Annotated in this window: 102 protein-coding genes and 1 other annotated feature (2 of these 103 cut by a window edge); of the genes, 94 read left to right on the forward strand and 8 right to left on the reverse strand. The window is 44.0% G+C overall.

Annotated elements, in window-relative coordinates; genetic code table 11:
* From ACHZES_RS00275 to ACHZES_RS00490, 44 genes are all read left to right on the forward strand, one after another.
* Positions 1-563, forward strand: the 3' portion of a protein-coding gene (locus tag ACHZES_RS00275) for a lactate racemase domain-containing protein (protein WP_395547361.1). The gene continues 736 nt to the left of window position 1, outside the view; only the last 563 of its 1,299 coding nucleotides appear in the window; its start codon lies beyond the left edge, outside the window; its stop codon occupies positions 561-563.
* A 52-nt stretch (positions 564-615) separates the two neighbouring features.
* Positions 616-1,860 (forward strand): ABC transporter substrate-binding protein, encoded by a 1,245-nt coding sequence (locus ACHZES_RS00280; protein ID WP_395547360.1) that lies wholly within the window; start codon positions 616-618, stop codon positions 1,858-1,860.
* A gap of 82 nt (positions 1,861-1,942) precedes the next feature.
* On the forward strand, positions 1,943-2,815 hold the full coding sequence (locus ACHZES_RS00285) for a branched-chain amino acid ABC transporter permease (protein ID WP_395547359.1): 873 nt from the start codon (positions 1,943-1,945) through the stop codon (positions 2,813-2,815).
* Positions 2,816-2,827: 12 nt separating this feature from the next.
* Entirely contained in the window at positions 2,828-3,814 is a 987-nt protein-coding gene (locus ACHZES_RS00290; RefSeq protein WP_395547358.1) for a branched-chain amino acid ABC transporter permease, read from the forward strand.
* Positions 3,804-4,562, forward strand: a complete 759-nt coding sequence (locus tag ACHZES_RS00295) for an ABC transporter ATP-binding protein (protein ID WP_395547357.1) — start codon at positions 3,804-3,806, stop codon at positions 4,560-4,562. Before ACHZES_RS00290 ends, ACHZES_RS00295 begins: the two co-directional genes overlap by 11 nt.
* A gap of 1 nt (position 4,563) precedes the next feature.
* On the forward strand, positions 4,564-5,286 hold the full coding sequence (locus ACHZES_RS00300; protein ID WP_395547356.1) for an ABC transporter ATP-binding protein: 723 nt from the start codon (positions 4,564-4,566) through the stop codon (positions 5,284-5,286).
* A 10-nt stretch (positions 5,287-5,296) separates the two neighbouring features.
* The gene (locus ACHZES_RS00305; protein WP_395547355.1) at positions 5,297-6,070 is read left to right on the forward strand and encodes an SDR family NAD(P)-dependent oxidoreductase; all 774 of its coding nucleotides are present in this window, start codon (positions 5,297-5,299) and stop codon (positions 6,068-6,070) included.
* Positions 6,071-6,315: 245 nt separating this feature from the next.
* A complete protein-coding gene (locus tag ACHZES_RS00310) occupies positions 6,316-7,953 on the forward strand; it encodes a response regulator (RefSeq protein WP_395547354.1) in 1,638 nt (545 codons plus the stop codon).
* Positions 7,925-9,817, forward strand: coding sequence for a sensor histidine kinase (locus tag ACHZES_RS00315; RefSeq protein ID WP_242843111.1), 1,893 nt, complete (start codon positions 7,925-7,927; stop codon positions 9,815-9,817). Before ACHZES_RS00310 ends, ACHZES_RS00315 begins: the two co-directional genes overlap by 29 nt.
* Positions 9,818-9,962: 145 nt before the next feature.
* Complete coding sequence (locus ACHZES_RS00320; protein ID WP_038280686.1) at positions 9,963-10,886, forward strand: carbohydrate ABC transporter permease; 924 nt, start codon at positions 9,963-9,965, stop codon at positions 10,884-10,886.
* 15 nt (positions 10,887-10,901) lie between these two features.
* Positions 10,902-11,735 carry a carbohydrate ABC transporter permease gene (locus tag ACHZES_RS00325; protein WP_395547353.1) on the forward strand — a complete coding sequence of 278 codons (834 nt, stop codon included), beginning with the start codon at positions 10,902-10,904 and terminating at the stop codon, positions 11,733-11,735.
* A gap of 66 nt (positions 11,736-11,801) precedes the next feature.
* A complete protein-coding gene (gnpA, locus tag ACHZES_RS00330; protein ID WP_395547352.1) occupies positions 11,802-13,967 on the forward strand; it encodes a 1,3-beta-galactosyl-N-acetylhexosamine phosphorylase in 2,166 nt (721 codons plus the stop codon).
* Positions 13,968-14,059: 92 nt separating this feature from the next.
* A complete protein-coding gene (locus tag ACHZES_RS00335; protein ID WP_395547351.1) occupies positions 14,060-15,235 on the forward strand; it encodes a glycoside hydrolase family 88 protein in 1,176 nt (391 codons plus the stop codon).
* 14 nt (positions 15,236-15,249) lie between these two features.
* Positions 15,250-16,662 (forward strand): alpha-L-fucosidase, encoded by a 1,413-nt coding sequence (locus ACHZES_RS00340; RefSeq protein ID WP_395547350.1) that lies wholly within the window; start codon positions 15,250-15,252, stop codon positions 16,660-16,662.
* Between the two features lie 129 nt (positions 16,663-16,791).
* Positions 16,792-18,174, forward strand: coding sequence for an ABC transporter substrate-binding protein (locus ACHZES_RS00345; RefSeq protein WP_038280694.1), 1,383 nt, complete (start codon positions 16,792-16,794; stop codon positions 18,172-18,174).
* A gap of 77 nt (positions 18,175-18,251) precedes the next feature.
* Entirely contained in the window at positions 18,252-19,223 is a 972-nt protein-coding gene (locus ACHZES_RS00350) for a PHP domain-containing protein (RefSeq protein ID WP_404820302.1), read from the forward strand.
* A gap of 11 nt (positions 19,224-19,234) precedes the next feature.
* On the forward strand, positions 19,235-20,494 hold the full coding sequence (locus ACHZES_RS00355; RefSeq protein ID WP_395547690.1) for an MFS transporter: 1,260 nt from the start codon (positions 19,235-19,237) through the stop codon (positions 20,492-20,494).
* A gap of 19 nt (positions 20,495-20,513) precedes the next feature.
* Entirely contained in the window at positions 20,514-21,485 is a 972-nt protein-coding gene (locus ACHZES_RS00360; RefSeq protein WP_395547348.1) for a PHP domain-containing protein, read from the forward strand.
* A 242-nt stretch (positions 21,486-21,727) separates the two neighbouring features.
* The gene (locus tag ACHZES_RS00365; protein WP_038280701.1) at positions 21,728-22,168 is read left to right on the forward strand and encodes an OsmC family protein; all 441 of its coding nucleotides are present in this window, start codon (positions 21,728-21,730) and stop codon (positions 22,166-22,168) included.
* A gap of 68 nt (positions 22,169-22,236) precedes the next feature.
* Entirely contained in the window at positions 22,237-23,919 is a 1,683-nt protein-coding gene (lpdA, locus tag ACHZES_RS00370; RefSeq protein ID WP_395547347.1) for a dihydrolipoyl dehydrogenase, read from the forward strand.
* On the forward strand, positions 23,919-24,839 hold the full coding sequence (locus tag ACHZES_RS00375; protein ID WP_154520886.1) for a lipoate--protein ligase: 921 nt from the start codon (positions 23,919-23,921) through the stop codon (positions 24,837-24,839). Before lpdA ends, ACHZES_RS00375 begins: the two co-directional genes overlap by 1 nt.
* Before the next feature lie 84 nt (positions 24,840-24,923).
* The gene (locus tag ACHZES_RS00380; RefSeq protein ID WP_038280709.1) at positions 24,924-25,358 is read left to right on the forward strand and encodes a MarR family winged helix-turn-helix transcriptional regulator; all 435 of its coding nucleotides are present in this window, start codon (positions 24,924-24,926) and stop codon (positions 25,356-25,358) included.
* Between the two features lie 200 nt (positions 25,359-25,558).
* On the forward strand, positions 25,559-25,810 hold the full coding sequence (locus ACHZES_RS00385) for a TM1266 family iron-only hydrogenase system putative regulator (protein WP_038280711.1): 252 nt from the start codon (positions 25,559-25,561) through the stop codon (positions 25,808-25,810).
* A 104-nt stretch (positions 25,811-25,914) separates the two neighbouring features.
* Positions 25,915-27,330 (forward strand): [FeFe] hydrogenase H-cluster radical SAM maturase HydG, encoded by a 1,416-nt coding sequence (hydG, locus tag ACHZES_RS00390; protein ID WP_038280714.1) that lies wholly within the window; start codon positions 25,915-25,917, stop codon positions 27,328-27,330.
* A gap of 85 nt (positions 27,331-27,415) precedes the next feature.
* Positions 27,416-28,612 carry a [FeFe] hydrogenase H-cluster maturation GTPase HydF gene (hydF, locus tag ACHZES_RS00395; RefSeq protein ID WP_395547346.1) on the forward strand — a complete coding sequence of 399 codons (1,197 nt, stop codon included), beginning with the start codon at positions 27,416-27,418 and terminating at the stop codon, positions 28,610-28,612.
* Positions 28,613-28,901: 289 nt separating this feature from the next.
* On the forward strand, positions 28,902-30,038 hold the full coding sequence (locus ACHZES_RS00400) for a sodium ion-translocating decarboxylase subunit beta (RefSeq protein WP_038280719.1): 1,137 nt from the start codon (positions 28,902-28,904) through the stop codon (positions 30,036-30,038).
* Positions 30,039-30,087: 49 nt separating this feature from the next.
* A complete protein-coding gene (locus tag ACHZES_RS00405; RefSeq protein ID WP_154520884.1) occupies positions 30,088-30,228 on the forward strand; it encodes a hypothetical protein in 141 nt (46 codons plus the stop codon).
* A 161-nt stretch (positions 30,229-30,389) separates the two neighbouring features.
* The gene (locus ACHZES_RS00410; protein WP_395547345.1) at positions 30,390-31,709 is read left to right on the forward strand and encodes an MATE family efflux transporter; all 1,320 of its coding nucleotides are present in this window, start codon (positions 30,390-30,392) and stop codon (positions 31,707-31,709) included.
* A 150-nt stretch (positions 31,710-31,859) separates the two neighbouring features.
* A complete protein-coding gene (locus tag ACHZES_RS00415; RefSeq protein WP_038280724.1) occupies positions 31,860-32,618 on the forward strand; it encodes a MurR/RpiR family transcriptional regulator in 759 nt (252 codons plus the stop codon).
* A gap of 203 nt (positions 32,619-32,821) precedes the next feature.
* Positions 32,822-34,429, forward strand: a complete 1,608-nt coding sequence (locus ACHZES_RS00420) for an alpha-glucoside-specific PTS transporter subunit IIBC (RefSeq protein WP_330372903.1) — start codon at positions 32,822-32,824, stop codon at positions 34,427-34,429.
* A 39-nt stretch (positions 34,430-34,468) separates the two neighbouring features.
* The gene (locus ACHZES_RS00425; RefSeq protein ID WP_038280726.1) at positions 34,469-35,797 is read left to right on the forward strand and encodes a 6-phospho-alpha-glucosidase; all 1,329 of its coding nucleotides are present in this window, start codon (positions 34,469-34,471) and stop codon (positions 35,795-35,797) included.
* A gap of 223 nt (positions 35,798-36,020) precedes the next feature.
* Positions 36,021-36,788, forward strand: coding sequence for an adenosylcobinamide-GDP ribazoletransferase (locus ACHZES_RS00430; protein ID WP_038280729.1), 768 nt, complete (start codon positions 36,021-36,023; stop codon positions 36,786-36,788).
* 45 nt (positions 36,789-36,833) lie between these two features.
* Positions 36,834-37,286 carry a bifunctional adenosylcobinamide kinase/adenosylcobinamide-phosphate guanylyltransferase gene (locus tag ACHZES_RS00435; RefSeq protein WP_038280731.1) on the forward strand — a complete coding sequence of 151 codons (453 nt, stop codon included), beginning with the start codon at positions 36,834-36,836 and terminating at the stop codon, positions 37,284-37,286.
* A gap of 23 nt (positions 37,287-37,309) precedes the next feature.
* Positions 37,310-38,305, forward strand: coding sequence for an adenosylcobinamide-phosphate synthase CbiB (gene cbiB / locus ACHZES_RS00440; protein ID WP_395547344.1), 996 nt, complete (start codon positions 37,310-37,312; stop codon positions 38,303-38,305).
* Positions 38,306-38,338: 33 nt separating this feature from the next.
* The gene (locus ACHZES_RS00445) at positions 38,339-39,427 is read left to right on the forward strand and encodes a pyridoxal phosphate-dependent aminotransferase (RefSeq protein WP_395547343.1); all 1,089 of its coding nucleotides are present in this window, start codon (positions 38,339-38,341) and stop codon (positions 39,425-39,427) included.
* Positions 39,428-39,431: 4 nt separating this feature from the next.
* A complete protein-coding gene (locus ACHZES_RS00450) occupies positions 39,432-40,970 on the forward strand; it encodes a cobyric acid synthase (protein ID WP_395547342.1) in 1,539 nt (512 codons plus the stop codon).
* A gap of 132 nt (positions 40,971-41,102) precedes the next feature.
* Positions 41,103-41,735 (forward strand): precorrin-8X methylmutase, encoded by a 633-nt coding sequence (locus tag ACHZES_RS00455; protein WP_395547340.1) that lies wholly within the window; start codon positions 41,103-41,105, stop codon positions 41,733-41,735.
* A gap of 84 nt (positions 41,736-41,819) precedes the next feature.
* A complete protein-coding gene (locus ACHZES_RS00460) occupies positions 41,820-43,436 on the forward strand; it encodes a response regulator (protein ID WP_154520876.1) in 1,617 nt (538 codons plus the stop codon).
* Positions 43,436-45,232, forward strand: a complete 1,797-nt coding sequence (locus ACHZES_RS00465; RefSeq protein WP_154520875.1) for a sensor histidine kinase — start codon at positions 43,436-43,438, stop codon at positions 45,230-45,232. The genes ACHZES_RS00460 and ACHZES_RS00465 overlap by 1 nt, the downstream gene beginning before the upstream one ends.
* On the forward strand, positions 45,229-46,200 hold the full coding sequence (locus ACHZES_RS00470) for a substrate-binding domain-containing protein (RefSeq protein WP_038280741.1): 972 nt from the start codon (positions 45,229-45,231) through the stop codon (positions 46,198-46,200). The genes ACHZES_RS00465 and ACHZES_RS00470 overlap by 4 nt, the downstream gene beginning before the upstream one ends.
* 16 nt (positions 46,201-46,216) lie before the next feature.
* Entirely contained in the window at positions 46,217-47,239 is a 1,023-nt protein-coding gene (locus tag ACHZES_RS00475) for a galactose ABC transporter substrate-binding protein (protein ID WP_395547339.1), read from the forward strand.
* A gap of 190 nt (positions 47,240-47,429) precedes the next feature.
* Positions 47,430-48,548 carry a galactose ABC transporter substrate-binding protein gene (locus ACHZES_RS00480; protein ID WP_038280745.1) on the forward strand — a complete coding sequence of 373 codons (1,119 nt, stop codon included), beginning with the start codon at positions 47,430-47,432 and terminating at the stop codon, positions 48,546-48,548.
* A 179-nt stretch (positions 48,549-48,727) separates the two neighbouring features.
* Positions 48,728-50,284: a sugar ABC transporter ATP-binding protein gene (locus ACHZES_RS00485; protein ID WP_038280746.1), complete on the forward strand. Its 1,557-nt coding sequence runs from the start codon at positions 48,728-48,730 to the stop codon at positions 50,282-50,284.
* 32 nt (positions 50,285-50,316) lie between these two features.
* Positions 50,317-51,315, forward strand: a complete 999-nt coding sequence (locus ACHZES_RS00490; RefSeq protein ID WP_038280882.1) for an ABC transporter permease subunit — start codon at positions 50,317-50,319, stop codon at positions 51,313-51,315.
* A 174-nt stretch (positions 51,316-51,489) separates the two neighbouring features.
* Here the strand turns inward: ACHZES_RS00490 and ACHZES_RS00495 are convergent, their stop codons facing one another.
* Positions 51,490-51,942 carry a CYTH domain-containing protein gene (locus ACHZES_RS00495; protein WP_395547338.1) on the reverse strand — a complete coding sequence of 151 codons (453 nt, stop codon included), beginning with the start codon at positions 51,940-51,942 and terminating at the stop codon, positions 51,490-51,492.
* A gap of 177 nt (positions 51,943-52,119) precedes the next feature.
* Here ACHZES_RS00495 and ACHZES_RS00500 point away from each other — a divergent pair, with 177 nt between their 5' ends.
* The 13 genes from ACHZES_RS00500 (at position 52,120) to ACHZES_RS00560 (ending at position 68,964) form a co-directional block, all read left to right on the forward strand.
* Positions 52,120-53,184 (forward strand): galactose ABC transporter substrate-binding protein, encoded by a 1,065-nt coding sequence (locus tag ACHZES_RS00500; RefSeq protein WP_395547337.1) that lies wholly within the window; start codon positions 52,120-52,122, stop codon positions 53,182-53,184.
* Between the two features lies 1 nt (position 53,185).
* Positions 53,186-53,746 carry a DJ-1 family glyoxalase III gene (locus ACHZES_RS00505; RefSeq protein ID WP_395547336.1) on the forward strand — a complete coding sequence of 187 codons (561 nt, stop codon included), beginning with the start codon at positions 53,186-53,188 and terminating at the stop codon, positions 53,744-53,746.
* 16 nt (positions 53,747-53,762) lie between these two features.
* Complete coding sequence (locus tag ACHZES_RS00510; protein WP_395547335.1) at positions 53,763-55,208, forward strand: extracellular solute-binding protein; 1,446 nt, start codon at positions 53,763-53,765, stop codon at positions 55,206-55,208.
* A 3-nt stretch (positions 55,209-55,211) separates the two neighbouring features.
* Positions 55,212-58,187, forward strand: a complete 2,976-nt coding sequence (locus ACHZES_RS00515; protein WP_395547334.1) for an EAL domain-containing protein — start codon at positions 55,212-55,214, stop codon at positions 58,185-58,187.
* A gap of 113 nt (positions 58,188-58,300) precedes the next feature.
* Positions 58,301-59,587 carry a trigger factor gene (tig, locus tag ACHZES_RS00520; protein ID WP_154520870.1) on the forward strand — a complete coding sequence of 429 codons (1,287 nt, stop codon included), beginning with the start codon at positions 58,301-58,303 and terminating at the stop codon, positions 59,585-59,587.
* Positions 59,588-59,721: 134 nt separating this feature from the next.
* The gene (clpP, locus tag ACHZES_RS00525) at positions 59,722-60,309 is read left to right on the forward strand and encodes an ATP-dependent Clp endopeptidase proteolytic subunit ClpP (RefSeq protein WP_395547333.1); all 588 of its coding nucleotides are present in this window, start codon (positions 59,722-59,724) and stop codon (positions 60,307-60,309) included.
* A gap of 157 nt (positions 60,310-60,466) precedes the next feature.
* Positions 60,467-61,768 carry an ATP-dependent Clp protease ATP-binding subunit ClpX gene (gene clpX, locus ACHZES_RS00530; protein WP_038280756.1) on the forward strand — a complete coding sequence of 434 codons (1,302 nt, stop codon included), beginning with the start codon at positions 60,467-60,469 and terminating at the stop codon, positions 61,766-61,768.
* A 78-nt stretch (positions 61,769-61,846) separates the two neighbouring features.
* The gene (gene lon / locus ACHZES_RS00535; protein WP_038280757.1) at positions 61,847-64,165 is read left to right on the forward strand and encodes an endopeptidase La; all 2,319 of its coding nucleotides are present in this window, start codon (positions 61,847-61,849) and stop codon (positions 64,163-64,165) included.
* 98 nt (positions 64,166-64,263) lie between these two features.
* Entirely contained in the window at positions 64,264-64,863 is a 600-nt protein-coding gene (gene yihA, locus ACHZES_RS00540) for a ribosome biogenesis GTP-binding protein YihA/YsxC (protein ID WP_038280759.1), read from the forward strand.
* 67 nt (positions 64,864-64,930) lie between these two features.
* Entirely contained in the window at positions 64,931-65,800 is an 870-nt protein-coding gene (locus ACHZES_RS00545; RefSeq protein WP_038280760.1) for a transporter substrate-binding domain-containing protein, read from the forward strand.
* Between the two features lie 182 nt (positions 65,801-65,982).
* Complete coding sequence (locus ACHZES_RS00550) at positions 65,983-66,777, forward strand: amino acid ABC transporter permease (protein WP_395547689.1); 795 nt, start codon at positions 65,983-65,985, stop codon at positions 66,775-66,777.
* Positions 66,778-67,521: an amino acid ABC transporter ATP-binding protein gene (locus ACHZES_RS00555; protein WP_395547332.1), complete on the forward strand. Its 744-nt coding sequence runs from the start codon at positions 66,778-66,780 to the stop codon at positions 67,519-67,521.
* A 549-nt stretch (positions 67,522-68,070) separates the two neighbouring features.
* Positions 68,071-68,964, forward strand: a complete 894-nt coding sequence (locus ACHZES_RS00560) for a Gfo/Idh/MocA family protein (RefSeq protein WP_404820307.1) — start codon at positions 68,071-68,073, stop codon at positions 68,962-68,964.
* A gap of 106 nt (positions 68,965-69,070) precedes the next feature.
* Here the strand turns inward: ACHZES_RS00560 and ACHZES_RS00565 are convergent, their stop codons facing one another.
* The 4 genes from ACHZES_RS00565 to ACHZES_RS00580 form a co-directional block, all read right to left on the reverse strand.
* Positions 69,071-70,033, reverse strand: a complete 963-nt coding sequence (locus ACHZES_RS00565) for a GNAT family N-acetyltransferase (RefSeq protein ID WP_395547331.1) — start codon at positions 70,031-70,033, stop codon at positions 69,071-69,073.
* A complete protein-coding gene (locus tag ACHZES_RS00570; RefSeq protein ID WP_154520863.1) occupies positions 70,030-70,338 on the reverse strand; it encodes a hypothetical protein in 309 nt (102 codons plus the stop codon). The genes ACHZES_RS00565 and ACHZES_RS00570 overlap by 4 nt, the downstream gene beginning before the upstream one ends.
* 35 nt (positions 70,339-70,373) lie before the next feature.
* Positions 70,374-70,898 (reverse strand): DUF4364 family protein, encoded by a 525-nt coding sequence (locus ACHZES_RS00575; protein WP_038280766.1) that lies wholly within the window; start codon positions 70,896-70,898, stop codon positions 70,374-70,376.
* A gap of 132 nt (positions 70,899-71,030) precedes the next feature.
* The gene (locus ACHZES_RS00580) at positions 71,031-72,185 is read right to left on the reverse strand and encodes an NADP-dependent malic enzyme (protein WP_395547329.1); all 1,155 of its coding nucleotides are present in this window, start codon (positions 72,183-72,185) and stop codon (positions 71,031-71,033) included.
* A gap of 70 nt (positions 72,186-72,255) precedes the next feature.
* Here ACHZES_RS00580 and ACHZES_RS00585 point away from each other — a divergent pair, with 70 nt between their 5' ends.
* From ACHZES_RS00585 to ACHZES_RS00670, 18 genes are all read left to right on the forward strand, one after another.
* Positions 72,256-75,900, forward strand: coding sequence for a DUF5717 family protein (locus ACHZES_RS00585; RefSeq protein WP_395547328.1), 3,645 nt, complete (start codon positions 72,256-72,258; stop codon positions 75,898-75,900).
* A 16-nt stretch (positions 75,901-75,916) separates the two neighbouring features.
* Positions 75,917-77,140, forward strand: a complete 1,224-nt coding sequence (locus ACHZES_RS00590; RefSeq protein ID WP_089987923.1) for a DUF5716 family protein — start codon at positions 75,917-75,919, stop codon at positions 77,138-77,140.
* The gene (locus ACHZES_RS00595; protein ID WP_395547327.1) at positions 77,137-77,952 is read left to right on the forward strand and encodes a hypothetical protein; all 816 of its coding nucleotides are present in this window, start codon (positions 77,137-77,139) and stop codon (positions 77,950-77,952) included. Before ACHZES_RS00590 ends, ACHZES_RS00595 begins: the two co-directional genes overlap by 4 nt.
* A 111-nt stretch (positions 77,953-78,063) precedes the next feature.
* Entirely contained in the window at positions 78,064-78,741 is a 678-nt protein-coding gene (locus ACHZES_RS00600) for a GntR family transcriptional regulator (protein WP_038280772.1), read from the forward strand.
* Between the two features lie 246 nt (positions 78,742-78,987).
* Entirely contained in the window at positions 78,988-80,010 is a 1,023-nt protein-coding gene (locus ACHZES_RS00605; RefSeq protein ID WP_395547326.1) for an alcohol dehydrogenase catalytic domain-containing protein, read from the forward strand.
* A 49-nt stretch (positions 80,011-80,059) separates the two neighbouring features.
* Entirely contained in the window at positions 80,060-81,322 is a 1,263-nt protein-coding gene (locus tag ACHZES_RS00610) for an ABC transporter substrate-binding protein (RefSeq protein WP_154520859.1), read from the forward strand.
* Positions 81,323-81,411: 89 nt separating this feature from the next.
* Positions 81,412-82,287 carry a branched-chain amino acid ABC transporter permease gene (locus tag ACHZES_RS00615; protein WP_038280780.1) on the forward strand — a complete coding sequence of 292 codons (876 nt, stop codon included), beginning with the start codon at positions 81,412-81,414 and terminating at the stop codon, positions 82,285-82,287.
* Positions 82,288-82,304: 17 nt separating this feature from the next.
* A complete protein-coding gene (locus ACHZES_RS00620; protein WP_195841063.1) occupies positions 82,305-83,249 on the forward strand; it encodes a branched-chain amino acid ABC transporter permease in 945 nt (314 codons plus the stop codon).
* A 1-nt stretch (position 83,250) separates the two neighbouring features.
* Complete coding sequence (locus tag ACHZES_RS00625; RefSeq protein WP_395547325.1) at positions 83,251-84,003, forward strand: ABC transporter ATP-binding protein; 753 nt, start codon at positions 83,251-83,253, stop codon at positions 84,001-84,003.
* A 3-nt stretch (positions 84,004-84,006) separates the two neighbouring features.
* Positions 84,007-84,729 (forward strand): ABC transporter ATP-binding protein, encoded by a 723-nt coding sequence (locus ACHZES_RS00630; RefSeq protein WP_195841062.1) that lies wholly within the window; start codon positions 84,007-84,009, stop codon positions 84,727-84,729.
* 116 nt (positions 84,730-84,845) lie between these two features.
* Positions 84,846-85,070, forward strand: a binding site (T-box leader).
* A 152-nt stretch (positions 85,071-85,222) separates the two neighbouring features.
* Positions 85,223-87,862 carry a valine--tRNA ligase gene (locus ACHZES_RS00635; RefSeq protein ID WP_395547687.1) on the forward strand — a complete coding sequence of 880 codons (2,640 nt, stop codon included), beginning with the start codon at positions 85,223-85,225 and terminating at the stop codon, positions 87,860-87,862.
* A 131-nt stretch (positions 87,863-87,993) separates the two neighbouring features.
* A complete protein-coding gene (locus ACHZES_RS00640) occupies positions 87,994-88,125 on the forward strand; it encodes a hypothetical protein (RefSeq protein WP_278245567.1) in 132 nt (43 codons plus the stop codon).
* Positions 88,106-88,999 (forward strand): sigma-E processing peptidase SpoIIGA, encoded by an 894-nt coding sequence (locus tag ACHZES_RS00645; RefSeq protein WP_051835160.1) that lies wholly within the window; start codon positions 88,106-88,108, stop codon positions 88,997-88,999. The genes ACHZES_RS00640 and ACHZES_RS00645 overlap by 20 nt, the downstream gene beginning before the upstream one ends.
* Positions 89,000-89,026: 27 nt before the next feature.
* Positions 89,027-89,767: an RNA polymerase sporulation sigma factor SigE gene (gene sigE, locus ACHZES_RS00650; RefSeq protein WP_038280784.1), complete on the forward strand. Its 741-nt coding sequence runs from the start codon at positions 89,027-89,029 to the stop codon at positions 89,765-89,767.
* A 115-nt stretch (positions 89,768-89,882) separates the two neighbouring features.
* On the forward strand, positions 89,883-90,362 hold the full coding sequence (locus ACHZES_RS00655) for an RNA polymerase sigma factor (RefSeq protein ID WP_038280786.1): 480 nt from the start codon (positions 89,883-89,885) through the stop codon (positions 90,360-90,362).
* Positions 90,363-90,382: 20 nt separating this feature from the next.
* Positions 90,383-91,252: a DUF3298 and DUF4163 domain-containing protein gene (locus ACHZES_RS00660; protein WP_154520855.1), complete on the forward strand. Its 870-nt coding sequence runs from the start codon at positions 90,383-90,385 to the stop codon at positions 91,250-91,252.
* A gap of 140 nt (positions 91,253-91,392) precedes the next feature.
* Complete coding sequence (locus tag ACHZES_RS00665) at positions 91,393-92,310, forward strand: helix-turn-helix domain-containing protein (protein ID WP_395547324.1); 918 nt, start codon at positions 91,393-91,395, stop codon at positions 92,308-92,310.
* Positions 92,311-92,326: 16 nt separating this feature from the next.
* Positions 92,327-92,755: a DUF3788 domain-containing protein gene (locus tag ACHZES_RS00670; RefSeq protein ID WP_395547323.1), complete on the forward strand. Its 429-nt coding sequence runs from the start codon at positions 92,327-92,329 to the stop codon at positions 92,753-92,755.
* Between the two features lie 160 nt (positions 92,756-92,915).
* On the opposite strand, the gene sigG is transcribed toward ACHZES_RS00670, so the two are convergent.
* Together sigG and ACHZES_RS00680 are read right to left on the reverse strand one after the other, a co-directional pair.
* On the reverse strand, positions 92,916-93,692 hold the full coding sequence (gene sigG / locus ACHZES_RS00675; RefSeq protein WP_038280791.1) for an RNA polymerase sporulation sigma factor SigG: 777 nt from the start codon (positions 93,690-93,692) through the stop codon (positions 92,916-92,918).
* 170 nt (positions 93,693-93,862) lie between these two features.
* Positions 93,863-94,633 (reverse strand): type III pantothenate kinase, encoded by a 771-nt coding sequence (locus ACHZES_RS00680; RefSeq protein WP_154520852.1) that lies wholly within the window; start codon positions 94,631-94,633, stop codon positions 93,863-93,865.
* Positions 94,634-94,717: 84 nt separating this feature from the next.
* On the opposite strand from ACHZES_RS00680, the gene coaBC reads away from it, so the two are divergent.
* From coaBC to ACHZES_RS00720, 8 genes are all read left to right on the forward strand, one after another.
* Positions 94,718-95,926 (forward strand): bifunctional phosphopantothenoylcysteine decarboxylase/phosphopantothenate--cysteine ligase CoaBC, encoded by a 1,209-nt coding sequence (gene coaBC / locus ACHZES_RS00685; RefSeq protein ID WP_395547322.1) that lies wholly within the window; start codon positions 94,718-94,720, stop codon positions 95,924-95,926.
* 4 nt (positions 95,927-95,930) lie between these two features.
* A complete protein-coding gene (locus ACHZES_RS00690) occupies positions 95,931-96,746 on the forward strand; it encodes an alpha/beta hydrolase (RefSeq protein WP_038280796.1) in 816 nt (271 codons plus the stop codon).
* Positions 96,747-96,830: 84 nt separating this feature from the next.
* On the forward strand, positions 96,831-98,420 hold the full coding sequence (locus tag ACHZES_RS00695) for a peptide chain release factor 3 (protein ID WP_395547321.1): 1,590 nt from the start codon (positions 96,831-96,833) through the stop codon (positions 98,418-98,420).
* A 92-nt stretch (positions 98,421-98,512) separates the two neighbouring features.
* On the forward strand, positions 98,513-98,965 hold the full coding sequence (locus ACHZES_RS00700) for a GatB/YqeY domain-containing protein (RefSeq protein WP_395547320.1): 453 nt from the start codon (positions 98,513-98,515) through the stop codon (positions 98,963-98,965).
* Positions 98,966-98,984: 19 nt separating this feature from the next.
* Complete coding sequence (pepV, locus tag ACHZES_RS00705) at positions 98,985-100,388, forward strand: dipeptidase PepV (RefSeq protein ID WP_395547319.1); 1,404 nt, start codon at positions 98,985-98,987, stop codon at positions 100,386-100,388.
* Positions 100,389-100,777: 389 nt separating this feature from the next.
* Positions 100,778-101,800: a methionine ABC transporter ATP-binding protein gene (locus tag ACHZES_RS00710; protein WP_038280884.1), complete on the forward strand. Its 1,023-nt coding sequence runs from the start codon at positions 100,778-100,780 to the stop codon at positions 101,798-101,800.
* On the forward strand, positions 101,790-102,455 hold the full coding sequence (locus ACHZES_RS00715; protein WP_038280801.1) for a methionine ABC transporter permease: 666 nt from the start codon (positions 101,790-101,792) through the stop codon (positions 102,453-102,455). Before ACHZES_RS00710 ends, ACHZES_RS00715 begins: the two co-directional genes overlap by 11 nt.
* A 46-nt stretch (positions 102,456-102,501) precedes the next feature.
* On the forward strand, positions 102,502-103,392 hold the full coding sequence (locus ACHZES_RS00720; protein ID WP_038280803.1) for a MetQ/NlpA family ABC transporter substrate-binding protein: 891 nt from the start codon (positions 102,502-102,504) through the stop codon (positions 103,390-103,392).
* Between the two features lie 124 nt (positions 103,393-103,516).
* Here ACHZES_RS00720 and ACHZES_RS00725 read toward each other — a convergent pair whose 3' ends face one another.
* Entirely contained in the window at positions 103,517-104,986 is a 1,470-nt protein-coding gene (locus ACHZES_RS00725; protein ID WP_395547318.1) for a glycoside hydrolase family 5 protein, read from the reverse strand.
* 447 nt (positions 104,987-105,433) lie between these two features.
* On the opposite strand from ACHZES_RS00725, the gene ACHZES_RS00730 reads away from it, so the two are divergent.
* From ACHZES_RS00730 to ACHZES_RS00780, 11 genes are all read left to right on the forward strand, one after another.
* Positions 105,434-105,781: a DUF4190 domain-containing protein gene (locus tag ACHZES_RS00730; RefSeq protein WP_154520846.1), complete on the forward strand. Its 348-nt coding sequence runs from the start codon at positions 105,434-105,436 to the stop codon at positions 105,779-105,781.
* Positions 105,778-106,605, forward strand: coding sequence for a DUF975 family protein (locus tag ACHZES_RS00735; protein ID WP_395547317.1), 828 nt, complete (start codon positions 105,778-105,780; stop codon positions 106,603-106,605). Before ACHZES_RS00730 ends, ACHZES_RS00735 begins: the two co-directional genes overlap by 4 nt.
* 54 nt (positions 106,606-106,659) lie before the next feature.
* Complete coding sequence (locus ACHZES_RS00740) at positions 106,660-106,920, forward strand: PRC-barrel domain-containing protein (RefSeq protein WP_025233467.1); 261 nt, start codon at positions 106,660-106,662, stop codon at positions 106,918-106,920.
* Between the two features lie 104 nt (positions 106,921-107,024).
* Entirely contained in the window at positions 107,025-107,477 is a 453-nt protein-coding gene (gene nrdR / locus ACHZES_RS00745) for a transcriptional regulator NrdR (RefSeq protein ID WP_038280808.1), read from the forward strand.
* 7 nt (positions 107,478-107,484) lie between these two features.
* Positions 107,485-108,003, forward strand: a complete 519-nt coding sequence (locus tag ACHZES_RS00750) for a YqeG family HAD IIIA-type phosphatase (protein WP_154520844.1) — start codon at positions 107,485-107,487, stop codon at positions 108,001-108,003.
* Positions 108,004-108,139: 136 nt separating this feature from the next.
* On the forward strand, positions 108,140-108,568 hold the full coding sequence (gene aroQ / locus ACHZES_RS00755; protein ID WP_154520843.1) for a type II 3-dehydroquinate dehydratase: 429 nt from the start codon (positions 108,140-108,142) through the stop codon (positions 108,566-108,568).
* Between the two features lie 111 nt (positions 108,569-108,679).
* Positions 108,680-109,237: an elongation factor P gene (efp, locus tag ACHZES_RS00760; RefSeq protein ID WP_154520842.1), complete on the forward strand. Its 558-nt coding sequence runs from the start codon at positions 108,680-108,682 to the stop codon at positions 109,235-109,237.
* 206 nt (positions 109,238-109,443) lie between these two features.
* Complete coding sequence (locus tag ACHZES_RS00765) at positions 109,444-110,028, forward strand: sugar O-acetyltransferase (protein WP_395547316.1); 585 nt, start codon at positions 109,444-109,446, stop codon at positions 110,026-110,028.
* A 290-nt stretch (positions 110,029-110,318) separates the two neighbouring features.
* On the forward strand, positions 110,319-112,088 hold the full coding sequence (gene argS / locus ACHZES_RS00770; protein ID WP_395547315.1) for an arginine--tRNA ligase: 1,770 nt from the start codon (positions 110,319-110,321) through the stop codon (positions 112,086-112,088).
* A 22-nt stretch (positions 112,089-112,110) separates the two neighbouring features.
* Positions 112,111-115,254 carry a DEAD/DEAH box helicase gene (locus ACHZES_RS00775; protein ID WP_395547314.1) on the forward strand — a complete coding sequence of 1,048 codons (3,144 nt, stop codon included), beginning with the start codon at positions 112,111-112,113 and terminating at the stop codon, positions 115,252-115,254.
* A gap of 27 nt (positions 115,255-115,281) precedes the next feature.
* A protein-coding gene (locus tag ACHZES_RS00780) for a flavodoxin family protein (protein ID WP_038280819.1) crosses the window boundary here: on the forward strand, positions 115,282-115,343 show its 5' portion. The gene runs 559 nt beyond the window's last position; 62 of the gene's 621 nt are visible here — the first part of the coding sequence; it begins with the start codon at positions 115,282-115,284; its stop codon lies off the right edge, out of view.

A 115,343-nucleotide genomic window follows, 5' to 3' on the forward strand; every position in this document is an offset into this window, starting at 1 on the left:
TTTACGAAGAAGAACCCAAGCTTCTGACACTTTCAAAGCAACGGTTGGGCTGCATTTATTTTGACAATATTGACGTACTTGTAGTAGACCGAATTGGGAAAGATATCAGCGGAGATGGAATGGACCCCAATATTACCGGGAGATTTGCGGTACCATACATAGAGGGAGAAAAGAAGATCCAGCACATTGCAGTATTAGATTTGACAGAGGAAACTCACGGCAACTGCAATGGCATTGGACTGGCGGATGTGACGACCAAGCGTCTGGTGGATAAAATCGATGTGGATTGTACGTATCCCAATGTATGTACATCAACGGTGCTGTGCACACCAAAGATTCCGCTTTTTACCCATACGGATCAGGCATGCATCCAGATTGCTCTTAAAACTTGTAATTACATAGACAGGGAGCATACAAGAATTGTCCGGATCAAAGATACGATGAATTTGGAAGAAATATATATATCCGAATCGATGGTGGAAGAGGCGGTGGAAATGGAACACATTGAATTTATAGAAGGACCGGGAGAATGGGGATTTAATAAGAGTGGAAACCTCTGGTAAAGAGGATAACATAATAAAAACAATATAATAAAAACCGTAAGGGGGAACTATCATGAAGAAAAATTTAAAGAAACTTACAGCATTGATGATGAGTGCGGCTATGATCCTGTCTATAACAGGTTGTCAGAATGCATCCAGCAATACAACATCTGGCCAGACGAAAAATGGCAGCAGCACAGCGACAGGCGGCGAATATATTATCGGCTGTCCACAGCCTCTGACCGGAACCAATGCACAGCCGGGGGAATGTGCACTGAATGCAACAAAGTTAGCAGCAAAGCAGATCAATGCCGAAGGAGGGATCCTGGGAAAGCAGATCAAGATTGTATCATATGATGACCAGGGGTCTCCGGAGGAATCGGTTAAGGTGGCATCGAAGCTTGTGCAGGTTGACAAATGTGATGCAGTTATCGGCTCCTGTATCTCCAGCTGTGTATTGTCCTCAGGTCCGGTTTACAATGAAGCAGGGATTCCTGTATTCGGTACCGGAACAAGCCCGACCTGGATGAAGCAGGGGTGGGACTCCGTATTCCGTGCCTGCCAGAATAATGATTTTGCACTTCCAAGTGTGGTGAAGAAGCTGCAGGAACTAGGAGTGAAAAAAGTTGCTATCTTTGCAGGACAAGATGATGCTGCAGTTGCGGGTGTGAAAACAATGACGGGTCTTTGCAAGGAAGCAGGAATCGAAATAACTACATCAGAAAGTTATGTGGAAGGAAATACGGACTTTTCTGGACAGGTGGCGAAAATGATTAACTCTGGCGCAGAAGTGATGTTTATTTCTACTTTTGGTCCGACTCAGCCAATGATCGCAAAGCAACTTCGCCAGTTTGGTTTTAATGGTCTCTGCTTTACAAAAGATTTATATCAGGTAGACGCACTGCAGGTAGCAGGAGCAGCGTCCAACGGCATGGCATTTGCGTATCCCTACCTGACCTATACCAATATTGAAGATTGTAACGATCCATTTATTAAAGATTTCTTAAAGGCATATCAAGATGAGTATGGAACACTGCCCGTATCTGACTGCGCTTATCGCGCATACGACTCTATGCTCGTTCTTAAAGAAGCTGTAAAGGCTGCCGGAACGACTGACAAAGCCGCAGTTGTAAAGGCTGTAGGAACCCTAAAAGATGTTAAGACAATGGCAGGTATGCAGGACTTTACCCTAGGAGATGGAGAAGGTCTTCATGAATGCAATATCTTTGTCATTGACAATGAAACCTATATGACCTTCGACGAATGGGAAGGCACCGAAGGATATAAGGCCATTATGTCCGGAATTGGGAAACAGTAAAAAAGGAATCATAATGGAAGAGGATTGAATCATCCTCTTCCCTGATTAAAAATATAGGATCAATGAAAGGAGAACATAACCTATGTTGTTGCAGGTTCTTGTTTCGGGCTTTGTTATTGGCTGTGTATATGGTCTCATTGCTCTGGGATATAGTTTGATCTACAAAGCGTCCGGCTTGATGAATTTTGCTCAGGGTGATGTTTTGACATTAGGGGCATTTCTGGGATACACTTTTTATACCTTGTTTGGTCTGCCATATTATGTGGCATTGATACTTACTGTTCTGACTGCTTTTGTTTTTGGATTATTCATGGAGAAATTTATAATACGGAAATTAATCAGCAAACATGTACTTGCTATTTATATTGTACTAGCTACAATCGCGGTTTCTTATATTCTTCAAAATAGCATTCAGGCAGTTTGGAGCACGAAAATGTTAAATTATCCCCAGGTATTTCCATTCCCTTCGATTTCGGTTTTGGGAGTTTCTGTACAGTGTGAGTCTGTTTTCTGTATTATCGTGTCATTCCTCTGCATGGGGGGGCTTCAGATATTTATGAAATATACCCGATTCGGAACCGCCATGAGAGCATCTGCCATGGATGCGAAAGCAGCGCAGGCATGCGGAATCAATACTTCTTTAAGTACGGGGATTACATGGGCAATAGCTGCGGGTATGGCGGCTCTTGCAGGCATTTTGCTGGGACCTATTTATGGAGTATTTATTATGCTTGGCAGCACCATTGGGCGGAAGGGCTTTGCCGGTGCCATTATGGGAGGGTACGGAAACATTTATGGTGCGATTGTAGGTGGTGTTCTGCTGGGGCTTATAGAAACGCTAACAGCCAGTTACTTATCTTCTACATATAAAGACATGATTGCCTATGCCATGCTGTTAATCTTCCTTTTTGTGAAACCTACAGGGATTTTTAACGAACAGGCAATTACAGAATAGGAGGAAGAGCAAATGAAATCATTTAAAATCAAGTTATCTCCTTCAAAACTTGCAGCTGTAGTGCTGCTGGTACTTCTTCCGGGCATATTCATGGCGGTAGGTTTTGCTTATGGGATTCTTGTGTCCTGTTTCGCATTTCTTTATATTATCGCCGTATCCGGTCTTGATATTGACTTTGGATACTGCGGACAGATTTCTATGGGGCATGCGGCATTTTTTGCCATCGGTGCCTATGGCTCGGTTATGCTGAATAAATATTTCCATCTGCCCATTCTTCTGACCATGGTAATTGCATCAGTGCTGGCTACTGCCATAGGAGCGATTATTGCTTATCCGGCATCAAAACTGGTGTTCCATTTCCTGTCTTTAGCAACTATTGCTTTTGGAGAAGTCGTGTATACGTTTCTTCTGAATTCTCCCGGAGGCATTACCGGAAATGCAGTAGGTATGTTCACGGAAAGTGTAAATGTATTTGGATTTAAGCTTGATTCTTATACAAAATTTTATTATTTTGGATTAGTATGTATGGGGATATTTCTGCTGGCTAAGTTCCTGATTGTAAACTCCAAAGTAGGACGGGCCTGGATTGCCATCCGTGAAAATCCCCATGCTGCCAACGGAATGGGGATTAATGTTACCAAGTATAAAGTCATTGCATTTGCGGTCAGTGCTTTTTACACTGGTTTTGCTGGGGCTATGTATGCACATCTTGTCAGATACATCGGGCCGGATACTTTTACTCAGAAACAATCGGTTATGTTTGTTACGATGATGCTGTTTGGTGGAACCGGCTCACTCCTGGGACCAATATTTGGAGCTGTATTTGTGCTGTTAATTACGGAAGGATTAAGAATGTTTGAGCAATACCAGATGTTAATGTATGGCATTTTGCTGCTCCTGGTTGTGGTTGCTCTTCCTGGCGGTGTCTATGGAAAAGCCAAAAAGCTGTTGGGAAGATTTACTTCAGAAGGTAAAGGAGGTAAGGCTCATGCTTCTTGAAATTGATAATCTGTGCCTGAGCTTTGGTGGTTTGAAAGCTACCAATGATGTAACCATGCATATGGAAGCCGGAAAGATTAATGGGATTATAGGTCCCAATGGAGCTGGAAAGACTACATTTTTTAATCTCATCAGCGGAGTATATAAACCGGACAGCGGAAGCATTACCTTTGACGGAAAGAGAATCGATGGTATGAAACCGTTTGAGATCAACCAGGCAGGAATTGCCCGCACCTATCAGGTCATCAACTTGTTTAAGAACATGTCTGTGGTGGATAACGTTATCGTTGGCATGCATCCCAGACTGAATGCTAATTTCTTTGAGAGCTTGATACATAGTAGGAAAGAACAGGAAGAGGAGGTAAAGGCTAGGGAAAAAGCATTTGAATGGCTGGAGTTTGTAGGTCTGAAGGAGCATGCAATGGAAGCTGCAGGTTCGCTTTCTTATGGGAAGCAGAGGCTTTTAGAAATTGTCCGTGGACTTGCAAGCGACCCTAAGCTGATTTTATTGGATGAGCCGGCGGCCGGCATGAACTCCAGAGAAAAGGAAGAGTTAAACTCTTATTTGAGAAAAATTCTGACAAAGGGAGTAACGATTCTCATTGTAGAACATGATATGAAGCTGATGATGGACATTACAGACAGGCTGTTTGTGTTAAATTACGGTCAAAAGCTTGCAGAAGGATCTCCAGGAGAAATACAGAAAAATCCGGAAGTAATTGCGGCTTATCTGGGAGGTGACGATTAACATGGGAAAACTGTTAGAAATAAAAAATTTTCATTATTATTATGGAAATATCCAGGTGGTAAAAGGGATAGATCTATATGTTGAAGAAGGGGAAATCGTCACCCTGATCGGAGCAAATGGAGCAGGAAAGACGACCACCATGCAGAGTATTTCGGGACTGACACCGGCACCTGGAGTCCGGGGAGAGATTTTATTTAATGGCAGGAATATTCAGAAGCTTTCTGGATTTGAGATTACAAAACGCGGACTTTGCCAGGTGCTGGAAGGACGTCACATTTTTTCACAGCTGACGGTTTTGGAGAATCTTGAGACAGGTGCTTATCTGCGCAGGGATAAGAAAAATATCCGACAGGATATCAATAGTATGTATAAGCTGTTTCCCCGACTGGAGGAACGGAAGAGCCAGCTGGGAGGAACTCTTTCCGGCGGGGAGCAGCAGATGTTAGCTATTGCCAGGGCCATGCTTGGCAGTCCGAAAATGCTGCTGCTGGATGAACCTTCTTTGGGATTGGCACCCTTGATCATTAAAGAGATTTTTGAGGCGATTGTGGCGATTCGTGAGCAAGGGACCACAATCTTATTTGTGGAACAGAACTCGAAAATTGCTCTGAATACTGCAGACAGAGGATATGTGATGCAGACAGGTGAGATGATCTTAAATGACAGCTGCGACAATCTGCTGCAGAATGAAGAGGTACGTAAAGCGTATATGGGAGCGGATTGAAAGGAGGCCTATGTTTTTTGACTTTAATAATAAGACGGTATTAGTCACAGGGGCAGGTGCTGGTATAGGTGCTGCGGTGGCAGATGCATTTTATCAAGCAGGAGCACAGGTTATATTGAATTCGGTGTCCGGTTCAGCGAAAACGGTAGTTGAAGAAATTCTTGCAAAAAGCAGTATCACAGATAGGAAAAATGCTGTTTTTATTCAGGCGGATGTCAGCAGCCCACGACAGGTAAAGTCTATGGTTGAACAGACCTCAGAAATCTTTGGGGGCATTGATGTAGTGGTAAATTGTGCCGGGATTGTAACCAGCGGCAATGTGGAAGAGACAGAGGTGGAGGTCTGGAACCAGACAATGGCTGTCAATGCCACAGGTATATTCCTGGTATGCAAATATGCACTTCCTTACCTGCACCAGTCGAAGGGTGTGATTGTCAACGTGTCGTCTCTAGTTGCAGTGAAGGGGATCGCAAACCGAGCTGCATACAGCGCATCAAAGGGTGCGGTTTTATCTTTATCCAAAGCCATGGCGGCAGATTATATCGGTGATGGAATACGTGTGAATTGTGTGTGTCCGGGTACTGTATTGTCACCCTCTCTGGAAGCCAGAATTGCAGCTGAGCCGGACCCGGAGGATACTTATAAACATTATGTCTCCAGACAGGCCATGGGGAGACTTGGAATGCCGGAGGAAATCGCGGCAGCGGTTTTGTTTGCTGCATCTTCGGAGGTGGGATTTATGAATGGCACGAATATTATGGTGGATGGAGCGGCATCCCTGTGAAAGAATAGGATGTATCTTTGGATAAATGAATAGAAAGAACATGAATAAAAGTGCGATTCCCTGACTGAAGTGGAACCGCACTTTATTTGTATCAGTATGAAATAGTACATTTATCTCCGCTTATGACTATTTGAACAATGCAAGTACAATGATCACGTAAATCACCCAAATGTGCAGGTAAATAGAAAAGAAGCTTGAGAAAATAACGTAGTTTGTTATATAATATGGCGGGATGGAGGTATGACATGTATAAATTACTGGTTGTGGAAGATGAAAAGGCGATTGCATATGGAATCGCAAACAGCATTGAATGGGAAAAATGGGGATTTGTGATCAGCGGCGTCTGCGGCAATGGAATAGAAGCGCTGGAACAAATAGAAAAAGATAAGCCTCATGTAGTACTTTCCGATATCCGGATGCCGGAAATGGATGGGATGGAGCTGATGCAGCACTTAAATCAGCGTTACCCGGAAATTAAGATCATTATCTTAAGCGGATACAATGATTTTGAATATTTGCAGATGTCCATTAAAAACCGGGTCATGGAATACTTACTGAAGCCCACGGACCTTGATGAATTTGAAGTGACCTTCCGGAAAATAAAAGAACGTCTTGATGAGGAAGGAAAAAAGAAATTAGAAGAAAAAGAATTAAAGTCAGCCTATGAAGAAAGCAAAAATTTAAAGTTAAGAAGGAAATACAATGCTTTGATCAAAGGGTATGGCTATCATGAAGAAGAGATGGAAGAAGAATTCTTCCGACAGGGAGAAAACTGGTATGGTGTAATCCTGATCCATCCGGATGTGCCAAATACGGAAGATAAGAACGCATTCTATCAAGATCAGATAAAGATAGAGAAGATCTTAAATGAAAAGATATTAAATGAGGGGATTGCTGGAACCTATATCTGGAATTTTGAGGAGAAGATAACCGGGATCTTAAGTGCCGGAGAGGAACCTAAGGAAGAGGAACTCTATACTTATGTGAGGAACTTGGCAGAAGTGGTCTTAAAGGAGAGCGGCATTCCCATATATGCCGGTATCAGCAACTTTTATACGGATTTTCAGATGCTTCCCCAGTGCTATGAACAGGCCAAATGCTGTGCCAGCCAAAAGATCTACAATGAGGAAAAGAATCTGGTCATGACCTATAAGGAAATCCAGGAAGCAGATTTTGATTACTATGCGATTTCCTTTGATACGGGCCTGATTTTAAAGGAAATCATGGAGCAGGAGGAAAATAAGGCAGAGGACATTTTGAATGGGATTTATTCAGAATTCAAGGGAAAAGTGATTCGGGATTATGATTATATTAACCGTCTAAGCCTTGAGATGCTGTTTAACCTATCCCGGGCCTTACTGCGTTATGGCGTTCGTATAGAAAAGGTGATGAAAAAGCTGGATTGCACCTATACGGATATCTATCCCTTAAAAAGTCTCCAGGAGAAAAAGGAATTTGTATCCCGGATCCTTCGGGAGGTTTCCAGGGAAATGGCCGGCATGAAGGGAGAGTGGAAGAGCCAGAGCAGCCTTGCCCAAAAGATCAGGGATATCGTGGATGAGGAGTATGATTCCAATCAGATATCCTTAGAATACGTGGGGGCAAAGGTGCATAAAAACTCTGCTTACATTTCTAAAATATTTAAAAATGAATTTGGTTGCAATTTCAGCGATTATATCATTACAAAGAGGCTGGAAAAAAGCAAGAAGCTTCTTGCCGATCCAGGGAGGAAAATCTATGAAATTTCCGAGGAAATGGGCTGGGCAGACGTATCCAACTACATTAAACTGTTTAAGAAAAAGTATGGGATAAGTCCGAAAGAATACCGGAACATTCTCCAGCCGGAGGGAGGAAATGCAGAGAAAAATCATGAAGATGAATAAGGGAAAGGGGCAGGCAAAGAAACGGAATATCGGTTTAAAGCGCAGGATGCTCTATGGCATTCTCCAGGTGCTGATTCCGGTTGTGGTTATTATCACAATACTGTTCTGGCATACGCGCAAGGTAATGAAACAGGAGTATATGCGAACGACTCAGAGCCGGGTCACGGATATTACCAATAAGATTGATGCAAAGATTCAGGACATTTACAGTGTTTCCGACAATTTTGCGGCCAATGACCAGTTGAATAAATATATTGAAAAAGAATATTCTCCCACGGAGCCGATGTATAAGAAGCTTGACATTGTGAGGATTTACACCAACATATTCGGCGCTTATGATATGTTGAACCAGCGGGCAAGGATCAGCGCCATGTACACATACAAGGGAGAGTTATTTAATTTTCTGGACCCTAATAATGATACAGAGGAAGTGATCAAGAAGCTTCAGGCTATGAACATTGAGGATCCTGATCTTCTGATGAAATTCCGCTGGTATCCCCTTCAGGACAATTTCCTCCTCAGTGATCAGCCGGGGGAGGTCAGGGATAGAAAGGCTGTTATGGGCATCCGAAGGATCTATTCCTGGGAAAAAGGAAGATATGAATGTGTGCAGGTATTTGCCATAAAAGAGCGGGAAGTCTATGAGCAATACAAGGAACTAGCAGAATCCATACCAGGTGATATCTATGTAATCACAGGAGACGGCAGACTGATTTCCTCCAGCAATGAAAAGGCCGTGGAGGCAGGAACCATATCTGAGAAACTGAAAAATGAATTACTGGAACAGACAGGTGATTTAAAAGATGGGTGGGCTGCTTTGGGAAATCAAATGATCCAGGTAAAGACTTCCGATGTAAATGACTGGAAGATCGTTATGGTGGTTCCTGTAAAAGCTGTCACAAAGGAAGTGGATGTGCTGTACTACAGGATTTTCCTGGTTATGGTGGCATGTGTGGGCTTTTGTGCCATGATGATCTTATATTTATACAAGAGCTTTATGGATCCCATCGGAAAGCTTAACATCTCTATGAAAGAGGTGTATGGCGGAAATTTAAACGCCTATGTTGACGTGAAACAGAAAAATGAAGTGGGAGACATGATCCGCTATTACAATTCCATGCTGGAACGGATCAATACCAATATTATTGAAAAACTGCAGTCTGACCGGAAGAAAAAGGAGCTGGAGCTGGAAGTGCTCATGAGCCAGATCAATCCCCATTTTCTCTATAACACCCTGGAGAATATCGTATGGATGTCCACTGAGGCGGGAAGGCCGGACATTGGGCGTACGGCAGCTTCTCTTGGCCGGATGTACCGCTTATCCATAAACGGAGGGCAGGTGATCGTCCCAATGGAGCATGAGATCGAGCATCTTATGGCCTATGTAAAGATTCAGAAAAACCGCTATAAGGATGAATTTGAATTCGACCTTCGGACGGACATGCGGCAGATCCATGAACTGTTTTCCCTGAAAATAATATTGCAGCCGGTGGTGGAAAATTCCTTCCTGTACGGAATGACAGGCCTAAAGCATCCCATGATCATCCACCTTACGGTCAAAGAAAAAGGCCAATGGGTTATGATAAAAGTTATGGATAATGGCCGTGGAATGGACCGGGAGAAATTAGGGGAAATACGGGATCAGATCCGTTTTGGAAGAACAGGAAAAGAAGAGGAAGAGCAAAACCGGCGCAGCAGCGGAATCGGTCTTCACAGCGTAGAATCACGGATCAAGCTGTATTTTGGGGTGGACCGGGCTGTTTCCATCTACAGCAAAAAGGATGTAGGAACCCTCACCGTCATACGGATCCCAAGAATTACCGTTGAGGATATTGATGAGCATGGCAATTTAAAGGAAAAATAAATAAAACAAGGTAAAAAGCGAAAATAACCAACAAATACAAAAATCGCCCTATGTTTATTAGGAAAAAATCCGTTAGAATAGAAGTAGGAGAAAGGTTATATCCCATAAGACTTTCTCCTTAAAATAAAAAGCGAGAGGCAGGCCTATGAACAAGGAAAAAAAACCAATATCCAAAACGAAAGAAAAGACATCAATAGCCCAGAAAAAAGAAGACAGGTATGGGTGGTTGTTTATTTCTCCCTACCTGATTTTTTTCACTGTTTTTACCGGCATTCCTTTTGTTATTGCAATTGTGATGTCGTTCTTAAACGTGAAATATATTACCAGGTTGGATAACCTTAAATTTGTGGGGTTACAAAATTTCATAAAAATATTCACTAACAAGGAGATCTTAAATTCCCTGTTAAGAACCTTTCAATACTCCCTGGTTTATGTACCGGTCATTATGATTCTTGGGTTTGTGCTGGCATTTATGTTAAACAACGGGATCTATATGAAGAAAGCAATGCGTTCCTTGGTATTTATGCCTTATGTATCCAACATGGTGGCTGTAGCCGTAATTTTTAAGGTTTTGCTTGGGAATAACAGTCCCATGATCATTGCGTTAAGAAATATGGGATTTAACCCACCCCTTCTTTTACAGAGCTTAAAGCTGGCGCTTCCTACAGTTGCCATGATCTCCGTATGGAAGAGTGTGGGCCTTAATATGGTGGTTTATCTTGGTGCTTTGCAGGAGGTGCCCTCTGAGCTCTTAGAAGCGGCACAAATCGACGGAGCAACAAAATGGCAGAGGGTTCGCAACATTATCATTCCGATGATTTCTCCTACCACCTTTTTCCTCTTAATTAGCTCCATTATTGGATCCTTCCAGAACTTTACCTGCATACAGGCCCTTACCGAGGGAGGTCCGGGACAGGCGACCACGGTTATGGCCGTAAACATTGTCCGAACTGCATTTACGAAATATGAGACCAGTCTGGCAAGCGCAATGGCTTTTGTCATGTTTGTGATTGTTATGATCGTAACTCTTATTCAGTGGCGCGGACAGAAAAAATGGGTTAATTATTAAGGGAGGAAATATTCAATGAAAAGCAAAAAGAAAAGTATAAAGATAGCACTTACAGTTTTTATCCTGTTAATCGGGCTGGCATCAAATTTTCCGTTTCTGTTCATGATTTCCTCTTCCTTTAAGGTCAGCGGAGAGGTCATGAAGTTTCCATGGCATTTGATTCCGGATAACCCCACCATGATGAACTTTAAAGCATTGTTTATAAACGGCATTTATAACTTCCAGAAATGGTATTTTAATACGGTGGTCATGACGGCTCTTACCATTGCAATCAAGATATTCTTCGTAAGCTTTACGGCATATGGATTTGCAAGAATTAAATTCAGGGGAAAAGACGCAATCTTTCTCGTACTCTTATCAGCTATGATGATCCCCGGCGACATCATGATCATACCAAGATACATGATCTTTAAAAATCTACATATTCTGGATAGCATGTGGGCACTGATCCTGCCAAGCTGTGTGGATGTGTATTTTGTATTCCTTCTGCGCCAGTCCTTTATTTCGATTCCGGATTCCATCAGTGAAGCGGCAAAAATTGACGGCTGCAGCCATTTAAAAATTTATTGGAAAATTATTTTCCCATTGGCAAAACCGGCCATTGCGACCATGGCTCTGTTTTCCTTTACCTGGTCCTGGAATGACTATATGGGACCGTATCTGTACATTTCAACTATGGATAAGCAGATGCTGTCCGTTGGAGTGAAGCTGTTTTCCTCCGGACTGATCCAGGATTACGGAGCTCAGATGGCAGCAGCAACAGTAGTTCTATTACCGATTTTGGTTGCCTTCCTGTTCTGCCAGAAATTTTTCATCGAAGGCGTTGCTTCCTCCGGTGTAAAGGGATAATAAGAATATTGGTTGCGAAAAAACAACCTGAAAATTAAAAAGGAATGAAAAGAAAGGGGATATAAGATGGAAAAAAAACTTACCGGAAGAGTGACTGTTCCCACTGATGTGGATATGATTCAGGAGACAAAAGAGATTGCAAAACGATGGGGAGCCGACGCTTTGCGGGATTGTGACGGGACAAATATGCCGGATGAGCTTAAGAAGATGCCCGTAAAGATCTACTCCACCTATTACACCACCAGAAAGGACAACGAATGGGCAAATGCGAACCCGGATGAAGTCCAGCAGGTATATTTGATGACGGAATTTTATACGGCTATGGAGGAGGGAGAGCTTCGCATCCCAATAATGAAGCATCTGTATAAAGATCAGTTAAAGCCCAACACCCTTCATGACATCAAACGCTGGTGGGAGGTCGTAGACCGTACAACAGGTGAGCCCTTAGCTGCCAATGCATGGGGATATGATGAAAATACCCGGGAAGTTATGATTTTCAATCCGGAGCGGTATCACGATTATACGGTAAGTTTCCTGGCGTTTATCATCTGGGATCCTGTTCATATGTATAATTTCATTACCAATGACTGGCAGGATGTGGAGCATCAGATCACCTTTGACGTGCGCCAGCCAAAGACCCAGAGCCACGTGATCGATAAATTAACCCGCTGGATGGAGGAAAATCCGGACAGCAATGTGGTGCGTTTTACAACGTTTTTCCATCAGTTCACCCTTGTATTTAATGAATATGCAAAAGAAAAATTCGTTGACTGGTTTGGCTACAGTGCCAGTGTCAGCCCTTATATTTTAGAGCAGTTTGAAAAAGAAGTGGGTTACCCCTTCCGTCCGGAATATATCATTGACCAGGGATATCATAACAATACCAACCGGGTGCCTTCTAAGGAATTCCGCGATTTCCAGGAGTTCCAGCAGAGAGAGGTATCAAAGCTCATGAAGGTTCTTGTGGATATCTGCCACGATCACGGCAAGGAAGCCATGATGTTTTTGGGAGATCACTGGATCGGAACAGAACCATTTGGAGAGTATTTTAAAAACGTAGGAGTGGATGCAGTTGTTGGAAGTGTGGGTAACGGCACCACCCTTCGCCTGATTTCCGATATTCCGGGAGTAAACTATACAGAAGGACGCTTTTTACCTTATTTCTTCCCTGATGTATTCTGTGAAGGCGGAGATCCGATCAAGGAGGCAAAGGTAAACTGGGTGACAGCAAGGCGGGCCATCTTAAGGAAACCGGTGGATCGGATCGGATATGGCGGTTACTTAAAGCTGGCATTGGAATTCCCTGATTTTATCCAGTACATTGAAGAAGTATGCGATGAGTTCCGTCTTCTTTATGAAAATGTGGGAGGACAAAGCCCATACTGCCACTTTAAAGTAGGAGTGCTGAATTCCTGGGGAAAGATCCGTTCCTGGGGAACTCATATGGTAGCTCATGCCATTGATTATAAGCAGACTTATTCTTATGCCGGAGTGCTGGAAGCCTTAAGCGGAATGCCATTTGACGTAGAATTCATAAGTTTTGAGGATGTGATCGCAGATCCGGATGTGTTAAAGAAATGCAAGGTAGTCATCAATGTTGGCGATGCCTATACAGCTCCAAGCGGCGGGGCCTACTGGACCAATCCGAAAGTCAGCAGCGCTGTAAAAGCTTTTGTAGCCCAGGGCGGCGGATTGATCGGAGTGGGAGAGCCTACTGCCTGTGAATATCAGGGCCGGTATTTTACCCTGGCAAATGTGCTGGGCGTAAATAAAGAAGTGGGCTTTTCTATGTCAACAGATAAATATAACTGGGAAGAACACAGCCATTTTATTACAGAGGAATCCCCTGAAACCATTGATTTTGGGGAAGGGATGAAGAACATCTATGCACTTTCCGAAGCGGAGATCTTAAAAAAGGACGGGGAAGATGTGCAGATGGCTGTCAACAGCTTCGGAGACGGAAGAAGCGTATATATCAGCGGAATCCCTTATTCTTTTGAGAATTCCAGAATGCTTTACCGGGCGATCTTCTGGGCCGCAGGCATGGAGCAGGAGATGAAGAAATGGTATAGCAGCAACTACAATGTAGAAGTCAATTATTATCCGGCTACAGGAAAATATTGTATTGTTAACAACACGTATGAGCCTCAGGAAACCGTGATTTATGATGGAAAAGGCCAGGCCCGCTCCATGCAGTTAAAGGCAAATGATATTTTGTGGTTTTCATTTTAACCTCATCAAGCAGCGAAGCGGATTGCAAGTATCCGATTGACATCCGAATGAATCAAGCGGATATGCAAGATTAGAAAGGGCCCGTTATTATTATGCAGACAAAGGAAACACTTGAAACATATGAGGCGATCACCATAGAGGAAGCGCACCATGCGCTGGATCATGTGGTTGCCCGGATTAGAAATAACATTTCGAAATTTCATGACAGTTTCCCGGGGGCAAGCAGTATAAACCAGATATATCCTGCCACAGAAAACAATGACTGGACCAATGGATTTTGGACCGGACAGCTGTGGCTTGCATATGAACAGACAAAGGAGGCGGCTTTTAAGGAAGCCGCCCTTTATAAAGTCCCAAGCTTCCGGGAACGATTGATCGAAAGAATTGTGGTAGACCATCATGATATGGGATTTTTATATACCCCCTCTTGTGTGGCTGCTTATAAACTTACCGGTGACAATCTGGCAAGGGAAACTGCTCTGATGGCAGCTGATAACCTGATGGGACGGTTTCAGGATAAGGGAGAATTCTTTCAGGCCTGGGGAAAGCTGGGGGATCCGAAAGAATACCGGTTAATTATTGACTGTCTATTAAATATGCCCCTGTTATTTTGGGCGTCAGAGGAAACAAAGGATTCAAAATACAGGGAAACTGCACTTCGCCATATTCGGACCAGCATGAACTATGTAGTCCGCGAAGATTCTTCTACATACCACACCTACTATTTTGATCCGGAGACAGGAAATCCGGTCCGGGGAGTAACGGCTCAAGGATATCGAGACGGTTCCATATGGGCCAGAGGCCAGGCATGGGGTATCTATGGCTCGGCAATCGCTTATAAATATTGTCCTGATCCAATGTACATAGATAGCTTTCGTAAGATTACCGCATGCTTTCTGGAGCATTTACCAAAGGATCTGGTACCTTACTGGGATTTTGACTTTACCGATGGCAGTACGGAACCAAGAGATTCATCTTCCGCAGCAATCGCAGCCTGCGGAATGCTTGAAATGGCAAAATATTTAGAACCGAATGAAGCAAAGGAACTGCTGCAAAACGCAAAACGTTTAATAAAGGCACTGACAAAGCACTGTTTGTACCATTCCGGTGAAGATACCAACGGAATTCTGCTTCATTCCACCTATGCCAAATGTTCTCCATACAACACGGTAAAGGATAGCGGCGTTGATGAATGTACCCTATGGGGGGATTATTTTTATACAGAAGCACTTGTTCGGATCATAGGACAGTGGAAGGTCTACTGGTAGGAAAGAGAGTATAAATGAAACAATTAGATGAAAGACTTATAAACATTGTTCCGTCTGAGCGGCAGGTCATGCTGCAGAAAACAGAATTTTATGCATTCTTTCATTTTACGGTAAATACGTTTACCGGAACTGAATGGGGATATGGAACAGAATCACCGGAAATATTTAATCCTGATCAAATGGATGCGGAACAATGGATTCAAGCGATTAAGGCGGCAGGAATGAAAGGCGCAATCCTTACCTGTAAGCATCATGACGGATTTTGCTTATGGCCCAGTAAATACACAAACCATTCAGTGAAGTACAGTCCTTATGGAAATGGGAATGGAGACATTGTTAAAGAAGTATCAGATGCTTGTAAAAAGGCCGGTTTAAAATTTGGTATTTACCTTTCCCCATGGGATCGGAATCAGGAAACCTATGGACAGGGACAGGCATATGATGATTATTTCGTGGCACAGCTTACGGAACTGCTTACCGGATATGGAGATATTTTTAGTGTATGGTTTGATGGTGCCTGCGGAGAAGGTTCGAATGGCAAAAAACAGGTCTATGACTGGCAGCGATATTATGATACCGTAAGAAACCATATGCCGGATGCCTGCATATCCGTAAGCGGACCCGATGTCCGATGGTGCGGCAATGAAGCAGGTGACACCCGCCCCAGTGAATGGAGTGTTGTACCGGCAGATTTATCGGTTGCAGAGCGGATAGCGGCTTTAAGCCAACATGCGGATGATCCGTCTTTCCGGCAGAGAGTCATAAGCAGTATGGAAGAGGATTTAGGAAGCAGGGAACGTTTGGCACAAGAACAGCACCTAATCTGGTATCCGGCAGAAGTGGATGTATCCATAAGGCTAGGCTGGTTTTATCATCCGCAAGAGGATAATAAAGTCCGGTCTCTGGAAAACTTAATGGATATTTATGAAAAATCCGTTGGAGGAAATACAACACTTCTTTTAAATATTCCACCGATGCCAAACGGCCTTCTTCATGAGGAAGATGTAAAAAGGCTGCAGGAGCTAGGCAGGGAAATACAAAAAAGATATGGAAAAAACCTGACAGAAGGAGCTGAAATTCTGGTCAAAGGACAAAATGATTGGAATGCTGTGAGAAGCGTATATCAGGATGATTATGAAACCTGCTGCCATGGAAATGGTCCAAAGGCAGAATTTAAGATTTCCTGGAAGACTCCCCAAAAGATTTCGGCAGTTATCTTAAAAGAGAACATATTAAAAAGCCAGAGAATCGAGGCTTTTGAAATTTTATCATTGAGGAATGGAAGTCCTGTAAGCATTTATAAAGGAACTACCGTCGGATATAAAAAAATTGCCCGTTTTCCTCAGATAGAATCGGATATACTGATTATACAAATTTTAGATTCCAGGATTGAACCCGTCCTTTCGTTTATTGGTATATATGAATAAAAAAATCGGTTTTCTTTTGAAAATACCGATAGAATGATAAAAATAACATATAAAGTTAAAATACAACCTATATAAACCAGATAAAATGTTAGCTATAATAGGGTTATAAACAAAAGGAGGGTAACAGATATGAAATTAAGAAGTTCATTAAGACGTGGCGTTGCTTTCAGCCTGGCTGCAACGATGGTTTTAAGTGCTGCCGGATGTGGAAAGTCCGATAATACGAAGGCTAGTGCCGACAGTAATACCGCAGCAGATACCACTCAGAAAACAGACAGCGACAAGCCATTCGATGGTGTTACAGTAAAATGGGCACTGACAGATAATGCTGCAACTGGCGCTGAAACAAAAGAAATGGTAGACTTAATTAAAGAAAAAACAGGTATTAATGTAGAGTTTTTCATTACCCCTACATCAAAAGCAGGAGAAATGGACAAAGTACTTGTCAGCTTAATGGCTGGTGAAGGAATTGACATTGTAAACAGAACTCCGCTTCAATTAGAGGAATTCTACAAAGCTGCTGTTTTAGAGCCAATGGATGAGTTTGCAAAAACAGATAATTATGATATGGACACGGTATATGGCGGTCAAACGGTAAAATTTGATGATCAGACCTATGCAATTCCAGCAGAAAAAGATATCTGGCTTACTTATTATAACAAGAAAATTTTTGATGAAGCAAACGTTCCTTATCCTACCGCAGAAGGCTGGACATGGGAAAAATATGTAGAGACAGCTCAAAAGCTTAACAATCCTGATAAAAATGTCTGGGGCTCCTTTATGAGCGATGACGTTGCATGCAACTATTTACAGGCGAACCAGAAGGGCGTATCCCCTTATAAGGCAGATGGAACTGCCAACTTCGATGATCCGGCTTATGCAGATGCAATGAAGTGGTTCTATAGCCTTGGCAACGAATTAAAGATTCAGCCAAACTGCCTGGATCTGGCTTCCGGTACATATCCATATAACTCCTTTATGGTAAACGGAAACATCGGTATGTACGTATACGGCGGCTGGGTAGCAAGTGCATTATCTGATAAAGAAAAATATCCGAGAGACTGGGAACTTGGAATTCTTCCGATGCCTTATCCGGAAGGCTCCGAACCATCTTCTCTGACAATTACAAACTGCTATGCGATTCCTAAGACCTCTAAGAACAAAGCTGCAGCATTTGAAGCAATCAAAACAATTTGCGAAAACAAATATACCTTAGGTTATGGACGTGTTCCAGCTAAGATCTTAACAGAGGACGAAGCAAAAACCTATATTGAAAGCAGCCTGCTTCCTAAATTTAAAGATGACAGCTTAACAGTAGAAGATTTTATGGCAGGTTGGTTTGACAACAGCAGATTGTATTTAAATGAAAAGATCATGGGTACGGCTGATACAACCATCGGACAGATCTACACCGAAGAGGGCCAGTTATACGGACAGGGACAAAAGTCACTGGAAGATACCATGAAATCCATTCAGGAAAGAGCGAACGAAGCGATAAAAGAAGCAGAGTAATCATAAGAAAGTGCTGCCAAATTTTTTGGCAGTGCTTTCTTTCAAATATAGGAAGAATGGCAGGAAAGGGAAGTGTTATGGAAGAACGGATTTATCTTCTCCCCAAGGAGGGGAATTTTTATAAAGCGAATATGCACTGCCATACAACGGTTTCCGATGGAAAGCTGACACCCGAGCAGGTGAAAGAGGAGTATCAGAAAAAGGGATACCAGATCGTAGCCTATACGGATCACGGGAAATATTGCCCTCATCCGGAACTAAATTCAAAGGATTTTCTGGCACTGGCAGGCTTTGGAACCCATAGAAAGGAAGAAGGAACGTTTCATTTTAATTTCTATGACGGCAGTCCGGATGAGAGGAAGGAAGAGAAGGCAGAAGTTTGCAGTCCGGAGGCCTTAAATGATGGCACTTCTGGCATCAATGCTTACATAAAGAAGATGAAACAGCTGGGCTTTCTGGCAACTGCCTGCCATCCATACCGGTCCATGCAGAATTATAACGATTATACAGGACTTTTAGGACTGTTTGCCATGGAAATTTATCATTACCGCAGCGACCTTGAAGGGTTGAACGGTTATAATCCCCAGGCCTACGATGAGATGCTGCGCTGCCATAAGGAAATTTACTGCCTGGCGTCAGATGGCAATAAGAATGACTATCCTATGGAAGATCCGTTCAGTGATTCTTTTGGGGGTTTTATAAAGATCAAGGCAAGGGAGCTTACTTATCCAGCAGTGATGCAGGCCCTAAAAAAAGGTGATTTCTACAGCTCCATGGGTCCTGATATTCATTCCCTCTATATCGAAGGCAAGGACCTGGTTGTAAAGACCAGCCCTGTAGAGAAGATTTATATGAAAATGGAAGGCAAAAACTGCCGCATGAAAATTGCGCCGCAAGGGGAATTATTGGAGGAGGCAAGGTTTCCTTTAACGGGGAGGGAAGGCTACATCCGTGTAGTCTGCCGCAGTGAAAACGGACTGTATGCTAACACGAATGCATATTTTCTGAAGGATCTGCCTTTAAAATCTATTACAGAGCAGGAGACATAAGTTTGGACACAATGATACAACAGAAAAAGATCGGGTCAAAAAAAATGCAGTCCATGCTGTTCTGGTTATGCTGGGCAGCTTATTTTTCTACATATCTTGGGAGGTTGAATTACTCGGCCTGCTTAACGGAAATCATCAGGGCAGAAGGCTATGAAAAGGGAGCGGCAGGTTTTATTGGAACTGCATTCTTTTTTTCTTATGGCGTTGGACAGCTTTTCAGCGGAATATTGGGAGATAAGAAAAAACCTTATAAGATGATCTTTGCAGGGGTTCTGGGTTCAGGAATCTGCAATGGGGTAATGGGTCTGTCAGGATCCGTCTGGCAGATGGCGGTGGTATGGTGTGTCAATGGTCTGTTTCAGTCACTGATCTGGTCACCGATCATTAAACTGTTTTCCGACTGGATTCCCACAAGCAGCCAGAAAAAATTCTGCGTCAACATTAATAGCAGCGTCCCCATCGGAACGTTTGCAGCATACGGACTGACGGCACTTATTGTATGGAAATTCCATTGGAGAACAGTATTTTTCTTCTCTTCCCTGTGTCTGGCAGCCATCAGCCTGATTTGGTTCTTAGGCAGCCGCAAGATAAGAAAGGATTTGGAAGAAAATGGAGTTATAGAAGACCAGGTTCTTGTTTCACAGGATAAAAAACAGGCAGACGCATCCATGTGGGAATTAGTTCTGGTTTCCGGAATGATTTTCTTTTGCTTTGGACTGATGTTTCAGGGAGTTTTAAAGGATGGAGTGACCACCTGGATTCCTACCTATATCCGGGAAGAATATCATATGGAATCCGTAATTTCCATTATCAGCACCACGGTTATACCGATTTTTAACTTAAGCGGTGTTTATCTGGCATCTATTGCTAACAGGAAGATTTTTAAAAGTGAGACAGCCACATCCGCTTCCTTTTTTGTCCTGTGCGCGGGTGCGCTGATTCTGTTACGGCTCTATCATGGAGGATCCGTGATAACCGTGCTGATCTTATTTGGCCTGGCAACCACGGCGATGATGGCGGTGAATACCATGCTGGTCAGCATGGTGCCCATCTATTTCGCTCCTTACGGAAAATCATCCACAGCTTCCGGGATTTTAAATTCCTCCGCATATGCGGGAGGAGCAATCTCCGCCTATGGAATCGGAGTGTTGTCTGAAAGGGCGGGCTGGGATACCACCATTATGATCTGGATTATCATTGCCCTTTTGGGAGCATTGGCATGCACGGCCGGTAAACCCCGGTGGAAGCGTTTTTTGCATAACGGTATATAAGGGATGGGAGGAAAACAGGTTGAATAACAGAACTTATTTATTACCAGAGGCCGGAAGGTTTTATAAAGCGAACCTTCACAGCCATACAGTCGTATCAGATGGAAGAATGACGCCGGAAGAGGCTAAGGAACACTATAAGAAGCACGGGTATCAAATTATGGCGTTTACGGATCACAGGATCTACCGGAACCATGAAGAGTTAAACGATGAGGAATTCCTGGCACTTGCTGCGGTAGAGGTGGATATCAACGAGGTAAGTTCAGACAGGCTGCGCCCGGAGGATAAGACATACCACATTAATTTGTATGATACCGCCCCCGGTTATGAACGGGCCAGAAAAGAGCAGGGGATCTGTCCGGAACGCAGGTACGGAGACTTTGATTATATTAACAGGTATTTAGAGGAGATGAAGGAACTGGGATTTCTTTCCTGCTATAACCATCCATACTGGTCCTTGCAAAACTACAACGATTACAAAGGCTTAAATGGGCTTTTTGCCATGGAAATCTACAATCACGGATGCGAGCTTGACGGACTGTACGGTTATAATCCCCAGTCTTATGATGAAATGCTTCGCTTGGGCAAGCGGTTGTGGTGCCTGGCAACGGACGATAATCACAACAGTCATCCATTTGGTCATCCCCTGTGTGATTCTTTCGGAGGCTTTACCATGATAAAAGCGGAAAGTCTAAGCTATGACGCAGTTATAAACGGGCTGGTAAACGGCCATTTCTACAACTCCATGGGGCCTGAGATAAAGGAATTATATATAGAGGGCAGGGAGCTGGTAGTAAAGACCGGGCCGGTTAAAGCCATCTGCGGGATTACGGACAGTGGAAGATTCTGCCACAGAGCGACTGTGAAGGGAGAACCCCTTACAGAAGCAAGGTTCCTCCTTAAAGGGAACGAAACCTATATCCGGGTGGAATGCAAGGATGAAAAGGGGCTTTTTGCTAACAGCAATGCCTATTTTCTCTCCGGCTTGGAGTGAATCCGGATCCCACAAAGACAGCCTGGCTGACCATGTACCATTGTCATATTATAAAGTTCTTTTCTGATATTTATCGGAAAGGAACTTTTTTTATTTATCAGTCTTAATCCGACCTATTACGGCGAAAAAAGCATAGAAGTAAAAAAAGATTAAAATATATGCTTAGCTAACTATTGATTTTTCTTTTGGTATGTGTTATATTATTAACAAGAAAAATAAACACTAAAAAAGGAGATGGTATTATGTTGACTACATTTAAAGCAACAGCGAAAACACTGCCTGAGGGGTTACAGGTAGAAACAAATTCAAGAGGTTTTAAAATCCTTCTTGACGAGCCGGAAGATTTAGGTGGTACGGATACAGCTATGAACCCTGTGGAGGCCCTGTTATGTGCTCTGGGCGCATGCCAGTCCATCGTAGCGAAAGCATTTGCAGCTGCTCATGATATTACTTTTGAAGAATTCCATGTTGAATTGGAAGGTGACCTTGATCCGGACGGATTTATGGGACTGGCAGATGTAAGAAACGGTTTTCAGGAAATTCGTTTTGTAATGCATTTTAAAACAAACGAACCAAAAGAAAAAATTGAAGCGTTTGCAAAGTTTATCGAGAATACCTGCCCGGTTGGTGATTGTTTAACGAACGGTGTAAAACTAGTTTTATCCGGTGTTGCAATTGATTAATAGTATAAAAAGCAAAAAGAGCCTATATTATAAAATTGGCTCTTTTTCTATAGAAAAGGAGAAAATTTATGCTTATTAAAATGTCAATAATTCCTGGGGGGAAGATGGGCAAGGTAGGTAAAATAAATGTAAAAACAGGAGATAAGGTCACTGCCGGCGATATCCTTGTGCAAGTAGAAACAGCGAAGGGAAACCGCCAGATTAAAGCTACATCAGATGGAACAGTTTGTAAATTATTATGTGAAGAGGGCATGGAGATTGCCTCGAATGCTGATATGTTTGAAATCTCCGAGGATTCTGTAGTCAAAGAGGCTGGAATATCAGATTGCGATTGTGCCTCACAGGGAACCGCTAAGGAAACCACTGCCGATTTACTTATCATAGGAGCTGGCCCCGGCGGATATGTAGCCGCTATTTATGCCGCAAAAAGCGGCCTGAAAGTCACTCTCGTTGAGCAATCAGCATTAGGCGGTACCTGCCTTAATGTGGGGTGCATTCCTACAAAGGCACTTGTTAAATCAGCGGAAGTTTGCCACAATGTAATGAATGCGTCAGTCTTTGGGATTGAAACAGACAGTCCGGTTACGGTAAATATGAAACAAGTAATCGACCGTAAAGATAAGATCAAGGACAGACTCGTTTCCGGAATTGATTTTCTTATGAAAAAGAATGAAATCAATGTAATTTCCGGCCAGGCATCATTTATGGATAAAAATACGGTAACAATAAAAGGCGAAGAAAATTATATCATAAAGGCAAAAAATATTATCGTTGCAACAGGCTCTAAAATCTCTAATATAGCCATTCCAGGCATAGATCTTCCGTTTGTGTTAAACAGCACAAAAGCGCTGTCTGATCAAGACCTTCCAAAATCCATAACCATTATTGGCGGTGGTGTAATCGGAATGGAATTTGCATTTATCTATAAAAACTTCGGCGTTGATGTCCATGTGATTGAATTTATGGATCGTTTGCTGACCATGGTAGACAGCGATATCTCAAAAGAAATACAGGATATAGCAGAAGAGAATAACATTCACATTCACACCGGTTCAAAGGTTAAGAAAATTCAGAGTTCCGTAGATGGTATGGCAGTTATTACCTATGAAAACAATGGTGGGGAACACCTAGTGGTAAGTGAAAAAGTATTGGTAGCTATTGGCAGGGAGCCGAATCTGGAAGGGTTGTCCATTGAAAAGAGCGGTGTCTTGTTAAACAGCAATGGGAAAGGGATTCAAGCAGATCATTCCATGCGTACAAACGTAGACAACATCTATGCTATTGGCGATGTGACAAATATCATTCAACTGGCCCACGTAGCTTCCCATCAGGGGATTGTTGCCGTAGAAAATATATTAGGAAAGCATAAAGAAATGAATTACTCAGCAGTCCCTAATGTAATATTTACTTCACCGGAAATCGCAAGTGTCGGGATCGGCGAAGACGAAGCAAAAAGCAAAGATATTGACATTGAAGTAAGTAAATTTTCCTTTGCCGGAAACGGAAAGGCTTTGACGATGAATGAGCCGAGAGGCTTTTTAAAACTGATTAAAAATATAAAAACAGGAAAAATAATAGGCGGGTCAGTCATAGGTGCTGATGCATCTTCATTAATCAGCTCATTAACCTTAGCAATTGCCAATGGATTTACGGAGAAAGAAATCACTGAAACCATATTCCCACACCCTACTACCAGTGAAACGATTCATGAAGCCGCACTGGATTTTGGAATTGGAGCCTTGCATCAATAATGAAAAAAATAGTAATATCCGAAGAATTTGATCCCTATTTTAATATCGCAGCAGAGCATCAGCTATTTTTATCCTCTGAGGAAGATATTCATTTATTTCTATGGCAAAACGATTCTTCTGTGATTATAGGAAGAAACCAGAACCTATACGCAGAATGTGATTTGACTTACTTAAAGGAACATGGCATAAAAGCAGTCCGCAGGTTTTCCGGGGGCGGGGCAGTGTATCATGACAAAGGCAATGTTAATTTTACCTTTATTACAAAGGAGGCATCAGCCAACCAGGACCATTTTATCAGGCTCATACAATCTGCCATGCAACGGCTTGGGATCGACTGTGAATTTAGCGGCAGAAATGACTTATTATACAAAAACCGAAAATTTTCCGGTCACGCCTATTATACGGACGGCGATCATTACATGTATCATGGTACGGTACTGGTCAATGTAAACTTTGAACAGTTGGAACATGCCCTTACACCGTCCAAGATGAAGTTAAAGTCCAAAGGAGTCGAATCAGTAAGGAGCCGAGTCATAAATCTATCGGAAATAAACAGTGAAATCACTGCACAGTCAGTGATCCGGGCTTTTATGGAAGCCTTTGAATGCAACCATATGGAAATCATTAATAAAAAGAATTTTCAGCCGCCGTTAGAGAATGTTCTTTCATCTGACAATTGGATGTTTGCCCAATCGCCTAAATTTGATGCCCAATTGGAACGCAACTATCCATTTGGAAATATGTCCGTATCTATCTCTATCGCTGATGACCTGATTCAAAATGTGAAAATAAACACGGATAGCTTGAAGCTTTATGATTTTAAAACCTGTGAAAAAGGACTGCAGAATACCCACTTTAACGAACAGGCGGTATGGGGTTATATCGAGCAGTACCTCTCAAATCATCTTGAATTTTCATAATATCTGGAAAAGACTATGAAAAATATTGTGCACTGGATGGTTTTATGTTAATATATGAAATAAAAAAATCAGATGGTGAATACTATGTTTAATTTAGATGATTGCATCGCCTTTGTTACTTGTAAAGGGGCAAAAGATTTAGCGGATTCCTTGGAAAAGAGACTGAATCATTATAATATAACAAGAAGTCAATGGATTGCATTATATTATATTAAAAATAATAATATGATCACTCAAAAGCAGTTAGCCGATAAGATGTCTTTAAAAGAGCCTAGTGTTGTCAGGTTATTAGATAAAATGGAACTATATGGCTGGGTTAACCGCATCAGCAGCAACGATGACAAAAGAATGAAGTTTTTAGCATTAACCGATAGCGGCAAAGAGATTGAAACAGCTATGCTGGATGTTGCAGAAAAATTTAAATCTGATGTACTTAACGGCATATCACCGGAAGACCTGGATGTATTTAAAGCAACGCTTAACAAAATGCTTATAAACATTGAGGATGGTAACAAATAAGCATTATAATATAAAACAAAATTGAAAAAATTTCTCATCTATGTTATGATACAAACATAGCAGCATCCTGACACGAAAAACACTGTTTGAAGTAGAAGGTTCGGCATATGAGGAGTCTTTGATTTGCCGCGCCTTTATGGTGCGGCTTTTTTGCTTTTATAAAGCATTTATCGCCTGGATAAAAGAACGGAGGAAGAAGCATGGAGACGAGAATCGCCGTGATCGGCATCGTTGTGGAAGAGGAAGAATCTGTGGAACTGCTGAATGAGATCCTGCATGAATACCGCAAGTATATCATTGGCCGCATGGGGATCCCCTATCCGAAAAAGCAGGTAAGCATCATAAGCATAGCTGTGGATGCACCTCAAAGCATCATATCCGCAATGACCGGTAAGATCGGGAAATTAAAGGGAGTCAGCTCCAAGACGGCCTATCAGGGCGTGAAGATTTAAGAAGGATAAGAAAAGAAACAGCTGTTTCAAGGGCAATTGCCTGTGAAATTAATAAACCACTGACGGAAAAGCAAATGCTGACCCTAAAGAAAGGAAGAATTACTATGTATGATCCAAAATCGCTGAAAGCGGAAGAATTCATTTCCCACGAAGAAATTCTTGAAACTCTTGATTATGCGAAAAAAAACAAAGACAATGTAGAACTGATTGACCAGATTATTGCAAAGGCTAGGCTGGCAAAAGGTCTGACTCACCGGGAGGCATCTGTCCTCCTTGCCTGCGATATTCCGGAAAAAATTCAGGAAATCTATGATCTGGCAGAGCAGATTAAAAAGGATTTCTACGGAAGCCGCATCGTCATGTTTGCCCCTCTTTATCTTTCTAACTACTGCGTAAATGGCTGTACCTACTGTCCATACCACTTAAAAAACAAGCACATTGCCAGGAAAAAACTCTCCCTGGAAGAAGTGGAGAAGGAAGTCATCGCCCTTCAGGATATGGGACATAAACGGCTTGCCATTGAAGCAGGTGAGGATCCTGTAAATAATCCCATCGAATACATTCTGGATTGCGTCAAAACCATATATTCAATCAAACACAAAAACGGCGCCATCCGCCGGGTCAATATAAACATTGCTGCAACCACGGTAGAGAATTACCGGAAGCTGAAAGAGGCGGAGATTGGAACCTATATTCTCTTTCAGGAAACCTATCATAAGGAAAGCTACGAAAAGCTTCATCCAACAGGCCCCAAGCACGACTATTCCTACCATACCGAGGCCATGGACCGAGCCATGGAGGGCGGAATTGATGACGTAGGCCTTGGCGTACTTTTTGGTCTGGAGCTGTACCAGTATGAATTTGCAGGACTTTTGATGCATGCGGAGCATCTGGAGGCAGTTCATGGTGTAGGACCTCATACCATTAGCGTTCCCCGTATCAAAAAAGCCGATGACATTGATCCCGATGCCTTTGACAATGGGATTGATGACGAAATCTTTGCAAAGCTTTGTGCACTAATCCGGATTTCGGTTCCTTATACGGGAATGATCGTTTCCACCAGGGAAAGTCAGAAGGTAAGAGAACAGGTGATCCGCCTGGGGGTATCCCAGATCAGCGGCGGTTCCAGAACCAGCGTGGGCGGCTACCAGGAAGATATCCGTCCTACGGATACAGAGCAGTTTGACGTATCGGATCAGCGTTCCCTGGATGAGGTGGTCCACTGGCTCATGGATATGGGCTATATTCCTTCCTTCTGCACAGCGTGCTACCGGGAAGGGCGTACGGGAGACCGATTTATGAGTCTTTGCAAAAGCGGTCAGATCCAGAACTGCTGTCAGCCCAATGCCTTAATGACATTAAAAGAATATTTGATGGATTACGCTTCCGAAGATACGAGAAAAGTCGGTGAGGCATTGATCGCAGCGGAGTTAAACCATATTCCAAAGGAAAAGGTACGTCTAATCTGTGAAGACCATTTGCAAAAAATAGAAAATGGAATCAGGGATTTCCGTTTCTGATCCAGCGTGCAGATGCCAAAGTCAGGCTGGCTTGACTTTGGCTCTTTGCCATTGCGTAAAGAAATAGTAGGAAGAGGTGACAGACATGGGACTTAATGATACACCATCCTCTGAGCGGATGCACATTGGCTTTTTCGGCCGCCGCAATGCAGGAAAATCAAGTGTTGTCAATGCAGTAACAGGGCAGGAACTGTCCGTTGTATCGGAAGTAAAAGGTACTACCACAGATCCTGTTTATAAATCCATGGAGCTTCTCCCCATGGGACCGGTGGTTATTATTGATACGCCGGGCTTTGACGATGAAGGCGCTCTGGGAGAGATGCGGGTAAGGAAGACAAAGCAGATATTAAACCGGGCCGATTGTGCGGTCTTAGTTGTGGATGGGGCCGTTGGAAAGACAAAAACGGATGAAGAATTGATCCTTCTGTTTAAGGAAAAGAAGATCCCCTATGTGGTTGCTTATAATAAATGTGATTTAACCGGGCCACTAAACTATGACGACGGACTTTCTGTCAGCGCATCAGAAGGTCTGTTCATCCATGAATTAAAAGAACGGATCGGGAGTCTTGTAAACACCGGGGATACAAAAATGAGGATTGTAGGAGATTTGCTGAATCCGTACGACCTGGTGGTCCTGGTGATCCCCATTGATGAGGCAGCACCAAAGGGCCGCCTCATCCTGCCCCAGCAGCAGGTGATCCGGGATATTCTGGAGGCCGGTGCCATATCAGTGGCAGTGCGTGATACGGAGTTAAAGGAGACCCTGGAACGGTTGGGGACCAGACCGGCCCTTGTCATTACGGACAGCCAGGCCTTTGAGCAGGTAAGTAGGGATACGCCGGAAGAGATTCTTCTCACATCCTTTTCCATCCTGCTGGCCAGGTATAAGGGCTTTTTAGAGGAGGCCGTGAAAGGAGTGGCTGCCATCGGGGATTTAGAAGATGGGGATAAAATCCTGATCTCCGAGGGGTGTACCCATCACAGGCAGTGTGATGACATTGGAACCGTAAAGCTTCCCCGCTGGCTTCGGCAGCATACGGGGAAAGAGCTCCTCATTGAGACTTCCTCCGGACGGGAATTTCCGGAAGACTTGTCAGCCTATAAGCTGATCATCCACTGCGGCGGCTGTATGTTAAATGAAAGGGAAATGGAATATCGGGGAAAGTGTGCGGCGGATGCGAAGGTACCATTTACCAATTATGGAATTGCGATTGCTTATATGAAGGGGATTTTAAAAAGGAGCATAAAACCGCTTCCTGATTTGGAAGAGCTGCTGCCTTAACGGAAGTTGGTGTTAAGAGATCATAAAAATAACCGTCAACATTGACTTACGGATTTATTTATGATAAGGTAAAGACAATCAGATATGGGGGAGTAGTCAGCATGCGCCGGCTAAAGATGGCCTTCTAATTTATCAGCATGCAGTTAAATCAACATCCTGAACAGCAATGTTCTGGTTTAATTTGAAAAGACAAGACCTGTGTCCTAATTTAGGGCCGGTGCTTGTCTTTTTGGTTGTATAGGATGACTTCGCCGATACAAAAGAGTACTAGTACGAAGGGAGATTGAATATGAACTTTTTGCTTTCAGGTATTACCTCTGTCACCGTTCCACAGTTAATCATGTATCTCGTTGGTTTTTTGCTGATTTATCTTGCTGTCAAAAAAGGGTACGAGCCATCGCTTCTTCTACCTATGGGATTTGGTGCCATACTGGTCAACTTACCCATGTCCGGCGTGATCGATCAGACGCTTCCCGGTATAGGAAATACTCACGGTATTATCCAGTGGTTGTTTGAATCAGGGATCGAAGCTTCGGAGGCACTGCCTCTTCTCCTGTTTATCGGGATCGGGGCCATGATTGATTTTGGGCCTTTGTTATCAAACCCTATTATGATGCTGTTTGGTGCAGCAGCCCAGTTTGGTATCTTTTTAACGATTTCCGTAGCTGTTTTGCTTGGTTTTAACCTTTCTGACGCGGCCTCCATAGGGATCATCGGTGCTGCTGACGGCCCGACCTCTATCCTGGTATCCCAGATCCTTAAATCGAATTACATCGGACCAATCGCAGTAGCGGCTTATTCCTACATGGCCCTGGTTCCCTTAGTCCAGCCCTTTGCCATTAAGCTGGTTACCACCAAAAAAGAGCGTATGATCCGTATGCCTTATAATCCGATATCCGTATCCAAAAGGATCAGGATCCTTTTCCCCATTGCAGTTACCATGATTGCCGGATTTGTTGCACCCCAGTCCGTTTCCCTGGTGGGCTTTCTGATGTTCGGAAACCTGTTAAGAGAATGCGGCGTTTTACACAGCTTATCGGATGCGGCACAGAATATTCTTGCCAATCTGATTACCCTGCTCCTTGGAATCACCGTTTCCTTCAGCATGAGGGCGGAAGCCTTTGTAACCTGGCAGACTCTTATTATTCTCGTCCTTGGTCTTGTTGCCTTTGTATTTGACACCATAGGAGGAGTGCTGTTTGCCAAGTTCATTAATCTATTCCGTAAAAACAAGATCAATCCCATGATAGGCGCAGCCGGTATTTCAGCTTTCCCTATGTCAGCCCGCGTCGTTCAGAAGATGTCCATTAAAGAAGATCCTACCAATCATTTGTTGATGCATGCCATTGGGGCAAATGTTTCCGGGCAGATTGCCTCTGTCTTGGCAGGCGGAATTGTATTAAATCTTTTGACCACCTTATTATGACCAGTATCCGCGGGGGGTATCTCTGCTGCCGGATAGAAAGGAGCCAGCTATGCTAGATAAATTTCTTTTGTCCCTGGGAATTATGTGGAAGGGAATGTTCAGTATATTTTTAGTTATTATCGTTATCACACTTCTTATTATGGGCTTTCAGTGGCTTGAAAAAAACTTTTTGGATAAGAAGGAAGAGTGATTGACAAATAATCAAACCTGTATTATGATAGCTCTGGATTTAAATAAATAACCTGTTCTTTGCCACCGGGTAAAGAATTTTAAGGTGTTCTGAAATATTCCGTTAGGTCGTGGAAGGAATATTTTAAGAACACCTTTTTTATGTTGAAAGGAGGAGGTAAGATGGAACAATCTGCCTTAAAAAACTACACCAAATATGTGAGCCTTAATATTCTGGGAATGATGGGGCTTTCCTGCTATATACTGGCAGATACCTTTTTTGTATCAATGGCACTGGGGGCCGCAGGACTGGCGGCACTGAATTTTTCAATTGGGATTTACAGTTTAGTTCACGGTACCGGATTGATGATCGGGATAGGAGGTGCTACCCGCTACAGCATTTTAAAATCCCAGAATGAGGGAAAACAGATCAATGCCATATTTACCACCAGTTTAAAGCTTGGAATTCTGCTGGGAGTGTTGTTTGCAATCACGGGAGTCCTTGGCTCAGGGTCTCTGGCTGTATTATTGGGAGCGGATGCAGCTACATTGCCACTGACAAAGGAATATTTGAGCACTATACTCTACTTTGCTCCGTTTTTTATTCTGAACAATATCATGCTTGCATTTGTGAGAAATGACAATAATCCTAAGTTATCGATGATTGCAATGCTGACAGGCAGCCTATCCAATATAGTTTTGGACTATATATTTATGTTTCCGCTGGGGTTGGGGATGTTTGGTGCAGCTTTTGCCACCGGTCTGGCACCCGTCATCAGTCTTGTGGTTTTATCCGCCCACTTTATACAGGGGAAAAGCGGCCTTCGGTGGTTGCGAAGCAGAGTTCAGTGGAAGGCTGTCCGTGATATTCTTGGACTTGGTCTGGCCGCATTTATTACAGAGGTGTCCTCGGCGATTGTTTTGATTACCTTTAATCTGGTCATTCTGGGGCTGGAGGGAAACTTAGGGGTCGCCTCCTACGGGATTGTAGCCAATATAGCACTGGTAGGAATCTCGGTTTTTACCGGAATTGCACAGGGAATACAGCCGCTGATCAGCAAGGCCTATGGCTCAGGGGAGGGTATTACAATAAAAAAACTGCTCCGATATGCGGTGATCACCTCCCTGGTATTGGCGTCAGCAATTTATACCCTGGTATTTTTCTGTTCGGATCAAATGATCAATGTGTTCAACAGTGAGCAGAATCCGGCAATTGCACTTCTTGCAAAGGATGGGCTTAGGATCTACTTCGCCGGTTTTTTCTTTGCGGGAATCAATATTATTGTGTGCATGTATTTAAGTGCTGCCGAACGTGGGCTGAATGCGTTTATTGTTTCGGTGGCGCGGGGCTGTGTGGTTCTTGTTCCCATGGTGCTCATGCTGAGCCGGATTTTAGGAATGACGGGAGTATGGCTGGCGTTTGTTGTGACAGAAGGACTGGTGAGTGTTCTTGGTTTGATATTAGTATTTTGGAAAAAAAGGACTGAGTTTCTTCATTGGTAATACGGAAGTTTGATCGGGGGCTGAAAGAAGCGTTGCCTTCTCTTGACACTGATAAGACAAAGTGCTATAATCCTTTCCTCGGTAACATTGAATCTTTAAGAATAATCATAGGTTAGATATTGGTATCGGAGCAACCCGAATGGAGGCACCATGGTTTTAGATGACTTAGTTGTAAAGCACTACAATGAGTTAAGTGAAAATGATTACCATATTTGGAATTATATTTCAGCGAATCGTGAGGAAGTAGCAAATTTGCCAATTAACGTTGTGGCTGAACGAGTTAATGTGTCTCGGACAACCTTGATGAGATTCTCTCAGAAGCTTGGTTTGCATGGCTATAGCGAACTGAAAACCCATTTACGGTGGGAGAATATTGCACCCCGAAAAAGTTACGAAAGTATTACCGAGAAGGTAATCAATAACAACATCAATATCATCAATCGTTATAAAGAAATAGATTTTGGTGAGATGGTTCGGGCTATTTATGAGGCGCATAATATCTTTATCTATGGGACCGGAAGCTTGCAGCGTGAAGTTGCCATAGAATTAAGAAGGATGTTTCTATCCGTTAATATGATTGCCATTGATCTTCCTGGTGAAGGAGAGTTATTGAAAAGCACAAATATGCTGGGCAAGAATGACATCATTTTTATTATATCAAAAAGCGGAGAATCTGCCTTTGTTGATAATCAACTTAATAAGTTTAAAGCCAAAGGAGTCAAGATTATTTCCTTAACCAAAAGCGGACACAATAGAATTGCGATAAAAAGTGATTTTAATTTGTTTACAAATATTGAGAAGTTTGAGTTGGGGCCTGATACCGTTTTTGAAACTATGGTCCATATGTTTTTAATAATTGAAATACTTTTTGCCCGTTTTATTGATTATTACTTTACGCATGAAAGTTAATCTAAAACAACGAAGCAAGGGTTATTATTGTGTTCTGTGAAAAATCACATTATATGTGATTTTTTTTATTGTCTGTGAATAGGACCTTAATGAGGAAATCCTATTGTGTTAATATAGGAAAACGTTTATGATACAACCTACATAGGCAAGATACACTATTAACAAACAAAATGAAAAAACCAAAAGAGAGAAGGAGTACCGTTTTGAAGAAACAAAAAATTCAACAATCTATTCAAAGATTTGGTGGTGCTATGTTCACCCCAGTATTATTTTTTGCAGTATTCGGTATTATCGTAGGTCTAACTGCATTATTGAAAAATCCTCTTGTTGTTGGTGAAATTGCTAACACAGACACCACATTTTTTAAAGTTATGGATGTGATCAATGTTGGTGCCAATGCAGTATTTAAGCAAATGCCTTTATTATTCTGTATCGGTCTTCCCGTTGCATTGGCAAAAAAACAACAAGCACGTGCTGTCCTTGAAGCTTTTGTTATATATATCATCTTTATATATTTCGTATCTACTATGTTGATGTACTGGGGTCCATCGTTTGGCGTTGATTTTGATTCTGTAGCCCGGACATCTGGATTAGCTACCATCGCCGGTATTCGTACCCTTGATATGGGGATTGTGGGTGCACTTATTATCTCCGGCATTTCTGTTTGGTTACACAATAAGCTTTTCGACAAAGAACTACCAAAATATGTTGAAACCTTTAGAGGTTCTCCTTTTGTAGTATTAGTTGGTTACTTTTTGATGATTCCGGCTGCGCTTTTGGCTTGTTTGATTTGGCCGCGAGTACAATCCTTAATTGGTAATATGCAGACTTTCTTAATTGGTTCCGGTACCTTTGGTGTGTTTCTTTATACTATGCTTGAGAGAATGTTGATTCCATTGGGTTTACATCATTTCATTTATGCGCCGTTTTTATACGATTCAGCAGTTGTGGCTGGTGGAATCAAAGCATATTGGGTAGAACATTTACCTGAATATGCGACAATGACTGGGTCTTTAAGATCATTTTTCCCGGAAGGTGGCTTTGCCCTTACTGGTATGGGTAAAATGTTTGCTCCATTTGGTATTTCTTTAGCATTTTACTCAACAGCAAGACCTGAACGTAGAAAGAAAATCTTAGCAATTTTGGTGCCGGTTTTAATTACAGCTGTGTTTACTGGTATTACCGAGCCACTTGAATTTACCTTCCTGTTTGTCGCACCGTTATTGTTTGTGGTTCATGCGTTTTTATCTGCTGCTATGGCAGCAATCACATTTATGTTTGGCATTACAGGAGATTTCTCCTTGGGATTGATTCAAAATGCCACCTTGAACTGGCTTCCCCTTGGTGCTACCCAATGGGCAAGTTACTTGATTCAAATAGCAATCGGTATTGTGTTTGTAGGTATCTATTTTGTATTGTTCCGTTTCTTGATTTTAAAATTTAACCTTAAAACACCTGGACGGGAAGACGGAGATGCAGAAACGAAACTATATACGAAAGCGGATTATCGTGAGAAAACCGGTCAAATTACCGGGGCAAATGTTGAATCCGGTTTGTCCATTCATGCCCAACAGGCAGCAGCATACCTTGAAGGATTAGGAGGGCAAGAGAACATTGAAGATGTAACCAATTGTGCCACCCGTCTTCGTGTTACTGTAAAAGACCCTGGCAAGGTATTAGCAAGGGAATACTTTACTGAAAAAGGAGCTTATGGACTTGTAGCAAAAGATCATTCTTATCAGGTAATTGTTGGCTTAACAGTCCCAACAGTGCGGGAAGAATTTGAGAAAATTATTCATATTAAGGAATAGCATGAATTATTGTTAGAAGAGAAAGATTAAGGAGAAAAAATGAAAAAATTTGTAGTTACTGTCGCCGGAGGTGGCTCAACGTATACACCGGGAATCATTCAAATGTTACTTGAAAACCAAGACCGTTTCCCATTAGAAGAAATCAAACTATATGATAACTTGGCTCAGCGTCAGGAACCGATTGCTCAAGCAATGCAAATATACTGTCGTGACAACTATCCGGAGGTTAAGATTAGCTATTCCACAGACCCTGCGGAATCATTTACAGGAATTGATTTTGTCATGGCCCAATTACGTGTGGGATTATATGACATGCGTGAAAAAGATGAAAAAATTCCATTGAAATATGATGTTGTGGGACAAGAAACTTGCGGACCCGGTGGAATTGCCTATGGTATGCGCTCAATTGCAGGGGTCATTGAGGTATTAGACTACATGGAAAAATACTCTCCGGAAGCTTGGATGTTAAATTACTCAAACCCCGCAGCAATCGTAGCTGAAGCAACACAACGTTTACGGCCAAACTCAAAGATTATTAACATTTGTGATATGCCAGTTGCTATTGAGACTATATTTGCAGCTATTCTTGGTCTTAAGTCTAGAAAAGAAATGAACGTTCGTTATTATGGTTTAAACCACTTTGGTTGGTGGACAAGTATAACCGATAAAGCGGGAAATGATTTAATGCCAAAATTAAAAGAATTTGTCGCAGTAAAAGGTTATGCAGCTGAAACAGAAGACTACCAGCACCGGGCTCAAAGCTGGAAAGATACTTATCTAAAAGCAAAGGATACATTTGCCTTAGATCCGGAAACCTTACCAAATACTTACCTAAAGTACTACTTATATCAAGATGATATTGTGGCCCATGAAAATAAAGACTTCACCCGTACCAATGAAGTACAAGCCACACGTGAAAAAGATGTATTTGCAAAAGCACATCAAATAATCGAGGCAGACTCCGCACATGATATTTCTTTTGCAACAGGATCACCACATGCCTCTTTTATCGTAGATCTTGCTTGTGCAATTGCATTTAACACCCAAGAGAGAATGCTGTTGATTGTTCCAAACAATGGTATAATCTCAAACTTTGACCCGACCGCAATGGTAGAAGTACCTTGTCTGGTTGGTAAAAACGGCCCGGAACCATTAGCCATGGGAACAATCCCGACCTTCCAGAAAGGTTTAATGGAACAACAGGTTGCAGTTGAAAAATTAGTGGTAGATGCCTGGATGGAAGGTTCCTACCAAAAACTATGGCAAGCATTAACTATGTCCAAAACGGTACCTTCAGCGGGTGTGGCTAAGAAAATTTTAGATGAACTCATTGAAGCAAATGGTGATTTTTGGCCAGTATTAAAGTAGTCAAAAGATTATAGGCACCCAACAAGGGACAGCAAAGCGGATACTTCATGTAGCGAAGTATCCGCTTTTTTTCTATGCAGTATGCTTATGATGAAAACGGCGAGATTATTATGAAAACAAAGACAGTACTTTTGAATAGAAATGACTTTTTTTTTATTCTGTGATATGATAATTTTATGTGCCGGGTGTACAGTCTGGCTTAAGTATTATGAGGAGAAAGAATATGAATCTTTTTGGCAGCTTAGTTATTGCGTTTTCTATGTATTCCCGTATCCCAATGCCCCAACTGGAGTGGACAAAGGAGCGGATGAAATATGCCATGTGCTTTTTTCCTCTCATTGGAGCAGTCATCGGCCTGCTGGAATTTGCTGTCTATCTTGGCTGCAATGCTCTTGGATTCCGTAATCTCGGGCAAATACTTCCGATAGTAATTCCCATCCTGGTTACGGGAGGCATACATATGGATGGATTTCTGGATGTGGTCGATGCAAGATCGTCATACGGAGACAGAAAGAAAAAGCTCGAGATATTAAAGGATCCCCATACAGGTGCTTTTGCTATCATCGGCTGCGGTGTTTACCTGGTTCTTTATCTGGCTGTCTTTTTGGAAATGCGTCCGGCTGTAATACCTGTTTATTGCCTGTCATTTGTAGTTACCAGGGCCTTAAGCGGCCTGTCCGTGGTTACATTTCCCATGGCAAAGGAAAGCGGGCTGGCAGCCTCTTTTTCCGGGGCAGCCCAGAAGCGGGCAGTGGCAGTTGTTATGGCTTTGTACTTAGCAGCGGCAGTATGGGGAATCTGGTATCTGGGAGGAGCGGCAATTGTAGCAGTGGTTCTTGTTGTTTGTCTTCTTATTTATTGGTATTATTATACTATGGCCAAGCGGGAATTTGGAGGCATTACCGGAGATCTTGCAGGGTATTTTCTACAGATATGCGAACTGGCCCTTGTAGCCGGCCTGGCTGTGATTTCTCATGTAATATCACTATAAAGCGTGGCGAGTTTTTCCCAAAGCATGAGAAGAAAAGAGGAAATTATGATATTAATTATAGGCGGTGCATGGCAGGGAAAGCTGGTCTTTGCCATGGAACTGGCAAATAGTGCCGGAAAAATGAAGAAAGACGACGGGAAAACGCATTTTACCCCCTTGTTTGAGAACAGCGCGACCCACTTTACCGGGCATCAAATCGCAGAAGGCAGCAGGGACAGCTTCGAAGCCGCCATGACACGCCCGATTATCCACGGTCTTCATGAGTATATAAGAAGGCTTCTAAAAGAAGGGAAAAGCGTTGATGCCTTTCTCGAGGCGGTTTGGCGTCAGAATCCCGATGTTATTATTACCTCCGATGAACTGGGCTGCGGCATTGTGCCCTTTGATCCGGCAGACAGGGAATGGAGAGAAGTGTCAGGAAGGGCCTCCGTAAGACTAGCCCGGATTTCCAGGGAAGTTTACCGTATGGTATGCGGAATTGCAACTCAGATTAAATAGACAAAAGGTCAGGAAACAAAACGATGATGAGACTACATTTAGCAGCGGTGTTTACCGGATGCTTTCTGGATTTATGCTTTGGAGATCCCCGCTGGCTTTGGCATCCGGTTTGCGGCATAGGATCCCTAATAAGCTGGTTGGAGAAAAAGCTCAGAAACATGTTCCCCAAGGGAGAAAAAGGGGAAAGGAGAGCCGGACTTTGGCTGGTGTTCCTTGTGCTTTTGGTCACGGGTGCAGCATCCGGGGCAATTCTCTGGACAGCTTATTTCCTTTCCCCTTATGCGGGATTTCTTATAGAAAGTATCATGTGCGGCCAGATGATGGCATGGCGTTCCCTGCGGGAAGAGAGTATGAAGGTCTATAAGGCCTTTTCAAACGGGGATGTGGAAGGCGCCAGGCATGCCGTATCAATGATCGTAGGCCGGGATACGAAAGAATTGTCGGAAGAAGGAATCACAAAGGCTGCGGTGGAAACCGTGGCGGAAAACACTTCGGATGGAATTATCGCTCCCCTGCTCTTCATGGCTCTTTTTGGAGGAGTGGGAGTGTTTTTATATAAGGCGGTAAACACCATGGATTCCATGGTGGGCTATAAAAATGAACGGTATCTCTGGTTCGGACGTGCTGCGGCCAGGCTTGATGATATCTGCAATTTCATACCGGCCCGGATATCCGCAGCCCTGATGATAGGGGCAGGATATGTGTGCCAGCTATTATATGGAATCAGGAAAAAGGGAAACCCATACAGCGGCAGGAACGGCTTAAATATATTTAAGAGGGACCGATTTAATCACAAAAGTCCCAATTCAGCCCAGACAGAGGCGGTCTGTGCTGGGGCGCTGCAGATTCAGCTGGCGGGAAATGCCTGTTATTTTGGAAAGCTATATGAAAAGCCTACCATTGGAGATCCGGTGAGACCGGTGGAATACGAGGATATTCCCAGAGCTAATTGCCTTATGACGGTTACCTATGCGTTAGCCCTGATCCCTGTATTTCTGCTGTTCCTTATCATTATTTAGCACATTCAAACATTTGACCAGGAGAAAAATAATATGGAATATCAGCATGGCGGAGATATATACACCAACAATGTGACAATAGACTATTCAGCCAACATAAATCCCCTGGGGCTTCCTCAAGGGGTAAAAGAGGCTCTATATAAAGCAGCAGATAATTGTTCCTGCTATCCTGACAGCCAATCCATGAGCCTTCGGAAGGCACTGGCAGGATTTCACGGGGTTTCGGCCGAGCATATCATCTGCGGAAACGGAGCTGCAGATCTGATCTTTCAGGCCGTACAGGCATTAAAACCGAACAAAGCCCTGCTAATCGCCCCTTCTTTTTTAGAATACGAACAGGCTCTTAAGGCTTCTTCCTGCAGCATCGTGCACTATTGCTTAAAAGAGGAAAACGGATTTCGGCTATCTGAAATGGAGCTGATCGACTGGCTGAAAAAAAGCAAGCTTGATATTCAGATGCTGTTTTTATGCAATCCCAACAATCCCACCGGATATGCCGTAGAGAAGGAAGCGATGGAGAGAATTCTGGAATATTCCAGAAGACACGGGATTTTTTGCGTGGTAGATGAATGTTTTAATGAATTTTTACAGGAGCCTGAGAGATATTCAGTCCTTGATCTCATAAGAGACGGCGGTTATGAGAACGTCTTTCTGTTAAAGGCATTTACAAAGCTGTATGCCATGGCCGGTCTGCGCCTGGGCTATGGGATATGTACAGGAAAAGAAGTTTTGGATCAGATGAACCTCATACGCCAGCCCTGGAGCGTTTCAAGCCTTGCCCAGGCGGCAGGAGAGGCAGCCCTTTTGGAGACGGAATACGTAAAGAGAACAAGGCAGGAGATCACTTCTGAAAGGGAGCATTTAAAATCAGCCCTTTCTTCCCTTGGCTTTCATGTTTTTGATTCCATGGCTAATTATATTTTCTTCCGGGATCTAAGGCCAGAGGCTTTTGCTCAAGAGAGACTTCTGTATAAACAGCTACTGGAGCGGAAAGTCCTGATACGTTCCTGTTCCAATTACAAAGGACTTGACGATACTTATTATCGGATCTGTGTAAAGCAGCGGAAGGAAAATGAAGAGTTTCTTTCTATATTGAAATCCATAGTGACAGAAGGGAAGTAACCGAATGGCAAAGACGATCATGATACAGGGAACCATGTCCAATGCAGGGAAAAGTTTAATTGCAGCCGGCTTATGCCGGATCTTTAAACAGGATGGATATCGGGTGGCCCCTTTTAAATCCCAGAACATGGCCTTAAATTCCTATATTACGGAGGAGGGACTGGAAATGGGAAGGGCCCAGGCGGTTCAGGCGGAAGCAGCAGGAGTAAAGCCAGAGGCAGCCATGAATCCCATTCTATTAAAGCCCACCAATGATATTGGGTCCCAGGTAATTGTAAACGGCATATCCATTGGAAATATGTCTGCCAGGGAGTATTTTGCATACAAAAAGAATCTAGTGCCGGAGGTCAAACGGGCATTCCAAAAGCTGTCAGAGGAATACGATATCATTGTCATAGAAGGAGCCGGAAGCCCGGCGGAGATTAATTTAAAGCAGGATGACATCGTAAATATGGGAATGGCAAAGATGGCCGATGCGCCGGTGCTTCTGGTAGGAGATATCGACCGGGGAGGTGTGTTCGCACAGCTTTACGGAACGGTAATGCTTTTGGAACCAGATGAAAAAGCCCTGATCAAAGGCCTGATTGTCAATAAATTTCGCGGGGACAAGACGATTCTGGACCCGGGCTTAGAAATGATTGAAAAACAGCTTTCCATCCCAATTGCCGGTGTGGTTCCATATATGGATGTGGACATAGAAGAAGAGGACAGCCTTGGTAATCATCTGGCTGGAACGGTTAGAACGGAACGGACCGCAGTGGAAATTGTGGTGATCCGAATGCCCAGAATCTCTAATTTTACGGATTTTCAGGTCTTTTCAACGATACCATGGGTAAGCCTGCGCTACGTGGATCGTGTTTCTGATCTGGGGAACCCGGACTTCGTTATACTGCCTGGCAGTAAAAGTACCGTCCAGGATCTGCTCTGGATGAGGGAGAACGGCCTGGAGGCTGCAATCCTTAAGCTTCAGGCCAAAGACGTTCCGGTATTTGGCATATGCGGCGGCTTTCAAATGCTTGGAGAAAGCATATCCGATCCCTTCCAGATGGAAACGGATGGGGCGGTCCTGCCGGTACGAGGCATGGGACTTCTGCCGGTCCGCACCGTATTTGGAAAGGAAAAGACCAGAACAAGAGTGGCAGGATCCTGCACGAGCGTAGGAGGGATATTTGAGGATCTGTCAGGTTTGGATGTGGAAGGCTATGAAATCCACATGGGAGAAACCACCAGATCCGTACCGCCCCTTACCTATATCATGGAATGCCAGTCCGGCTCCCATTTAGCGAAAATGGACGGCTGCCAGAGGGGAAATGTATATGGTACCTATATCCATGGATTCTTTGATAAGGAAGGGATTGCAATGACCATTGTAGAAGCTCTTGCAAAAAAGAAGGGCATTACTCTGGATCTTAATGGCGGTTTTAACTACCAGGAATATAAAGAAGAGCAATATGACCGTCTGGCCGCCCAATTAAGAGCCAGCCTTGACATGGAAGGGATCTATGAGATAATGTTCACGAAAGCAATGAGCAGTGTGAAATAGGACAGGAGAAGATTTTCGTTGTGCTTGCACATAAGAAAATCTTCTCATGGCCTATTTCAAAGGGCGAACGCCCGTGAGCTGGCAAAACCACAGGTTTTGCCAGCTCCACTGCGGACCAATGAGGAGGAACAAATGGAGCTAAAAGAACTAGACCGGGTACTCCCCGAGGAAATAGAAAAAAGAAGTTTTGAACTGATCACCAAGGAGCTTGGAGAAAAAGTCCTTGATCCGGAATGTGAATTGGTCATCAAACGGGTGATTCATACCACCGCTGATTTTGACTATGCAGATAATCTGGTATTTTCTCCCCACGCCGTATCAAAAGGAATCAGGGCGCTAAAAGAAGGCGCACATATCATTACAGATACAAACATGGGAATGGCCGGCATTAACAAGGGTGCCCTAAAACGCAATGCCTGCAGCGTCAGCTGCTTTATGGCGGATGAGGATGTAGCAGAGTATGCAAAGCTCAACCATACCACCCGGGCCTGCGCCAGCATGGATAAAGCGGCAGGACTTTCCGAGGACTGTATTTTTGCAGTAGGAAATGCCCCCACAGCCTTAGTGCGCCTTTATGAATTAATCAAAGAAGAAAAAATCCATCCCAAGCTGATCATCGGCGTTCCGGTAGGTTTTGTCAATGTGGTCCAGTCAAAAGAAATGATCATGTCCCTTCCTGACATCCCCTATATTGTGGCAAGGGGAAGAAAAGGCGGAAGCAATGTGGCAGCGGCAATCGTCAATGCCCTTCTTTATCAGATATAACAGCAATAACAGCAATAACCTGGTTATTGCCAATAATTTGGGTTTAAGGTATACCCGCCAAGATTTTCAGAGGGGAAGAACAGCATGGACTTATACAGCATAATTTTAGTAGATGACGAAGAAGAAGTACGTAAAAGCATTATAAAAAAAATAGAATGGCAGGCAGCCGGGTTCCGGGTGGTAGGTGATGCGGAAAACGGGGAAGATGCCATGGAAAAGATCGAGATTCTGGAACCTGATGTGGTATTAACGGATATCCGTATGCCATACATGGACGGCTTGGCACTTGCAGAAAAGGTACGGCAGCGGTACCCTTCCATGAAGGTGGTGATCTTTTCCGGCTATGATGATTTTGAATATGCCCAAAGAGCAATCAAACTGAATGTAACAGAGTACATTTTAAAACCAGTCAACGTAGAAGAACTGACTTCCATACTAAAAAGGATCAAGGCTAATCTGGATCAGGAAATAGAAGAAAAAAGGAATTTAAGCCGCCTTCGGGAAAATTACCGGAAAAGCCTTCCAATCATCAGGGAGCAGTTTTTCAATGATCTGGTGCACAAAAATCTTCCGGAAGAGCTGGTGGAACAGAAGCTTAGGGAGTATGGCGTACCTGTTATGGGGGCGAGAAAATGGATCATCGTTGCCATTGACGTGGAAAAAGGGGAGGTCAGGGAAACCCTGTCCCTTCACAATGAGGAGGAACTGATCCCCATATCCGTCATGCAGATTGTCAGGGAAAAATTAGAGGGATATTGCCGGTTTTCACTTTTTCAGTCCGTTTCAGAGGCAGAAATGGTGGTGATCGTTGCTCTTGACGATGATAACTCCACCACAGGTTTAATCGATGTTCTGGGAGATATCTGTAAGGAAACAAAGAGGATCCTGGAGGTTCCGGTTACCATGGGCATCGGCAAAAGCTTCCGGGAACTGTCCGGTTTCCGGGAAGCCTACCAATCTTCCATTGATGCCCTGGGCTATAAAGCCATAGCCGGAAGAGGGACTACCATTTACATCAATGATATGGAGCCTGTGGGAGTAGGAAAGCTGGAATTTGACAGTGTAACAGAGGCAGACTTAATCTCAGCCATAAAATTCGGCCCCGGCGAAAAGATCGAAGCAGCGGTAACCAGGATTATCGAAAAGATGGAATACGCAAAAGTCCATTACCGCCAGCAGCAGGTCTATATGTTCGGCGTATTAAACAGCGTCCTCCAGATGATGCAGCAGTATGACTTAGCCCTTGAAGATATTATGGGCGGGGAACTTAAGGACATGGAAATCTTTGATAAGATAAAAAAGAAAGAGGAATTTGGCCAGTGGCTTTTTAAAATTGCAGGGAAAATGAACCAGTTCATTAACCAGGAGCGTGATATGACTACGCGCCAGGTAATCCAGGAAGCAAAGCAGTATATTATGGACCACTACCAGAATCCCGATTTGTCTGTGGAAATGATTTGCCGCCACCTTCATATGAGCCCGGCCTATTTTTCCACCATGTTTAAAAAAGAAACCGGACAGGCTTATATCGCCTACTTAACCGATGTCCGTCTGAATAAGGCGGTAGAACTGCTTAACAAAACCGATGATAAGACCTATGTGGTAGCAGCGAAGGTAGGATATCAGGAACAAAACTATTTCAGCTACGTATTCAAGAAAAAATTCGGAGTATCACCGACTAAATTCCGCGGAGCCAGGTAATGGAAAGAAAGAATATCAGCATTCGTTATACAATTTTTGTATATTTTACTGTGACTGCTTTGGCAGCCAGTCTTTTGATTACGTTTTCCTTATACCAGCGCCTTTCCACCCAGGTGGGGGAAATGGTGCAGGAGGAAAACCAGAGCCTGATTCATCAGGTGGCCAGGTCTGTGGAATCTTATTTGCTTACAGTCATGAAGCTGTCGGATTCCCTGTATTACGGAGCCGTAAAAAATGCCGATCTATCTTCGGAATCCATTAATAACGAGATCACGCTCTTATATGATAACAACAAGGATAATGTGGACAACATCGCTCTCTTTTCCCAATCAGGAACCATGGTGGAAGCGGTTCCTGCCGCAAGGCTTAAAAGCGGCCTTGACGTGACCAGGGAAAATTGGTTTTTAAATGCTTTGGAAAAGACAGAAAACCAACATTTTTCTTATCCCCATGTCCAGTATATTTTTGACAGCAATGAAAACCAGTACCGGTGGGTGATATCTTTATCAAGGGCCGTGGAGCTGACGGAGGGAACCTCTACCACCCAGGGCGTGCTTTTAGTGGATTTAAGCTATTCCAGCCTGGAACATCTTTTTGACGGGGTGACAACAGGAAAGGGCGGCTACGTATATTTAATCAGCAATGACGGGCAGATCCTGTACCATCCAAAGATCCAGCTCATCGACTCCGGCCGGATGCAGGAGAACAATCTTGTTGCAGCCGGCTATAAGGATGGTAACCACCGGGAGGAATTTCAGGGGGAGACCCGGAACATTACGGTTAAATCCATTGGTTATACGGGTTGGAAGATCATTGGAGTCACACCTAAAAATGTGGTTTCCTTAAATTCCATAAAGACCAGGCTTTTTATCGTGTTCCTCATAACCTTAATCCTGTTCATCCTTGCCCTGATTAACTCCTATATCTCAACCCGTATTACCAACCCCATCCAGGAGCTGGAAAAGTCAGTAGGAATCCTGGAAGAGGGAAATTTGCAGGCGCCAATTTCCATTGGAGGGTCCTATGAAATCCAGCATCTGGGAAATTCCATTAAAAATATGGCAAAGCAGATCCGGGTCCTTATGGATGACATCGTAGCGGAGCATGAGGCCAAGAGAAAACAGGAATTTGATACCTTGCAGTCGCAGATCAATCCTCATTTCCTTTATAATACCCTTGACATCATTGTCTGGATGATTGAAAACGAACAAAAAGCAGAGGCTGTCAAAGCAGTAACGGCACTGGCTCGTTTTTTCCGGATCAGCTTAAGCAAAGGGAAGAGCATTATCACGGTCAGGGATGAATTGGAGCACGTGCGCAATTATCTGATGATCCAGCACATGCGTTTTAAGAATAAATTCTCCTATGAGATTGATGCGTCCGAGGAATGCATGGAGCTTTCAAGTTTAAAGCTGGTTTTGCAGCCGCTTGTGGAAAATGCCATTTATCATGGAATGGAGTTCATGGACGGGGATGGAGAAATTATTCTAAAGGTCTGGAAAGATGAAGAAGACTTATGCTTTATGGTGAAGGACAATGGCCTGGGAATGACCGAAGATCAGGTGGCGGGCTTATTTTCCGATCAGGTCCAAGTCACTTCCAAAAAGGGTTCAGGAATTGGTGTAAAAAATGTCAATGAGAGGATCAAGCTGTATTTTGGGGAAAAGTACGGCCTGACCATTGAGTCAGAGCCTGACGAAGGAACGGTGATTACCATCCGCCTTCCTGCGGTTCCCTATGGCACGGCCATTGCACCCGAAGAAAAAATGGGCGGTGAAGAGGAAAGCAAATCATGACAAAACAGGAAAAGTTATTGTGGACACTGCTGGCGGGAGTGCTTGTGATCCTGTTTCTTTTATCCTCCACTGATTTAATCATCAAGGAGAAGAAAACAGAAATTTATCCGGTTTCCGTCATTATCGGTGATACTTCCGATGATTATTACGTAAATTTCAGAAAGGGTGCTGATAAGGCGGCTGTGGAGTACAACGTAGATGTCAGCTTTATTACACTCTATGAGAAGGGGGATGCCAATCAGCAGATAGAACTGGTTCAAAGGGAAATAGGCGACGGCGCATCAGCAGTGGTCCTGATTCCCGTCAAGTCGGTGGAATGTGTAAAAAGGCTTGATGACATGGTTCTAAACAGTCCGGCTGTTATGCTGGGAAGCTTGCCTCCCAATGACCAGGTAGGAAGCGGCATATCCCCGGATTATGAAGAAGAGGGAAGAATGCTTGGACAGGCGATTGCTGCAGAGAACTCCCCGGATATTCCTGTATGGATATTTACAGAAGGGCTTGAGTTTGGGTATAACCGGGAGTCATATGACGGACTTGTATCCGCTCTTTCAGAAGCCGGATTTTCCATGAATCTCTATGAGAAGAAGGCAGAAGGTACCTTTCGGGAGGCCATTGAGGGCATGGTTTATCCCGGCAGCAAAAAAGCGGTTGTTGCGGCTATCGATGTCAGGAGCCTTGATGAGACCGCGGATATCATTTCTGGGAGTCCGGTTTACGGCAATGTCATTGAAGGCCTTTACGGGATCGGCAGCACAACCAAACTTTTAAAGGAACTGGATAATGAAATCATTAAAGGACTGGTTGTAAGCGACCAGTTTGATGCCGGTTATATGAGCATCCAAAAGGCAGTGGAAGCGGTTCATGGGGGACTTCAAAGAACACAGATTATTTTGGATTCTTATTATATTCGGAAAGCCAATCTGCGGGAAAGCAAATTTGAAAGGATTTTGTATCCAATTGATTGAGATGGGGGAATAGAATATGAAGAAACGATATGGTATTCTGGCAGTGGTGGTCATCCTGCTGCTGACACTTTGGGGAGTGTTTTATCAGAGTCGGAGAGAAGGCGGCAAGGAAGAAAAAAAGTCTATACGCATTGGAGTGACCTTGTACCGGGGGGATGATTCCTTTATCAATACCCTCAGGGGAAATATTGAGGAGCAGGCTAAGGAGTATGAAAAGGAAACAGGTATTAAGGTGGTCATGGAAATTGTGGATGCCAAGGGGAACCAGAATACCCAGAACAGTCAGGTAGACCGCTTTATTTCCCTGGGCTATGATGCCATCTGCGTGAATATTGTAGACCGTTCCGTGGCTTCCAACATCATCAGCAGAGCCATGGATGCCAGCCTGCCGGTGGTGTTCTTTAACCGGGAACCAGTGGAAGAGGATATGCGGCGCTGGGAAAAGCTTTATTATGTGGGAGAAAATGCAAAAGAGTCTGCAATTTTGCAGGGAAACATTCTGGTAGATGCCTATAAAAAAGATCCGTCTTCCCTTGACCTAAACGGAGACGGAAAGGTCAGCTATGTGCTTTTGGAAGGAGAAAACAGCCATCAGGACTCCTTAATCCGTACAGAATGGTCCATTCAAACCCTAAAGGATGGCGGAGTGCCACTGGAAAAGATCACCGGAGGAATTGCCAACTGGGATAGAAGCCAGGCATCCGCCTGGATGGAGCAGTGGCTTTTGGAGTACCCGGATGAGGTGGAAGTGGTAATCTGCAATAATGATGACATGGCTTTGGGAGCGGCCGATGCTCTGGAACGGAAAGGGAACTTGAGTCCGGTTAAGATTGTAGGAATTGACGGCACGCCTCAGGGGCTTGAGGGGCTTCGAACGGGAAAACTGTTTGGAACGGTTCAATGTGACAGCCAGGAGTATGCCAAAATTATTTTTAAAATCGCTGCCGCAGAGTCTCTTGGTCAAAATGTACAGGAAATTGTAAAATTGGACCGTGATAAGTATTATGAATGCAGGCAGAAAGCCCTGACCGCCCAGTAATGGGCGGATTTGTTGTGCATAGTGAGTAATAATATCGAAATTATTTGATGGAAACAGGAGAAATCTAAAAAAATCGATACATATCCCAAAAAAATTATATGGAAAAATGCACAAAAGAAAGCTATAATGTGCATGTCGGTAAGGTAAAAACACCAATCGATAACAATATAATGATAAGGGAGGATTTATCATGAGATTACTCAAAAAAGCATTAGCAGTAGGCCTTGCTTCCGCAATGGTATTTTCCATGGCAGGATGTGGAGCAGGTTCCAAGGGAACAACGGCTGCACCAGAGGCTACTACGGCAGCAGAGACCAAGAAAGAGGAAACAAGCGCAGAGACCACCGCAGAAGCAGTGAAAGATGCTGTTGGCGGAGATGTAGCGGACAAGAAAGTCGGTATCTCAATTTACAAATTTGATGATAACTTTATGACTCTTTACCGTACAGAGCTTCAGCGCTATCTGACAGAGGACTTAGGCTTTAAGAAAGAAAATGTTGTAATCCAGGATGGTAAGGGTGATCAGGCTGAACAGACCAACCAGATCCAGAACTTCATTACCCAGAAATATGATGTATTGATTTTAAACCTTGTGCAGGCTTCTTCTGCTCCTGAAATCACAGATATGTGTAAGGCAGCAGGAATCCCGGTTGTTTACATAAACCGTGAGCCAGATACTCAGGAAGAGCAGAGATGGAGCGATGACAAGATTAACGCTACTTATGTAGGTTGTGACGCTAGACAGTCCGGTACCTATCAGGGAGAAGAAATTTTTGAAACTTCCAACAAGGGCGATATTAACGGTGACGGCGTTGTTTCTTATATTATGATCCAGGGTGACCCGGAGAACGTAGATGCTCAGTACAGAACAGAATTCTCTGTTAAGGCTCTTACAGATTCAGGCATGCAGGTAAAAGAACTGTTAAAGATGCGTGGTGACTGGGATCAGGCAAAAGCTCAGCAGATCGCTCAGGATGCTTTAACACAGTATGGTGATCAGATTGAAGTTATCTTCTGCAACAACGATGCTATGGCACTTGGTGCTCTTCAGGCAATCGAGGCAGCAGGACGTACCGTAAACAAAGACATCTATTTAGTAGGTGTTGATGCTCTGACAGAAGCTGTTCAGAATGTTATCGATGGCAAGCAGACAGGTACCGTATTCAATGACCACTTCTCACAGGCTCGTACAGCAGGCGATATGGCTGTTAAATTTATCAAGGGTGAATCCGTTGATAATGTAAACATGGTAGACTATATCAAGGTTACCAAGGATAATGCTCAGGAAATTCTTGACAAATTAAAATAATTTCCAGCAGCCGGTAAAAGAAACGGGTGTGTCGGTAAGGCACACCCGATTTTTAAAGGTATCCGAAGTCACAGGTATACCTTAATGCCCAGAAAACATGGGCAATAAATAGGAAACACCTTACAGGTGTACCTTAATGCCCAAAGAACACGGGCAATAAATAGGAAAGGAGAAACGGGATGGCAGAGGAATACAGACTGGAAATGATAGGGGTCAGCAAATCCTTCCCTGGTGTTAAAGCGCTTGATAAAATCAACTTAAAAGTACGTCCCGGTACCGTTCACGCCTTAATGGGTGAGAATGGAGCAGGTAAATCGACCCTTATGAAATGCCTTTTCGGCATTTATAAAATGGATGAAGGAAATGTTCTTATTGACGGGAAGGATGTGAGCATCGCAAATCCCGATGAAGCCCTTGGCAAAGGTCTTGCCATGGTGCATCAGGAGCTGCAGCCGGTTCCGGCGCGTTCCATTGCGGAAAATATGTACCTTGGAAGGTATCCTTTAATAAAAATAGGTCCGTTAAAGATCGTTGACCATAAGACCATGAACCAGGAAGCGGAGAAGTGGTTAAAAGATGTAAAAATGAGTTTTAATCCCAGGGCAAAACTTGGGACACTATCAATCGGACAAATGCAGTCAGTGGAAATTGCAAAGGCAGTGAGCCAGAATGCAAGGCTGGTAATTTTGGATGAACCGACCTCATCACTGACTGATAATGAAGTGGAAGCGCTGTTTCGAATTATCAGGGAATTAAAATCCCGCGGTGTTTCTATGATATATATCAGCCATAAGATGGCAGAGATCCGGCAGATTGCCGATGACATCACAATCATGCGCGATGGTACATACGTAGGCTCCTGGAAAGTAAAGGACATTTCGGATGACGAAATCGTAAAGCAGATGGTCGGTCGGGAATTAAGCAACGTCTATCCGCCCAAGGAAGATTATCGGACAGATGAGACTGTTTTAAAAGTAAGCCATGTAAGCAGCATCCACGCTCGCTCTTTCCGGGATTGTTCTTTTGAATTAAAGAAAGGTGAGATTCTGGGATTTGGAGGCCTGGTTGGTGCTCAGAGAACAGAATTGATGGAAGCGATTTTTGGAATGCGTCATATTGCAAGCGGTGAAATTGAAATCCTGGGCAAAAAAGTGACGATCAAGCGTCCTCAGGATGCCATAAACGATTCCGTGGGAATGATCACGGAGGACAGACGTGGAACCGGTATTATTGGATGCTTAAGCATTGCGGATAACACGGCTATTGCTTCTTACCGGAATTATACCAAAGCCGGAACCATTAACAGCAAAAAGGTGGGGCAGGTAGTAAAGGATAGCATCGCAAAGCTGAGTATTAAGACACCCAATGACAGGACCCTGATTCAATCTTTATCAGGAGGAAACCAGCAAAAGGTAATCATCGCCAGATGGCTGGCGAATAACCCGGATATTCTGATCATGGATGAACCCACCAGAGGAATTGACGTTGGTGCAAAATATGAGATTTATCAGATCATGATAGATCTGGTAAAGCAGGGAAAATCGATTATCATGATTTCTTCCGAAATGCCGGAGCTGATTGGCATGTCAAACCGGATTATCGTTATGTGCAATGGCCATATTACCGGAGAACTGGAAGATGATGAAGCAACTCAGGAGAAGATTATGGCTTTTGCCACTAAATTTGATTTAAACGATAAAGTAACAGAAAATTTCACACAGGAGGTTAAATCATGACATCGAAGAAGGTTGACGCGAAAGATTTACCTATGCAAACAAATAAAGTTAATGTAAAGGACTTTCTTATTAATAATGGAATCATCGTCGTACTTATCATGCTGGCAATCTTTACTGCAATTAAGCAGCCGTCCTTTGGTTCCTTTGACAACTTAAAAAACATTGCTCTGAACGTAGCGCCACGTTTTATCATTGCCTGCGGCGTATCCGGATGTCTGATTACCAGAGGTACAGACCTTTCCGCCGGACGTATGGTAGGGCTATCCGCCTGTATTGCAGGTACTTTGCTTCAGAAGCCAGGATATAGCGGAAAATTTTTCCCGAATCTTCCTGATTTTGGAATCTGGTGGGTATTCGCAGTCCTGTTAATCTGTATCGCTGTTTGTGCGATTTTCGGTCTGATCAATGGTATGGTTGTTTCCTTTCTGCAGGTTCCGGCTTTTATCGGAACGTTAGGTATGCAGCTGATCGTTTACGGTGTCTGCCTTGTTTATACCAATGCGACTCCCATCGGCGGCTACCGCCCTGCGTATACAGAGGTAGCAAAGGGCAGACTTTTTGGAGTAATCCCTTACTTGTTCTTAATTGCTCTTGCAATCGGGCTTGTAATCTGGTTTGTATATAATAAAACGCCTCACGGCAAATATATGTACGCAATCGGCGGAAACGAGCAGGCAGCAGAAGTTTCCGGTGTTAATACAAAGAAAACGAAAATCATCATTTATGTAACAGCAGCAGCCCTTTATGCACTTGGCGGTTTCCTTGTAGGCGCAAAGTCCGGCGGTTCCTCTGTTAACATGGGAATGGGCTGGGAGCTGGAAGCCATTGCAGCATGTACCATCGGCGGCGTATCTGTTAACGGCGGTATTGGTAAAGTATCCGGTGTATTAATCGGAGTACTGGTATTTGAAATCTTGAAGACCTGTCTGCAGTATCTGGGTGTTGACACCAACTATCAGTATATTGCACAGGGAATCGTTATCGTAGTAGCGATTGCTCTGGACATCAGAAAGTATATTGCAAAGAAGTAATTCCTTTGAGAAGTTTATAGAAAAAGGAATCGGAGCAGGGGCAGCGGACTCTTAAGAGAAATCCGCCTTTGTTCCGGTTCCTTTTCTGAATGATATTTTAATGAAAACGTGAGCCGTAAGAGTCTGTATAAGGGGTATCCTTGGACTCCTGCGGCTCGTTTTATTCATAAGCTATTATAGAAACTGGCTCAGCCTGCTGTTTTGATATTCTCCTGAAAACGTTACATCTTCTCCAAACCAGGAAGGAGGGCTGAATCTTTCTGCTTCTTCTCTTTCCGGAAATTCCACTTCGGCCAATATTAACCCTTTAAAACGTCCATCAAAGACATCCAGTTCGATGGTCAGATGATCGGAACCTTCCAGGGGGATTAAATATCTCTTTTTTGTAAGAATATGGCCATCCGCTTTTTTGATCAGATGTTCATAAGACTCTCTTGTCAGGGGGAGGTTGTATTCCTCCCGTTCCAAAAGTCCCTTTGATTTGTAGGTAAGGTAAAAGGAATCATCCTCCCTGCGGATCCGGACAACAGGTTCGGTGGACAGATATCCCTGTTCTATGAAGTGGCAAGGGTAGGCGGTGTAATCTGCCGGCGGGTGGGATATGAGATATTTACGTTCTATTTCCATTGGAAAATCCTCCTGCTTTTTATACTGATGCGCCGCAAAGCGGTATTTGGCGAATGCGGCAAGATAATCGACACTTGCGTCATTATACCACATGGGAACAAAAAGTAGAAGGTAGTGGCAAAAAAAGAAAAAACGTGGTAATATGGGAAAAACAGTGGAATTCAGGAGATTCAGGACATGAAACGTTTAAGTAAACGGATTTTTGTGGTTTTTCTGATTGTTTGGGCTGCTTCTCTGCTTCATGGCTGCGCTCCGCAGGAGCAGGAGAAGAATACCAAAGCAAGTTCAGCATCAGAAGCAGGCACGGAAGGGGTCCGTGAGGAGACAGGCCCTAAGATTGGGGTAAGTATATACCGGTATGACGATACATTCATGAAGCTGTATCGCTCGGAGCTAAAGCAATATCTGGAGGAAACCTACCATGCGGAGGTGGTCATGCGCAATGCCGGCGGAGATCAGGAAGAACAGAATCGGCAGATCGGCCAGTTTATTTCGGATGGGTGTGCCGGGATCATTGTAAATCCAGTGGAGGTGTCCGCTGCGGTGGGGCTTGCAGATGCCTGCAGCCAGGCAGGGATCCCTTTGGTTTTTATTAACAGGGAGCCAAGCGAGGAGGAACAGAAGCGGTGGCAGGACAACCACATGGCCGTCTCCTGCGTTGGAACGGATTCCAGACAGGCAGGAACCTATCAGGGTGAGATCATCCGGGAAATGCCTGATAAAGGGGATATAAACGGTGATGGGGTAGTGTCTTATGCTATGATTATGGGTGAGGACGGCAACGAGGACAGCCTTTACCGGACGGAATATTCCATAAAAGCCCTGGAAGAAGGGGGAATGAAGACGGATAAACTGTTTTCCGGCAATGGAGACTGGAACAAGGATCAAGGGAAGAAGCTTGCCCAGGAGGTGCTAAACACCTACGGAAGCAGGATAGAGGTGATCTTCTGCAACAATGATGCCATGGCGAATGGAGCTTTGGAAGCTGTAGAAGAGGCAGGCCGTGTGCCTGGAAAGGATATTTACCTGGTAGGGGTGGACGCCCTTCAGGATACAGTAAAATATATAAAAGAGGGTAAGATAACCGGGACTGTTTTAAACGATCACGAGGGACAATCCCAGACAGCTGCCGATACTTTGATAAAGATGATTGACGGGGAAGATGTGGACACAAGGTATCAGGTGGATTATATCAAGGTCACTGCAATCAGTACCTTTCATACGTTAAAAGGAGAGGATTAAAATGGGTAAAGTATTTGCGTTTTTAGCTGATGGATCAGAGGAAGTGGAGTTATTGGCAGTTGTGGATATTTTAAAGAGGGGTGGCCAGGAGGTGACCCTTGTTTCTGTTACGGGGAAACGGGATGTGGTAAGTGCCCATCAGATAAAAATCCAGGCGGATTATGAGTTTTCAGAAGTAGACTGTAAACATGCCGATGTTCTGTTTCTTCCCGGTGGAATGCCGGGGACCAGGAATTTAGGTGCCCACGAGGAACTATTAAATTCTTTAAAGGAAGCCCATAAAGAGAACCGGAGAATCGCGGCGATCTGTGCAGCTCCAAGTATTTTAGGAAAGCTTGGTATCCTGGAAGGGAAAAAGGCAACCTGCTATCCAGGCTTTGAACCGGAGCTTAAGGGAGCCTTATATACAAAACAGGGAGTTGTTACGGATGGGAATATAACGACCGCCAGAGGGCTTGGCTATGCGCTGGACATGGGAATTGAACTTCTGGGACTTCTGACAGATAAAGATCATGCCCTCCAGGTAAAGGAGGCCATCCAATACGACCATAGTACCATGTGATGGGGTAGGTGAGCGTATGAAAAAAAGATGGGTATTGCCGGTTATGGCTGCTGTTTTCATCAGCCTTCTTACCGGATGTGAAAAGAAAGATCCATACGGATTATCGGAAAAAGATCCGGTCACCATTACCATCTGGCATTATTACAACGGCGTCCAGAAGGAAGAATTTGACCGTCTGGTGCAGGAGTTTAATGAAAACGAAGGAAGAGAAAAAGGGATCATTGTCAAGGCGTTTAACAAGGGAAGCATTGACGAACTGAGCAATCTGATCAATGAAAGCATTGAAAAGAAGATTGGATCCGATCCGCTGCCTGATGTTTTTTCCGCTTATGTGGATAAAGTATATGAAGTGGATCAGATGGGACTGGCAGCAGATTTAAGCAGTTATCTGACTTCGGACGAAATTGGGGAATATGTGGATGCCTATATGGAAGAAGGCAAGTTTGACAGCACAGGGGCGATTAAGGTATTTCCTATCGCCAAATCTACGGAGATTCTTACTGTGAACAAGACGGATTGGGACAAGTTTGCAGAGGCAACAGGAGAGACAGAAGAAGCTCTTTCCACCTGGGAAGGGATCACCCGTGTGGCTGAGTCCTATTATAAATGGACGGACAGCTTAACGGAAGAACCGGACGATGGAAAGGCTTTTTTTGGACGGGATGCGTTTGCTAATTATATGATTATCGGCAGCCTTCAGCTGGGCCATGAAATTTTTAAGGTAAAAGACGGAAAAACCGTCCTGGATTTTGATGAGCAGACCATGCGGAAGCTGTGGGACAATTATTATGTTCCCTATGTAAATGGGTATTTTGGCTCCTACGGGAAATTCCGGAGCGATGATGTAAAGACAGGCCAGCTTGTCGCCTTTGTTGGGGCAACCAGTGGTATCGCTTATTTTCCAACCTCAGTGACCCTTGAGGATGGAACCAATTATGCCATAGAAAGCAAGCTTTACCCTCTTCCGAATTTTCAGGGAACCGTTCCTTGTGCAGTACAGCAGGGGGCCGGTATGATGGTGTTTAAATCTGAAGAAAAAAGAGAGTATGCAGCAACGCTATTCCTAAAATGGTTTACATGCGTGGGACAAAATATGAAGTTTGCCATTGGCTCCGGTTACCTTCCGGTAAAGAAGGCTGCCGGTAATGAGGAGCTGTTAAAACCCTTCCTGACGGAAGCCGGCGAGGACAGCGGGGCATCACAGAACCTTCTGATCGGCCTCAACACGGCAAATCAATACCGTCTTTACACTTCTAAACCTTTTGAAGGCGGCGACCGCGCCAGAAACGTGCTGAATTCCGCAATGGTTTTAAAGGCAAAAGAAGATTACGAAAAAATATGCAGCCTTATGGAACAGGGAGTGAAACGGGAAAGCGCAGTTGCAGAATTTGTGACAGAAGAAAATTTTGATCAATGGTACAGGGACACAATGGAGCAGTTGGAAGCGATTATTGGAGAGTAATTTATGAAGAACAAGAGAAGTGAATCCATTCGCACCCAGCTGCTGGGACCATTGCTGATCCTGCTGGTTTTGCAGGCTGCGGTTATTGCAGGGCTGGTACTGTTTGGCGGAGTTTCCATCAAATTAAAGAACAATGAAATCCACATATTAAGTGAAAATACAGAAAGCACAAAGCTGGGCCTTGAGAAGGAGACCTTACATCATTGGGTCGTTATGTTTAATAATTCTGAATTCATAACTGCCGGAATCCAGCAGGTGCTGGACAGTGAGGGACGTAAGTCAAAGGATATCTTTACGGATTATGAACTGAATCGGAAGATCGTTGATAAGGTTATGGAAAAATCCATAGAAATGCTCCATTTAAGCCATGCGACGGGAGTTTTTATGGTCTTAAACGGCCCAGCGGCCATGAACAGTCCGGTTGAAGTGAAAGCAGGCTTTTATATGCGAAATTCCAATTCAGGAGGCTATTTAAAGGATAATTCGTCCTTGCTGATGGAAAGGGGGCTGCCATCCATAGCGGAGAAATACGACATTCCTCTGGATTCTTTCTGGGAACTTGGTTTTCAGGAAGATGAGAATAATAAAGCCGCTTGCTTCTATAAAAAGCCTTATCTTATGGCAGTTCAGAATATGGCTGGCCAGGATGATGCCATGAAATTTGCTTACTTAAGTCCCCCTTTCCGTTTAAGTCCTAAGGATATGCAGGTAATAACCTATTCCATCCCAATCATTCTTAATGACGGCACCGTTGTGGGAGTATGCGGACTGGAAATTACTTTAAACCAGCTTGAACAGATTCTGGGAGAAGATCAGACAAGCGGAAACTTTGAGGAATGCTGGCTTTTAGGTATCCGGGACAAGAAGACAAAAACCATTGTTCCTGTCGCTTATTCCGGTTATTTATACAATCAGTATTTTAACGAGAGCCAAAGGATTGATTATGAGGACAATGAGGAAGAGAGCATCAGTGAGCTCACGTCTTCGGAAGGAACCAAATGGTATGCCAGCATAAAAAGTCTTGATGTCTATGGAAACAACGGGCCCTTTGAGGAGGAAGAGTGGGTATTAGCCGGTATCGCACGCCAAAAGGATCTGTTGTCTTTTTATAATGCAATCCGGCGCATGCTTCTTGGTTCCATGGCAGTACCCCTTGTATTCAGCCTGTTGGGGGCGTTTGTCATAGGAAAGATCGTGACGGAACCTATCCGCAGACTGATTGTGGAATTAAGAGGAAAGTCGGGGAGCAGAGGGCTTTCCCTTAAACGGGTACATATCAGAGAAATCGATGAGCTGACAGAAACCATCGAACAATTAAATCAGGATGTGGAAAGAGCATCGTCAAAGATTTCAAGTATCCTGGAACATGCCAACATTCTGATCGGCGTATTTGAATTCGAGGAAGAGGCTGATCGTGTATTTTGCAGCCGCTCTTTGTTTCATATGCTGGACTGGGGCAGCATAGAAGAGCCATACTGTTACATAAAAACAGCGAAATTCAAGAAATACATGGAGAGGACCTTTACCGGAATTAAGATAAAAGGGGACCGTATTTTGCAGTGCCTGGAGGGCCCGGAAGGGACGCGCTGGGTGGAATTTATTCTGGATGGATCAAAGAAAGGGACAATTCTTGGCGTGTGTTCGGATGTGACTGCCGATGTAGAGGAAAAGGAAAAGCTGGAGCGGGAGAGAAATTATGACCTTCTGACGGAAATTTACAACCGAAGGGCATTCCGGGAACAGGTTGCGGCTGCGATGAAGAAGCAGAAAAAGAACGTCTCTGCACTGATCATGTGGGATCTGGATAATTTAAAATATATTAACGATACATATGGGCATGATGAAGGAGACCGGTACATTGTTCTCTTTGCCAACTGCTTAAAGATATTCTCGGAAAAGGGAGGGATCGTAGCCAGATATTCCGGAGATGAATTTGTTACCTTTATGGAAGCTGACGAAAAGGAAGAAGTCAGAGAGAAAATCCGGGAATTCATGAAGCATATTCAAAAATTCTCACTGAATACGGGAGGGGGATACCAGTTTCCCATCCGTGTTTCGGGAGGGCTGTCCTGGTATCCGGATGATGCGGCAGATTTTGAGACCTTGTTCAGTTATGCGGATTTTGCCATGTATATGGTGAAGCACAGTGTAAAAGGTGTGGTAAAGGAGTTTGATTTAAACGAATATACCCATAATTCCTACATGCTTGCCGGCAGTGAAGAACTTAACCGGATGCTGGACAAAAAAGAGGTTCGTTTTGCATTTCAGCCAATTGCAACGAGGGAAGGTACGATTTACGGATATGAGTTGCTGATGCGTCCGAAATTTGCTAATATGAAAGGAATCAGTGAAGTGTTAAATCTGGCAAGAGCGCAGGCAAAGCTTTCCCAGATGGAGGCTCTCACCTGGTTTTCAGGACTTAAGGCTGTTATGACGGAGGCTATGGCCGGGCAGCTGGGAACGGACGAGAAGCTGTTTATCAATTCCATTGCAAGCGTATGCTTAACGGAAGAAGAGCAGATGGAGCTGGAAGAAACCTACGGAGAACTGCTTCACCGGATTGTTATTGAAATGACAGAAGGTGAACCGGTAAGCCATGATTTCATGCATCGCAAGATCGACATGGCGAGGCGGTGGAAGGGGCAGGTGGCTGTTGATGATTTCGGGACAGGATATAACAGCGAAGCCATTCTTCTGCGTATGAGGCCGGATATCATTAAGGTGGATATCAACCTGGTAAAACGGATCCACGAAGACCAGAACCGTCAGATCATTTTAAGGAACCTTTTGGATTTTGCAAAGCAAAACAACATAACAGTTCTTGCCGAGGGAGTAGAAACGCCGGAAGAGCTGGAATTCCTTATGAAATGCGGGGTTTCTCTGTTCCAGGGGTATTATATTTCAAGGCCGCAGATGGAGATCAGGCCCCTCGACCCCTACATCGTGAGGCGCATGCAGGAGTTTTCAGGAAAAACCTGATTTAATCGTAAATAATGCTGGAATTTACGGGACGAGTATGGTATAATGTTAAATTGAAGTGTAACGCCCTGTTGATTTGGCGGTTCACATATATTTCAAGGAGGAACCCTTTAATGAGTTTACAAGTAGAAAAATTAGAAAAGAACATGGCAAAATTAACGGTAGAAGTGTCGGCGGAGGAGTTTGATAAGGCTCTTACTGCGGCTTACAATAAGAATAAGGGCAGATTCAATATCCCTGGTTTCAGGAAAGGGAAAGCTCCTCAGGCCATGGTTGAGAAGATGTATGGAGCAGGCATTTTATATGAAGATGCAGTAAACGAGGCTCTTGACGCAACCTATGGTGATGCAGCGGAAGAAAGCGGATTGGACATTGTATCCAGACCTGAGATTGACATTGTACAGGTAGAAAAGGGTAAGACCCTGATCTATACGGCAACAGTAGCTGTTAAGCCGGAAGTAACACTTGGCGAGTATAAGGGAATCGAAGTGACCAAGGCATCTGCTGAAGTGACCGAGGAAGATATTGATTCCGAATTAAAGAGAGTTCAGGAACAGAACTCCAGACTTGTCTCTGTAGAGGACAGAGCCGTAGAGAACGGTGATCAGACGGTGATCGACTTTGAAGGCTTTGTAGATGGAAAGACATTTGAAGGCGGAAAAGGTGAGGATTATCCTCTTACCATTGGATCCCATTCCTTCATTGATACGTTTGAAGATCAGCTGATCGGCAAGAATATTGGAGAAGCGTGTGATGTTAACGTAACCTTCCCAAATGAGTATCATGCAACGGAACTGGCAGGAAAGCCTGCATTATTTAAGGTGACCGTTAAGGAAATCAAGAAAAAAGAACTTCCTGAGTTAAATGACGAGTTTGCAAGCGAAGTTTCTGAATTTGAAACATTGGAAGAATACAAGAACGACATCAGGGAAAAGGTTGCTTCAAGAAAAGAGAAAGAGGCAGCAACAGAGAATGAAGATCATGTGGTAGAGAAGATTGTTGAAAATGCTACCATGGAGATTCCTGAGCCGATGATCGACAGCCAGGTGAACAACATGGTTAACGATTATGCAAGAAGAATGCAGAGCCAGGGCCTGTCTCTTGACCAGTATATGAAATTTACAGGCATGACTCTTCAGTCCTTAAAAGAGCAGATGAAGCCACAGGCTCTTAAGAGAATCCAGACAAGACTGGTACTGGAAGCTGTTGTGAAAGCAGAGAACATCACTGCATCTGACGAAGCGGTTGAGAAAGAAATTGCCAGCATGGCAGAAGCTTATAAGATGGAAGTGTCTGTGGTAAAAGAATCTCTTGGAGAGATCGGTATCCAGCAGATGAAGGAAGATCTTGCAGTTCAGGAAGCAGTAGATTTTCTTGTTGCAGAAGCAAAATTAGTTTAAGAAGTATCCCTTGAATAGATTCCTGGCATTTTGTCCGGAGTCTATTCGACTTTGATAAGAGATATCCTGCGGGTATCCCTTTACGCCCGGAAAGCGCAGGCAAAATATAGGAAAATCAGACAGGAGGAAGACAGATGAGTTTAGTACCTTATGTCATTGAATCAACCAGCAAGGGCGAACGCTCTTACGATATTTATTCCAGACTTCTTAAGGATAGGATCATTTTCCTTGGAGAAGAGGTATCCGATGTATCAGCAAGCCTTGTTGTGGCTCAGCTGTTATTTTTAGAGGCAGAAGATCCGAATAAGGACATCAACCTCTATATCAACAGCCCCGGCGGTTCCGTTACCGCAGGCATGGCAATTTATGATACCATGAACTATATTAAATGTGATGTTTCTACCGTTTGTATGGGCATGGCAGCCAGCATGGGAGCATTTTTGCTGGCCGGCGGAGCAAAGGGAAAACGGTTCGCTCTTCCAAATGCGGAGGTTATGATTCATCAGCCATCCGGCGGAGCAAAGGGCCAGGCCACAGAGATCCGGATCGTAGCTGAGAATATACTGAAGATAAAGAAACGTTTAAATGAAATCCTGTCCGCAAACACTGGCCAGCCTTATGAAGTGATTGAACGTGATACAGAGCGTGACAATTACATGAATGCGGAAGAGGCGAAAGCATATGGCTTGATTGATGATATCATCTACAGCCACGACCGCTAATCCCTTAAGCCCAGGCAGCCAGGACGATTAATAGGAAACACCCTGCGGGTATCCCTTTATGCCCAGAAAGCAGGGCAATGCAATAGGAAACACCCTGCGGGTATCCCTTTATGCTCAGAAAGCAGGGCAATGTATTAGGAAAGAATGAGGTGTGTATATGCCGGTCAGAACAGACGACAAGATCCGATGCTCTTTTTGCGGGAAAACCCAGGACCAGGTAAAGAAACTCATTGCCGGTTCCAATAATGTCTACATCTGTGACGAATGCATTGATTTGTGCGCAGAGATATTAGAGGAAGAATTTGACAGCCATGAGGATGACGTACCTGATTTTGGTGATATCAACCTGATGAAGCCAAAGGAAATCAAGGCTTTTTTAGATGAGTATGTCATTGGTCAGGATAACGCAAAAAAAGTATTGTCTGTAGCAGTCTATAACCACTACAAAAGAATTACTTCCAGAAAAAAAATGGATGTGGATGTGCAAAAGAGTAATATTCTGATGTTAGGTCCTACCGGCTCTGGTAAAACCTATCTTGCGCAGACGTTGGCAAAGGTCTTAAATGTTCCGTTTGCCATCGCAGATGCCACCGCCCTTACAGAAGCCGGTTATGTGGGCGAGGATGTTGAGAACATCCTTTTAAAGCTCATCCAGGCGGCTGATTATGACATCAGCAGGGCAGAGTATGGAATTATCTATATTGATGAGATTGATAAAATAACAAAGAAGTCGGAAAATGTGTCCATTACCAGAGATGTTTCCGGCGAAGGCGTACAGCAGGCCCTTTTAAAGATCCTGGAAGGTACGGTTGCAAGCGTTCCGCCTCAGGGAGGAAGAAAGCATCCTCACCAGGAACTTTTACAGATCAATACGACCAATATTCTGTTTATTTGCGGCGGCGCCTTTGATGGATTGGAAAAAATCATTGAACGCAGGTTAAGTGCCGGTTCCATCGGCTTTAATGCGGAAATCGTAGATAAGAACAAGACAGATATTGATGATCTTCTGAAAAAGACCCTTCCTCAGGATCTTGTGAAGTTCGGATTGATACCGGAGTTTATCGGCCGAGTACCGGTTACCGTATCTTTAGAGCTTCTGGACCGGGAAGCGCTTGTGAAGATTTTAACAGAACCGAAGAATGCTCTGGTTAAGCAGTATCAAAAGTTGTTCGAACTGGATGATGTGAAGCTTGAGCTGACCAAAGAAGCAGTTGAGCGGATCGCAGAGCTGGCAGTGGAGAGAAAAACAGGTGCCAGAGGTTTGCGTTCCATTATGGAAAGCGTAATGATGGAAATGATGTACGAGATTCCATCTGACAGCAGCATCGGAATCTGCACGATTACCAGGGATGTTGTAGATAAAAAGGGTGAGCCGGAGCTGATTTACAGGGACACGGCAGTCCCGAGAAAATCACTGGCTCAGAAGTTAAGAAAAGATAAGACAGGCGAGATCGCATAGGTCCCTGCATGAGTCGGGAAGGTGTTACAGCGAGAAAATCTGCTGGAACACCTTTTTGAATGCAAAGGAGAGAACACAATGGTGGATAAGACAATCACAATGCCAGTTATCGCCCTGCGAGGCATGACTGTTCTTCCCAAAATGATGCTGCATTTTGATATCAGCCGGACAAAATCCATTGCGGCTGTGGAGAAGGCGATGGTAGGAGATCAGAAAGTATGTCTGGTTACACAGAAGAATTCTGAGGAAACCGACCCTGGAATCGAGGATTTGTATCAGGTCGGTACCGTGGCTCTCATCAAGCAGCTGGTAAAGCTGCCGAATAATGTGATCCGCGTTATGGTAGAAGGTATGGAGCGGGTAGAGCTTTTGACTCTTGACAGCGAGGAGCCCATGCTCATCGGTGAAGTTGAAAAGACTTTGGAAGCAGATGATTCCATTGATTATATTGCAAGAGAAGCTATGATCCAGATCATAAAAGAAAAGCTGGAGGAGTACGGCAAGGAGAATCCAAAGATTGCAAAGGAAGTACTTCCGGGTCTTATGGTGCTTGCAGAACTTGGTGAACTTTTGGACCAGACTGCCGTACAGCTTTCCTGGGATTACCGGGTACGCCAGCAAGTGCTTGAAAGCGCTCTTTTAGAGGATCGGTATGCGCTGGTTGTAAGGCAGCTGATGACGGAGATCGAGGTCACAAAGGTAAAACGGGAATTACAGTCCCACGTTAAGGAACGGATCGATAAGAACCAAAAGGATTATATCTTAAGGGAGCAGCTAAAGGTGATCCGGGAGGAACTTGGAGAGGATAACCCTCTGTCCGATGCAGATGAGTACTTAAAGAAGCTGAAAGCGTTAAAGGCTAATAAAGAGACCAAGGATAAGATTCAAAAGGAGATTGATCGATTTAAGGCGATGCCCGGTGGAAGTCAGGAAGCCAATGTGGTTCGTATGTACCTTGAGACAGTCCTGGAGCTTCCGTGGAAGAAGCTTTCAAAGGATGATAACAGCATCGCCCATGCAGAGGGGATCTTAAATGAGGATCACTACGGCCTTGAGAAGGTAAAGGAGCGGATTTTAGAATATCTGGCAGTCCGTGTGCTGACCAAAAAAGGATCCAGTCCCATTATCTGCCTGGTAGGACCTCCTGGAACAGGAAAGACTTCCATTGCCAGATCAGTAGCAAAGGCGTTAAATAAGGAGTATGTAAGGATCAGCCTTGGAGGAATCCGGGATGAAGCGGAGATCCGCGGACACCGGAAAACTTATGTGGGCGCCATGCCCGGCAGGATTGTAGAGGCTATAAGGCAGGCAGGAGTTAGCAATCCCTTAATGCTCCTTGATGAAATTGACAAGGTCAGCAGTGATTATAAGGGTGATACTTCTTCCGCCCTTTTGGAGGTGCTGGACAGCGAGCAGAACGTAAAATTCAGGGATCATTATGTTGAGATTCCCATTGATTTATCGAATGTGCTGTTTCTGGCAACGGCCAATACCACGACAACCATTCCGGGGCCGCTTCTTGACCGTATGGAAGTAATTGAAGTAAATAGCTATACGGAGAATGAAAAATTCCATATTGCAAAGAATTACTTAGTAAGAAAGCAGCGGGAAAAGAATGGGCTTAAGCCAAATCAGGTGTCTATATCAGACGAGGCTCTTGAAAAGATCATTCACCACTACACCAGAGAGGCCGGAGTCAGGAATTTAGAAAGGCGGATCGGAGCTGTTTTCAGAAAAGCTGCAAGAGAATTCCTGGAAGATGGAAAAAAGGCGATTGAGATAAATTCAAACGACTTAGAGAAATATTTAGGCAAGGAAAAGGTTCTCTTTGAGGATGTAAATGAAGAAGACCAGGTGGGAATCGTAAGAGGTCTTGCATGGACCAGCGTCGGCGGCAACACCCTTCAAATTGAAGTCAATGTTATGCCGGGAAAGGGAAGCCTTCAGATGACCGGACAAATGGGAGATGTCATGAAAGAGTCCGCCCAGACTGCTTTAAGCTATATCAGGTCTGTATGCCCGGAATATAAGGTAAAGGATGATTACTTTGAAAAACATGATATCCACCTTCACATTCCGGAAGGTGCCGTACCAAAGGATGGCCCGTCGGCAGGAATCACCATGGCAACGGCTATGCTGTCTGCTGTCACAAACCGGAAGGTAAACGCCAAGGTGGCCATGACAGGGGAGATTACTCTTCGCGGCCGTGTCCTGCCCATTGGAGGCCTTAAGGAAAAAATTCTGGCTGCACGTATGGCTCATGTGGAGAAGGTTCTGGTTCCCGACAGGAACCGCCCGGATATTGCAGAACTGTCAGAGGAAATCATCGGAGATCTGGAAATCATATATGTGAAGAACATGCCGGAGGTTTTAAAAGAAGCTTTCATCCAGGAATAGAAGCATAAGTATGCCCAAAAAGCATGGGCAGGAAAGAGGAAATACCCTTCGGGTATACCTTTATGCCCAGAGAACATGGGCAGGAAAGAGGAAACCATATGATCATTAAATCAGTTGAGCTGGAGACTGTGTGTGGAATAACCAGTAAGCTTCCGGAGAATACAAAGCCGGAGTTTGCCTTTGCGGGCAAATCCAATGTGGGAAAATCTTCTCTCATAAATGCCCTGATGAACCGCAAATCCTTTGCCAGAACCTCGTCCCAGCCGGGGAAGACTCAAACCATTAACTTTTATAACATCAATGATGCTTTATACTATGTGGATCTTCCTGGTTATGGATATGCCAAGGTATCATTGGAAGTGAAAGCAAAGTGGGGGAAAATGATAGAAAACTATCTTCATAAGTCCTCCATGCTCCGTTGCGTGTTTTTGCTGATCGATATCCGCCACGAACCATCGGAAAATGATAAGACCATGTACGATTGGATCGTACACAATGGCTACCAGCCAATCATCATTGCAACCAAACTGGACAAGCTCAAGAGAAGCCAGGTGCAGAAAGCGTTAAAAGTTCTTCGCACAGGGCTTGGGATTGGAAGTGATGTAACAGTGATTCCTTTTTCTGCAGAGACCAAGCAGGGCAGGGAAGAAATATGGGACTTAATTTCAGAATCCGTAAATAGTCTTGACAAGGAGTAAAAATCTTTTTATAATGAACCTATTTATTACATAGAGTTCATCTAGGTAGGAAGAGGAGAAAACAGTTATGAAAAAGATAATAAGAAAAATCGTATCAACTCTTATGGCAGCAACCCTGGCAGCAGCCTTTCTGACTGCCTGCGGAGGCGGTAATTCCGCCACAGGCACTGGTAAGGAAACAGGAGATAAGAAGGTATTAAAGGTTGCCATGGAGTGCAGTTACGCACCATATAACTGGACCCAGCCGACAGATGCAGGCGGAGCCGTTCCTATTTCCGGAAGCTCTGATTTTGCTTATGGCTATGATGTCATGATGGCTAAAAAGATTGCAGATGAACTGGGCTATGGACTGGAGATTGTTAAGCTGGACTGGGATTCCCTTGTTCCTGCTGTTCAGTCCGGAAAAGTTGACTGTGTCATTGCCGGTCAGTCCATTACCGCAGAACGTATGCAGTCCGTTGATTTTACAGATCCTTACTACTATGCGACCATAGTAACCCTGGTAAAAGCAGGAGGCAAGTATGAGAATGCAAAGAGTGTTGCTGATTTTGCCGGAGCAACTGCTACTTCACAGTTAAATACCATCTGGTATGATAACTGTCTGCCTCAGATTCCAAGCGCAGATATTCAGCCTGCCCAGGAATCCGCACCGGCTATGCTGGTATCTTTAAGCTCCGGAAGATGCGACCTGGTAGTAACAGACAAGCCTACCGGACAGGCAGCGTTAGTTGCTTATCCTGACTTTAAGCTCCTTGATTTCACCGGAACAGAGGGTGAGTTTAAGGTTTCTGATGAAGATGTGAACATCGGTATATCATTAAAGAAGGGCAATACGGAATTAAAGGATGCCATAAACGGAATACTTGCCAAAATGAGCAAGGATGATTTTAACAAGATGATGGAAGAAGCGATTTCCGTTCAGCCATTATCAAAGTAATCCAGTTGAGAAAACCCCGCACGTTTATCGGATGCAGGAATGCAAACAGTCCTGCGCCTGGCTCATTGCATGCGGGAATAAAAATAGAATCAGGTCTTGCTGGCACGGAACAAGAGTGTTCTTCTTTCGTGCCGCTTGTTCTGTTTCGAGGGAGTACGAGAAGGAGAAGGTAGAACATGTCTTTGCCATCAGATTTTTTTGGAAGAATTGTATTTATACTGCAGCTTTATGGCCCTTCCTTTTTAAGCGGGGCAGGAAAGACTATGGCAATTGCCATTGTCGGCACATTCATCGGCTGCATCATCGGTTTTGCCGTGGGAATTATCCAGACAATTCCGGTTTTAAAAAGTGATAATCCGATAAAAAGGTTTTTATTAAAGTTACTAAAATTCATTTTAAATGTTTATGTGGAGGTATTCCGCGGAACTCCTATGATGGTTCAGGCCATGTTTATATTTTACGGTTCTTCCGTACTGTTTGGCATTAACATGTCAACCGCTTTTGCTGCCTATTTCATTGTATCCATTAATACAGGGGCATATATGGCTGAAACCGTGAGAGGAGGAATCCTTTCCATTGACCAGGGACAGACCGAGGGAGCCAAGGCCATCGGTATGACCCATTTTCAGACGATGGTCAATGTTATCATGCCTCAGGCACTGCGCAATATCATGCCTCAGATCGGCAATAACTTAATTATCAATATTAAGGATACCTGCGTGCTTTCCGTTATCGGCGTGGTGGAGTTGTTTTATGCCACAAAGGGCGTTGCAGGCGCGTATTATACCTATTTCGAAGCATTTGGCATCACCATGGTCATTTATTTCATCCTGACCTTTACCTGTTCCAGAATCCTTCGTTACTGGGAGAAGAAGATGGATGGTCCAGACAGCTACGATCTGGCTACCACGGATACGCTGGCTTATACCAGCGGCCTGGTTAAATTCCCAGATCCTAAAGAGAAGGAGGATAAATAAATGACAGGCGAAAAAGTTTTAGAGATCCATCATTTGAGTAAAACCTTTGGAACGAATGTGGTGCTGCGGGACATTGATTTCTCTGTCAATGCCGGCGATGTGACCTGTATTATCGGAGCCTCCGGCTCCGGAAAGTCAACACTGCTGCGCTGTATCAATCTGCTGGAAACTCCTACTACCGGTGAAATCCTGTACCATGATGTAGACATTACAGACCGGAAGATGAACGTTCCTTCCTATCGTACGAAAGTAGGTATGGTGTTCCAGAGCTTTAATTTATTTAATAACATGACTGTTTTGGAAAACTGTTTGGTAGGCCAGATAAAGGTGCTGAAAAAAGATAAGGAAGAAGCCAGAAAGAAAGCGATGATGTATTTAGAGAAGGTAGGCATGGCTCCTTACATCAATGCTAAGCCAAAGCAGCTTTCCGGGGGGCAGAAGCAGAGGGTGGCCATTGCAAGAGCCTTGGCCATGGAACCGGAGATTCTGCTGTTTGACGAGCCAACTTCCGCACTGGATCCCCAGATGGTAGGGGAAGTGCTTGCGGTTATGAGAACTCTGGCAAATGAAGGCCTTACCATGATCATCGTAACTCATGAAATGGCATTTGCCAGGGATGTGTCCAGCCGTGTGGTCTATATGGCAGGCGGCGTAATTGAAGAAGAGGGTGCTCCGGCTGATATTTTCGGGAATCCAAAGAAAAACTCAACAAAAGAATTTTTAAACCGGTTTATGCAGGGATAAGAAAAAGCTGATTCAGGATGATAATACTGAATCAGCTTTTTTGTTAATTAAAGTGAGAATTCTATACCCATCCCGCTTTTAGTTTGATTGATTTTTAAGTTTGTCATCCCTTTTCGCTTTTCTGCCCTTCTTATGGATTGGAAGAATTATTATAAATGGAGTAACTATACTTTCGGCCATAACCGGTATGCTATCGTGCCTAATATGGATAGTATGGACTGTATGCAAAGTACATATTTATTTTTAGATTAAATATCGTTTCATAATTATTTATTATTCCAATAAGTGGATAATTCTGATATAATATTTGCAATAGATAATTATAGGGTATAATGTGAAGCGTACTGGATTTATATTAGATTCACCAAACCGCGATAACATAGGACGAACAGGTGCCAGAAAATATTAGGTTCAAAAGCGCGGTAAAATAAGCATATAAAGTGTATTAGAAGGGAGTAGACAAATGAAAACAATACACTGGGGAATGGTTGGCTGTGGTGATGTTACCGAAAAAAAAGCGGTCCCGGCTTTTATAAAGCGTGTAACTCAGTGCTTTACGGTGTAACAAACCGTACGCGTTTAAAAGCGGAAGATTATGCCATGCGGCACCGCGTAACCAAGGTATATGATAATATTGATGAAATGTTAAGCGACCCGAAAATAGATGCTATATACATTGCCACACCACCAGGATTTCACAAAGAACATGCCATCAAGTGCGCAGAGGCTAAAAAGCCATGTTATATAGAAAAGCCGGTTGCGCTTTGCTATGAAGACCATATGGAGATAGTAAAGGCTTTCGAGAAAACCGGAGCGAAAGCCTTTACTGCGTACTACAGACGAAGGCTGCCGCGTTTTTTAAAGGTAAGCGAGCTTTTGGAGCAAGGCGCAATAGGCGAGGTGCGATTTGTACATATTTCGTATTACCGTCCGGCTTATGAAAATGAAAAGGCGGGTAAAGACTGGCATATAGAGCCCGATATTTCAGGCGGTGGAATTTTTATGGATATAGCCGTACACCAGTTGGACATACTGGATTTTTTATTCGGTAGAATAAATGAAGTAAAAAGTCTTTTTACAAACCAAGCGCATTATTATAAGCCAGAGGATATGCTCAACGTTTGTTTTTCCTTTGAAAACGGCATACAGGGCAGCGGTGATTGGTGTTTTGCCGCCGGTACAGAGAAAGATGTAATTGAGATTATAGGCAGTAAGGGGCGTATTTCGTTTGAATGCTTCGGCACAGGGGCTATTATTCATGAAAACATAAGTGAAAACGGATTTACAGTTCGTGAACTACCGGTTGAAACGCCTGAACACATACAGCAGAATCTTATTCAATCCATTGTAGATGAATTAAACGGTGAAGATATTTGCCCAAGTACATTGTACACGGCCGCAAGGACGGCGTGGGTTTGTGATAAGATTTATGGAAAAATGTAAAGCAGAAAAGCACCAACAGGAGAGGATGATGTGCCCCCAATAAGTTAGATTTTTTGGTCTAATTTATTGGGGGCAGCTCAGAATATAATACTGAATCCGTTTTTTATTAATTAAAGTGAGAATTTCCTGACAAAATCCTTTCATCAATACGCCGTACAACGCCATGGGTATAAGGTACAAAATATTTGGACCAGAAACCATATGCGGCTGGATTGATGCTCTCAAAGTCTACACCGAGGTGAGTGTAACCCTCAGCTTTCAAGGTTTTTATCACATGATCCAGCAGACCTTGATATACTCCTTTGCCTCGATGCTCCTCCAGACAGAATGCACTGTTAATATGGCGGTAATTTGGATATTCAGTTATAAAGGTTTCGCCAGATTCTGAAATTTTTAAATAAGCACAAGCTTTGCCCTGGTATAGAGACACAAAGCATCGTTCATGATTTTTTGTGCACGTATCACAAAAGGCTTCCAATGTTTCTTTTTCACGGTTCATAAAAGTTGGACTATTGTTAAAATGTTTGTTTAACATTGATTCAAGTGGGTATGCCAAAGCGTACTCGCTTGATGAAAGTTCTAAGAACTCATATTCTTCACAAGTCCTGCAGCCAAATGGCTCCATAGGGCGGATTGAATCAATGCAGCGTAGACCAAAACCGTATTTGAAAAATTGATTCTGAGCGATTTCGTCATGTGCATATAAGCAAATACCATGACTGACAGCACCTGCACGTACCCACTTGCGGGCAGCATCCTGATACATGGCTGCATAAATATTCGCTCTGTTCTTAAGCGTTGCCGCATTGGCCCACATAGGGGAAAAAACGCCCGTAACGTCAGTAGAGTGAAATGCATTGTTAAAAGGCATGACACTGCACAGGAACCCAACCATTTCATCATCTTCAAATGCTGCGACACCCAGACCGTTATCGGCAAAGCAGGTTAAGTCAGGGAATTCATCAACACATGGCAGAGCCGGTACCTGACAATGCTCTTCTTTGTAGCAGGTTAGTGCCAGTGCGTTTGCCATGCTAATATGTTCCCTGGCAAAATCAACGATTATCATATTTCATTACACCCCTTTTTGTCATGGGCAATGGACAAATTTTGCTCTCCCTTAACGGTGACCGGAATTCCCTGCTTCTTAAGCTTACTGTCATGAACCGGTTTTGTAAAAAGATCTCGTACTTTGATTCTGATAAAGGTTTTTGCTGCTTTGATGAAAACAACAAAAATAAATATGGGAAGGATGACGGTTAAAACCAACCTTACCTTGAAACGGAACTTTTTTTTCTTTAACTGTTTCAAATATAGCTGATATTGGTCGTTTATCTTCGGAAACAATGTTTTCTTTGTCTGAATTTTTCTCAAAATAATTCCCCCTTGTGTTTCTGCTAGATGATATGTTAAGAACCGCTCATCAGTGACTTCATGGCAAATGCATAAATTTCCTGACTTTTTGATTTCCAGTGATCACACATGATCTCTGCCTGGTCTTTGTCCGGAACAGATAGTTCCAGGTTTATCAGGCAGTTTTTTCCTTCCCGGACCTGGCAGTGAACGATGTAGTCATGGCTGGTGGATTTATAGAAATCAGCAGTTACGCCTACCTCGTTGCGAAGCCGGAATTTGTTCTCTTTTAAATATTCATCCATATCATTGATGATGGCGGGTGAGATTTTGCTACCGAAAAAGGAAAGGGTCTCTTCCCCTTCCCTGGTGATCTCGTACCGGCTGCTGTTATGGTTGGTTTCCACATGAAGCAGTCTGGCCTCCAGCAGTTCATTCAATGCCTGATTGAGCGTAAAATATGTGGTATATTCATGCTCCAGAAAAAAGTTTGACAGTTGTGCGCTTGTCAGGGGGAAATTAACCTGTTTAAGCATGTATAAAATCATCAGTTTGTACAGGGTCATAGGTTCTGACAGCATAGTTACCTCTTTCCTGCCCGCGCTTTTTGGGCATTTTGGTATCCCTGTAAGGGGTTACCTCCAGTGTTGCGCTTGCTGCGCCGTAAATTCAAGGATAGTGAAAGCAGCTTTAAACCGGATCATCCATGTTTTCTACTGCCGGATAAGTTTTTTGACTGCTTGGCTTACGACAGATGCAACACGAGGATCAAAAGCTTCAGGCAGGATATTGTTTTCGTTCAATTCTGAGGGAGATACAAGGTCAGCGATAGCAGATGCGGCAGCAAGCTTCATGTCTTCTGTAATCGCAGATGCTCTTCCCTCCAATGCACCTTTAAAGATGCCGGGGAACACAACTACATTATTGACCTGGTTAGGGAAATCAGACCTGCCGGTTCCGACTACTTTTGCGCCGGCCGCTTTGGCAAGATCAGGCATGATTTCGGGTACCGGGTTAGCCATAGCAAACAGGATGGCATCAGGATTCATGGAAGCGACCATTTCTTCCGTTACGATTCCGGGAGCAGACACTCCTACGAAAATATCGCTGCCTTTCATAGCATCTGCCAAGGAACCATGAGTCTCTTCCAGATTCGTCACGTCCATCATCTTTTTCTGCATCCAGTTTAAGCCTTCCATGCCCTTTGCAAGGATACCGGCACGGTCACACATGGTGATATGAAGAAAACCATAGGACAGAAGAAGTTTTGTAATGGCAATACCTGCGGAGCCGGCACCGTTTACAACAATTCTGCATTCCTCTTTTGTCTTTCCTGTCACTTTTAAGGCATTTATAATGCCTGCAAGAACTACGATTGCCGTTCCATGCTGGTCGTCATGGAATACGGGGATGTCAAGCAGCTCTTTTAACCGTTCTTCGATTTCAAAACAACGGGGAGCGGAGATGTCCTCTAAATTAATCCCGCCGAAAGCAGGTGCAATATTCACCACGGTCTTAATGATCTCTTCGGTGTCCTGGGTATCCAGACAGATGGGGATGGCATTGATTCCTCCAAACTCCTTAAAAAGCACCGCTTTTCCTTCCATAACGGGCATAGCGGCCAGAGGTCCGATGTTGCCAAGTCCAAGAACAGCACTTCCATCTGAAACGACTGCAATGGTATTTGATTTGATTGTGTATAGATAGGCGGCTTCCGGATTCTCAGCAATGACTTTGCAGGGCTCCGCTACGCCCGGGGTGTAGGCAAGGGCTAAATCTTCTCTGCTTTTTACCTTTGCTTTGGAAATGATTTCCAGTTTTCCCTTCCATTCTTCGTGCAGCAATAAAGCTTTTTCGTTGGTTGTCATGATCGTTTGTCCTTTTTTTCACAGTTTTTATTTATCATACCAATTTTAGGGTTTTAAATCAATAGAAAATATGATAGAATATAGAGTAATTGAAATCAAACAAGCTAAATATGATAAGGAAATTAAAGATACAGGTGGTACTATGAGAGAACGGATCAACAGGCTGGCAAAGGGCATCATTGATTCAGAGATTCCAAAGATTAAGGTGACACCGTGGGAAATTGATGATGTGGTTCGTTCAGGCGGAGCCACCAGACGGGAACTTGTCGTTACCAGTGAGAATAATTTACACATAAAAGGACTTGCATATTCGTCAAACTTCCGTGTCAAACTCATAAGCGGAGCATTTGGCGGTACATATAACCATCTGGTCTATGAGATAAACAGTAGTTACCTGGAAGATGGAGATGTGATTAAGGGCTCTTTTTATCTGGTTACCAATGGCGGCGAGAGAGAAGTCCCTTATTCTTTTTGCGTGGAACTGAGCACGTCAGGAAAAGCGCTGAGTGATTTAAAAACAGCAGATGATTTTGCAGATACGGCTAAAAAGGATATGGACACGGCTCTTCGTTTGTTTGAGTACCGGGATTTTGCCACGGCTCCTTTTATGCAGGATCTTCATGTAAGGGCAATCTACGATGGATTAAAAGGAAGGCCTGACAGAAGAAAGGAACTGGAAGAGTTTCTGACCGCTTTAAAGGTGAAAAAGCCAGTCCAGCTATGGACGGAAACCGAGGAGCGGAGATTTGGAGAACTTGAGGAAGTTTTAACAGATTGGGTGATCATAAAGCGCAGCGATTGGGGCTATGTGAACCTGGAAGTTACAACGGACTGTGATTTTATAGAGCTGCCAAAGAAAAGCATTGTGGAGCAGGATTTTGAAGAAGAGGAATGCAGGGTTCCCTTTTTGGTCCATCCGGAACGTATGCATCAGGGAGAGAATTCCGGAAGGATTCTCATAACCGGAATTGAAGAACGTTTTGTCATCCCTGTTATGGCGGTCAATAACCCCGGAGGAGGGGTATCCGCTGAAGACGCTTTTGCAAAAGAAGCCTTAAGCCGGTATTTACGGCTTCGCCTGGAAGAAGAGTACGGGCGGAAGGATATAAATATTTTATATGAAGAGATGGGAAAGGCCCTTGACGAGATTGAACTGATGAAGGGCGAAAGCGGCCTGCTTAAGCTGCTCCGGTCAGAGATATTCCTTGGACAGGGGAATCCTTCCAAAGCGGCGCTGCTCCTTGACGAGTGCAGAGATGAGATCCTTATGGACCGCCAGGAAAAAAGGGAGCTTTACTGTTATTATCAGTACTTGCGTTTAAAGGTACAGCCGGATGAGTACCAGAAGGAATCCCTGATCCGTCTCATGAAAAAATATCTGGAAGAAGATAGAAGACTCTTCTGGCTTTTTTTGCTGCTTATAAAACTGGATGACAAGCTATTTGAGAATCTGCCTGCATTGCTAGCCATGATGAAAAAGCAGTTTCAAATGGGCGTCAGAAGCCCGTTTTTCTATATCTGGGGCTGCAGGGTGTTAAATCGTTCACCGGAGATCGTAAGAGCCATAGGCTCCATGGAACTCCAGATCCTTTACCATTGCGCCGGAAAAGGGATTATAGACCAAAAGCTGGCGGTAGCCGTATCCAGGCTTACCCTGACGGCAAAGCATTTTAACCGGCTGCAATACCGGATGTTAGTTAAGCTTTATGAGGAGCATCCCATAAAAGAGGTGCTTGAGGCGATCTGCGCCTTATTAATCAAAGGGGAATGCCGCATGGCGGAAGCCTTTTCCTGGTACGAGAAAGGGGTAAAGGCGGGGATCAGCCTGACGCGGCTTTATGAATATTATTTGTATGCTCTGCCGGGTAATTACTGTTATCTCCTTCCAAAGGAAGTGCTCCTTTATTTTTCCTATGGAGGAAATGAGCTGGATCTCCACAGCAGGGCCGTCCTTTATAAGAACGTTCTTGTTTATTTGGAACCGACCGACCCTCTCTATCAGGCTTATGAGCGGACGATCGAGAAGTTTGCTACGGAACAGCTGTTTGAATCTCGGATTGACAAACAGCTGGCCGGGATTTATGAGCGGATGATATTAAAGGACGTGATCGATCTTCCCATGGCAAAGGTGCTGCCTTCCATACTCCGGTCCTACCGGGTGGAATGCAGCAATAAAAAGATGAAGTATGTCATTGTGTGCTATGAGGAAATGACAGAGGAGGATGCATTCCTTCTTGACAATGGTGTTGCCTATGTGCCCTTGTTTTCGGAACACAGCATATTGCTTTTTCAGGATGCCTTTGGCAACCGGTATGCCAACATTCCTTATACGATAGAACCTATCATGGACCGCCCGGAACTGGAAGAACGCTGCTTTGAACTATATCCGGAGCATTCCATGCTTCGGCTTCGGGCTTGCGAAAAGATTCTGGCTGACGGAGCTTCGGACATGGAAGAAGTGAAGATATTAGAAGGCACTTTAGAGGATAAAAAGCTGAGGCCTCTTTTTCAGAAACTCCTTCTATCCAAAGTTATTGAATTTTACGGCAGGCAGGCATCCGACCGGAAAGATGGAGAGGAAGGAGCCGGATATCTGCTTAAACTGGATAAAAATGTCCTTTCCAAGGAAGAGCGTATCAGCGTCTGCGATACACTTATCCATAACAACTACACGGAAGAGGCGTTCTTAATGATACGGGAATTCGGCAATGAAGGGATTCGGACGGAACGGCTTTATGAGTTGTGTACGAAAATGATACTTAAGAATCTCTTTGACGAAGATCCATTGCTGTTACATCTGGCTTACGATGTTTTCAAGGTAGGAAAAAGCGACGGTGTGATCCTTGACTACTTATGTGAACATTTTAACGGTTTGACGGATCATATGTATCAAGTTCTTATGAAAGGCGTTTCCGAGCATGTGGAAACATATGATCTGGAAGAACGTCTGACCGCTCAGATGATGTTTTCCGGCCGCAGTTCTAAGCTGGATAAGGTGTTCGGTCTTTACCGGAGCCGCAAGGAAACCAGTGACATGATCGTGAAGGCTTATTTTACCTTAAAATGCAATTCGTATTTTATGGAGGATAAAGAGCCGGAGGAAAAGATTTTTGCTTATCTGGAGGGAACGGTCCGGGCTGCTTCCGTGAAAGGCCGTCTCCCAACCATTTATTTACTGGCCATAACAAAATATTATTCAAAACTTCCTGCTCTTGACGAAGAGCAGAAGAAACTGTGCCGGGATACAGTATCCTTCCTTTTGGAAGAAGGCCTTGTGTTCCCGTATTTTAAGGCTCTGGCAAACGATGTTCCCTTGCCGGAGGATATTATGGATAAAGCCATGATCCAGTACTGTGGGGAAAGAGATTCCAAGGTGGAATTGCTGGTAAGAATTCTACCTGATGAAGAAGAGTTCCACAGTGAGGATATTTCCAGGATGTACCAGGGAGTTTTCGTCAAACAGAAGATTTTGTTTGAAGGCGAGATCATGGAATACCAGGTGAGGGAACTGATAGACGAAGAGTGGGTCTTAAAAAAAGAAGGCAGCGTCAGCTGCGACACAGGAAGCTCCCAGGAGGCTTCAGACAGCAGGTTTGCCTGCTTAAACGAAATGAGCCTGTCCTTTAGCTTAAAGGATGAAAACGGGCTCAAAAATCGGATGCAGGAGTATTTAAAAAAGAATGCTGCTGCGGAAGAATTATTTCCACTGATGTAAGATAAGGGGGCTGTCAATGGACGGACTGATCATAGGGCTTGACCTTTGCGATGCCTATACCCGCATATGCTGCCATGACAGGGAAAAATCATGGTGCTTTCCTACAGTCATCTGCAGGAAAAAGGATGAGGATGCCTGGTTTGTAGGAGAAGAGGCTTATGCCTATACTCTTGTTGGCGAGGGCATTATTGTAGACAAGCTGATAAAAATAGTTAGAAAAGAAGGGACCGCAACACTGGGCGGAACCAAATACGAAGGTCTTGACCTTTTAAAGATGTTTTTAAAGAAGATATTAAAGCTTCCCATGGAAGAGTTTTTCTGCGATGAGGTGAAACAGCTGGTGATCACCATGCAGAAGGTGGATAGTAAGCTGATGGATGCCCTCATGTATTGTGCGGACTACTTAGAGATTCCAAGAGATCGTGTGCACATCATAAGCCATACGGAAAGCTTTGTTTACTATACTCTCAGCCAGAAAAAAGAAGTCTGGAGCAATCAGGTAGGCGTATTTGACTTATCGGAAGACTCTTTTCACTATCATGAACTGAAGGTGCAGAGGGGCCTTCGGAAGATGGTAGTCATTGCAGAGGATGAGGTTTTGGAGGAAAGTTTTAATCTGGATATTTTAGATACACCTTCCGGAGGAAAGCTGGCGGATAAAATCTTAAGCTCCTGCGCGGACAGGCTTCTTCAGAAGAAGTTATTTTCATCTGTATTTCTGACGGGAAAAGGCTTTGAACGCCACGACTGGGCAGCAGATTCCATGAAGATACTCTGTTCCCGCAGAAAGGTCTATATGGAACCGGAGCTGTTTGCCAGGGGAGCTGCTTTTAAAGGAATGGATTATCTGCAGGAAAAGACCTCCTATCCCTTTACCTGCATCTGCGAAGGGCGGCTTCACTCCACCATTTCCATGAAGGTGCTTCATAAGGAACGGGAAAGCCAGCTGGTCGTAGCTGCTGCCGGTGACAGCTGGTATGAAGCAAAGAGCAGCGTGGATCTGATTGTGGATCATCAGGATTACGTGGAATTCATGGTAACACCTATGGATCCTAAGCAAAAACGGCTGGTGAAGATCCCGCTGGAGGGATTTCCAAACCGGACGGACAGAACCGTCCGGGTAGGGATCAGCTTTGGATTTCTGGATGAAAAAACAATGGCAGTTGTACTGAAAGACAAGGGCTTTGGTGAGTTGTTCCCTGCTACGGAGGCCGTGATAAGGCAAGAGGTTATGCTATGAGTCTGATTCTTTGCCGGCAAGAGCCGGTTAAACACCCTTTTTATTTTGAAGGCCTGGGAGTCCGCCTGTTTTCCTCCCAAGAGCTTTGCTATGTGATTTATAACAATCCCATATTGGTTATGGATCAATTTGTGGATGATAACCTGATCCAGTTTATCCGTGAGGATTTAGATATGGCTTTTCTGGCTGCCAAGCTGGAAAAATTGCAGCAGAGCGGCGAGGAACCGGATGAACTTCTTGCCATGATCCTTCACGAATGTGATTACTATACTGCTTCCGAAGTAAGCCGGTTCCGTCAGAATCTGACTGCTTACCGCCGGATGCCGGCCGCAGAGTTGTTTAAGGCAAAGGCAGATTATCTTTTTTCCAGACAGCAGTATGGAAAAGCTGAGGCTGAATACCGGAAAATTCTGGACCTTCCAAAGACAGACCGGGGAGATAACGCCTTTCAGGCTAAAATCTATAATAATCTGGGAGCAGCCTATGCCAGACTGTTTATGACGGACAAAGCCTGTCAGGCCTATCAGAAATCCTTTGATCTGGAAAAAAATGATGAGGTTTTAAAAAGAATATGCCATCTGACCCAGTGGAATACGGGGCTGGTGTTAAATGAGCGGTTCCAGGCTCTCATTACAGATGAAATGAGGCAGGAGTGCGAAATAGAAAAAGAAAAGGCACAGGCAAAGGCAGCTCAGGCAGACAGCCTAAAAGAGCTTGAACGGCTGTTTCAAAAGGACCCGATCAAGCGTCTTCAAGGGGCCGGCGAGCTGATTCAGAAGTGGAAACAGGAATATCGGAACATTATGTCTTAAGGCGATTTCTGTTTGAGATTGCTAAGCGATGTTCAATATGCTAGTATATTAGTCGGAAGAATGGTTACATTAAAATAATTAGAAAAAATATGCAAAGACAGGAGCTTAAAAATGCAGGTGAAACCTCGTAAGTCAGGAGAGATCGCAAGGGAATATGCGTTGCGGATTATTAAAGACAACATTATTTCTCTGGATTTGGAGCCGGGGAGTAGTCTGAATGATATGGAGGTTTCTGCGGAACTGGGCGTTAGCAGAACTCCGGTAAGAGAAGCCATCATGGAACTCAGCAAAAGCAAGATTATTGAAATTTATCCCCAGAAGGGGAGCCGGATTGCATTGATTGATTTGGAGCTGGTGAATGAAGCACGTTTTTTGCGCCTGGTGCTTGAGAGGGCGATCGTGGAACTGGCTTGTGAGATGGCAACGCAGGAGGATATCGTTCGGCTGGAAGAAAACTTAAAGCTGCAGGAGTTTTATGCTGCACAGGGCTGGTCGGGAGAATTGCTGCATTTTGATGATCTGTTTCACGAGATGCTGTTCAGTATCTGCAAAAAGGATTTGATTTATAATATCAGCAATGGGCTTTCCATTCATTCGGACCGTTTAAGGCGTATGGCGCTGTTTGCGGTAAAGGATTTGAAAGTGGTTTCCGACCACAGAAGGATTGTTGACGCAATCAGGGCCAAGGACAGGCAGCTGGCGGGTACGATTTTGGTAGAACATCTAACCAGGTATATCGGTGAGGAAAAGGAAGTAAGAGAGGTTTATCCTCATTATTTTAAAGATTAGTAAGATTAATAAGGTCAGTAAGATAAGGGCATAAAAATTTGCATCCTGCATTTTTATGCTTTTTTTGTTGCAAAAAATAGAAATATGTACAATGTGTACAAAAAGAAATTGCTGATTTTGTTATTTTAGTAAATGGACTGTCGTTTATAAACATGCTATCCTTATACTAACAGATATACTAATATATTAGAATACTAATATATACCACATAGTGGATGTCATGTAAATTGAAGGGAGACAAAGAGAGTGAAGCAGGTAATTATTACAGAGCCTTTTCAGTATCAGGTGATTGATCTCCCGATTCCGGAGCCGGGAGAGGGCGAAGTGTTGGTGCAGATGAAGGCGGCAGGAGTATGTGGGTCTGATATCCATCTGTTCCTGGGAGAAAATCCTCAGGCAGTATTTCCAAGAGTTCCTGGCCATGAGAATGCAGGAGTGATTGTAAAGACCGGAAGCGGGGTGACGAGGGTACGGGAAGGCGACCGGGTGGTAGTGGATTTGGTTGTTGCGTGCGGTGAGTGCCCGCATTGTAAGAGCGGAAGGCGGAATGTATGCCGGACTGTCAAGGCAAGAGGTGCGGCGATAGACGGCGGCTGGCGGGAATATTTTGTGGTTCCTGAACATGAAGTATATTTGATTCCGGATGCCATGGAGTTTAAGGATGCAGCATTAGTGGAGCCCTTTGCCATAGGAGGGCACTGTACAAAAAGAGGCCGGGTTACGAAAGAGGATCTGGTACTGGTACTGGGAAGCGGTACGATTGGTGCGATCATTCTTCAGACCTGCAAGGCGAAAGGCTGCCGGGTGATTTGTGCCGATATTAACGGGAGTTCGTTGGAACGGGCGATTTCCTATGGCGCTGATTTTGTGATTAATACGAGAGATGAAGACCTGGTTAAAAGGGTTCAGGAAATTACCGAAGGAGCCGGAGTGGATGTTATCTTTGATTCCGCCTGCTACCCCGGTTCTCTTTTTCAGGTCATGAAGCCGGGAATTATTGCAAACGGCGGCAGGATTATTCCATTGGGATTCTGCACAGAGCCGGAGAATATCACTCAAGCCATGATCAATGGCAGAGAGTTAGAGATCATTGGAACCAGAATGTCCTGCGGGCAGTTTGTTCCGACGATTGAAAAGATGACCGCAGGGGAATTTCAGATCGATGGAATTGTCAGTCATTATATTCCGTTTTCTGAAATCGGTAAGGTGTTTGAATCTATGAAACAGCCGCCGGCGGATCTAAGAAAGATGGTTATCCTGTTTGACTAAGTCAGGCGGAAACTATAATAAACTTATACTTATTAGGGAGGTATTTATTATGTTCAAAAAGGTTAGTGCAGCAGTTCTTTCAGCAACGATGATTTGTTCGCTGGCAGCATGCTCAGGGCAGAGTTCCACTGAAACCACAACCGCTGCTGCGGCATCTCAGACGGCTGCAGGCGCATCTGCTGAAACGACTGCTGGGGCGGCCAGTGCAGGCGGCGAATTTATTCTTGGCTCCCCACAGCCTTTAACCGGCGTGAATGCCCAGGCAGCCCAGGCAACTCTAAACGGAATCATGCTGGCGGTTGAAGAACTGAATGCGGAAGGCGGCTTAAACGGACAGACAATCAAGCTGGTTACTTACGATGACCAGGGTTCACCGGAAGAGGCTGTTAAGATTGCCAATAAGATGGTAGAAGTAGACAAGGTGGATGCAGTAATCGGGCCATTACTTAGTACCTGCCAGATGGCTCAGGGTGCGCTGTTAAATGACGCAAAGATCCCGACGATTGGAATCGGATTAAGCCCGTCCTTTATGGAGAACGGCTGGGATTATATCGTAAGATCATCTCTAAACAGCGATTATGTTATGAAGATTCTGGCTCAGAACATGGTAGATTTGGACGTTCATTCCCTGGCGATCTTCTCCGGTCAGGATGATTCTTCCAAAAAGGCAGCCGGCTCTATGAAAGCAGAGGCGGAAGCGGTAGGAATTACGGTTACTACAACAGAAACTTATGTAGATGGAGACACAGATTTCTCCGGACAGGCAGCAAAGCTCATCAACACAAAGCCGGATGCAATCTATGCGGCATCCTATGCCAATGTGCAGCCGATTATCGCAAAGCAGCTTCGTCAGTTTGGTTTTGAAGGACTGTGCTTTAATAAGGAACTGTTCCAGGCAGACAGCTTAAGAGTAGCCGGTTCCGCGGCTAACGGCTGGATTTTTGCTTATCCTTACATATCATACAAAACGGTAGATGAATGTGATATTCCTAACATGAAGGAATTTATCGTTAAGTATGAAGCCAAATACGGCGCTCTTCCATATCATGAAGGTGCAATGAGAGGATATGATGCGGTAAAGGTTTTAGCTGAGGGAATTAAGAATGCCGGAAGCACCGATCCTGAAGCAATTATGGCAGGGATTAAGAGCATAAGCGGATTAGAGGGGCTTGGTGGCACCTTTGATTATACCGGTGGAGACGGCGAAGGATTACATTCCTGCAACAGCTATGTAATTGCCGATGAGAAGTATACTGTACTGGATAAATGGGTAGGTGACGGCGGATTTGAGGCATTCAAGGCAGGAAAGTAACAGACATTGATATACATATCCGGTGGAAGAGTCCGGTTCAGGTTTGTACCGGGCTCTTTTGCCGATCATTTTAATCAGGAAGGATGATAATGATGTTAATACAGGTAGTAATATCAGGGCTTGTGATCGGCTGCGTGTACGGGCTTATTGCACTGGGATACAGTCTGATTTATAAAGCGTCCGGGCTTATGAGCTTTGCCCAGGGAGATATGTTGACTTTGGGAGCGTTTCTTGGTTATAGCTTTTATGGAATTTTTAAGCTTCCCTTTGTAATTTCTCTGGTGTGTGTGGTATTGTGTATGTTCTTTCTGGGCCTGTTTCTGGAAAAGGCCATAATTCGTACACTGCTTAAAAATCATGTTTTACCGGTTTATATTGTACTTGCAACCATCGCTATATCCTATATAATCCAAAATGCGGCGATGTTAATCTGGGGAACACAGACACTGTCATTTCCGCAGATTTTCCCGATTCCGCTGGTAGGCGTGCTTGGAGTTAAAGTACAGCCGGAAGCATTATTTTGTATTCTGATGAGCCTGGTATGTATGGTGGCATTACATATATTTATGAAATATACCCGTTTTGGTACGGCGATGCGTGCGGCCGCCATGGATGCAACAGCGGCACGGGCCTGCGGAATCAATGTTTCCTTCAGCACTGGCGTAACCTGGGGCTTATCTGCCGGTGTCGCGGCAACAGGCGGAATCTTACTTGGGCCTATTTACGGCGTTTATACCATGTTAGGAGCTATCATCGGAAGAAAAGGATTTTCCAGTGCGGTAATCGGCGGTTTTGGAAATATGTATGGCGCAATTGTGGGAGGTATTCTGCTTGGACTTGTAGAGACCTGTACTTCCGCGTACATCTCTTCTGCTTATAAGGATATTATATCCTATTCAGTGCTGCTTTTGTTCCTGTTTGTTAAGCCTACGGGTCTTTTCAATGAGCAGGCGCTTACAGACTAAAGAAGGGGGAAATGGGAATGAAATTAAAATCAGTTTCAAAAATTCTGCTTGCAGTTCTGCTTCTGCTGGTTCCGCTGCTGTTTCGGAATTTTAATTACGGAATTTTAATCTGCGGATTTATTGGAATTTACATTATTGCAATTTCCGGGCTTGACCTGGTGTTTGGATACTGCGGGCAGATCTCAATGGGACATGCTGCTTTTTTCGCTATTGGTGCTTATGGTTCGGCGCTTCTGCACAAATATCTGCATCTGCCGATTCTGTTGACCATGGTGATTGCGGCTGTGCTTGCCACACTGATCGGTGCGTTGCTTGCTTATCCGGCTTCTAAGCTGGTTTTTCACTTTCTTTCACTGGCAACGGTAGCATTCGGAGAGATTGTTTACCAGTTAGTAGCCCAGTCACCGGGAGGAATCACAGGTAACTTTACCGGCTTCTATACCGATTCTATCAATTTATTGGGTTTCAAGATCAGTACTAATACCAGATTTTATTACTTTGCACTGGTATGTGTATGTGGCTTTTTACTGATGAAGCACCGGCTGGTGAAATCCAAGGAAGGACGTGCTTTTTTAGCCATTCGAGAAAATTCCCATGCTGCGGACGGAATGGGAATTGATGTGAAGCGGTACAAGATTATTGCCTTTGCTACCAGTGCTTTTTATACGGCCTTTGCCGGTTCCATGTATGCACACTATGTACGTTTTATCAGCCCGGAGACATTTTCCAACAGACAGTCTGTTATGTTCTTAACGATGCTTCTTTTTGGCGGTACTGCTTCCTTAAGCGGACCGATTATGGGAGCTGCAGCCGTTCTCCTATTGAATGAAGGACTTCGTTTCGCTGAGCGGTATCAGATGCTGATCTATGGATTTATGTTGTTAGTCGTTATTTTGCTGATGCCGGGCGGAATCTATGGCATCATTAAAAAACAGATTGATAAAAGAAGGGTGGTAAGCTGATATGCTGACAGTAAAAGATGTTACCTTGCGCTTTGGCGGGCTGACAGCCGTAAATAATGTATCCCTTACGATTAAACAAGGCACGATCAATGGCCTGATCGGACCGAACGGAGCTGGAAAGACGACCTTTTTCAACCTGATCAGCGGTGTCTATACACCCAATGAGGGAGAGATTGTATTTGATGGTGTGAAGCTCAATGGGAAAAAATGCTTTGAGATCAATCACATCGGGATGTCCAGAACCTATCAGGTTATCAATTTATTCCGGAAGATGACAGTTGTGGAAAATGTAATGGTAGGGCTGCACCCCAAGATGAAATCAGGATATTTTTCCGCCATACTGGGCACAAAGGGTCAGAGGGAGGAAGAGAAGGAAGTGCTTGAGAAGGCATTGGACTGGCTGGATTTTGTAGGGCTTCGGGGCAATGCTTATGAGATGTCCGGTTCTTTATCCTACGGGAAACAGCGTCTGTTGGAGATTGTCCGGGCTCTGGCCAGCAATCCTAAGCTCCTGCTCCTAGATGAACCGGCAGCAGGAATGAACTCCAAGGAGAAAGAGGAGCTGTTTGAAATTCTGCGCAAGATCCAGAATCTGGGCGTGACAATTCTAATGATTGAGCACGATATGAAACTGATGATGGGAATTACGGATTATATATTTGTTCTTAACTACGGCAAGAAGCTGGCGGAGGGTACGCCTGTCCAGATTCAGAATAATCCGGAAGTAATTGCAGCTTATTTAGGGGAGGATTAATCTATGGCGCCATTGCTGGAAGTAAAGAATTTGAATTATTCATATGGGAATATCCATGTGGTAAAGGATGTCAATCTCTATATTAATGAAGGTGAGATTGTAACCCTGATCGGGGCCAATGGAGCTGGGAAAACGACGACTCTTCGGACGATTTCCGGACTAACGGACGCCTCCGGAGTGAAAGGCGAAATTATCTTTAACGGTAAAAATATCCAGAAGATGCCCGGTAATAAGATCACTTCACTGGGACTTTGCCAGGTTTTAGAGGGACGTCACATCTTTTCAAAGCTGACTGTCCGGGAAAATTTGCTGGTAGGTGCTTATACCCGTAAGGATATGGATAATGTAAAAAAAGAACTGGAAGAAATTTATACATTGTTTCCCCGTCTGCGGGAAAGAATGGAACAGTTGGGCGGAACACTCAGCGGAGGAGAGCAGCAGATGCTTGCAATCGGAAGAGCGTTGCTTGGAAAACCGAAGCTGCTGCTCTTAGACGAGCCTTCCCTGGGACTGGCACCGCTGGTAATCAGAGAAATCTTTGAAGCGATTGTCCGGATTCGTAATACCGGTATGACGATTATGTTTGTAGAGCAGAACTCTAAAATTGCTTTAGAGACTGCAGACCGGGGATATGTGGTCCAGAACGGACAGATTGTTATGGAAGATACCTGTAAGAATCTTGCCAGTAATGAAGAGGTTAAAAAAGCATATCTGGGAGAAGATTAAAATTGCTAAGAGTATTGTACTTGACAAAACCATAAAAAAACACTATCATTACAAGGTATAAGGAAATATCCTGTGGGTATACCCTATATGCCCCAAAAGCATGGGCAGGAATAAGGAAAAAGGTAGAGAAGAAGAGGAGTACGCTTATAACCCTGAAAGAGAAAACCGTTCACCGGCTGAAAGACGGTTAAGGTAGTGTATGCGGAAGGTAGCTTCTGAACCGGAAGGCTGAAATTTTGTAATTCAGTAGGCTTTCACGTGTGGCTGCGTTATAGGCTATATGAGATATGGTAGGATATACCATATGAACAAAGGTGGTACCGCGTTAATTCGCCCTTTGCATCCCAACGATGCAAGGGGCTTTTTTTTGTATACGGGGAAATCTCTTTGGAATTTCCAGTTATACAAAGCGCTCCGCTTTGGAAGCGCAATTCCGTCATAGGGCATACTGATTAGCCCGGAATATATGGCGGTCAGCAGGAAGGAGAACATGATGAAAGAATTGGAGAAGACCTATAATCCGGCAGGGATTGAAGGCAAGCTTTATGAGAAATGGCTGGATAAAAAGTATTTTCATGCAGAACCAAATAAGGATAAAAAGCCCTTTACCATTATCATGCCGCCGCCCAATATCACAGGGCAGCTTCATATGGGGCATGCCTTAGACAATGCCATGCAGGATATTTTGATCCGCTATAAGCGGATGCAGGGATTCGAAGCCCTGTGGCAGCCAGGCACAGACCATGCGGCTATTGCAACGGAAGTTAAGGTTATCGAGAGCTTAAAGAAGCAGGGAATTGAAAAAGAAGAACTGGGCAGGGAAGGCTTCCTGGAAAAATGCTGGGACTGGAGAAAAGATTATGGCGGTCGGATCATCAACCAGCTTCATAAACTGGGATCTTCTGCCGATTGGGACAGAGAGCGTTTTACCATGGATGAAGGCTGTTCCGCAGCCGTTCAGGAAGTTTTTATCCGGCTCTATGAAAAAGGTTATATTTATAAAGGTTCCCGTATTGTAAACTGGTGTCCGGTTTGCCAGACTTCCATTTCTGATGCGGAAGTGCTGCATGAGGACCAGAACGGCTTCTTCTGGCATATTAATTACCCTATCGTAGGAGAAGAAGACAGATTTGTGGAGATTGCAACTACCAGGCCGGAAACCCTTCTTGGAGATACTGCAGTAGCAGTGAACCCGGAAGATGAGCGCTATCAGGACCTTATCGGCAAGATGTTAGAGCTTCCCCTTACCGGCCGCCAGATACCGGTAGTAGCAGATTCTTATGTGGACAAAGAATTTGGTACCGGCTGTGTGAAGATTACCCCGGCCCACGACCCCAATGACTTTGAGGTTGGAAAGAGACACGATCTTCCTGAAATCAATGTCATGAATGACGATGCCACCATCAACCTTCCTGGCAGCAAATATCATGGTATGGAACGCTATGAGGCCAGAAAAACCATTGTAAAGGACCTTGAAGAGCTGGGGCTTCTGGTAAAGGTTGCTCCCCATGCCCATGCGGTAGGGATCCATGACCGCTGTAAGACCACTGTAGAGCCTTTGGTTAAGCAGCAGTGGTTTGTCAAGATGGAAGAGATGGCAAAGCCGGCAATTGAGGCTTTAAAATCAGGAGAACTGAAATTCGTTCCGGAGAGATTTGATAAGACCTATCTTCACTGGCTTGACAATATCCGTGACTGGTGTATTTCCAGACAGCTTTGGTGGGGACACCGCATCCCGGCATATTATTGTGACCAGTGCGGAGAGATCATCGTGTCAAAAGAAATTCCCACAGTATGCCCGAAATGCGGAGGAACCCATTTAACTCAGGATGAGGATACCCTTGATACCTGGTTTTCTTCTGCTCTCTGGCCATTCTCCACTTTAGGCTGGCCGGAAAAAACAGAGGACTTAGAATACTTCTACCCAACCGATGTGCTGGTTACTGGCTACGACATTATCTTCTTCTGGGTAATCCGAATGGTATTTTCCGGAATCGAGCAGACCGGTAAGCTTCCTTTCCACACGGTGCTGATGCACGGTCTGGTAAGAGATTCGGAAGGCCGCAAGATGAGTAAATCCTTAGGAAACGGAATCGATCCTCTGGAGGTTATTGAAAAGTACGGAGCCGATGCTCTGCGAATGACCCTGATCACCGGAAATGCGCCCGGCAATGACATGCGTTTCTATTGGGAGCGGGTGGAAGCCAGCAGAAACTTTGCCAATAAAGTTTGGAATGCTTCCCGCTTCATTATGATGAATATTGAAAAAGCACCGGATGCAAAGGCAGCGCTTTCTGAACTTACCATTGCGGACAAATGGATCCTGTCCAAGGCGAACACCCTTGCTAAGGATGTAACGGAGAACCTGGATAAGTATGAGCTTGGAATTGCTCTTCAAAAGGTTTATGATTTTATCTGGGAGGAATTCTGCGACTGGTATATCGAGATGGTGAAACCAAGGTTATGGGATGATAAGGATCAGACAAAAGCGGCTGCCATCTGGACGCTGAAAACAGTGCTTATTAACTCTTTAAAGCTTCTTCATCCTTATATGCCGTTCCTCACCGAGGAAATCTTTTGCAATCTTCAGGACGAAGAGGAATCCATTATGATTTCCAGCTGGCCGGAGTATAAGGAAGAATGGAACTTTGATACAGAAGAGCATGCGGTTGAAACCATTAAGGAAGCTGTAAGAGGAATCCGGAATGTACGCACCTCAATGAACGTTCCGCCAAGTAAGAAAGCGAAGGTTTATGTTGTTTCTGAGAATCAGGAGATTCTTGATATCTTTGAACACAGTAAGGTATTTTTCGCTACGCTGGGATATGCCAGTGAAGTATATTTACAGAAGGATAAGAATGGCATAGCAGACGATGCCGTATCTGCGGTTATTCATCAGGCAGTTATCTATATGCCGTTTGCAGAACTGGTGGATATTGAAAAAGAAGTAGAGCGTTTAAAGAAGGAAGAAGAGCGCTTAGGCAAAGAACTGGCTCGTGTTGAGGGCATGCTTAACAACGAAAAGTTCGTAAGCAAGGCTCCGGCAGCCAAGATCGAAGAGGAAAAGGCAAAGCTTGAGAAATATGCTCAGATGATGGATCAGGTAAAGGAGAGACTTTCTCAGCTCTCTTAAATCTCCATCTTGGAAAATCGACAATATTAAATAGAATGTGAAAAACAGTCGAACATGGCAGAAAATGCTGTGGCCGGCTGTTTTTTGTTGCGCAGCCATGGGAGAAAGCGTCCTTTTTGAATTTTGTCCATTTGTCAGGAAGAGAGGAGGAAGAGACAAAAGGGGAACGTGTGGTCTGTAAGAATGTGTCGGCAAATGCCGTGGCAGGATGGAAAAAGGCGATAAAAAATTGGAATCATCCCCATGGTTTTGACAAATTCTGAATGGCTTACTGGCTATAATGTTCGTACAGGGCGGGAGGTGAAAGTGGCGACGGAAATAAACCTGTATATTGATGTGTTGTTCTTAACTAATTTTGCCATGGATTTCCTGGTATTATCCATTGTAAGACGGGGGATGAAGTATCGTCTCATATGGTGGAGAATGATTCTTGGGGCTATTTTGGGGGCAGCTTGGGCTGTGTTTGCTGCCGCTTTTCCATTTTTACCCCTGTGGCTTGAGATGGTAATAACCTATCTGGCAGTGAGCACCCTGATGGTGATGACGGCTTTCGACGTAAAAAGACCAAAGGAAATAGGGAAAGCAGTAAGTGCTCTTTATCTGGCTGCAGTTACAACGGCAGGCATAATGGATGCCCTATATCAGCATACGAAGGCCGGCTATTATATAGAACAGATTCTTAGAGGAAATGGTCAGGAAGCCATGCCCTTTTACCGGTTGATTTTTATTGCAGCGGGTACTTACTTTGGAATCCGCTGCTTTCTGCGGCAGATTTCCGCCATGCTTAAGGGGAAGAACAATTTTTATGAAGTTACCATGCATTACAGAGGAAAGAAAAAGGTAGTAACGGCGCTGCTTGATACAGGAAACAGGCTGTATGAACCAGTAAGCCGTCGGGCCGTCCATGTTGTGACCTATGAAGCTATCCGGGAGCTTTGCGAAAGTGTGTCGGAGGTCGTTTATATTCCCTACGGCAGTGTTGGGAAAAGTGACGGCGTGCTGCCCGGAATCTTTTTGGATGAGATGGAGGTACGTCAAGGGGATGAAGTGAAGGTGATTGAAAGGCCTCTGGTGGCCGTATGCAAAAAGACATTATCCGTAAATGGAGAATATCAGATGCTGCTGCATGAAGAGTGAGTGAACGAAGTAAAGGAGAGAGTATCAATGATTATAAAAGTATCCGTACCAAACCGTTTCCAGTTTAAGGCAATTCCAACATTTAAAACATTGATGATGCCATCACAGGGGGAGGTTCATTACATAGGGGGAGCTGATATTCTTCCTCCGCCTCTGGACAATGAAAAAGAAGCACAGATTATTGGGCTTCTTGGCAGTGATGATGATCAGAGAGCAAAATCAGAGTTAATTGAACATAATCTCCGTCTGGTGGTATACATAGCGAAGAAGTTTGATAATACCAGTGTTGGGGTGGAGGATTTAATTTCCATAGGTACCATCGGACTCATTAAGGCCATTAATACGTTTAATCCGAATAAAAACATTAAATTGGCCACCTATGCCTCCCGCTGCATTGAAAATGAAATACTCATGTACCTGCGCCGGAATAACAAGACCAAGATGGAGGTTTCCATTGATGAGCCTTTGAACGTGGACTGGGATGGGAACGAACTCCTTTTATCAGATATTCTCGGAACCGAAGAGGACGTTATTTATAAGGATTTAGAAACTGAGGTGGAACGAAACCTTTTAAATACTGCCATCAGCCGATTAAGCCCAAGGGAGAGAAAGATCGTGGAGCTGCGGTTTGGACTCACAGATGAGGAAGGAGAGGAAATGACCCAGAAAGAAGTTGCGGATTTACTGGGGATCTCCCAGTCCTATATATCCAGACTGGAAAAGAAGATTATGAAGAGGTTAAAAAAAGAAATTGTACGGTTTGAGTAACCGTTATGGCTGAAAAAAGGGAAGACTTAACATAGTCTTTCCTTTTTTTGTTAATTATGAAACTTTTTTGCGTTATAATACGTCTAATAGATAGAACCCCAGAGAGGAGGAAGAAATGAAACAAAAGATTGAAGAAGAGGCAGAACGAATCCTTTTGAAAAATTATGAATCTTATTACCGGCTTGCGTACAGTTATGTAAAAAATGAACAGGATGCCCTGGATATCGTTCAGGAGAGTGCATACCGGGTAATTAAGGAATGCAGGAGACTGAGAGAAGAAACCTATTTGTCGACCTGGATTCACCGGATTGTCATAAATGCATCCATTGACTTTTTAAGGAAGCAGAAAAAGGAAAGCGTGAGCTTTGATGAGGTGGAGATTCCGCATGAAGACAGTTATAAGGAAGATGATCCTCTGGAGCTTTTAAGTTCATTAGAGGAAAAGGATCGTACAATCGTGATTTTAAAATATATGGAGGAATGGAAACTGGAAGAAATTGCTGAAATACTGGAAATGAACGTGAGTACTGTTAAGGCCAGGCTATACCGGGCACTGAAGAAACTAAAGATTTTACTGGAACCCGAGATTACGTAGGAGAGAAAGGAGCAGTTATTATGGAACACAGTGATGAGGAAAAACTGTTAAGGATGAAAGATAGATACCATAATATTCCTGTGCCGGATGCTGCCCGTACAGTTATGGCGGCAGGAATTGAGAGAGCAAAAAAAGAAAAGAGGAGAATTCAGATGATGAAAATGACAAAAAGAACAGGAATCACAGCAGCAGCTGCAATGGCAGCAATCGTAATTATGGCAAATGCCAGCCCGGTTACCGCCAATGCTATGGAGGAAATTCCGGTTTTAGGAGCAATCGCAAAGGTTGTTACATTCCGTACCTTTGAGGATGCCAATAATAATTATGAGGCTAAAATAGATATCCCAAAGGTTTCCATTAATGAGAAGGATAATGTGAAGGTTAACCGTTCCATTGAAGAGTACGCCAATCAGCTGATTGCAGAATATGAAAAGCAGGTGGCTGGAGATCAGGCAGGTGACGGCCACTATTCCGTGACCTCCAGCTATGATGTTGTAACAGACAACGATAAATACCTTTCCCTGCGGATCAATACAACGGTTGTTATGGCCAGCGGAGCGGAATCTGTAAAGATCTTTACCATTGATAAGGAGACAGGAAACGTGGTGTCTTTAAAGGATCTGATGAAAGATAAGGCTGACTACATTACTGCCATCAGTGATAATATCAAAAAGCAGATGGAAGAACAAATGGCAGCGGATGATTCAAAGATGTATTTTTATAATACTGGAGAGGATTCCGTGGACGAATTCAAGCAGATTACCGGGGATGAAAGCTTTTACTTTAATGCCAATGGAGAAATCGTAATCGCATTTGACGAATATGAAGTGGCTCCAGGATACATGGGTGCAGTAGAGTTTACCATACCAAAAGATGTAACCGGATTTTAAGCGAATATCCGAATGACTTTCATGTGGAACAAACCCGCCTTTTAATTTGGAAAGGCGGGTTTGTTTTTTGTGAAATGGGCACTGTATGAGAAGCGTAAAAAGAAAACTTGTGGTATTCTTGTTTCATGGAGGTGTAACATATGCACGCATGGGAAGCAATACAAAAATCATTGGATTATATTGAAATACACACAACAGAAGAAATCAGCATTGAAACGCTTGCAGATATTGCCGGTCTATCACCCTATTATTTTCAAAGATTATTTAAGCGGCTTGTTAAAAGATCAGTATTTGAATATGTAAAGCTGCGTAGATTGGCTCAATCTGTGGAAGCCTTGAAAGATCATAAGCGAATTGCAGATGTTGCCGCAGAGTACGGATTTTCAAGCCATGCAAATTTTACAAGGGCATTTAAAGAGGCCTATAACATTACACCGGATGAATATCGTGTTAAGTCGACTCCTCTTAATCAGATGAACAAGCCGGATTTACAGCTTAACTATATATTGATAGATGAAAATGTACCTTTAATCGCTGACGGTATTGTTATGGAAATCACAAGAAAGCAATTGATTCATCCGGAAACATATTATGGTTTAACGACAAAAGTATTAATATCCAATCAGATACCTGTGGGTGAGGCGACAGGCATTGATACACCTTTTATTTTGTGGGAACGTTTTCACCAAATGAAACCGGAAATAAAGGGGCTGATACCTAATGGCATAGAACTTGGCGCTTCTATGATGGGTGACATGGAAAACGGTACATTCACTTACTTTGCAGGAGCGCCTGTAGATGGTGAAGTACCTGCCGCAAATGGCATGACAGTCTGGGAATTACCTGAAGCCGAATATATTATTTGTTCTATTGAGGCGGAAACTTTTGCGGAACTTGCCACAACCGCTCTTAATAAGGCTATGACATACCTGATCAGCACGTGGCTTCCCAGCCGCAGGTTGACAATCCGGCCATTTTCGGCGGAAAAATATTATCCGGCAGCTTCTGACGGCTTCTCTATGGAAATATGGGTAATACCTGTTCCACTGCCAGATTAAAACTTAGGAGGAATATATGGAGTGGAGCGAGTTATACGGCCGTGTTCATCAGCCTGCGTATGAAAACTTCAGTGAGTATGTAAATAGTGATTTATGGTTGGAGCTAAATTCCTATATTCAGGAAACCTATCATATCCTACCCCAAATAGAGTATAGCGGCTGCTCTATGCAAAAAGGATGGAATATAAAATACAGGAAGGGTGGTAAATCCCTATGTACCCTTTATCCAATGCAAGGATACTTTATCGTGCTGGCAGTAATAGGAGAACGTGAAATCAATGAAGCGGAATTGTTAATGCCACTATGCAGTGAATATACTCAAAACCTTTTTAAGCAGACGATTTCCGGATACAGTGGAAAGTGGATGATGATTGATGTAAAAAAACCGGCTGTACTGAATGATGTGAAAAATATAATTACATTACGGGTGTCTCGGAGAAAGTGAAAGAAATTACAAGGGAAAGCTGGATTCAATAGAATGAAAGATAGATTTTTAAGACTAAGTAAATGAGGTGATATCAGGAGTGAGAAATCTCCCCGGTATATGTAAAAGCCTGCCTTCTTAAACAGAAAGGTGGGCTTTGTATTTATAAGGAAGCCATTACCTAAGAAAGGTAATTCTTCATGGTTTTTAATGCGTTTTTTTCCAGGCGGCTTACCTGTGCCTGACTGATATGGATTTCTTCTGCTACCTCAGTCTGAGTCTTTCCTTCAAAAAAACGCATATCAATGATATGGCGCTCCCTCTCGGGTAGGCGTCTCATGGCCTCGTTTAAGGAGATGTCCTCTACCCAGTTTTCCTCTAGGTTTTTTTTGTCACTGATCTGGTCCATGACAAAAAGAGGATCACCGCCGTCGGAATAGACCGGCTCATAAAGGCTGACCGGGCTTTGAATGGCATCTAATGCATACGTAATGTCTTCTTTGCTGACTCCGATTTCATCGGCGATCTCCATTAAGGTAGGTTCCTTTAAGTTTTTCTTCATCAGATTTTCTTTGGCATAGATCGCCTTATAAGCGGTATCACGCAGAGAACGGCTGACACGGATGGAATTATTATCCCGAAGATAACGCCGTACTTCGCCCAGGATCATGGGCACCGCATAGGTGGAGAATCGGACGTTCTGCGTAATATCGAAATTATCAATGGCTTTAATCAAACCGATGCAGCCAATCTGAAATAGGTCGTCCACGTTTTCATTGCTGCCGGAAAAACGTTGTATGACACTGAGAACCAGTCTTAAGTTTCCCTTGATGTAATCTTCTCTGGCCTTTTTATCCCCGTCAAGAATCCGTTTGAATAGAATTTCCTTCTCTTCATTGTTAAGAAGAGGAAGTTTGGAAGTATTGACACCGCAAATCTCTACTTTGTATCCAGACATATCTTTCCCTCCGCATCATTCTTTATTACTGCAAGCAAGCTTATGCTGCAATGGCCAAATACCTTACAGCTTACTGCGGGGTATTTGACTATCATAAAGAAATGATGTACTCATTCGAGGGCTTTTATACGATAGCCGAATCAAATTATTTTCCAGTTTTTAGGTCATTATTAATCCTGCTTATTTTTTTCATACAGAACCAGCAGTCCCTTTAATAGTAGAGCTTCGTCATATTGAATTTTATGATAACAAAGCGGGATGACGGATGAGGCCAGTCCTCCGGTTGCCACAAGGCTTTCAAAAGCCCCAAGTTCTTCCTCCATACGGTCGATGACACCGTCGATCATGGCGGCATTGCCGTAAAGGATTCCGTTTTTCATGCAGTCAATGGTATTTTTGCCGATTACCCTGGTGGGTTTGTTTAAACCGATGTAAGGGAGCTGGGCGGCCCGGCTGCTTAAGGAATCCAGGGAGACTCTAAGGCCGGGGAATATAATTCCGCCGGAGTAGTTTCCATCCCGGTCAATGACGGACATGGTGGTAGCGGTTCCCATGTCAACGATGATGATGGGTGCCGGATATTCTTTTAAAGCAGCAACTGCATTCACGATTAGATCGCTGCCAACTGTTTTAGGGTTGTCCATCTTGATGTTGAGTCCTGTTTTCATTCCGGAGCCGACCACCATGGGTGTCTTTCCTGTTATTTTTTTAACAGCACTCACGACTACATCGGTAAGAGGAGGAACAACCGAAGACAGGATTGCCCCTTCTATCGAAGAGAGGGGCAGATTGTGAATTTCCATAATATCTTTTATATTAACCGCATATTCCAGCTCTGTTTTTCCGAGATTGGTGGTAACTCGCTCTACAAAGTAGATGCCTGTATTGTCGATGCCGCCTATGACAATATTGCTGTTTCCCATATCAATGGCCAAAATCATAAAGGGAACTCCTTTCCAACTTTTTTTTCTTGTGCTATACTGTAGAGTATCATATTTTAAGACGAAAAACAACGGGAGGCACTTATGCTGAAAGGAAAAAATATCATTTTAGGAGTAACAGGAAGCATTGCGGCCTATAAGATAGCCGGGCTTGCCAGCATGCTGGTAAAAAAGGGCTGCAAGGTACATGTCTTAATGTCCCAAAATGCCACGAATTTTATTAATCCCATTACGTTTGAAACATTAACAGGCAATAAATGTCTGGTGGATACTTTTGACCGCAATTTTCAGTATAACGTGGAGCATGTATCCTTAGCAAAGCTTGCCGACGTTGTATTGATCGCTCCGGCCAGTGCCAATGTGATCGCAAAGCTGGCTCATGGAATCGCGGATGACATGCTGACAACCACTGTTTTGGCATGCAGATGCAAGAAAATCATTTCTCCTGCCATGAATACCAATATGTACGAAAATCCAATTGTTCAGGATAATATAAGAATTTGTGAGTCCTATGACATGGAAGTGATCAAACCTGATTTCGGGTATCTGGCCTGCGGTGATATAGGGGCAGGAAAGATGCCGGATCCTGAAGTACTGTTTGATTTCATTGAAAAAGAGGTCTGCTTTGAAAAAGACCTGGAAGGAAAGAAAATTCTGGTTACGGCCGGTCCCACCAGGGAAGCCATTGATCCGGTCCGTTTTATCACCAACCATTCCACAGGGAAAATGGGCTATGCAGTGGCAAAGGCAGCCTCTCTAAGAGGAGCTGACGTGACGTTAGTGAGCGGAAAAACGGCTGAACCAAAGCCTCGGTTTGTCCGTCTCATGGAGGTTGACAGCGCAAAGGAAATGTTTGATGTGGTTACGTCGGAAGCGGAATTTAAGGATGCCATTATAAAGGCCGCCGCTGTGGCGGATTACCGTCCAAAGCACGTGGGAACGGAAAAAACAAAGAAAAAAGAGGGAGAAATGGTTATAGAACTGGAACGGACGGACGATATCCTTAAATGGTTGGGAGAACACCGTAAAAAGGGACAGTTTCTTTGCGGCTTTTCCATGGAAACCCAAAATATGCTGGAAAATTCAAGAGTAAAGCTAGATAAAAAGAAGATAGACATGATTGTTGCCAATAACTTAAAAGTGGAAGGAGCCGGCTTTGGAACAGATACCAACGTAGTTACGATCATAACCAGGGAAAAAGAGCTGCCACTTAATACCATGACAAAAGATGAAGTAGCGCATCGCATTCTGGATGAGATATTTACCCGTCAGAATGAGGGAAAAAAGGAGTAGTATTATGAGAATTGAGAAAAGACAAATCGTTGTACCAGGGCAGAAGACAGGCCCGGTGTGTTTGACTGGCTATTTGCTGGACAGCATAAGTGTTAACCCGGATATCCTTCGCCCTGCTGTTATTGTGCTCCCAGGAGGAGGATACAGCCGGCGGTCGGATCGGGAGAGTGAGCCTATCGCTTTGCAATTTATGGCCATGGGCTGTCATGCATTTATTTTGGATTACAGCGTGGATCCCAATCGTTTCCCCACTTCCCTAAGGGAACTTGCGGAAGCGGTGGCTGTAATTCGGCAGCACGGAGCAGAGTGGAAGATTGACACGAATAAAATCATTCCATGCGGTTTTTCTGCCGCCGGACATTTGGCCTGCAGTCTTGGGGTCTTCTGGGACAGAGATTTTGTGTGGGAAGCCATAAAAAGGACTCCTGATGAGATCCGTCCGGACGGACTGATCTTAAATTATCCTGTGATCACAAGCGGGGAATTTAAGCATGCCGGTTCTATGATAAGCCTTTTAGGAGAGAATGCGACAAAGGAGGAGACAGAGGCGGTATCCCTTGAGAACTTTGTGACGGAAAAGACCCCAAAAACTTTCCTGTGGCATACGTATACCGATGCTGCGGTGCCTTTAGAAAACAGCCTGCTCCTGGCTGCCGCCATGAGAAGGCATCAAGTGAATTTTGAGCTTCATGTTTATCCTGCGGGAGTTCATGGTCTGTCTCTGGCCAGCGTGGAAACCGCAGGCTCCAATGAGTCCCTCTTAGAACCTTCCTGCCAGAGCTGGATTTCCCTTGCAAAAACATGGCTTTCTAATTTTTAATATGGAAGAGAGAATCTTGACTTATGGTTAGAATCATACTACAATAGACGAGATCTAGACGTAAATTTTGGAGGAACTATTTTTGTGAATATAGCGGAAGAAATTAAAAAGAGAAGAACATTTGCCATCATTTCCCATCCGGATGCGGGAAAGACTACCTTGACGGAGAAATTTCTGCTTTACGGAGGAGCCATTAATCTGGCCGGAACCGTAAAAGGAAGAAAGGGCGCCAAGCATGCCGTTTCCGACTGGATGGAGATTGAAAAGGAGAGAGGTATTTCCGTCACCTCCTCTGTGTTACAGTTTAATTACGACGGATTCTGCATCAACATTCTGGACACACCAGGCCACCAGGATTTCTCTGAGGATACCTACCGTACCCTTATGGCGGCCGATTCCGCTGTCATGGTCATTGACGGTTCCAAAGGTGTGGAGGCCCAGACCATCAAGCTGTTTAAAGTCTGCGTTATGCGTCATATCCCCATTTTTACATTTGTGAATAAGATGGACCGGGAAGCAAGAGACCCCTTTGAACTGATGGATGAGATCGAAGAGGTGCTTGGGATCCGGACCTGTCCGGTTAACTGGCCCATAGGCTGCGGAAGAGAGTTTAAAGGGGTATATGACCGCTTTAAAGAAACCATAACCACATTCCGGGCGACTACCAACGGCCAGAAGGAAGTGGAAGCTACGGAAGTCCAGTTGGGAGATGCCCAGGTGGATGCAATGATCGGAGAAAGCTATCATAAACAGCTTATGGAGGATATCGAGCTGCTTGACGGTGCCAGCGATGAGCTGGATATGGACCGTGTCGGCAGGGGAGACTTATCTCCCGTATTTTTCGGTTCTGCTCTTACGAACTTTGGTGTGGAGATATTTTTGCAGCATTTCCTTCAGATGACAACCTCGCCTCTGCCAAGGCTGACGACAACAGGAGTTGTGGATCCCTTTGAAGAGGAATTTTCCGCTTTTGTATTCAAAATACAGGCCAATATGAATAAGGCTCACAGAGACCGTGTTGCATTCATGCGGATCGTCTCCGGCAAGTTTGACGCGGGCATGGAAGTAAACCATGTGCAGGGCAACAAAAAAATGCGTTTGTCCCAGCCGCAGCAGATTATGGCCCAGGACAGGAAGATCGTGGAAGAGGCCTATGCAGGTGATATTATCGGAGTCTTTGATCCGGGCATTTTTTCCATCGGAGATACTCTTTGCAAATCCAATGAAAAATTTGAATATGAGGGTATTCCCACCTTTGCGCCAGAGCATTTTGCAAGAGTGCGGCAGATGGATACCATGAAAAGAAAGCAGTTTATTAAGGGCGTAAACCAGATCGCACAGGAAGGTGCCATTCAGATCTTCCAGGAGTTTAATACCGGAATGGAAGAGATCATCGTAGGAGTTGTGGGTGAGCTGCAGTTTGAGGTATTGACCTACCGTCTGGAAAATGAGTACAATGTGGAAGTCAGACTTGAAAAGCTTCCATATGAATATATCCGCTGGATCGTGAACAAAGAAGAACTTGATGTAGCAAAGATTCAGGGTACGTCCGATATGAAGCGGATCAAGGATTTAAAGGACAATCCTCTTCTCTTATTTGTAAACAGCTGGAGCGTTGGCATGGTACTAGACCGTAATCCGGGACTGAAGCTTTCTGAATTCGGTCACAACTAAGTAAAACACGTTTTGCATATTGCTTGCAAAAATGAGATGACAGAAAGCCGGTAACGGTTTAATTAGAATAAAAAATAAGGAGGCAGCAGACAATGAGTAAGATTGATGAAGTAAGAGCAGCAATGGTAGAGGCGATGAAGGCAAAGGATAAACCGCGAAAAGATGCCTTATCCATGCTTCTTTCTGCTCTTAAGAATTTTGAAATCGATAAGAAGGACCATACCCCAATTACGGAAGATGAGGCCAATACAATTGTAAAGAAGGAAATCAAGCAGAATCAGGAAACTCATGATCTTGCGCCGGAAGACAGGACGGATATCAGGGAAGAAGCAGCGTACCGTATTACCGTTTATAAGGAATTTGCGCCGGAGGATATGGGAGAGGAGCAGATTAAGGAGATTATTGAGTCTGTTCTTAAGGAACTTGGAATTGAAACTCCTACAGGAGCAGATAAAGGAAAAATTATGAAGGTCCTGATGCCCAAGGTAAAGGGAAAGGCAGACGGCAAGGCGGTAAATGAAGTACTGGCATCTATGATGAAATAAGAAAAAAGGGGTGTGGATCATGTATAGGAAAGAAATAGAAGAATATATAGAGTCACATAAACAGGAAATGATAGAAGACATCTGTACGCTGTGCCGCATTAACAGTGAAAAGATGCCATACCGGGAAGGGATGCCTTACGGACCGGGTGCGTTTGAAGCTTTGAACGAAGCACTGGATCTTGCAGAGTCCTACGGTTTTTCCATCACCAATTATGATAATTATGTTGGAACGGCAGATTTAAACAATAAGGAACGCCAGCTTGATATTCTGGCCCATCTTGATGTGGTGCCGGCAGGTGAAGGCTGGAAGGAAACGGAGCCTTTTGAGCCGGTAGTAAAAGGAGATAAATTGTTCGGCAGAGGAACAGCGGATGATAAAGGGCCGGCTGTCGCAGCTCTTTATGCCATGAGAGCGGTGAAAGAGCTGAATATTCCTCTTGAGAAAAATGTGCGTCTGATCCTTGGAACTGACGAAGAGTGCGGAAGCTCAGATATCGCTCATTATTATTCCATAGAAAAAGAAGCACCAATGACATTTTCTCCTGACGGCTCCTTCCCGGTTGTGAACACGGAAAAGGGTGGTTTAAATGGCCATTTCACCGCAGAATGGACAGCTTCTGATTTGCTTCCCAAACTGGTGAGCATAGATGCCGGAACCAAAGTAAACGTTGTTCCTGGAAAGGCCAATGCAGTTGTGAAGGGCCTTGATGCAAAAACCCTTGAACATGCAGCGGCAGAGTGTGAAAAAAGGACGGGAATCCGTTTTGAACTGAAGCTGGATGAAGACACAGCAGTCATAACTGCAATCGGTGAAAGCGCTCATGCCTCTCTTCCCGAGGAGGGAAATAACGCATTGACCGGGCTTCTTTCCTTCTTAACAGAACTTCCTCTGGCAGAATGTGAGCAGATGACCATGATCCGCCGCCTTTTAGAACTGATCCCTCACGGGGATACGAAGGGAGAAGCTCTTGGGATCGCAATGGAAGATGAGCTTTCCGGCAGCTTAACTCTGGCGTTCAGCTTATTAAAGGTAACAGAATCCGGTATTGAGGGAACCTTTGACAGCCGGTGTCCGGTCTGTGCGACTGAGGAGAATGTCCTTCAAGTGGTAAGAAGAAACATGGCTGAAAAGGGCTTTACCCTTCATAATGATTCCATGAAGCCGCCTCACCATGTGGATGGAAATTCGGAGTTTGTAAAGACTCTGTTAAATGCTTATGAAAGCTATACAGGCCGCAAAGGAGAGTGCGTATCCATGGGCGGCGGTACCTATGTCCATGAATTAAAGAACGGTGTTGCCTTCGGAGCTTCCATGCCGGGGACAGATAACCGGATGCATGGGGCAGATGAGTATGCAGTCATTGAAGAACTGATTGTAAGCGCAAAGATATTCGCGCAGGTGATTGTAGACTTATGTTCATAAAATTAGGTTTTTGTTTTAAATTTTAAAATAAGTATTGACAAAAATAAGAAGAGAGCGTAAAATACGCCTCATAAAGTAATTCCTAGTTTGCCTATAGGAATCAGTGGGAGGAGTAGCTGCCATGAACCAGTGGAGAGCCATGCAGATGAATATGAACATGATGAACGGCATGTGTATGATGATGTGTCGTGTATCAGAGTGCATAAAAATACGATAATCGTTTCATTTGTATGGATTGTGATTAATTCGCTGAGAGCAGCAATACGCGGAAAATTTAAGGTCGCAAGTCTGTGCAGGGCTTGCGGCCTTTTTGTATCTTAAAGAAACAACTTACGGTTATCCCATTATGCCCACGAAGTTGGGCGGGAATAAAGAAAGGAAATGGACAAATGCAGTCAGCAGAACCTATTATTCAGCTGGTGGGACTGGGAAAAGAGTTTCGTACCGCCAATGGCCCGATTAAGGCCTTAGACGATATCAACCTGTCCATAGAACAGGGAGAGATATTTGGAATTATCGGCTTAAGCGGAGCCGGAAAAAGTACTTTGGTCCGCTGTATCAATTATCTGGAAGTACCTACATCAGGAGATGTACTTTTTGAAAACAAGAGTCTGGCATCCATGCGGCCGCGGGAACAGAGGCTGGCCAGACAGTCCATGGGCATGATTTTTCAGCAGTTCAACTTACTGGCTCAAAGGAATGTTTTACAGAATGTATGCTTTCCGTTAGAAATCGCCAATGCGCCCAAGAAAGATGGAATAAAGAGGGCCATGGAGCTTTTGGAAATCGTTGGTCTTAAGGACCGGGCCAAGGCTTATCCGGCCCAGCTGTCAGGAGGACAGAAGCAAAGGGTCGCCATAGCAAGAGCCCTGGCAACCAATCCAAAGGTTCTCCTTTGCGATGAGGCTACAAGTGCTTTGGATCCAAATACCACAAAGTCCATACTTGGGCTTTTAAAAGATATTAACAAGTCCATGGGGGTTACTGTAGTTGTCATCACCCATGAGATGTCGGTAATAGAAGCGATCTGTGACCGGGTTGCGATTATTGACCAGAGCCACATTGCAGAAGTGGGAAGCGTAAAGGAAATATTCTCTGAGCCAAAGTCAAAGATTGGCAGACAGCTCATATTAGGAGATGCAGCAGAACAAGTCAGCCGTTTCGGAGGCTCCAAAAGAGTCCGGATTTCCTTTGACGGACGGTCTTCTTTTGAACCGGTTCTCGCCAATATGATATTAACCTGTAAAGTACCGGTAAATATTATGCATGCCGAGACCAGGGATATTAACGGAACTGCTATGGGACAGATGGTTATCCAACTTCCGGATAATGAGGTGGACCAGAACCGAGTGCTAAGTTATTTAAAAACAGCAGGGATTACACATGAGGAGGTGAAGAAACATGACCTTTGATGCGACAACGATTCAAATGCTTATTACCGGTATAGGAGAGTCTTTGTTTATGACGCTGACATCTTCCGTATTTTCTTATCTTATCGGTATCCCTCTGGGTATCATACTAATTGTTACAGATAAGGATGGGATTCATCCAATCCCCTGGCTCCAGCAGGTATTGGGACTTGTTATCAATCTGTTTCGCTCCATACCCTTTATTATTTTGCTTATCATGGTAATACCCGTTACAAAAATGATTGTTGGAACACTTTTGGGACCCAAGGCCGTGATTCCGCCTTTAGTAATAGCAGCTGCCCCATATGTTGCCAGAGTGGTGGAATCTTCTTTTAAAGAAGTAGACAGTGGTGTGGTAGAAGCGGCGAAATCTATGGGTGCTTCTACGTTTCAAATTATTTGTAAGGTTCTCCTTCCGGAGGCAAAGCCTTCCCTCCTGGTAGGAGCAGCACTTTCCGTAACAACCATATTATCCTATTCCGCTATGGCCGGGTTTGTAGGCGGCGGCGGTCTTGGTGATATAGCGATTCGATATGGATATTACCGTTATCAGACACAGATGATGTTTGTAACAGTCGCGATTCTTGTGATTATCGTCCAGATCATTCAGGAAACCGGAATGAGATTATCCAAAAAGAGCGACAAACGGGTTAAATAGTAACTGCCTCAGGCGTTACCATAAAAAATTTCAAGGAGGAACAATTATGAAAAAGTCACTTTATGTATTTTCAGCTGCATTGGTTGCAGCAGCAGCGTTAACTGCATGCTCAGGAAGTAAGGAAGCACCCGCAACAACTGCAGCAACACAAGCAGCATCAGGGGAAACAAAAGCAGAAGAAACAACAGCAGCAGAAACAACCGGCCAGCTGGAGAAGATCGTTGTAGGAGCAACTCCAGCCCCTCATGCAGAGATTTTAAATGCTGCAAAAGATATTTTAAAAGAAAAAGGTTATGAACTCGTAGTAAAGGAATATACGGATTATGTGCAGCCAAACATGGCTCTTGAATCCGGAGACTTAGATGCCAACTACTTCCAGCACAAGCCATACCTGGATCAGTTCAATGAGCAAAAAGGAACCGACCTTGTAAGTGCGGCAGCCATTCATTATGAGCCATTTGGCATCTATGCAGGAAAGACAGATTCTATTGATAAGCTTCCGGACGGAGCCCAGATCGCAGTTCCAAATGACGTTTCCAATGAGGCAAGAGCGCTTCTTTTACTGGCAGACCAGGGTCTGATCGGATTAAAGGAAGGTGTTGAACTGGATGCTACCAAGAATGATATTGTAAAGAACGATAAGAACTTTAAAATCGTTGAAGTAGAAGCAGCTCAGCTTCCCCGTTCCTTAGGCGATGTGGATGTGGCTGTTATCAATGGAAACTACGCCATTGAAGCAGGTTTAAAGGTATCCGATGCTCTGGCTGTGGAGGACGCAAAGTCTGTGGCAGCAACCCTTTACAGTAATATTATTGCGGTTCGCGCTGGTGAGGAAAGCAGCGAGAAGACCAAAGCTCTTGTTGAAGCTTTAACAAGCGATACTGTTAAAAAGTTTATCGAAGACACCTATGAAGGCGCAGTAGTTCCTTCTTTCTAAACAGGGAATTCCTTAAGAAATAAATAAAGGGCCGTTATGGAATGCTTTACGCATCTTCCATAACGGCCTTTTTGTCGGATATCTAATGTATGGCTACGCCTGACCGGGCTTTTTGCGGCATCATCTATTGCGCCAGCCGCTGTCTTAAAATCTCAAGATACCGTTCATTCTTATCGCAATGTTCCAAAGCAAAAGATTTCATAATTCTGGAGATATCCTCACGGCTTAAGTTTTTAAACTGATTTGCATATTCCGGCTGTAAGACACCTGCGGCAAAGCCGGTCAGCAGAGCGTAGTTCATACATTTCTGAAAAGTGCCGAAGGTATAATTCGGTGCTTCATCCAGGAGTGACAACATGTATTTGGTAAAATCCCTGGTCACTTCTTTACCAGGGCATTCGCTGCGCCAGGCGGTAAAGTTTTCAGCTCCTAAGAGACCCTTTAGCCGCTGGACCCCGGCGACCTGCCGAAGATATTCGCTATCGGGCTTAACCGTTACCCAGCCCATGGTTCCGCAGTCCTTATAGGTCCAGGTGGTCCAGTGAAGGCCCAGTTCATTCATTGCCTTTAACTGGTCATCCATGGATGCCAGGCGGTTTGGAACATCCTCTTCCCCAGTACAATACTGGGAACCAAACTCCCCGACCCATAAAGGAACCTGGTATTTTTCGGAAAATTGCCAGCCCTCTGTTTCCTTGATATGGGTTATCTGCTTTTCATAATCCCAGTAGCTGGCTGTCTCCACCCGGTCATTATGCAGCTCATCATAGTGTCCAGGATACTTGCCGGGACCGAAGCTGGAGACGATGTAATCGTGGGAGGAATAAACAAGGTTTTCAGCAAAAGGGGCCTCCAGGCCGGAAAAATTATGTCCATAGCAGTCGCCTTCGATAAAGATAATGTGGTCCGGGTCAACTTCCCGGATGGCATGTACGGTATTTCTTACAATCCGGTTGAAGGTTTCGTAATCTGAGGTGAAATTTTCGTACATGTTAAAGGGATAATCCCCGCTGCGGCAACTGGAGCTTGGCTCATTGAACAATTCATAGCCAGCCACTGCAGAGCGGCCGCAAAAACGCCGGGCAAGCTCCTGCATAAAGCTGATGTAGCGCTTTTGGTAGCAGGCATCGCTCCAGAACAGGGAGATGCCTCCGTCATTATCGCTGTGCCAGTGGGTGTTCTGCCAGCCCTGTATGGCATGCATATCTAAAATCACGTATAAGTGGTGGCGCTCGCATAGGGTGATGGCGGCTTCCAGAATTTCGAATCCTTTTTCCTTATATACAAAGGGCTCGGAATCATCTTCAAAATGCCGGTAGTTGAGCGCCAGGCGCACGCAGTTCGCCCCGGTGGAAGCGATAAAACTCAGATCCTTTTCAGACAAAAATTCTTTCATCATTTCTAAGAAGAAAAATTCTCCATCCTCTTTCCCCAGTCTGGCAGCCATGTGCTCTCGTAAGGAAATTTCCGTTCCCGGATAACCGTTGATAAAGTTTTCCATATTCATCCAACCGCCGATGCAGGTGCCGCGCAGATAGACCGGACTGCCGGATTCTGTTACAATTGCTTTCCCCCTGGTTTTAAGAAACTCCATAAAAATTCTCCTTTCGGTATGTAATTCACTTTATTGTATATTTTACCATTTATATGTGGATCGCTCAATATGATGAATTATCAACATTCTATATAAAACAGAGAAAAAATCAAGTCTAAATGTAAATGTTGACGGATTTTCATACTTAAAACCTTTCATTTTCATGTGGATGGAGGCTAATAGGCAGATCTATGACTATCTCACAGCAGGAGGAATGGATGTGATAAAACTTCCTAATCAGCGGCTGTTCCTACTGGTATTTTTATTCCCGGTTTTTGCTAAAAAAAATATTAATTTTACAGACAATGGAAAATATTGTATAATTGCCATATTGTCGAAAGCAAAAACTTTTTCGACAATCGGATGTGCGGGCTGAAAAGCAGCCCATTCATTTGCTTAGAAAGTTTAAGTAAGTTATATATTATAACAGAAAGGGAGATGATAGAAATGGATCAGGATCATCAAAATGATTCCTGGCAGGAAACCCAGGATTGGAATCGCGATACCGTATATAAACAGCCAGAGAGTCCGGCACAGAGCAGCATGGCCCTAGCCTCTCTGGTCATGGGAATTCTTGGAATTATAACCTCCTGCTGCTGTTACGGAGGAGTGATCTTCGGAAGCCTGGGAATTCTGTTTGCCTTACTTTCCAGGACAGAAGACAGGTTTGAAAGTTATGCTAAGGCAGGCCTTATTACTTCATCCATTGCCTTTGTTCTTGTTGTACTGGTTATAATCGTATTTCTTGGAACAGCGGCGATGAGTAGCTTGGGGTTTGGAGGTGTGTTTTCATGAAAACTTCATCATCAGAACTTAAAAGGCGTGCAAAGCGAACATTGAAAGGCAAATACGGTTTTTGTATTGGTATCCAGTTTATAGAATGTGGCATTCTTCTGGCAATAACTCTGGTGTACATGTTAACATCCTTTTCTATGGGATTTTTAAGCGAACCTTTTTTAGGCGGCGGACGCAGCGTATCAGCGGGATATGTGGTCTTAAGAGCAGGGGTTTATATATCGTTCCTGATAATTCTCTCTGTATACGGCCTTTTAAAACCGGGAGTATTAAAGATTTATATGAATCTGTGTAGTGGCAATACCGCTAAGCTGTCTGATTTACTCTTTGCTTTTCAGAACAAGCCACATAGGTTTATAGGACTTTATTTTATTAATCTTTTTATTGGATTTGCCTGGGGAATCCCGTACTTTGTAGTACTCATTGTAGCAGTCATCACTGATTTTATTCCTATTATGGTAGTACTGCTGGTACTTATGTACCTGCTTCTGCTTATTGGAAATATTATTACAATGCTGTATTTATCCCAGTCCATGTTCCTTCTCATCGAGTCTCCGGATCAGAGAGTGATCGGGAGTCTTAAGGAAAGTGCAGCCATGATGAAGGGCAATAAGGGAGGTTATTTTTACCTTTTAATGAGCTTCATTGGGATGGTAGCCCTGGGATACTGCTCCATGGGAATTGGCTTACTCTGGGCCCTCCCTTATATTCAAGCTACCGTAACAGAGTATTATCTGGATCTTAAGGAGCGGCGTTCTCTTGATTTCCCCGGAAGAGACGTAGAGGTCTCCTTTGAATCCATGTGGAACCAGGAAAATCAGTGATAGGCCGTGTCATGAAGGATGGATGCGCATAGAATATACAAAGGAGGTGTATCTATGCGCATTTGTGAACTCAAACAAAAAGAAGTAATTAATATCTGTGACTGCAGACGCTTAGGATTTGTTGGCGATGTGGATTTTGACATGGAAACAGGATGCCTTTTAGCCATTATTGTACCAGGTCCAGGATGCTTTTGCGGTTTTTTAGTCAGGGAAAAGGAGTTTGTAATTCCCTTCTGCGACATAAGGCAGGTGGGTCCGGACATCATCCTTGTAAATGTGGATTTGGAAAAAGCAACGGAAAGATGCGGGATATAAGGAGGATGGGCTTGCGGATCTTTGGATTGTAAGCTATGATATATAAAACGAAGTTCGATTCGTGACAATAAAATTACAGTCCGAAAGACAGGAGGACCAGATACGTGAAATGTCCATTTTGCAATGAAGCAGACACAAAGGTCATTGATTCCAGACCGGCAGACGACAACAGCTCCATCAGGCGCCGAAGACAGTGCGAGAAATGCGGGAAGAGGTTTACAACCTATGAAAAGCTTGAAACCATGCCCCTTATGGTAATTAAAAAAGATAATTCCAGAGAAGTTTATGACCGTTCAAAAATAGAAGCAGGAATTCTTCATTCCTGCCATAAGAGACCGGTATCATCCCAGCAGATTGATTCCATGGTAGACGAGATAGAAACCCAGGTTTTCAACCGTGAAGAAAAGGAAGTAGAAAGCACGGTGATCGGAGAGCTTGTCATGAAAAAGCTGCAGGAAGTGGATGAGGTGGCTTATGTGCGCTTTGCTTCCGTATACAGGGAATTTAAAGACGTGAGTACGTTTATGGAAGAAATAGGAAAACTGTTGAAAAAGTAGGAGACTTATGTTTAAAGTATTTTATCCGGATGAAGATGCGGCATCTGCATATGACATATCCTTTAAGGAATTATATAAAAATGGGATCAGAGGCGTGATTTTTGATATTGACAATACTCTGGTGCCCCATGATGCGCCTGCAGATGATAGAGCTAAGAAATTGTTTTTACATTTGCATGAGCTTGGGATGGATTCCTGCCTCCTTTCCAATAATAAAGAGCCGAGAGTGGCTTCCTTTGCCAAAGCTGCGGGAAGTCCTCATTATATTTTTAAAGGAAACAAACCCGGGAGAAAAGGCTATCAAAGAGCCATGGAATTCATGGGAACGAATGCAAAACATACGGTTTTTGTAGGGGATCAGCTTTTTACTGATGTTTATGGAGCCAAAAGAGCCGGAATCCATAGCATTCTGGTCAGGCCGATTCATCCAAAAGAAGAAATCCAAATTGTTTTAAAGAGATATTTAGAGAAAGTTGTGCTGTATTTTTACCACAGAGATAAGAAAAGAAAAAAGAGTACAATGTAAGGTAAAAGAACATATCTGACGGGTAAAAGACAACCTGACAGGTTATAATACGGATGAGACGGTTCGGACAAGCTGGCTGATCCGGTGCATATGGGCTTTGCCTGGAAAGCATGGGATGAAAGGTGGAAGAAGGGATATGAAAATTCTTGTATTAAACGGGCCGAATTTAAACTTTTTAGGAATCCGCGAAAAGGGGATATACGGAACAGAGGATTATCATGCGCTGGTATCCATGCTGGAAGAAAAAGCGCAGAGTGAAGGTCATGAACTGGAAGTCTTTCAGAGCAATTATGAAGGCGGAATCATCGACAAAATTCAGGAGGCATATCACAATGGAACAGAAGGGATTATCATTAATCCCGGGGCATTTACCCATTACAGCTATGCCGTTAGAGATGCCCTGAGTTCCGTAGAGATTCCTAAGATTGAAGTCCATATATCCAATGTCCATAAGAGAGAAGAGTTCCGCCATACTTCGGTGACTGCACCTGTTTGCACCGGACAAGTAGTTGGCCTCGGACTGAAGGGATATGCTCTTGCAATGGATTATTTAACAGGAAAATAATTGCTTAGATTCAAGAAAAGGGAGATATTTGTAAAAAACTGTTGAAAATGTATTTGTTATAGTATAGAATATAAAAGGTTAAGAAGAGAAATTCAAGGAGGAATATCATTTATGATATCAGCGGGTGATTTTAGAAACGGTATCACATTAGAGATCGAGGGTACTGTTTATCAGATTATGGAGTTCCAGCATGTAAAACCTGGAAAGGGTGCTGCATTCGTAAGAACTAAGATTAAAGATGTGTTAAACGGCGGCATTAACGAGCGCACATTCCGCCCATCAGAGAAGTTCCCACAGGCAAGAATCGATCGCTTTGACATGCAGTATCTGTATGCTGATGGAGATCTTCATAACTTTATGGATACGAATACCTATGAGCAGATGGCGTTATCTCCAGATGTAATCGGTGATGCGTTAAAGTTTGTAAAAGAGAATGAAACGGTTAAGGTATGTTCTTATAATGGTAAGGTATACTCCGTAGAGCCTCCGTTATTCGTGGAATTAGTTATTACAGAAACAGAGCCGGGATTCAAGGGTGATACCGCTCAGGGCGCTACCAAGCCAGCTACGGTTGAGACCGGTGCGGTGGTATATGTTCCCTTATTTGTTGATCAGGGTGACAAGATTAAGATTGATACACGTACAGGTGAATATCTGTCCAGAGTATAAAAGGAAAAGGACCGGGCGATCTGCAAGGTCCTTTTATTAATTATGTATGATATTGAGAAAACAACGTAGAAAGGATCGCTCTAATATTCCTGCGTTGTTTTTATGCTTTAAAGATATTTGCAGGGCAGCTCTTTTTAAAACCGCTATATTTCTGTGTTCATTTATGGTATAGTTTGTTAAATAGGAAGTTGAGCGGGGGACATAACATGACTGAAAGAGAGAAAATGTTAGCAGGAGAACTTTATGATTGCGGGGATAAGGAATTATTAACCCAATGGCATAAAGCAAAGAATCTTATACGGGATTATAACCAGACGAATTCTGAAGATGCAGTGGAAAAAGAACGTATTTTAACAGAATTATTAGGTGGGCGAGGATCTAACTTATGGATTACCGCACCGTTTTTTGTTGATTACGGGAATAATATTTACTTTGGTAATAACTGCGAGGTAAATATGAACTGCACTTTTTTAGATGACAATAGAATCATTATCGGGGATAATGCCCTTATTGCACCTAACGTACAAATATATACTGCATTCCACCCTACAAATGCCATAGAGCGTTTTGGGAAGATAAAAGAAGATGGTTCTTTTTCTTTTTGTAAAACACAGACAGCGCCTGTTGTTATTGGTAACAATGTTTGGATTGGAGGCGGTGCGATTATTATGCCAGGTGTGACCATTGGGAATAACGTTGTGATTGGTGCAGGGAGCATTGTGACAAAGGATATACCTGATCATCAGATAGCATATGGCAATCCGTGCAGATTAATACGGGAAAATATTTAAATACGGGGAAGTGCAATAAGAGAATATTGCAAGCATAGAAGGTAAATATTATAAAATAATAAAAAGAAAGCACCTTTTTGGGAAAAGATAAGGATTGTGCGATCCTCATAACTTAAAAAGGCGCTTATTTTATTACCGGATCACCTATTTCTGTCCATGTGGCTGAAGATCATGGAGCAGTATAGTTTTGGAAAAGAAAAGGGAAAAGAATTTGATTTTTAAGGTCACTTGTAATATAATTAATATTTAGCGTAGAAATATCTGGAATAGAAAAAGGAGACCAGGAACTGATGAAGAAGATTCTTGATTTGATTACAGCAGAGATGAAGGCAGCATTTGCGAACTGCGGATATGATGAGGCTTATGCAAAGGTAACCTTATCGAATCGTCCGGACCTTTGCGAATACCAGTGTAACGGAGCCATGGCAGCAGCCAAGGCTTATAAAAAGAAACCGTTTGATATTGCATCGGAAGTAGTGGAAAAGCTTGCGGGCAGTCATGTATTTGCTGCGGTGGATGCAGTGATGCCGGGATTTATCAATTTAAAACTTAACTCAGATTATCTGGCAGACTATATGAACGGCATGGCCGACGAAGAACAGTGCGGCTGCGAAAGAACAGAAAACCCCATGACAATTGTGGTGGATTACGGCGGAGCCAATGTTGCAAAGCCTCTGCACGTAGGTCATCTCCGTTCCGCGATTATCGGGGAAAGTATTAAGAGATTGGGCCGCTTTCTGGGACATCATGTCATTGGAGATGTTCACCTGGGAGACTGGGGCCTTCAGATGGGGTTGATCATTGAGGAGCTTAAGGACAGGAAACCGGAGCTTCCTTATTTTGACGAGTCCTATGAAGGGGAGTATCCTAAGGAAGCACCTTTTACCATCGGTGAGCTGGAAGAGATATACCCGGCGGCCAGTGCAAAAGCCAAATCCGACGAGGAATTCAGCACCAGAGCCCATAATGCCACTTTGAAGCTGCAAAATGGTTTTAAACCTTACCGTGCCATCTGGCAGCATATTATAGAAGTATCTGTTTCCGATTTAAAGAAGAATTACGGAAACCTCAATGTTTCCTTTGATTTATGGAAAGGCGAAAGCGATGCGGAACCCTATATTGCCGGTTTAATAAAAGAGCTGGAAGATAAGGGCCTTGCTTATAAAAGCCAGGGAGCCCTTGTTGTGGATATTGGAGAAGAGGGGGATACCAAAGAACTTCCTCCCTGTATTGTAAGAAAATCTGACGGTGCAGCCCTTTATTCTACTTCTGATCTTGGAACCATTATTGAACGTGAGAAAGATATAAAGCCTGACTGGTACATCTATCTTACGGATAAACGCCAGGAACTGCATTTTGTCCAGGTGTTCCGTGTGGCGAAAAAGGCAGGCTTTGTATCACAGGATAAAAAGATGTCTCATCTTTGCTTTGGAACCATGAACGGAAAAGACGGTAAGCCATTTAAGACAAGGGACGGCGGAGTTATGCGTCTGGAAACCCTGATTTCTGACATCAGCCAGGCAGCTTACGAAAAGATTATGGAGAACCGTACCGTTTCAGAGAAAGAAGCGGAGGAAACATCAAAGATCGTGGGAATGGCGGCCTTAAAGTATGGAGACTTATCTAATCAGGCTTCCAAGGACTATGTGTTTGACATGGACCGTTTCGTATCCTTTGAGGGAAATACCGGCCCTTACATCCTTTATACGATCGTAAGAATAAAGTCTATTCTGGCAAAATACCAGGGCGTTGAGGATAAATACCAGGGTGAGGAGCAGATTCTTGCAGCTGCAACGGATGCGGAAAAAGATTTAATGCTTCAGCTTTCCAGATACAATGAAATCATGGAAACAGGCTTTACGGAGCTTGCGCCCCATAAAATATGCCAATACATTTACGAACTTGCCAATGCATTTAACCGTTTTTACCATGATACTAAAATCATATCCGAAGAGGATAAAAAACGGCAGGCATCCTGGATCCGTTTAATCAGACTGACCAAGGATGTATTAAATGCATGCATTGGCGTACTGGGAATCGAGGCGCCGGAACGAATGTAATGGTGAACGGATGTGAGGAACTATGAGAGTATCACACTTGACGACAAATACCTTTTGGAAGGGCGAATCAGGCGTCAGTGCCCTGGTGGAGGACCAGGGAAAGGAATATAAGGCAAATCTGCATATCAAGGGTAGTCAGGTTTTTGACTACTCTTGTTCTTGTGCCCAGGGAAATTCCTACCGAGGGATGTGTCCTCACTGCAAAGCTCTGTTTGAGGTGTATAAGGAACAGGAGTCAAACCCCGGGAGACCTGTTCTCACTTCCCAGCAGGCAAGAGCCATGATCCGGGAATATACCAACCGGGAAGTGTCCCGGATCATGAGCGAGGGAGAAGAGGAACAGGTAAAACTTTCCCTGTCCCTCCTGGTAAGCAAAAGAGAAGTGAAGCTGGAGTTTAAGCTGGGAAGGGACCGTCTCTACATGGTGAAGGACCTGGCTGCATTTGCCAATGCAGTAGAAAACGGCACCTATGTGGAATACGGCAAAAACCTGGCGTTTCATCACACCCCTTCTGCTTTTGCTAAGGAGAGCCGGCCCCTTCTGGAATTTGTGCTGGAGATTGTCAATGCGTATTGTGAGCATTACGAACAGTTTCAGAAAAGTTCCTTTTCCACAAAACCTGTTCTGCGGTTTTTGAATTTAAGCCGCGCAAACCGGGACCGTTTTTTTGGAATCATGATGGGAGAGACCCTGGAATTTGAAGATTACAAAGGACAGAAGCGGCAGTTAATGATTGTTGACCGAAATCCGGACTTAAAGGTTACGGTAAAGCGCCAGGGACGGGATGGGGTTTTGGTGTCCGTTGACCGGGAACTTCTGACCTTTGAAGGCGAACACCGCTTATATCTTGCAGATATGAAATACTTATACTGCTGCGACCAGTCCTGCAGCGAAGCCCTATCCGTATTTCTGGGGCAGATGATGGAAGGGTTTAAACCTTCTTACGAAACGGAAATCAATGACAAGGACATGCCTCTTTTCTATGAACGGGTTTTAAAAAGGATTGCTGCCTATTGCACCATTGATTCCAAAGAACTGGATTTAGAGGCTTATAAACCGGAAGAGTTAAAGGCAAGGTTTGACTTTGATTCCGATGGGCAGGGCGGGTTGATTCTAAAACCAACCCTTTCCTATGGAGACTATTCGTTCCAGCCGGTAGAAGATGAGCGCCTTCCTCGTACCGTATGCCGGGATGTGCCTGGAGAGTTCCGCATCAGCCGTCTGATAACCCGGTACTTTAAATATAAAGAATATGAATCGGAATATCCGGCCATTCGGGAAGATGAGGAAGCGGTATACCGGTTACTTACGTCAGGAATGAGCGAATTCATGGCGTTGGGAGAGGTTTATTTTTCCGAATCCTTTAAAAAGCTAAAAGTTCTGCCTCCTCCCAAGGTATCCATCGGAGTCCGGAGCGTAGGGAACTGGCTGGAACTGGATGTGGATACGGCCGGGTTGTCAGGAGAGGACTTAAGCAGGCTTTTGGAAGTGTACAGCCAGAAAAAGAAGTACTACCGCTTAAAAAGCGGGGAATTTATTAGTCTTGACGACAACGGGCTTATGACGGTTGCAAAGCTCATTGATGGCTTGTCTGCTGATCCTGATATGTTTGGCAAGTCTTTCCGCCTTCCCAAATACAGGGCACTTTATCTGGACAGCATTTTGAAAGAGGGAAACGGCATTACCCTATACCGGGACCAGCTCTATAAGGCAGTAGTACGGGGAATGAAGTCTGTGGAGGACAGTGATTATGAGGTCCCATTGCCTCTGCGCCATGTGTTAAGAGGGTATCAAAAGACAGGATACCGCTGGCTTAAGACGCTTGACAGCTACGGCTTTGGCGGAATTCTGGCTGATGACATGGGACTTGGAAAGACCATCCAGATCATTGCCCTGCTTCTTGATGAAGCAGAAAAAAAGGAACATACAACATCCCTGATCGTCTGCCCTGCATCCCTGGTTTACAACTGGGAGAATGAGTTTCACATTTTTGCTCCTTCTCTTAACGTTGCGACAATCACCGGTTTGGCAGGAGAGCGGGAAGAGCTGTTAATGCATACGGATGAGGTGGATGTGCTGATTACTTCCTATGATCTATTAAAACGGGATATTGATCTTTATAAGGATAAGTCCTTCCGGTTTCAGGTCATTGATGAGGCCCAGTACATCAAAAATGCATCCACTCAGAGTGCAAAAGCGGTGAAGAATATTGATGCAGAGAATCGGTTTGCTTTAACCGGTACTCCCATTGAAAACCGTCTGTCAGAACTGTGGAGCATCTTTGACTTCCTGATGCCGGGATTTCTCTTCACCTATCGGAAATTTAAAAAGGATTATGAACTTCCCATTGTCAGGGATCAGGAAAGACCGGTGTTAGAGAGCCTTCACCGCCTGATCGGCCCCTTTCTTTTAAGGCGGCTTAAGAAAGATGTTCTGAAAGAATTGCCGGACAAGCTGGAAAACATTGTTTATTCTGCTTTTGACAAAGAACAAAAAGAACTTTATACGGCCAATGCATTCCAACTAAAGCAGGAGCTTGAGAGTTTGGAAGGCAGTTCGGGAAGGGATAACATCCAGATTCTTGCTGCGCTTACCAGACTGCGGCAGATTTGCTGCGATCCTCATTTATGCTATGAGAATTACAAAGGGGGATCCGCAAAGCTGGAAACCTGCATAGACCTGGTTCGCAACGGAGTGGAAGGAGGGCACAAGATCCTGCTCTTTTCCCAGTTCACCTCCATGCTAGAGGTGATCGCTCAAAGGCTGCGAAAAGAGGCGATTCCATACTATATACTAACCGGAGCAACGCCGAAAGAAGATAGGCTCCATATGGTAAATTCCTTTAAAGATGATGAGATCCCTCTGTTCCTGATTTCCTTAAAAGCAGGCGGTACAGGGCTTAACTTAACTGCAGCCGATGTGGTCATACATTTTGACCCATGGTGGAATGTGGCGGCTCAGAACCAGGCCACGGACCGGGCACACCGGATCGGCCAGGAGAAGCAGGTGAGTGTATTCAAGCTGATCACAAAGGGGACGATTGAGGAAAATATTTTAAAGCTTCAGGAATCCAAAAAGGATTTGGCGGATCAGATTATTACAGAGGGAACCGTATCCTTAAGTAATCTGACCAAAGAGGATTTAATGGGGCTTTTGGATATATAGTTATTTGAATGAAAGGATGGATAAATGATGAATGTACTAATGTTAAATGGCAGCCCTCATGAGAGAGGCTGTACCAACCGTGCCCTTCT

Origin of the sequence: Lacrimispora sanguinis (assembly GCF_044987295.1) — a bacterium.
Classification (GTDB): domain Bacteria; phylum Bacillota; class Clostridia; order Lachnospirales; family Lachnospiraceae; genus Lacrimispora; species Lacrimispora celerecrescens_B.

Excerpts from the sequence above, each read along its gene's own strand:
- ACHZES_RS00280 (WP_395547360.1), top strand. The coding sequence starts at position 616 with ATGAAGAAAAATTTAAAGAAACTTACAGCATTGATGATGAGTGCGGCT.
- ACHZES_RS00285 (WP_395547359.1), top strand. The coding sequence starts at position 1,943 with ATGTTGTTGCAGGTTCTTGTTTCGGGCTTTGTTATTGGCTGTGTATAT.
- ACHZES_RS00290 (WP_395547358.1), top strand. The coding sequence starts at position 2,828 with ATGAAATCATTTAAAATCAAGTTATCTCCTTCAAAACTTGCAGCTGTA.
- ACHZES_RS00295 (WP_395547357.1), top strand. The coding sequence starts at position 3,804 with ATGCTTCTTGAAATTGATAATCTGTGCCTGAGCTTTGGTGGTTTGAAA.
- ACHZES_RS00300 (WP_395547356.1), top strand. The coding sequence starts at position 4,564 with ATGGGAAAACTGTTAGAAATAAAAAATTTTCATTATTATTATGGAAAT.
- ACHZES_RS00305 (WP_395547355.1), top strand. The coding sequence starts at position 5,297 with ATGTTTTTTGACTTTAATAATAAGACGGTATTAGTCACAGGGGCAGGT.
- ACHZES_RS00310 (WP_395547354.1), top strand. The coding sequence starts at position 6,316 with ATGTATAAATTACTGGTTGTGGAAGATGAAAAGGCGATTGCATATGGA.
- ACHZES_RS00315 (WP_242843111.1), top strand. The coding sequence starts at position 7,925 with ATGCAGAGAAAAATCATGAAGATGAATAAGGGAAAGGGGCAGGCAAAG.
- ACHZES_RS00320 (WP_038280686.1), top strand. The coding sequence starts at position 9,963 with ATGAACAAGGAAAAAAAACCAATATCCAAAACGAAAGAAAAGACATCA.
- ACHZES_RS00325 (WP_395547353.1), top strand. The coding sequence starts at position 10,902 with ATGAAAAGCAAAAAGAAAAGTATAAAGATAGCACTTACAGTTTTTATC.
- gnpA (WP_395547352.1), top strand. The coding sequence starts at position 11,802 with ATGGAAAAAAAACTTACCGGAAGAGTGACTGTTCCCACTGATGTGGAT.
- ACHZES_RS00335 (WP_395547351.1), top strand. The coding sequence starts at position 14,060 with ATGCAGACAAAGGAAACACTTGAAACATATGAGGCGATCACCATAGAG.
- ACHZES_RS00340 (WP_395547350.1), top strand. The coding sequence starts at position 15,250 with ATGAAACAATTAGATGAAAGACTTATAAACATTGTTCCGTCTGAGCGG.
- ACHZES_RS00345 (WP_038280694.1), top strand. The coding sequence starts at position 16,792 with ATGAAATTAAGAAGTTCATTAAGACGTGGCGTTGCTTTCAGCCTGGCT.
- ACHZES_RS00350 (WP_404820302.1), top strand. The coding sequence starts at position 18,252 with ATGGAAGAACGGATTTATCTTCTCCCCAAGGAGGGGAATTTTTATAAA.
- ACHZES_RS00355 (WP_395547690.1), top strand. The coding sequence starts at position 19,235 with ATGATACAACAGAAAAAGATCGGGTCAAAAAAAATGCAGTCCATGCTG.
- ACHZES_RS00365 (WP_038280701.1), top strand. The coding sequence starts at position 21,728 with ATGTTGACTACATTTAAAGCAACAGCGAAAACACTGCCTGAGGGGTTA.
- lpdA (WP_395547347.1), top strand. The coding sequence starts at position 22,237 with ATGCTTATTAAAATGTCAATAATTCCTGGGGGGAAGATGGGCAAGGTA.
- ACHZES_RS00375 (WP_154520886.1), top strand. The coding sequence starts at position 23,919 with ATGAAAAAAATAGTAATATCCGAAGAATTTGATCCCTATTTTAATATC.
- ACHZES_RS00380 (WP_038280709.1), top strand. The coding sequence starts at position 24,924 with ATGTTTAATTTAGATGATTGCATCGCCTTTGTTACTTGTAAAGGGGCA.
- ACHZES_RS00385 (WP_038280711.1), top strand. The coding sequence starts at position 25,559 with ATGGAGACGAGAATCGCCGTGATCGGCATCGTTGTGGAAGAGGAAGAA.
- hydG (WP_038280714.1), top strand. The coding sequence starts at position 25,915 with ATGTATGATCCAAAATCGCTGAAAGCGGAAGAATTCATTTCCCACGAA.
- hydF (WP_395547346.1), top strand. The coding sequence starts at position 27,416 with ATGGGACTTAATGATACACCATCCTCTGAGCGGATGCACATTGGCTTT.
- ACHZES_RS00400 (WP_038280719.1), top strand. The coding sequence starts at position 28,902 with ATGAACTTTTTGCTTTCAGGTATTACCTCTGTCACCGTTCCACAGTTA.
- ACHZES_RS00405 (WP_154520884.1), top strand. The coding sequence starts at position 30,088 with ATGCTAGATAAATTTCTTTTGTCCCTGGGAATTATGTGGAAGGGAATG.
- ACHZES_RS00410 (WP_395547345.1), top strand. The coding sequence starts at position 30,390 with ATGGAACAATCTGCCTTAAAAAACTACACCAAATATGTGAGCCTTAAT.
- ACHZES_RS00415 (WP_038280724.1), top strand. The coding sequence starts at position 31,860 with ATGGTTTTAGATGACTTAGTTGTAAAGCACTACAATGAGTTAAGTGAA.
- ACHZES_RS00425 (WP_038280726.1), top strand. The coding sequence starts at position 34,469 with ATGAAAAAATTTGTAGTTACTGTCGCCGGAGGTGGCTCAACGTATACA.
- ACHZES_RS00430 (WP_038280729.1), top strand. The coding sequence starts at position 36,021 with ATGAATCTTTTTGGCAGCTTAGTTATTGCGTTTTCTATGTATTCCCGT.
- ACHZES_RS00435 (WP_038280731.1), top strand. The coding sequence starts at position 36,834 with ATGATATTAATTATAGGCGGTGCATGGCAGGGAAAGCTGGTCTTTGCC.
- cbiB (WP_395547344.1), top strand. The coding sequence starts at position 37,310 with ATGATGAGACTACATTTAGCAGCGGTGTTTACCGGATGCTTTCTGGAT.
- ACHZES_RS00445 (WP_395547343.1), top strand. The coding sequence starts at position 38,339 with ATGGAATATCAGCATGGCGGAGATATATACACCAACAATGTGACAATA.
- ACHZES_RS00450 (WP_395547342.1), top strand. The coding sequence starts at position 39,432 with ATGGCAAAGACGATCATGATACAGGGAACCATGTCCAATGCAGGGAAA.
- ACHZES_RS00455 (WP_395547340.1), top strand. The coding sequence starts at position 41,103 with ATGGAGCTAAAAGAACTAGACCGGGTACTCCCCGAGGAAATAGAAAAA.
- ACHZES_RS00460 (WP_154520876.1), top strand. The coding sequence starts at position 41,820 with ATGGACTTATACAGCATAATTTTAGTAGATGACGAAGAAGAAGTACGT.
- ACHZES_RS00465 (WP_154520875.1), top strand. The coding sequence starts at position 43,436 with ATGGAAAGAAAGAATATCAGCATTCGTTATACAATTTTTGTATATTTT.
- ACHZES_RS00470 (WP_038280741.1), top strand. The coding sequence starts at position 45,229 with ATGACAAAACAGGAAAAGTTATTGTGGACACTGCTGGCGGGAGTGCTT.
- ACHZES_RS00475 (WP_395547339.1), top strand. The coding sequence starts at position 46,217 with ATGAAGAAACGATATGGTATTCTGGCAGTGGTGGTCATCCTGCTGCTG.
- ACHZES_RS00480 (WP_038280745.1), top strand. The coding sequence starts at position 47,430 with ATGAGATTACTCAAAAAAGCATTAGCAGTAGGCCTTGCTTCCGCAATG.
- ACHZES_RS00485 (WP_038280746.1), top strand. The coding sequence starts at position 48,728 with ATGGCAGAGGAATACAGACTGGAAATGATAGGGGTCAGCAAATCCTTC.
- ACHZES_RS00490 (WP_038280882.1), top strand. The coding sequence starts at position 50,317 with ATGCAAACAAATAAAGTTAATGTAAAGGACTTTCTTATTAATAATGGA.
- ACHZES_RS00495 (WP_395547338.1), bottom strand. The coding sequence starts at position 51,942 with ATGGAAATAGAACGTAAATATCTCATATCCCACCCGCCGGCAGATTAC.
- ACHZES_RS00500 (WP_395547337.1), top strand. The coding sequence starts at position 52,120 with ATGAAACGTTTAAGTAAACGGATTTTTGTGGTTTTTCTGATTGTTTGG.
- ACHZES_RS00505 (WP_395547336.1), top strand. The coding sequence starts at position 53,186 with ATGGGTAAAGTATTTGCGTTTTTAGCTGATGGATCAGAGGAAGTGGAG.
- ACHZES_RS00510 (WP_395547335.1), top strand. The coding sequence starts at position 53,763 with ATGAAAAAAAGATGGGTATTGCCGGTTATGGCTGCTGTTTTCATCAGC.
- ACHZES_RS00515 (WP_395547334.1), top strand. The coding sequence starts at position 55,212 with ATGAAGAACAAGAGAAGTGAATCCATTCGCACCCAGCTGCTGGGACCA.
- tig (WP_154520870.1), top strand. The coding sequence starts at position 58,301 with ATGAGTTTACAAGTAGAAAAATTAGAAAAGAACATGGCAAAATTAACG.
- clpP (WP_395547333.1), top strand. The coding sequence starts at position 59,722 with ATGAGTTTAGTACCTTATGTCATTGAATCAACCAGCAAGGGCGAACGC.
- clpX (WP_038280756.1), top strand. The coding sequence starts at position 60,467 with ATGCCGGTCAGAACAGACGACAAGATCCGATGCTCTTTTTGCGGGAAA.
- lon (WP_038280757.1), top strand. The coding sequence starts at position 61,847 with ATGGTGGATAAGACAATCACAATGCCAGTTATCGCCCTGCGAGGCATG.
- yihA (WP_038280759.1), top strand. The coding sequence starts at position 64,264 with ATGATCATTAAATCAGTTGAGCTGGAGACTGTGTGTGGAATAACCAGT.
- ACHZES_RS00545 (WP_038280760.1), top strand. The coding sequence starts at position 64,931 with ATGAAAAAGATAATAAGAAAAATCGTATCAACTCTTATGGCAGCAACC.
- ACHZES_RS00555 (WP_395547332.1), top strand. The coding sequence starts at position 66,778 with ATGACAGGCGAAAAAGTTTTAGAGATCCATCATTTGAGTAAAACCTTT.
- ACHZES_RS00565 (WP_395547331.1), bottom strand. The coding sequence starts at position 70,033 with ATGATAATCGTTGATTTTGCCAGGGAACATATTAGCATGGCAAACGCA.
- ACHZES_RS00575 (WP_038280766.1), bottom strand. The coding sequence starts at position 70,898 with ATGCTGTCAGAACCTATGACCCTGTACAAACTGATGATTTTATACATG.
- ACHZES_RS00580 (WP_395547329.1), bottom strand. The coding sequence starts at position 72,185 with ATGACAACCAACGAAAAAGCTTTATTGCTGCACGAAGAATGGAAGGGA.
- ACHZES_RS00585 (WP_395547328.1), top strand. The coding sequence starts at position 72,256 with ATGATAGAATATAGAGTAATTGAAATCAAACAAGCTAAATATGATAAG.
- ACHZES_RS00590 (WP_089987923.1), top strand. The coding sequence starts at position 75,917 with ATGGACGGACTGATCATAGGGCTTGACCTTTGCGATGCCTATACCCGC.
- ACHZES_RS00595 (WP_395547327.1), top strand. The coding sequence starts at position 77,137 with ATGAGTCTGATTCTTTGCCGGCAAGAGCCGGTTAAACACCCTTTTTAT.
- ACHZES_RS00600 (WP_038280772.1), top strand. The coding sequence starts at position 78,064 with ATGCAGGTGAAACCTCGTAAGTCAGGAGAGATCGCAAGGGAATATGCG.
- ACHZES_RS00610 (WP_154520859.1), top strand. The coding sequence starts at position 80,060 with ATGTTCAAAAAGGTTAGTGCAGCAGTTCTTTCAGCAACGATGATTTGT.
- ACHZES_RS00615 (WP_038280780.1), top strand. The coding sequence starts at position 81,412 with ATGATGTTAATACAGGTAGTAATATCAGGGCTTGTGATCGGCTGCGTG.
- ACHZES_RS00620 (WP_195841063.1), top strand. The coding sequence starts at position 82,305 with ATGAAATTAAAATCAGTTTCAAAAATTCTGCTTGCAGTTCTGCTTCTG.
- ACHZES_RS00625 (WP_395547325.1), top strand. The coding sequence starts at position 83,251 with ATGCTGACAGTAAAAGATGTTACCTTGCGCTTTGGCGGGCTGACAGCC.
- ACHZES_RS00630 (WP_195841062.1), top strand. The coding sequence starts at position 84,007 with ATGGCGCCATTGCTGGAAGTAAAGAATTTGAATTATTCATATGGGAAT.
- ACHZES_RS00635 (WP_395547687.1), top strand. The coding sequence starts at position 85,223 with ATGAAAGAATTGGAGAAGACCTATAATCCGGCAGGGATTGAAGGCAAG.
- ACHZES_RS00645 (WP_051835160.1), top strand. The coding sequence starts at position 88,106 with ATGGTTTTGACAAATTCTGAATGGCTTACTGGCTATAATGTTCGTACA.
- sigE (WP_038280784.1), top strand. The coding sequence starts at position 89,027 with ATGATTATAAAAGTATCCGTACCAAACCGTTTCCAGTTTAAGGCAATT.
- ACHZES_RS00655 (WP_038280786.1), top strand. The coding sequence starts at position 89,883 with ATGAAACAAAAGATTGAAGAAGAGGCAGAACGAATCCTTTTGAAAAAT.
- ACHZES_RS00660 (WP_154520855.1), top strand. The coding sequence starts at position 90,383 with ATGGAACACAGTGATGAGGAAAAACTGTTAAGGATGAAAGATAGATAC.
- ACHZES_RS00665 (WP_395547324.1), top strand. The coding sequence starts at position 91,393 with ATGCACGCATGGGAAGCAATACAAAAATCATTGGATTATATTGAAATA.
- ACHZES_RS00670 (WP_395547323.1), top strand. The coding sequence starts at position 92,327 with ATGGAGTGGAGCGAGTTATACGGCCGTGTTCATCAGCCTGCGTATGAA.
- sigG (WP_038280791.1), bottom strand. The coding sequence starts at position 93,692 with ATGTCTGGATACAAAGTAGAGATTTGCGGTGTCAATACTTCCAAACTT.
- ACHZES_RS00680 (WP_154520852.1), bottom strand. The coding sequence starts at position 94,633 with ATGATTTTGGCCATTGATATGGGAAACAGCAATATTGTCATAGGCGGC.
- coaBC (WP_395547322.1), top strand. The coding sequence starts at position 94,718 with ATGCTGAAAGGAAAAAATATCATTTTAGGAGTAACAGGAAGCATTGCG.
- ACHZES_RS00690 (WP_038280796.1), top strand. The coding sequence starts at position 95,931 with ATGAGAATTGAGAAAAGACAAATCGTTGTACCAGGGCAGAAGACAGGC.
- ACHZES_RS00700 (WP_395547320.1), top strand. The coding sequence starts at position 98,513 with ATGAGTAAGATTGATGAAGTAAGAGCAGCAATGGTAGAGGCGATGAAG.
- pepV (WP_395547319.1), top strand. The coding sequence starts at position 98,985 with ATGTATAGGAAAGAAATAGAAGAATATATAGAGTCACATAAACAGGAA.
- ACHZES_RS00710 (WP_038280884.1), top strand. The coding sequence starts at position 100,778 with ATGCAGTCAGCAGAACCTATTATTCAGCTGGTGGGACTGGGAAAAGAG.
- ACHZES_RS00715 (WP_038280801.1), top strand. The coding sequence starts at position 101,790 with ATGACCTTTGATGCGACAACGATTCAAATGCTTATTACCGGTATAGGA.
- ACHZES_RS00720 (WP_038280803.1), top strand. The coding sequence starts at position 102,502 with ATGAAAAAGTCACTTTATGTATTTTCAGCTGCATTGGTTGCAGCAGCA.
- ACHZES_RS00725 (WP_395547318.1), bottom strand. The coding sequence starts at position 104,986 with ATGGAGTTTCTTAAAACCAGGGGGAAAGCAATTGTAACAGAATCCGGC.
- ACHZES_RS00730 (WP_154520846.1), top strand. The coding sequence starts at position 105,434 with ATGGATCAGGATCATCAAAATGATTCCTGGCAGGAAACCCAGGATTGG.
- ACHZES_RS00735 (WP_395547317.1), top strand. The coding sequence starts at position 105,778 with ATGAAAACTTCATCATCAGAACTTAAAAGGCGTGCAAAGCGAACATTG.
- ACHZES_RS00740 (WP_025233467.1), top strand. The coding sequence starts at position 106,660 with ATGCGCATTTGTGAACTCAAACAAAAAGAAGTAATTAATATCTGTGAC.
- ACHZES_RS00750 (WP_154520844.1), top strand. The coding sequence starts at position 107,485 with ATGTTTAAAGTATTTTATCCGGATGAAGATGCGGCATCTGCATATGAC.
- aroQ (WP_154520843.1), top strand. The coding sequence starts at position 108,140 with ATGAAAATTCTTGTATTAAACGGGCCGAATTTAAACTTTTTAGGAATC.
- efp (WP_154520842.1), top strand. The coding sequence starts at position 108,680 with ATGATATCAGCGGGTGATTTTAGAAACGGTATCACATTAGAGATCGAG.
- ACHZES_RS00765 (WP_395547316.1), top strand. The coding sequence starts at position 109,444 with ATGACTGAAAGAGAGAAAATGTTAGCAGGAGAACTTTATGATTGCGGG.
- argS (WP_395547315.1), top strand. The coding sequence starts at position 110,319 with ATGAAGAAGATTCTTGATTTGATTACAGCAGAGATGAAGGCAGCATTT.
- ACHZES_RS00775 (WP_395547314.1), top strand. The coding sequence starts at position 112,111 with ATGAGAGTATCACACTTGACGACAAATACCTTTTGGAAGGGCGAATCA.